Raw genomic sequence first — 104964 nt, 5'->3', positions numbered from 1 at the left:
CGTCTCTCTCTGGTAATTCTCACTTTAAACCCATAGCGCAGTTTCCCGTTTAGTTCGCGTTGGTGTGCTTTACGTTCTGCTAAATTAACACGATCCTAATGAATTTCTTTGCATCCATTTTTGGAAAAAAGCTCAATGAAGTACCTCCAAATAGAGAGACCGAGCATAAGACTGTCCCTCCAACTATATTTCTTACCCAAGAGGAACATTTGAGCCATAAAGCCACAATCACAGCTACGGCGGCAAACTCAATACCAACCCTAAAAAGTCACGGTTATCACATAGGGGAATCTGTTGAACTAGAATACTTTTTTCTAACTAACACAGATTTACAAGCCCATGAATTATCTGAATCTTTGATAGCATTAGACTATGACAGTGAGTTTGGCATACTAGAAGGATCTGACCTCTTTTTAGTTAAAGGCAAGAGTACTCCAATAGAATTATCAGGCCCTAACCTTAGTTCGTGGGTAAGTGAGATGTGTGATTTAGGTTCAGAACATGATTGCAAGTTAGACAGCTTCTCCACCCAGAAATTGCCTCTGCAGAACAAGACGCTGCACCCAACCACTCACCGTGATTGCGTGCGACTCTCCTCTCTGGTAATTCTCGCTTTAAATCCATAGCGCAGTTTCACGGCAGAGTTCGTGTTGGTGTGGCTTTACGTTAGACTAAATTGCGACGCCCTTTCTGAATTCTAAATTTCTACTTACTCTTTCTTTTTTACGATCGTTTGGCTTTCTCGACTTCCACGCTTTTGTTTTCGATGATGCTCGTTGCCTCAAGAACTTCGCTCTCATAAAATTCGAGATGATTTATTTAGATGTCGAAGTCGTTCGCGTCATTTTAATGCAGAGCGCACAAAGGTTACAGAGATTTCTCTACTTCACAGATTTTCAGGCTTCGACTGTTGAGTCTCACACTTTAATTAGCTCTCATGCAGTAACTTGACATAGATTCACAGACACTAATTTCGCAGCTTTTCATTCATTCCCCATCACTCAGATATTACTTATTGGCCTTGTCTAACAAGACGCTGCACCCAACCGCTCACCGCGGTTGAGTTCCGCTTACATTTCTGATAATTCCTACTTTAAACCCACAGCACAGTTTCCACGTAAAGTTCGCGGTTGGTGTGCTTTACGTTAGCCTAAATAAAACCACATATCACACATTATAGGAGCAGCAATAAGCGGTCTCATTCTATGGCAATTATCCGCATATTTTTTAAACACGAAGGTGATGATGACATCTACAAGATCCTCTTCATTTGCTTGGGAGCTACGATTCTATCTCTGGTCGCACACTTTCTGATTGGTGATTGGCTGCTCATATAGACATACCGATCATTATTCTTTGTCTGATCAAGTATTGCAGATTCTCTCTTAAAGCAGCCCTCAAAGTTGTTGGTATCTATCTTCTTCTCGTTGTGGTGATTCCGTTTGCTTACGATGAACTAACATCCGAGCCTTTAGGTGATACGATCGAGATGAGAACACCAGGAGGTCAAACCATCGAACTTAAGCTCAATGAACAATCCGACAGCTCTCAAAACTGACTTGCTAACAAGACGGCTGCACCCAACCACTCACCGTGGTTGAGTTCCGCCTCTCCTCTCTGGTAATTCTCACTTCAAACTCATAGCACAGTATTCACGTAACGTTCGTGTTGGTGTGCTTTACGTTCTGTTAAATTGTGCGCTTTTGCAGATTCGATCTCATTCGTAAAGCTATTCTGATCGCAGCATAGGAACACCGCTCGTCGCTCATCTCTATTCTCCGTTGAAGCGTAATCACTCGTGAAGATCTCTTTTGGTTGCTGTAAAAACACAGTCTCAAATTCCCACAGATTTAGATTCAAAGCACTTCTTTGATTGTTCCTGTTGGTTTAATTTGCCGATTTCAGTTTCGAACATTTCTGTCATTTGGCCTCGAAATTTACAGAGTTCTCGATCATTTCTCGAATTTGCTTTCACGGCATCATCACAATATTCAAAGCTGCAACTTCCCTAAATTGCCTTACAGAACAAGACGCTGCAACCCAACCGCTCACGCGCGGTTGAGTTCCGCTAACATTCTGATAATTCCTACTTAAAACCCACAGCACAGTTTCCTCGATTAGTTCGCGGTTGTGTGCTTTACGTTCTGTTAAATTGTGCGCTTCTTTCAGATTCGATCTCCATTCGTATAGCTATTCTGATCGCAGCATAGGAAACACCGCTCGTCGCTCATCTCAATTCTCCGTTGAAGCGTAATCACTCGTGAAGATCTCTTTGGTCGGCTGCTAAACACGGTTTCTCATTCCCACGTTTCAGATTTTAAAGCACTTTTTGATTGCTCCAATTGGTTGAAGTTACCGATTTCAGTTTCGAACATTTCTGCCATTTGGCCTTCAAAGATTACAGTTTCTCGATCATTTCTCGAATTTTGCTTTCACGGTATCATCACAATATTCAAAACTGCAACTTCCCTAAATTGCCTACAGAACAAGACGCTGCACCCAACGCTCACCGCGGTTGAGTTCCGCGTCTTTCTCTGTAATTCAAACATTAAACCCATAGCGCAGTTCCTCGGCTAAGTTCGCGGTTGGTGTGCTTTAACGTTCTGCTAAAATTGCGCAGTTTATGATAAATCGCTCATTTTCAGTACATCCGATGCCTTATTACTCTCGGTTAGATGCCTTCCCTTTCTTCAATCGTTCATTATCGAGGACATCTTCTCTACATTCGCGAATCGCAGATGAGCGGTTTCTGAATTCTCAGATTCACTCACTCATTTCGTCTCAGCACTGTCGCTTGCTAAATGAGCGCTGGTTTCCCAGAATCAGCTCAGCCTGTTGCTTTCTGAGTGCGAACATTCTCGGTTACTCCTCCAGCAAGTTGCACGAAACATCACGGCTTTCATTCTTCACTGTCACTCTATCATTTCCGCAGGGATCGCCTTGCAGAACAAGACGCTGCACCCAACCACTCACCGTGGTTGATTCCGCCTCCTTTCTGATAATTCTCACTTTAAACTCATAGCACAGTTTCACGGCAAAGTTCGTGGTTGGTGTGCTTTACGTTCTCTCAAAATGACGAAACTCCATTTCATGTACAGAGAGTTTAAGGGCATCTCAATGCACCTAGACCAAGCGATCGAGAATGATGACATAAGATTTGTATTCGAGGATTCGTGGTCTGGCTCCATTACAGGTTCTTCAATTGCCGTGATGCAGTATGCACTGAGAACTCTGCTACACTGAGATCTCATATCTATAATTTAGCATCGATGCTCTACCGGCACTTTAACACCCTTTCTGAAGAAGAACCAGAAGCTCAAGTAGAGCTTACGACTACTATCGAAGAACTTATTGCGATGCTGAATACTCAGCTGAATTCCCTATATGCCTCTGGATATACGGAGATGCTGAATCGAAAGCGTTTATGATGAGAAGCTTTCTGAACTACCTCCTATGGAACATATACAGTCGATCATAAATTTACCTCATATATAAGAGACTCGAATCTGAGGCTCTCGGTTATGCCAAAGCCGATGAAAAACTAGCTTTAAAGAGATTCAGAAAAAGACAAGCTTCTTTCAATAAGCAGCGGAAAAACTCCCAAAGAACGAACTCATAAATTGTCTCTGGAGAACAAGACGCTGCACCCAACCGCTTACCGCAGTTGAGTTCCGCTTCATTTCTGGTAATTTCATCTTTCACCCAAAATCTCACACTGGCCTCCAACGGTCGCGGTTGTGTGCTTTACGTTCGGCTAAATATTGACGTTCTAGGTAAATATTGTAGCTTTCTGGTATGACACAGTTGAAGCTATTGAAGAGGCTGTAGAACAGCTTGGAAAACACGATTTGGCAGCATTCCGTGAGTGGTTTCATACCTTTGAAGCCGCTGAATGGGACGCTCAAATTGAACGTGATCTTAGTAGTGGAAAATTAGATAGTTTAGCCGATGAGCTATTGCAGAATTCCGTTCAGGAAAAACACGCCAGCTATAGTCTAGTGGATCATTACGCTACTAGTAAGTTCTGGAATGCATACGAAAAGCTTCCAGCTAAGTTCAAAGTGTAGCCGATGAAAACTTCGAGTTATTGAAGAAAGATCCGTTCCACCCTTCATTGCATTTTAAGAAAGTCGGTCGCTTTGGTCTGTCCGTGCAGGTATTAAGTATCGAGCACTAGGTGTCAGAGTTGATGGTTCCATGACTTGGTTCTGGATTGGCAGTCATGCAGATTACGACCGGTTAATCTCATAAATTGCCTTTGCCGAACAAGACGCTGCACCCAACCGCTCACCGCGGTTGAGTTCCGCGTCTTCTCTGGTAATTCCAACTTTAACCCATAGCGCACAAACCTCGTTCAGTTCGCGGTTGGTGTGCTTTACGTTCTGTTAAATTGTACGCTTCTTTCAGATTCGATCTCCATTCGTAAAGCAATTCTGATCGCAGCATAGGAAACACCACTCGTCGCTCATCTCAATTCTCCGTTGACGCGTAATCACTCGTGAAGATCTCTTTGGTCGGCTGTGAAAACACAGTGTCTCATTCCCAAAGTTTTAGATTTTAAAGCACTTCTTTGATTGTTCCGGTTGATTGAAGTTACCAATTTCAGTTTCGAACATTTCTGCCATTTGGCCTTCGAAATTTACAGATTTCTCGATCATTTCTCGAATTTGATTTCACAGCATCATCACAACATTCATAGCTGGCAACTTCCCTAAATTGCCTTACAGAACAAGACGCTGCACCCAAACCGCTCACCGCGGTTGAGTTCCGCGTCTCTCTCTGATAATTCTCACTTTAAACTCACAGCACATTAATCACGTAAAGTTCGTGGTTGGTGTGCTTTACGTTAGGCTAAATAAAACAGCTCAAATTTTGTAATGTAAGTTTTATCTTTGGGCGATCATTCTTACTTCATGAAGACTCCGCCACCTCTACCTCAGAACATAACTCAACCCTGCAAACCTATACAGCGTGCGGTTTTCAAGGAGGCTATGAAAATAAGATTAGGCAACGTCAACTTCGATTATGGTTTGATCGAAAAGTCACATGCAAACTGAAGCTTGGATTAATCAAAATTCTCAGATTGAAATAGTTCAGATTCAAACATTCCACTCAAGCATCCATGGTATTACAGTCGTCTGGTATCGATAACAACAACGGTTTATGACCAAACAGATTAAGAGATCGACTTGCCTAACAAGACGCTGCACCCAACCGCTCACCGCGTTGAGTTCCGCTTTCCTCTCTGATAATTCAAACTTTAAACCCACACAAAAGCTTTCTGGTCGAGTTCGCGGCTGGTGTGCTTTACGTTAATACTAAATATGAGCGACTTCGTAGATTCACTAGTTCACTTACTTTGTGGATTACGACGTTCAGATACTTTTCTTCGCCAGCTACTCCAGAATTGAGCCTATTACTGAAAACGTGGGGCTTATGATGGTGGTTATCTCAGCGGTGTTTCACAGATTCTTTGGAATGCATTTTTGCCGTCTCGTATTGGAATGGTGGTGAAAGAATATTTGATTGGAGTATGTCCCCCTGGATTCCTTCTGTTGGTGTATACCTTTCTACTACTTCACTACTAATTATTGTTGGTTTAGCTATCAGTGTATTTCTCTCTGGATCCAAGTATTCATTACGTCAAAAGATCGTATTCCTTGTTAATTCTGTGGTTGTTACACTGGGTACACTATTTTGTTGTTAGTATCCCTATGAGGTTCTTCAACAGTTCATCAACACGCTTGATCACACTCCATAAACTGCCTTTGTATAACAAGACGCTGCACCCAACCACTCACCGCGTTGAGTTCCGCTCTCCTCTCCGATAATTCTCACTTTAAACACATAGCGTAGTTCCTCGGCAAAGTTCGTGGTTGGTGTGCTTTACGTTCTACTAATTTGAGCTGTTTTGCTAAATCACACACGTTTAGTACATTTCAGCGCTTTTATTTCTGAATTGTTGCGCGGTCCTTTAGATTTCACTCATTCTCTTGTCCTAAGACATTTTCTCTACATTCGCGAATTGCAGATAAGCGATTTCTGAATGCTCAGCTTTTCCTAAGTTCGTCTCAACACATTGCTAACTAAATGAACGATGATTTTTCAGAATCAGGCTTAACATGTTGCTTTCTGAGGTCGATCGTTTCAGATGAATCCTCCAGCACGATGAAACAGCTTTCCGTAACTCGCAGCACCTCACCACTCACCTTAAAATCGCCTTTGTAGAACAAGACGCTGCACCCAACCGCTCACCCGCGTTGAGTTCCGCTCCATTTCTGATAATTCCATCTTTCACACCAAAATCTCACACTGGCCCACAATAGTCGCGGTTGGTGTGCTTTACGTTCTACTAAATTTGAGCTGTTTTTGCTAAATCACACACGTTCAGTATATTCAGCTCTTTTATTTCTGATTGTTGCGCGTGTCCTTTGGATTTCACTCATTCTCTTTTCCTAAGACATTTCTCTACAGTCGCGAATTGCAGATAAGCGGTTTCTAAATGCTCAGCTTTTCCTAAGTTCGTCTCAACACATTGCTAACTAAATGAGCGATAATTTTTTCAGAATCAGGCTCAGCTTGTTGCTTTCTGAGGTCGATCGTTTCAGATGAATCCTCCAGCACGATGAAACAGCTTTCCGTAACTCGCAGCACCTCTCCACTCACTCTAAATTGACTCTGTAGAACAAGACGCTGCACCCAACACTCACCGTGTTGAGTTTCCGCTCTCCTCTCTGATAATTCTCACTTTAAACCCACAGCGCAGTTCCACATAAAGTTCGTGGTTGGTGTGCTTTACGTTCTCCTAAAAATGAAACTCATCCACCCTATTTACCTAGACGTTTCCGATGAGGTGTCTTTCGCAGCTGCTATTGAAGGTGGTATTGCATTCGATACAGAAGTCACCAAGACAGAAGATGCTAAGAAATCCTCAAAGTCTACCATCAAAGGGACGTTTGGACTCAGCTCATTATTCGAGTCACTATTTGATGCCAGTATCGAAGCCCAAGCTGATTCAAATAAAGAATCCGCATTGAACGAAACACGTAGAGAACAAAGAGCCCACACCGAATCATCAATAGCAATTCTGCTCTATGACGCGTTGACCAGAAACGAGGCTCACTTGTTAAGCCAACATCAACATCTGATTTAAAGGACATTGAACATGGTTCTCTAGTTGAGCTTTCAGGACAGCTAAGTAAAACGCCATTGATGCTATGATTGATGCGATTGACGCAATTATAAACATGAGCTCGATGGCTGTTAAGACTCAGTCTCAATCAGACCAAGAAGGATGTTGGTGATATACGTAAAGCTTTACTTGATGACCGTAGTAGAACCCATTATCAACGTGATTCTGCAACTGCAGCACACCTGAAGACTTGACGGCTGTAGTCACCCTAAGGAGTGAGAATCTCCGAGATCTTACACTAAGTGAGCTTCACAATAATACAGTCAGAGTTATTGGGAAGATCACTAGATCTATAGATGCTGAACAAACGATGAGCCCTTTTGAGAATTACGGTCTCTCTATGATGGAGCCCTCTAACCTTTCAGAGATATTTTCGTGACATAGAACATCCAATAACATGAATATGCAGTTTGGTGATGTCGAAGTTCAAGGGCCTGCTATTCAGATACTACCATTAATGGTATTCGTCTAAATTGGCTCTGGAGAACAAGACGCTGCACCCAACCACTCACCGTGGTTGAGTTCCGCTCTCTCTCTCTGATAATTCTCACATTAAACCCACAGCGCAGTTCCACGTAAAGTTCGTGGTTGGTGTGCTTTACGTTCTGCTAAATTTGAGAAGTTTATGATAAATCGCTCATTTTCAGTACATCCAGATAATTCACTACACTTCGGTCAGCTACTTTTCCTTTCTCCAACCATTCATTTCTCGAAGACATTTCTCTACATTCGCGAATCGCAGACTCACGTTTTCTAAATGCTCAGCTTTCCCTTAGTTCGTCTCAACACCTCGCTTGCTAAATGAGCGATGGTTTTTCAGAATCAGGCTCAGCATGTTGCTTTCTGAGTTCGAACATTCTCGGTTACTCCTCCAGCAAGTTACACGAAACATCACGGCTTTCATTCTTCACTGGTCACTCTATCATATCCGCAGGGATCGACTTGCAGAACAAGACGCTGCACCCAACCACTCACCGCGGTTGAGTTCCGCTCCCCTTTCTGGTAATTCTCACTTTAAACCCACAGCACAGTTTCACGGCAAAGTTCGTGGTTGGTGTGGCTTTACGTTCGGCTAAATTTGAGAAGTTTATGATAAATCGCTCATTTCAGTACATCCAGATAATTCACTACACTTCGGTCAGCTACTTTTCCTTCTCCAACCATTCATTTCTCGAAGACATTTTCTCTACATTCGCGAATCGCAGACTCACGTTTTCTAAATGCTCAGCTTTCCCTTAGTTCGTCTCAACACCTCGCTTGCTAAATGAGCGATGGTTTTTCAGAATCAGGCTCAGCATGTTGCTTTCTGAGTTCGAACATTCTCGGTTACTCCTCCAGCAAGTTACACGAAACATCACGGCTTTCATTCTTCACTGGTCACTCTATCATATCCGCAGGGATCGACTTGCAGAACAAGACGCTGCACTCAACCACTCACCGCGGTTGAGTTCCGCTCCCCTTTCTGGTAATTCTCACTTTAAACCCACAGCACAGTTTCACGGCAAAGTTCGTGGTTGGTGTGCTTTACGTTCGGCTAAATTTGAGAAGTTTATGATAAATCGCTCATTTTCAGTACATCCAGATAATTCACTACACTTCGGTCAGCTACTTTTCCTTTCTCCAACCATTCATTTCTCGAAGACATTTTCTCTACATTCGCGAATCGCAGACTCACGTTTTCTAAATGCTCAGCTTTCCCTTAGTTCGTCTCAACACCTCGCTTGCTAAATGAGCGATGGTTTTTCAGAATCAGGCTCAGCATGTTGCTTTCTGAGTTCGAACATTCTCGGTTACTCCTCCAGCAAGTTACACGAAACATCACGGCTTTCATTCTTCACTGGTCACTCTATCATATCCGCAGGGATCGACTTGCAGAACAAGACGCTGCACCCAACCACTCACCGCGGTTGAGTCCGCTCCCCTTTCTGGTAATTCTCACTTTAAACCCACAGCACAGTTTCACGGCAAAGTTCGTGGTTGGTGTGCTTTACGTTCGGCTAAATTAGCCATTTGCCTTCTAAGCCACTAAGCTTCAGAAAATCAACAGTCGTTAATTTCGGCGTCGATCATACATCAGCTTCGAGCTTCAAACTACTCAGATCATTCTAGTACATTCGCGAATCGCGGTTCTGGATTCGGCGCTTTCAGATAGTTCGTCTCCATCCTTCGCAGATTTCCGTTTTCTAAATTACACGCTTTCTCATAGTTCGTCTCAGTGCTTCGCAGATCAGCGTTATAAGATTACGATGCTTCACATAGTTCGTCTCCAGATGATGAAACTCAAGTCGCAACACCAAACCACGAACTCAGCATTGACCTTGCCGAACAAGACGCTGCACCCAACCACTCACCGCGGTTGAGTTTCGCTCCCCTTTCTGGTAATTCTCACTTTAAACCCACAGCACAGTTTCCACGTAGAGTTCGTGGCTGGTGTGCTTTACGTTCTACTAAATGAAACTACTACAAAACCTTCTTATAGCCTCGGGACTAACAGCCGTAATCACATCTTGCGAGAAGCCTGAATCCCCTACTACAGCACATAACTGCTGTTCAACAGACGAAGCCCAATCTTGCTGCAAGGTTGATGCTAACGATCAATATTACTCTGAGAGCAAATATGGTGATTTTTCTGATAGTGAATACACCGAATGGATGAATTTCCCTGAAATACAGAAGTTCATGGACGATTTCGATCACTCAAAAAACTGGATTTACCGATCAGAAGGTCGCGATTTCAAAGGTTTATCCCAGTACAGGTACGCTATACGAAAAAAGCCAGATGATGTTGCTAGATATTGGGTTCGTAGTGGACGCAACGCTGACGACTTCAAAAGTCTCGGCATTAAATATATCCGTGATGGATTTGAGCTCGTCAGCTTACAGTTATTTAAAGATTCCTCAGGAACCACAAGACATCAATCCGTATGGTTCAAATACAAAATCGATTCTGTAGAACAAGACGCTGCACCCAATCCCCTCACCGTCGAGTAGCGAGCTATATTCAACATTCGAACATCAACCCAAAACTAAAGCACGCTGAGAGTTCGGTGATTGGTGTGCTTTACGTTAGCCTAAAAAGTAATGAGCAAAACATCTCTATGGAGGTTACTAATCCTATTGGCGATACTCTCTGTAGTCATCACTCTAAACATCGTGAAATATAGTTCTACACCAGACACGAAAACAGGCCTTTCGACTACAGGAGGCGATGTCTTTGATGTACTTGGCCTGACCCCGTAGAACTGTGCAGTTCATAAATGTAGATTTGGTGATATAACCAAATCGAAAAACATGAAAAGAAGCCGTTTTAGCGAAGAGCAAAAAGTCAGAATCCTGCAAGAATTGCGAGCTGGTAAGAGTCGTAAAGAAATCTGTGCCGAGCATAATGTGAGTCCTCAAACAATTTCCCTATGGAAGAGTAAATATGGGGATATGGATGTAAACGAGGCTCGAAAGCTTAAAGCCTTAGAAGAGGAAAATGCGCGGATGAAGCGCATCATAGCTGATCAGGCGATGCAGATCGACATACTCAAGGAAGTGAACTCAAAAAAGTGGTAAGTGTGGCAGCCAAGAAGACGGTGGTTCGCACACTAGTAGAGTCTGGGTTTGCGAAAGTAAGTGAAGTGTGTAGAGCGATAGGCTTACAGCGATCTAGCTTTTATTGGGTTAGTCAACGTAGCCCTGAGAGTATAGAGCTTGAGCGAGAGGTTCTGAGGCTCAGCAAGGATAACCCTCGTTATGGCTACAGGCGCATTACGCTTTGATGCGCCGAGAAGGCCATAAAATCAACTCTAAGCGTGTACAGGCGATACGTCGCCGTCACGGCCTACAAGTACGCAAGAAGCAGCGCAAGAGTAGACGAGTAAATGAAAATGAACCCAAACGACTCCGCGCCAGTGCAAAAAATGAAGTCTGGAGCTGGGACTTTGTTTACGATCAAACAGAGCATGGGTCGAGCTTCCGCATTTAAGCGTGTTAGATGAATACACTCGTCAATGTCATAGCTTGAATCCTCGTCATAGCTACCGAGCCGAAGACGTAATTGAAGTTCTAGAAGAGCTCATTGTTGAGCATGGGCCTCCTCGGTTCATTCGTAGTGATAATGGTCCAGAGTTTATAGCCTACAAAATTCGAGACTGGCTCAAAGAGCAAGGCATCCAAACACACTACATTACACTAGGTTCACCATGGAGCAGTGCTACATCGAGAGCTTTCACGACAAGCTACGCGATGAGTTCCTGAATCGTGAAATCTTCTACTCTCTAGCAGAAGCTAAAATTTTGCTAGAAGGATGGCGAAAAGAGTATAACGATGAACGCATCCATAGCTCGTTGGCTTATCTCACACCCAATGAGTTCGCGCGCAGCGTACAGACTCCGTTACGGGCTACGCCCTCCACTCCGTCTGTACGCGAACTAATCCCTAACCTAATAAGAAACAACATCTTCACTGAATCTACAGTTTAGATCTGTCCAAAGCGCGGGGTCAGGCCATCTCAGGCTCCTTAATTAGTTGCGCAGGAACTACTCCTAGTGCCAAGGTTACAGATAAATTAGAACCAGTCCTACTAGTTACAAAAAAAGATACAGTAGATATTAAAATCACAACTGCATCTGACGTTGAATTGCTTAACTATGACAAGAATAGATTTACGGATAAACTTGAACACCAACTCAATAAGCAGAAATCCAAATACCCAACTAATAGAGACCCAAAATCCTTCAAGACAACCGTCCAGATCACTGAGTTCGATAAAGGTAACGCATTCGCTAGATCTATGTTAGCTGGATTAGGTCAAATCAAGATTAAATCAAAAGTAACCCATATGGATAACCTAGGGAACACTGGAGCATTCCTAGTAAATAAAACTTTTGCCTGGGGTGGCATGTATGGAGCGACTGTTAAGGTTGGCGATATTGAAGACAGCCTAATCAAATCAATTACAAACACACTAACTGGGTCCAATTAATCGACTTTGGAGAACAAGACGCTGCACCCAACCGCTCACCGCGGTTGAGTTCCGCTTTCCTTTCTGATAATTCAATCTTTAAACCCATAGCACACATTCCTCGTATAGTTCGCGGTTGGTGTGCTTTACGTTCGCTTAAATATGACAGCTTCTAGAAAAAAGAAGACATTTGTACTTTCAGCCATCCTACTGAGTATCCTGTTATGCCCCACCTTCTTTCTTTGGTTTAAGGCTGAAGATAGCCATCACTTCAATATAAAATACAATCTATGGAAACACGGGTTATCCCACTATGATCCAAATTACGTTGTGTTTTTGAACGTAGATGTCGACCTAAGATCAGACCTCCTTGGTATGACCTTTGACGAAGTTAGCACACTTTTTCCTGATCTAAGACTGGCCTGACCCCGCGCTTTGGACAGATCTAAACTGTAGATTCAGTGAAGATGTTGTTTCTTATTAGGTTAGGGATTAGTTCGCGTACAGACGGAGTGGAGGGCGTAGCCCGTAACGGAGTCTGTACGCTGCGCGCGAACTCATTGGGTGTGAGATAAGCCAACGAGCTATGGATGCGTTCATCGTTATACTCTTTTCGCCATCCTTCTAGCAAAATTTTAGCTTCTGCTAGAGAGTAGAAGATTTCACGATTCAGGAACTCATCGCGTAGCTTGTCGTGAAAGCTCTCGATGTAGCACTGCTCCCATGGTGAACCTAGTGTAATGTAGTGTGTTTGGATGCCTTGCTCTTTGAGCCAGTCTCGAATTTTGTAGGCTATAAACTCTGGACCATTATCACTACGAATGAACCGAGGAGGCCCATGCTCAACAATGAGCTCTTCTAGAACTTCAATTACGTCTTCGGCTCGGTAGCTATGACGAGGATTCAAGCTATGACATTGACGAGTGTATTCATCTAACACGCTTAAAATGCGGAAGCTCGACCCATGCTCTGTTTGATCGTAAACAAAGTCCCAGCTCCAGACTTCATTTTTTGCACTGGCGCGGAGTCGTTTGGGTTCATTTTCATTTACTCGTCTACTCTTGCGCTGCTTCTTGCGTACTTGTAGGCCGTGACGGCGACGTATCGCCTGTACACGCTTAGAGTTGATTTTATGGCCTTCTCGGCGCATCAAAGCGGTAATGCGCCTGTAGCCATAACGAGGGTTATCCTTGCTGAGCCTCAGAACCTCTCGCTCAAGCTCTATACTCTCAGGGCTACGTTGACTAACCCAATAAAAGCTAGATCGCTGTAAGCCTATCGCTCTACACACTTCACTTACTTTCGCAAACCCAGACTCTACTAGTGTGCGAACCACCGTCTTCTTGGCTGCCACACTTACCACTTTTTTGAGTTCACTTCCTTGAGTATGTCGATCTGCATCGCCTGATCAGCTATGATGCGCTTCATCCGCGCATTTTCCTCTTCTAAGGCTTTAAGCTTTCGAGCCTCGTTTACATCCATATCCCCATATTTACTCTTCCATAGGGAAATTGTTTGAGGACTCACATTATGCTCGGCACAGATTTCTTTACGACTCTTACCAGCTCGCAATTCTTGCAGGATTCTGACTTTTTGCTCTTCGCTAAAACGGCTTCTTTTCATGTTTTTCGATTTGGTTATATCACCAAATCTACATTTATGAACTGCACAGTTCTACGGGGTCAGGCCAAGACCTTATGAAGAGTCCAATGATGCTCAGCAAATGTACAGAGACTACTTGAAGTCAGACACCTCAGAACTCTATTGGATAGGAAACTCTAACTGGTATATCCAATTCAAAGATGGTGTAGTCTCTTCCATTGAATTAACTAAAGGCTAATCCATCCTCATCACTCAAAAACTGCCTTAGCGAACAAGACGCTGCACCCAACCACTCACCGTGGTTGAGTTCCGCTTTCCTCTCTGCTAATTCTAACTTTAAACCCACAGCGCAGTTTCCACGTAAAGTTCGTGGTTGGTGTGCTTTACGTTCTGCTAAATTTGCGCAGTTTATGATAAATCGCTCATTTTCAGTACATCCGATGCTTTTATTACTCTTCGGTTAGATGTCTTCTCTTTCTTCGATCATTCATTTCTCGAAGACATCTTCTCTACATTCGCGAATCGCAGACTCACGTTTTCTGAATTCTCAGATTTCACTCACTTCGTCTCAGCACGTCGCTTGCTAAATGAGCGATGGTTTCTCAGAATCAGGCTCAGCCTGTTGCTTTCTGAGTTCGAACATTCTCGGTTACTCCTCCAGCAAGTTACACGAAACATCACGGCTTTCATTCTTCACTGGTCACTCTATCATTTCCGCAGGGATCGCCTTGCAGAACAAGACGCTGCACCCAACCACTCACCGCGGTTGAGTTCCGCTCTCCTTTCTGGTAATTCTTACTTTAAACCCATAGCACAGTTCCTCGGCAAAGTTCGTGGTTGGTGTGCTTTACGTTCTGTTAAATTATGCGCTTCTTTCAGATTCGATCTCCATTCGTATAGCTATTCTGATCGCAGCATAGAAAACACCGCTCGTCGCTCATCTCAATTCTCCGTTGAAGCGTAATCACTTGTGAAGATCTCTTTTGGTCGGCTGCTAAACACGGTTTCTCATTCCCACGGTTTCAGATTTTAAAGCACTTTTTTGATTGTTCCTATTGGTTGAAGTTACCGATTTCAGTTTCGAACATTTCTGCCATTTGGCCTTCGAAATTTACAGATTTCTCGATCATTTCTCGAATTTGCTTTCACGGCATCATTACAATATTCAAAGCTGCAACTTCCCTAAATTGCCTTACAGAACAAGACGCTGCACCCAACCGCTCACCGCGGTTGAGTTCCGCGTCTCTCTCTGGTAATTCTCACTTTAAACCCATAGCGCAGTTTCCTCGTTTAGTTCGCGGTTGGTGTGCTTTACGTTATGCTAAAAAAAACGACACTCCTACTCTGGGCATCATACTCATTTCTTTTTGCTAATGACAAGTCACTTCCTGACTTCTCCAAAGCATTACCCAATGACACCTTTGAAGCTAAATCTGGCGGGAAGATCGTCACTAATTACCACTATCATACAAATAAAACACTGGATAAACTCATTACAGATCTAACAAAGTTTCTTGGTGATGGGTGGCCACTCGAGAACGCAGCTATTGAGCAAGTCGAACAACAGAAGATCATAAATAACAACCCAGACATTAATCATATTATTGCCTTTTCTCATCCAGATCTTCCTGACTTTACCATTGGGGCGACAATCTTCACTAACTCTGACAAAGTAGAACTTCACGGATCAGTACATGAGAGCCTTGTCACGATCGTTGTTGTCGACATGAAAGCTCATGAAAAATCGATGCGCACCGAATAAAACTGCCTTTGCATAACAAGACGCTGCACCCAACCGCTCACCGCGGTTGAGTTCCGCTTTCCTTTCTGATAATTCACACTTTAAACCCACAGCACAGGTTCCTCGGTTAGTTCGCGGTTGGTGTGCTTTACGTTCTGCTAAATATGAAACGTTTCCTCATACTACTATGCATTCTCTCTATCGTAGGGTGTGGTACATGGCTCAAACCCACTTACAAATATGAAGACTTCTCTATCATCAAAGCCTACCAAAAAGACGACACTAATCTCTACATAGAAGTATTCACAGGAGACAGCGCTACATGGCTATCAGATGCCAAAGTTTCAGAAAAAGACGACATCATCGAGATTTGCCTGCACTACACTTTAAGTGAGCCCGATACAAATTTCATAACTAACTCAAATGGTAATTCTGTTGGTCTAATCTACAGCACAAAACATCTATCTAAAAAACAAATACTCTATGTGGATGAAGCGGGTAAACAGGAACTATTTCTTCACAAGTGGAACGAAGATCTAATGAAGCTATACGTAAGCAGTCCCATCAACGATCCGTTAAAAAATTGACTCTGCAGAACAAGACGCTGCACCCAACCACTCACCGCGGTTGAGTTCCGCTCACCTTTCTGATAATTCTCACTTTAAACCCACAGCACAGTTTCCACGTAAAGTTCGTGGTTGGTGTGCTTCACGTTCTGCTAAATTTGCGCAGTTTATGATAAATCGCTCATTTTCAGAACATCCAGAGAATTTACTACACTTCAGTCAGCTACTTTCCCTTTCTCAGATCGTTCAGTTCTCGAAGACATTTTCTCTACATTCGCGAATCGCAGACTCACGTTTTATGAATGCTCAGATTTCACTCACTTCGTCTCAGCACGTCGCTTGCTAAATGAACGATGGTTTCTCAAAATCAGGCTCAGCATGTTGCTTTCTGAGTTCGAACATTCTCGGTTACTCCTCCAGCAGGTTGCACGAAACATCACGACTTTCCTTCTTCACTGGTCACTCTATCATTTCCGCAGGGATCGCCTTGCAGAACAAGACGCTGCACCCAACCGCTCACCGCGGTTGAGTTCCGCTTTCCTTTCTGATAATTCTCACTTTAAACCCATAGCACACATTCCTCGTATAGTTCGCGGTTGGTGTGCTTTACGTTCTCCTAAATGAAACCTGCATTAATTATTCACCTCAAACTAACACATCGAAATGAGTCCCGTTGAAGAGTGGTTTTTTTTACATTATCTAGGTATTGGTCTCCTGATTGCTTCATATCCAATAAGTAAATTTATGCACATACTCTTTCATTGGGCTAGAAGGTTAGGAAAAGTCGAATTTATTGGCACCAGTAAAGCCACTGACATCACTGTCCGCCACTTTGTGTTGGCTACCATTCTCGGTGGGATTACTTGGTTCATTACTGCTGAAGTCGTAAACCACAAAAAAAGAAACGGAGAACACCTAGAAGACTCCAATAGTTCGCCATCTTCGTCTCAAGCAAACTTCTGACTTCTAGCGTAAATAAAATTGCAGAACAAGACGCTGCACCCAACCACTCACCGCGGTTGAGTTCCGCTCTCCTTTCTGGTAATTCTTACTTTAAACCCACAGCACAGTTTCCACGTAAAGTTCGTGGTTGGTGTGCTTTACGTTCTACCAAATTAAAGATGACTATAGACATAAATAACTTACTATCTGGATTCATTGGCGCCGTTATCGCTCTACTTGGCGCTTTTGGAGTTGCGTGGTACCAGCAATACAAGACCGCGAAAGAAAATGAGAAGCAGAGGAAGCACGAGATGAATCTTTTCGCTGCTCAGAAAGCTCACGATAAGGATATGCAACGCCGCGAGAATAATATCCGGAATACTGGAATGGCTTCGCGGCGCGAGGTTGGGGGCGGCTAATAAATAGCAACATCCGAATAAGGATGAATGTAGTGAGGAAACCCACAATAAATGGCTGCCATCTAAACCACTCCATAAAATCACCTTGCAGAACAAGACGCTGCACCCAACCACTCACCGCTGTTACGTTTCCAATTAGTTTCATATAATTTCTTTCTATTTACGCGCACCACACATTCACAGGTTGAGTGAGTGGTTGGTGTGCTTTGCGTTAGGCTAAATATACACGCTCACTCCCACATGAACGACGAATACATACCGCTACTTAAATGGCGAATTCTCATTCTAGAGATATTCTTACTAGTAGCATTATCTTTCTTCTTAGCGTTTATGATGTTCTCCATACTGCCTGTATCCACAGCTCTCATCGTATCCATAATAAACCTCTCATCCTTTTGGTATTTCCGATATTCACTCACAGGCTCTCAACACATCACAAGAGTACTTTCTCTCTGGGTTGGTCTAACTGTAATCTCACTCGTACTTATTTCGACAGTTGGTAGATCTCCATTTAGGTGGCTTCTCGACTGGAACTAGCGCTATGAAATTGACTTGCCTAACAAGACGCTGCACCCAACCGCTTACCGCGGTTGAGTTCCGCTCCATTTTTGATACTTCTATCTTTAACCCAAAATCTCACACTGGCCTCCAACGGTCGCGGTTGGTGTGCTTTACGTTCTGTTAAATTGTGCGCTTCTTTCAGATTCGATCTCCATTCGTATAGCTATTCTGATCGCAGCATAGAAAACACCGCTCATCGCTCATCTCAATTCTCAGTTGAAGCGTAATCACTCGTGAAGATCTCTTTTGGTTGGCTGTGAAAACACAGTGTCTAATTCCCCAGATTTTAGATTTCAAAGCACTTATTTGATTGTTCCTGTTGGTTGAAGTTACCGATTTCAGTTTCGAACATTTCTGCCATTTGGCCTTCGAAGTTTACAGAGTTCTCGATCATTTCTCGAATTTGGTTTCACGACATCATCACAATATTCAAAGCTGCAACTTCCCTAAATTGCCTTACAGAACAAGACGCTGCACCCAACCGCTCACCGCGGTTGAGTTCCGCTTTCCTTTCTGGTAATTCTCACTTTAAACCCACAGCACAGTTTCCTCGTTTAGTTCGCGGTTGGTGTGCTTTACGTTATGCTAAATAAATCAGATCCACCCCGTATCATATTTGGTCAACCTTCACATGGTTGGATGACCATTACTGTGGATGAATTTAGATTCGATGCATCAGATGTTCCTTGTGATTCGCTTTACGGATTATGCAAAGCTCTAAATTCCATACTATCAGGATCTATAGATGCTTCTGTAGACTGGTCTTTAGAGCCTAATTATCTGGTATGGAAATTCACTAATAACACATCAAATTGTACTCTAATTATCACGGATCACAATGACACATTACTAGCTTCATTGGATGCCCCTACAGATAAATTGATTCGGTCAATCATAGAGGCTATCATTACTATCAAACCCTTCTTTGATCTCGATCAAGACCAGATAAATTGGTCATGGGATTATCCTTCTGATGCAATCCTTAACCTAAAAAATCGCCTTGCATAACAAGACGCTGCACCCAACCGCTTACCGCGGTTGAGTTCCGCTCCATTTCTGATAATTCCACCTTTCACCCAAAATCTCACACTGGCCCACAACGGTCGCGGTTGGTGTGCTTTACGTTCTGCTAAAAATTCAGTTTTTAGATCTGATAGACATTATTTCTGATTACGCTGTTTTTTGATTATTCCCCTAAATCCAGAGACATTATCTCAGTTTCTATGCCTGGAACAGAAACATCACTCTTTCTCGCTGACTGCTGTGGATAAGCGTATTGGAGTAGTTATTCATCCTCTTTGGATTATGCTGATTCACACTACACGACAAAAAATCACAACTGCTTGTTAGATAAAACCTTGACTACAAGTGCCATGCCGCAAAATAGGCATGTCTTTACACATTTCTATACTAACAACTCTGAGACAGCAGGTTGGAGGGAATCTTTCACGTCTCAAGTGTCTCGCTGACATTATTTTTGCGATCACAAAGTCTCGATCTGTCAATTTGGTGAAGCTGGCCACGGATAGCCAAATGGAGTGCTCACAAAGTAGTCGTTACCGTCGGTTCCAAAGGTTCTTTGCCACATGGGAACTGCCCATGCTCGCTATCACGCAACTCATTTTGGGAAAAATCCCTAAACCTAAGGATGGCTATATTTTGAGTATTGATCGAACCAATTGGCAGTTCGGTAAAACTCACATCAACATCCTAACTATCGGAGTGATTGTGGGAAAAATAGCTGTTCCTCTCGTTTGGCAAACCTTACCACAGACTTCCAAACGAGGGAACTCCAACACAAAGCTACGCATTGGGCTAATGAGTAAACTTCTCGAAGTTCTGCCTGCCAAGGACATTTACTTCATTGCTATGGATCGCGAATTCCACGGGAAGAGGTGGCTTGCTTGGTTAGACAAGAAGGAAGTTACTTTTGTGTTGCGAATCAAAGCAAATACCATTGTTGGTGATCTACTCGCTATGGAGTGTAAACGCTCGCGGGTAGAACGCCAAAGTATCTGGGGAATGAATCTCTATTTTGGTAAAAAAGAAGTTCGAACACAACGTACCCAAACGCTTTACGTCGTGAGTAACCGTTTCAAAAGTAAGAAAGCTCTGAACGCCTATCAGCGTCGCTGGGGTATTGAAGTACTCTTTGGTCACTTCAAAAAGAAAGGGCTCAACATAGAAGACACTCATCTAAGGGAAGCAAAAAGAGTCGACACACTAGTAGCCGTGGTCACCCTAAGCTTCTTCTTCTGTTTTAGTTGGGGAGTCATTTTGAAGCATAACAAAACCCTGCCTGCTTATATAAAACGCAAGAGTTACTTCAGGGCTGGCCTCGAGCATGTGATTGAAATGCTCAATCACCCCAAACGCTTAGAGCAACTGTGGAATCAGTTTTTAGGATGGATTGATAATGGAGCTTTTCCCAAAAAAATTGTCGTGTAGTGTGATGCTGATTAGTAGGTTCTCGTCATTACTAGCATACATCTCTACTCGGATATTTCTGGTACTTCTAGCATATGGGCATCACAGATTTTTTCTATTTGGCAGACATTCAGAGCTTTCATCCTTCCGCTATTGAAGCACAGGGTTTTGGCACTTTACACTTCACTCACAAACAAGGTTCTCTGGTTTTCACCGTCTGGCAGAACAAGACGCTGCACCCAACCGCTTATCGCGGTTGAGTTCCGCTCCATTTCTGGTAATTCTACCTCTCACTTAAAATCTCACACTGGCCTCCAACGGTCGCGGTTGGTGTGCTTTACGTTCGATTAAAATGATAACGCTTTTAGAAAAAACTCTGCCTCGCGAACAATTTATTGCTCTATGGTCAGATGAAGCTCCGTCATACAAAAAGGCGATCATAAAGATATCAGAATACCTTATCGATCAAGGCATTGAACACGTATCATCATTCGATTTAGAGATAACCCTATTAGAGCCGCCAAGATTCAAAGTTTCAGGGGTAGTAGATACAACTAACCAAACAAAGAAGCTCTCTTTAGAACTAGTTTGGCTTCCTAATCTAGATTGCTACAGAATTGGCTACTCGTTCTTAACCACACCTTCTCCACCAGTATCGCAAAAGACAGTTCAGCAAGTTATAGAGGCACTTGATTCCGCCTCATGTGACGATAAACATTTAACTATCGAAGGTCAGGTGTTCGAAGCTCTTGAAGGCTTTGATGAAGACTCAGAAGGTTCACATCTTATAGTTCCTGCAATTATTAGATTTTTCGAACGCTTCCCAGACCATGAAGACCAGTCTCTCATTCACATTGCATGGGATGCAAAACTAGAATCTGCGGTAATATTAGACTCATTACGAAGATCACCAAATATTTCTATGATCTGTATCGTTGAGGGAATCATCAATACTACTGAAGATGATTCGATTAAAGTATTCTGGACCGAACAGCTACGTACCATTCTCAAAGACTGTAGCGATGAAGATATCATAGAATACGCATCAGACCTCATTGGAGATACCCTAAACTGACCTTATCGAACAAGACGCTGCACCCAACCGCTTACCGCGGTTGAGTTCCGCTCTATTTCTGATAATTCCACCTTTCACCCAAAATCTCACACTGGCCTCCAACAGTCGCGGTTGGTGTGCTTTACGTTCTACTAAATTAGGTCGTTCCTTTGGTAATTGGAATGTTGCTAGATAAATTAATCATCATATCAACAGGCGATTGGACATCAGCTTCGAACTTCCAAACGCCTCAGATAGTTTTTGTACATTCGCGAATCGCAGTACTTCGCTTTCTTAATTAATAGTTCTAGCTGATTTCGTCTCAGTGCTTCGCAGATGACCATATTCAGAATTCAGGGCTTCACCTAGTTCGTCTCCAGATGATGGAATTACTTGACGCAGCACCAAACCAGAACTCCATAAATTGACTCTGTAGAACAAGACGCTGCACCCAACCACTCACCGTGGTTGAGTTCCGCTCTCCTCTCTGATAATTCTCACTTTAAACCCATAGCACAGTTCCTCGGCAGAGTTCGCGGTTGGTGTGCTTTACGTTCTGTTAAATTGTCCGCTTCTTTCAGATTCGATCTCCATTCGTAAAACTATTCTGATCGCAGCATAGAATGCACCGCTCGTCGCTCATCTCAATTCTCCGTTGACGCGTAATCACTCGTGAAGATCTCTTTTAGTTAGCTGCTAAACACGGTTTCTCATTCCCACAATTTCAGATTTTAAAGCACTTTTTTGATTGTTTCGATTGGTTGAAGTTACCGATTTCAGTTTCGAACATTTCTGCCATTTGGCCTTCAAAGATTACAGGTTTCTCGATCATTTCTCGAATTTGCTTTCACGGTATCATCACAATATTCAAAACTGCAACTTCCCTAAATTGCCTTACAGAACAAGACGCTGCACCCAACCGCTTACCGCGGTTGAGTTCCGCTAACATTTCTGATAATTCCTACTTTAAATCCACAGCACAGTTTCCTCGGTTAGTTCGCGGTTGGTGTGCTTTACGTTCTGCTAAATATGAACACCTCCACGAGACCAGCCACGTTATCTGACTTAGATTGGTTAGAGCCATTCTATGAAAACTTGATGCGCCCATATTACGAAGTCTCCATGAAGTGGGATCGCACTGTGTTCAGAAAGCATTTTGATCCTCATGAAGTTGAGATTATCACATTTGAAGATCAGGACATCGGCATGCTCAAAGTCCAGCATCATACAGATCACATTTATCTAGGCGACATTCAGATTTCACAGGAGTTCCAGAATATGGGCATTGGAAGTTCACTAATCGCCAATGTACTTGCGGAAGCTGATGAACAAAGCATTCCTGTTAGACTCAGAGTCCTAAAGTCCAACCCCGCACGAAACCTCTACACAAGAATGGGCTTTATAGAGCTTGAAGATGCTGGTCATGCTACTTTCATGATTAGACATTCCTCAAATCCTATCTCCACCCCATAAAATTGCCTCTGCAGAACAAGACGCTGCACCCAACCGCTTACCGCGGTTGAGTTCCGCTCCATTTCTGGTAATTCTATCTTTAACTCAAAACCTCACACTGGCCTCCAACGGTCGCGGTTGGTGTGCTTTACGTTAGGCTAAATATGAATATCCCACCCATCGTTAAGCCAATGATTAGAATTTTAGTCATTCTACAGCTATTACTCATTAGTTCATGCGAATATGCCACGTTCACATTGTCTAATAAGAACGGTGAGTCCAGCAGTTCAGTGATGGCATCACGAAAGAACGAGCTGTCAGTAACACTTCCCGAAGACCTACAGAATACACCAATTTCTCAGCTGAGCTTTGAGTTACTCCACAAACGTTCTGCTGAAGCAATTAGTGTACTTGATAGCTTTCCGCCCTATCCGACAGTCGACCCAAGCAAGAGCTATAAAAGCGTATTAGTATCGACCAAACCCAAGAACCTCAAATCTACAGATTACACTCTCAACATTTACCTAGATAACAAACTATATGAAACTCACACTCTGGAACTTCGCCGTGAGTTTGTAACCATTCTCGATTACTAAGACACTAAGCCCTAAAACTGACTTGCCTAACAAGACGCTGCACCCAACCACTCACCGTGGTTGAGTTCCGCTCCCCTCTCTGGTAATTCTCACTTTAAACCCACAGCACAGTTCCTCGGCAAAGTTCGTGGTTGGTGTGCTTTACGTTCTACTAAATTAATCATGCCTCTAGACGTATTTCAGAAAATTGAACATGACTTTAAATCCGATGCCCCGACCGTTCATGAACGACTAAAGGAACTCGACGCTCAAACTAAAGGTCTGATTTCTAATCGGTTGCTTAGATCTATAATCTATTTAGCTGATGGCGATTTCAAAAAACTCGAACTCTACATTCAACAAGCTCGTAAAGACTGGAGAGATGTACTTTGGCAAGCGGAGTACGACTCACCCGACAGTCAAAAACAAAGTAGGGATTTCAACAAAACATTCCACGATCTAAACCTACTCTAACATCAATCTAAGCTCCTTAAATCGCCTTGGTAGAACAAGACGCTGCACCCAACCACTCACCGTGGTTGAGTTCCGCTCACCTCTCGGGTAATTCTCACTTTAAACACTCAGCACAGGTTCACGGTAAAGTTCGTGGCTGGTGTGCTTTACGTTCTGCTAAATTATGAAAGCCTTAGAAGAAATACGGTCATTCCTCCATGATCAAACGCTTTTCTCATCAGATAAATACCTACATTCAGATTTTGAAGTCGTCACAGATGCTAGTCTAGCCGAAGAGTTACAGTCATCACAATTAGTGGAATCTCCTTATCAGGTTTATAACGACTTCTTCGAGATGCAGTGTTCCAAACTTTATGTAGAACCATCTGAGGCTGCAGACTACTACATCTATCAACACGCTAGTGAACTCATAGATATCTGGCGTTATATATGGGATTATAGATCTTACGGAGATTTCATTGACCAAATACTTTGGGACTTATCTTCCATTATTAAATCCGAAGCCAAACACGGAGAAGTAACTGGTTTTTGGAAAGATGTTTTAGACATCTACAGAGATGGAGCTATGCCTTGCGGAGTAACTGAATCAGGTTCTCTCTTAATTCATAGTCCTGCAGTATCTGAGATTCAGTTAAGCCCAGTTGGAGAGAAACGCAGAGCATACGATCTAAAGAAGAAAACTAAAAGATTAGAAGAAATCGACCCGTTAATAAATTGACTCTGCAGAACAAGACGCTGCACCCAACCGCTTACCGCGGTTGAGTTCCGCTCCATTACTGGTAGTTCTACCTTATAACCAAAATCTCACACTGGCCTCCAACGGTCGCGGCTGGTGTGCTTTACGTTCTGCTAAATAAAACTATGTACAACATTAAACCAGGTAGAGGCCCGTCAATGGGTGGCGGATTCATGAGTATTTTTGCAGCTATCTTCGGAGTCTTCTGGACAATCGGAGCTACATCAATGGGAGCTCCCAGTATGTTTACAGCTTTCGGGGTAATATTTATAATGGCTGCTATTGGTTCCGCTATTTTTAATTTTTACAACGCTACATCAAAAAATCGGTTTAGCACGTTTGAGGTCACTCGCTCTAATGATGAACCCGATCCATTATCACCCAAAAGAACCAGCTCTGGAGTACCACCTGCTAATAGAACCTCTTTTTGTCCATACTGTGGAACCTCACTGAAAGAAGACTACAAGTTCTGTCCAAAGTGCGGTAAGAACATCTGAATTAGTCTTGCAGAACAAGACGCTGCACCCAACCGCTCACCGCGGTTGAGCTCCGCTAACATTTCTGATAATTCCTACTTTAAACCCACAGTACAGTTTCCTCGGTTAGTTCGCGGTTGGTGTGCTTTACGTTCGGCTAAATATTGACGTTCTAGGTAAATATTGTAGCTTTCTGGTATGAGCACAGTTGAAGCTATTGAAGAGGCTGTAGAACAGCTTGGAAAACACGATTTGGCAGCATTCCGTGAGTGGTTTCATACCTTTGAAGCCGCTGAATGGGACGCTCAAATTGAACGTGATCTTAGTAGTGGAAAATTAGATAGTTTAGCCGATGAGGCTATTGCAGAATTCCGTTCAGGAAAAACACGCAAGCTATAGTCTAGTGGATCATTACGCTACTAGTAAGTTCTGGAATGCATACGAAAAGCTTCCAGCTAAGGTTCAAAGTGTAGCCGATGAAAACTTCGGGTTATTGAAGAAAGATCCATTCCACCCTTCATTGCATTTTAAGAAAGTCGGTCGCTTTTGGTCTGTCCGTGCAGGTATTAAGTATCGAGCACTAGGTGTCAGAGTTGATGGTTCCATGACTTGGTTCTGGATTGGCAGTCATGCAGATTACGACCGGTTAATCTCATAAATTGCCTTTGCCGAACAAGACGCTGCACCCAACCGCTCACCGCGGTTGAGTTCCTCTTTCCTTTCTGGTAATTCTAACTTTAAACCCACAGCACAGTTTCCTCGGTTAGTTCGCGGTTGGTGTGCTTTACGTTCGTCTAAATTACCACTTGCAGAACAAAAAGTGCTACTTTAGTGTCACCACATGAGAGCTGAACTTGTAACCACTTTAAAAAGAAAAGCTACTGACATCATTGCGCAGATATCTGAAGAGCATGAGCCTGTACTCATTACTCAACATGGATTACCTGCCGCATACTTAGTTGATGTAGAGACCTACGAATCTATGGAAGCTAGAATCCACCTTCTTGAAGGTATCGCCAAAGGAGAAAAGGCGATCAAAGATGGTCGAGTCGTTCCACATGATGAAGCGTCAAAAAGAATGTCCAGATGGCTAGATTAGTTTGGGCTGAGCCTGCACTCCAAGATCTAGAGCAAATTGCAGATCACATAGCTCTGGATAATGAACGTGCCGCAAAAGAACTCATTAAACTAGTTTTTGAGAAGGCTAGCTTACTCGAGACCTTTCCTGAGATGTGTCCTGTACCTCACGATTTAAGTGACACTGAATATCGTCACCTTATTGTGAGTCCTTTGCGCATATTTTACAGAGTTGAAAGCGACACTGTTTACATTGTGTACGTTATGAGATTTGAGAAGCTACTACGTCTTGAAGACATCGAAGCTCGTAAACTGACTTGACGAACAAGACGCTGCACCCAACCACTCATCGTGGTTAAGTTCCGCTCCCCTCTCTGGTAATTCTCACTTTAAACCCACAGCACAGTTTCACGGCAGAGTTCGTAGTTGGTGTGCTTTACGTTCTACTAAATTTACACACTTCTATGAACAAACACATACTACTAACAGCAATTCCTGTTGCTCTATTCATGAGCTCATGCTCTTCACAAACTACATCTTCATCTCCCTACAAAACAATCAGTGGCATGAAGATACCTGCTAGCAAACAAGTCAGCTCAGCAGATGCTAAGGCAATTGAAGACATTTTCACGAAGCGCTATTCCAACCTAAAAGTTACATCCATGATGCACATTACGCCGACAACAGTCTCGGTGCATTCTAAAGATGAGCTTATTGCATTTGTTACTCCCGCTCCTACTCTTTTCGAGAAGAAGAATGGCCAGTGGGCAATAGCTCGACCACGCTAAATTGCCTCTGTAGAACAAGACGCTGCACCCAACCGCTCACCGCGGTTGAGTTCCGCGTCTTTCTCTGGTAATTCACACTCTAAACCCATAGCGCAGTTCCTCGGCAATGTTCGCGGTTGGTGTGCTTTACGTTAGGCTAAAAATACACTGCGTAATGAAAATCCCCCTCATCATACTAATATTTAGTCTTCCATGCCCATCATATGGTTCGAAGCAAATTGCTGACCCTTTGAAAATCAACGGAAAAACTATCTACGTTTTAGACTTCAAACTCAACGACGAACTAAAAAGTCAGGTAGACCACTATACACAAGGAGGTGGTTCTACAGCCAACAAGGATGGTTTCTATGCTGAATTCGAGGTTGTAGACAAAAAGCTCTATATAACAAAGCTTGAAGTTCTTGATACGAGAACTCGTGACCTCAAACTCATTTCAATTCCTCTAGGTGAAAAATCTAGGCTTTTTGCTTCATGGTTTTCAGGTGTTTTGAATAGAAGGTACGGGAGAGGACAAAACTTATACATGCCACCACTCGTCGATATTTATACCTTCAAAGATGGCGTTCTTAAATCGGTAACTACTAAACAAGTCGGGAAATTTGAATCATCTCCTGTTAGACCACCTATTCCACCACAGCCTTACCCTTCTACCAAACAAAACTGACTTGCCTAACAAGACGCTGCACCCAACCACTCACCGTGGTTGAGTTCCGCTCACCTTTCTGATAATTCTCACTTTAAACCCACAGCACAGTTCCTCGGCAAAGTTCGTGGTTGGTGTGCTTTACGTTCTCCTAAATGAAACTTCACTTCACACTCACTGATAAAGACTGTCTCAACTTTAGTGAGCGATTTTATCAAAGGTCTCCATCACATCAGAAGATTAAGCGAAGATCACAGCTTGTATTTCCAATCATGATGGTTGGATTTGGCCTGACCCCGTAGAACTGTGCAGTTCATAAATGTAGATTTGGTGATATAACCAAATCGAAAAACATGAAAAGAAGCCGTTTTAGCGAAGAGCAAAAAGTCAGAATCCTGCAAGAATTGCGAGCTGGTAAGAGTCGTAAAGAAATCTGTGCCGAGCATAATGTGAGTCCTCAAACAATTTCCCTATGGAAGAGTAAATATGGGGATATGGATGTAAACGAGGCTCGAAAGCTTAAAGCCTTAGAAGAGGAAAATGCGCGGATGAAGCGCATCATAGCTGATCAGGCGATGCAGATCGACATACTCAAGGAAGTGAACTCAAAAAAGTGGTAAGTGTGGCAGCCAAGAAGACGGTGGTTCGCACACTAGTAGAGTCTGGGTTTGCGAAAGTAAGTGAAGTGTGTAGAGCGATAGGCTTACAGCGATCTAGCTTTTATTGGGTTAGTCAACGTAGCCCTGAGAGTATAGAGCTTGAGCGAGAGGTTCTGAGGCTCAGCAAGGATAACCCTCGTTATGGCTACAGGCGCATTACCGCTTTGATGCGCCGAGAAGGCCATAAAATCAACTCTAAGCGTGTACAGGCGATACGTCGCCGTCACGGCCTACAAGTACGCAAGAAGCAGCGCAAGAGTAGACGAGTAAATGAAAATGAACCCAAACGACTCCGCGCCAGTGCAAAAAATGAAGTCTGGAGCTGGGACTTTGTTTACGATCAAACAGAGCATGGGTCGAGCTTCCGCATTTTAAGCGTGTTAGATGAATACACTCGTCAATGTCATAGCTTGAATCCTCGTCATAGCTACCGAGCCGAAGACGTAATTGAAGTTCTAGAAGAGCTCATTGTTGAGCATGGGCCTCCTCGGTTCATTCGTAGTGATAATGGTCCAGAGTTTATAGCCTACAAAATTCGAGACTGGCTCAAAGAGCAAGGCATCCAAACACACTACATTACACTAGGTTCACCATGGGAGCAGTGCTACATCGAGAGCTTTCACGACAAGCTACGCGATGAGTTCCTGAATCGTGAAATCTTCTACTCTCTAGCAGAAGCTAAAATTTTGCTAGAAGGATGGCGAAAAGAGTATAACGATGAACGCATCCATAGCTCGTTGGCTTATCTCACACCCAATGAGTTCGCGCGCAGCGTACAGACTCCGTTACGGGCTACGCCCTCCACTCCGTCTGTACGCGAACTAATCCCTAACCTAATAAGAAACAACATCTTCACTGAATCTACAGTTTAGATCTGTCCAAAGCGCGGGGTCAGGCCAATACAGAAGAGAAACAAATCCTATCGTATCTGGATCGGTATATTGCTAACTCGAAAGAACATGCATGGTCTTCCTACCCAAAGAGCTGGGATAACGGAAAGTACTTTTATTTCGGCACTTGGGCATTTGAAGCCGCTGCTGTCAGCGCTGTCACTGACATCGACGATACTATCTACCGAGATCATCCATACTACCCAAAAGAGCTAGTAGATAATTACCTGTGCACACCTTAAAAACTGCTCTTGTCGAACAAGACGCTGCACCCAACCGCTCACCGCGGTTGAGTTCCACTAACATTACTGATAATTCCTACTTTAAACCCACAGCGCAGTTTCCTCGGTTAGTTCGCGGCTGGTGTGCTTTACGTTAGACTAAAATAGACAACCATGTCAAAGCACCCCATATTTCGAGACTACTTAGAAAAGCCAATTCCTGAGATATTCAAGGCTGCTGAGCTACTTAGCAAAGCTGTTGATGCACATATTGGCGGAGATCCCCGCACTGCTAATAATCTCCTAAAGTTGGCAGACTACCCTGAAATCTATGACTGGACTGAGAGACTATGGGGGAAAAACAGTTTCCGACGTCATTATGAATTAGATGAACCACTACCAATTATCCCCAAAGAAGAACGACTCAAGCCGAGAATGCCTAGAGCTGCACATAAGCGAGAGATAATTGAACGTGATGGGTATTATTGTCGATTCTGTGGTATTCCAGTGATTCCGAGAGAGGTCTGCAAGTTTCTAGTTGAATTATATCCCGAAGCAATGCGATGGGGACCTGCTAACAAAGATCGTCATACGGCATTACTCGCAATGGATATGGTTTTTGATCACGTTCTTCCACATTCAAGAGGTGGAAGCAGCTATCCAAATAATATGGTTGTCGCCTGTCAGCCATGTAATTGTGGACGAATGGAAAACACTCTTGAGGAGATGGGAATGTCAGACCCGATGACTAGAGAGATGAAAATTGGTTCTTGGGATGGCTTGACAAGATTATTAAAGACTTAACAAAAACTCCTAACGTCACCAATGGTCTAACAAGACGCTGCACCCAACCACTGACCGCGGTTGCGCGCTGCTCTCCTCTCAGATTATTCAAACTTTAAAACCCATAGCACAGATTCACTGGTGGAAGTCAGTGGTTGGTGTGCTTTACGTTCTGTTAAATTGTACGCTTCTTTCAGATTCGATCTCCATTCGTAAAGCTATTCTGATCGCAGCATAGGAAACACCACTCGTTGCTCATCTCTATTCTCCGTTGACGCGTAATCACTCGTGAAGATCTCTTTTGGTCAGCTGTGAAAACACAGTGTCTAATTCCCCAGATTTTAGATTTCAAAGCACTTATTTGATTGTTCCTGTTGGTTAAATTTACCGATTTCAGTTTCGACCATTTCTGCCATTTGGCCTTCGAAATTTACAGAGTTCTCGATCATTTCTCGAATTTGCTTTCACGACATCATCACAATATTCAAAGCTGCAACTTCCCTAAATTGCCTTACAGAACAAGACGCTGCACCCAACCGCTTACCGCGGTTGAGTTCCGCTCCATTTCTGATAATTCTATCTTTAACCCAAAATCTCACACTGGCCCACAACGGTCGCGGTTGGTGTGCTTTACGTTAGTCTAAAATGAACAAGCGCCAGATAAATATAACGGATAAAGACATCAAAAAGGTGATTTCATTTGAAGGATTTACCCCTGAACAATCAAAGGTCGTAGAAGACTTAGAAGAAAATTTATCCATCAAGTTTCCCGATACTCTTAAGCGAATATGGGCGATGGAAGAAGAAGCTTCAATCTTTGTTGAGAATTCATACTCGGGCCCATCTGGTTTTGACTTCTTAGCTCTTAAAGAAGGTCACATAGAATATATCTCTTCAACCATTCTAGAAATCTACGATTTAGCCTTTCGAGATAAAGACCCGAAAGTTATTCCTATTGCTCATGAAGGGAACGGAGACTATCTCGTACTTGATTACAGAGTTCACGAAGATCCAGTCGTCTTAGAATACAATCTTGAAAATGGGTACAAAGACAACCCATACTACTATTTAGCTGTTTCTTTTGATGAGTACATTGACCGAGGACAGAAGCGCAATTCCAAGTATTACAAGAAACTAGATAAGGATTTAGATAAGGACGAGTTACACAAGCATATCGGATTCACTGCTCTTGACTAACAAGACGCTGCACCCAACCGCTCACCGCGATTGAGTTCCGCTTTCCTTTCTGGTAATTCTCACTTTAAACCCATAGCACAGTTTCCACGTAAAGTTCGCGGTTGGTGTGCTTTACGTTAGCTTAAATATGTCAGCCTTTACTCCAGCTCGTTACATTGAAGAAGTAATCCAAGAGATTAAGAACGAATGCAGATGCGCTGTTCCAGGATTCCAGAAAATTATCAGCTTCAACTTTGAAGACTACGGTATTTCCCCAACTCTTTTATGGGACGCTGAGATTTTGATTCAACATGTGATACGTGACGGTGATTTCGTTCCCATGGACGAAGGTATTCAGAGACATGGAGATTCAATACGCCACTTTAAATGTAAATCCTGTGGACGCATTTGTACTGAGACGTACACTGAGTACAGCATCAACATGTATAGATCATTTGTCATATTTGACGAAGACCTCCGTTCATCCAAAATAAACTATGCTCTAGGTTATCGTGGCTTTGAACAAAGCGATTTCGATAAGATCACTGATTTTATTAAGTCGACCGACGATGCAAACTATATCGCGAACCTCACAAAACTGCCTTAGCTAACAAGACGCTGCACCCAACCACTCACCGTGGTTGAGTTCCGCTCACCCTTCTGATAATTCTCACTTTAAACCCACAGCACAGGTTCACGGCAGAGTTCGTGGCTGGTGTGCTTTACGTTAGCCTAAAAAGTAATGAGCAAAACATCTCTATGGAGGTTACTAATCCTATTGGCGATACTCTCTGTAGTCATCACTCTAAACATCGTGAAATATAGTTCTACACCAGACACGAAAACAGGCCTTTCGACTACAGGAGGCGATGTCTTTGATGTACTCATAGAGACTCCCTTATATCGACAACATGATGATTTATGGGCGACAACAAGTCTCGGAGGAACTGATGACACCATCTCCTCGCATGGCTGCACTGTTTGTTCCACAGCTATGTCACTTAGTGCCCACGGCTATAAAATAACACCTTTGGAACTAAATAATGAGCTAATTTCCCATCAAGGCTTCACTGAAAACGCCCTCTTAATATGGAGTGCCATTTCATCAGTAACAGATGGAAAGTTTTCCGTCATAGTAGAAGATAGCCCTTCACATGAAGATATAGATCAGCAGCTAAAGCTAGGTAATCCGGTAATAGCTAAAGTTCTCTACAAGAACGTAATATTTCATTGGGTGCTCATTACCGGCAAAAACTCCGAAGGTTACATCATCCAAGATCCGCTATCTAAAAGAGGTTCGAACATTGATATGAGCGATTATGAGAGTGGCATATTCACCATAAGGTTCCTCAAAGTGAATTAGATCTTTATCCACATACTCATCCTTCACGACCCACCAAAACTGCCCTTGGCTAACAAGACGCTGCACCCAACCGCTCACCGCGGTTGAGTTTCGCTCCATTTCTGGTAATTCCATCATTAATCCAAAATCTCACACTGGCCTCCAACGGTCGCGGTTGGTGTGCTTTACGTTAGGCTAAATAAAAACATGTTCAGATCATCTCGTATAAGTAACGTGCACAAAAGAATCCTCAAAGAGTTTCCTGAGATAGACTCAAACTCCGCTTATTCATTGGCTGAATCCTACATCGACCATTTTCCTAAATTTGATTTACGGGCCACTTTAAAAGTCCTTTTTCAGTGTTTAGCTTTCGGTGCTGTTTACGCTGTCACTCTTTCAATTTTTGAACGAATCAACCCTGAATCAGTTGTCATTAAGAATGTTGTCTTATTCACTCTTTTCGGACTGTTGGCTTTCTGGATGAAGAGAGATGAAACTAAACTAATTCGGAACTTTGTAGAGACTCGCACCTTACAAAACTGACTTGCCTAACAAGACGCTGCACCCAACCGCTTACCGCGGTTGAGTTCCGCTCCATTTCTGGTAATTCTAACATTAACTCAAAATCTCACACTGGCCTCCAACGGTCGCGGCTGGTGTGCTTTACGTTCGCTTAAATATGAAATCAATAACTACCGCATTGGTGACAGCTATCTGTTTGACAGAGATAGTTTCTGCTCAATCAAATCAAATCTATAAAGAACATAAGTCTGAAGACATCATTGCTACAGATTTGAATAAACACCACCCTATGGAACCTAATGGAGTTCTGGTTCCTCTAACGCATTCTTTCAGGGAACAAGCTAAAGTTGATAGATCAGTAGCATTGGATACATATTTTAAGTCACTCATTACACTCATAAACACTGCAGACAAGGTTATCTTACATTCACTAGACTATAAAAATCCCATTGCTCATAACTTCATGGATGTTGTCGAAAAACCGAATGAAGTATTTCTAGATCTTATAGTTAAGGACTTATATCCAATTTCTGATTCTGTTCAGCTTCCGAAGGAACAAAAAAAAGAGTTTCTGAAAGAATTTATAGAACAACTTTCTGAAGAACAAATAGAGAAAAACGCCCAAAGTGACTACATTCCTGTATACGGAATTGAAATAATTAAAGACGAAGAACCCATTTATTATGGAACATTATGTCCCATAAATAAAAACTTCATTATAGTTATACCTGATGACACCTGTCATATTAGCACAAACTCAGGTATGTTAGACTTATTGGCCAACATCTTCCCTATTTCTGATGAAGACCGTAAATTTTTAGAAAGTGACCGTTTTAAAAATGGCAATAATCCATACACCAAAGCATTACATAACCCCAAAAATTAACTCTAGCGAACAAGACGCTGCACCCAACCACTCACCGCGGTTGAGTTCCGCTCTCCTTTCTGGTAATTCTCACTTTCAACCCATAGCACAGTTCCTCGGCAAAGTTCGTGTTTGGTGTGCTTTACGTTCTGCTAAAAAAGCGAAGCTTTCACCTTGCGTCATACTCAAGTGAACACTAAGTTGCATACATGGATATAGCTCAAATCGAATCTCAAGCACTGAAGCTATCTGAATCAGATCGCGCAGTTCTCGTTGATCATCTTCAAGCTAGCCTTAGCTCAAAGAAGATTTCTTATCTCGATGAGCATGTTACTGAAGCCAAAGATAGGCTTGCTGCATATAGATCTGGTAAGACGCGCTCATTTGACGGCGCCTCATTTGTAGCTTCACTTCGTAATAGCCTTTCCTAGTGGATAAATACCGCCTGATCGAATCAGCTGCTGTTGAGCTCGCTGAGGCCGTTGCGTTTTATGAAGACTATACTTCACGTCTCGGCACAACATTTCTAGATGAGTTCGATCGAGCTATTGACCTTATACTAGAGATGCCACAAGCCTGGAGTCCTGTTGATTTGGAGATTCGCAGGTTTCTTCTAAGACGCTTCCCCTATTCCATATTTTACAGTGTTGAAGATGATGAGATAGTAATTCTCTCTGTATTTCATCAGCACAGGAAGCCAAGGTCATGGCTCAAAGACTTCTGATTTATCATAGTCTCTCCTTTTAAACTGCCTTTGCAGAACAAGACGCTGCACCCAACCACTCACCGTGGTTGAGTTCCGCTCTCCTCTCTGATAATTCTCACTTTAAACCCTTAGCACAGTTTCTCGGCAAGGTTCGTGGTTGGTGTGCTTTACGTTCGCTTAAATATGAAAAGTCAATCAACCCCCTTAGACATAATTCACCACTGGTGGTTCACGGTAAATGAACCAGCTAAATCAAACATGGCACTCAACATTATGCTTAAACTTGGACTTCATAATGTATCCATCAGCTCTAATGTTAAACTTCATGAATACCTAACAGAAGATTTACACTACCTAAAACATGTGGGAAGAGCGCTATCAATGAGATCACTCATCGACTATATACTCAGTGAGATGACGTCTGATAAAAAGTGGGAAGAAATTACCAATTTCCATCTCTCCATTGTGGATTCATCTAATTTTGATAAGGATGCCAGAACTGAAATTAACTCCAAAATCCCTGAGATTGAGCCAAACAGAACGGCATGGATTAATGCGGCAAAATCATGGCAGGACATTAGAGGTGAAGAACTTTCAGATCAAAGCATTCTCATTTGGGAAAACACTCAATCTTCGCAATCTTTTTAGCATCCATTTCGCTGTAACCCATTTTCAGAAGACGCGATAAAACTTCTATATACCGAGATACCTTTTTCATATCTCTATCTCGCTCGTCAAAAACGTCTCTAGCGAACAAGACGCTGCACCCAACCACTCACCGTGGTTGAGTTCCGCTCCCCTCTCTGATAATTTTAACTTTAAAACCATAGCACAGTTCCTCGGCAGAGTTCGTGGCTGGTGTGCTTTACGTTATGCTAAAAATGAAACCCGACAAATACATCATAGAAAGTTTAGAGCATTTTCACAAAATTCTAAGATATACACGTCACCATAATGGCATTGGTTATTGGTTTCGCGGACAAGCTAATGAAGAGTGGAAACTTTTACCAAAAGCAGGAAGAACTGATTTCTATCTACCAGAAGATAAAGACCTTGGGCGCTTTAACGCATGGCAAGATGAGGCGTTCCCCTATATATCAATTCAGACTGACAACAAGTGGGAAGCTCTAGCATATGCACAACACCACGGCCTTGCTACAAGACTACTTGATTGGACTGCTAACCCTCTCGTCGCAGCATATTTTGCAGTTTCTGCAGAGCCAGAATCTAATGGAATTATATATTGCTACAGCCCCAAAAAAGTAGTCGATATTGACACAGCTAAACTCAACCAATCAAACCTTCACGGATGTGCACTGATAACAAAGGCTCTAGATGGTCGTATGCTGAATCAGAAAGGACTTTTTACAGTACACTCTCCCCCAAACGAGACTATCGAAGCTCAGATAGACGAGAATATTCCAGATATTAAAAATCTCTGCGAATTACACATTCCAAGCAGTTTAAAGAGTGAGATCAGACTTCAACTATCAGACTACGGCATTACCGAACACTTCATATATCCAGATGTCGAGGGTGTCTCAAGGCATATCAATTATGAGACCTCTGAGATGACCTAAATTGCCTTTGCATAACAAGACGCTGCACCCAACCGCTCACCGCGGTTGAGTTCCACTCCATTTCTGATAATTCTACCTTTCACCCAAAATCTCACACTGGCCTCCAACGGTCGCGGTTGGTGTGCTTTACGTTCTCCTAAATAATGCATAGCGTCTTTCAAGCTGTATACGAAATACTGAAGTCACTCTCTGATCTCACAGGTTTTTCCTACAACGAAATCAACATCATTGCGTATTACATCATCGCACCACTTGTCTACATTTCTCTAATTGATAAGATTTTAGGTAAACACATACTCAAGATCATATTTTTAGTCCTTGTTGGTACATCTCTTGTTTTCATACCCGATTTCAGAGTCTTTTCAGATTGGCTATTCGATCGCTCAGTCGACTTTCTTCTCTGGTTTGAAGTCATTGGATGGAACTACACTGTTTCATCAGTTTTTATTTGCGTCTTGTTTCCTGGCATTCTTCTCATTGCTCTTATGTATTATGCTTTCCCTTCATTTCGTCATTTTCTCAGTAAGGATCTTACTAAGTCACAGAACTCACACTAAATTGACTTTGGAGAACAAGACGCTGCACCCAACCGCTTACCGCGGTTGAGTTCCGCTCCATTTCTGGTAATTCTATCTTTCACCCAAAATCTCACACTGGCCTCCAACGGTCGCGATTGGTGTGCTTTACGTTATGCTAAAAATATTCCTCTCTCTACTACTAACAGTCTCTCTGACACCCAGCCTATTCTCGGGTGTTCCTGCACTCCCTCCGAATTCACAAAATCTCACTGACGCTATTTCAGCTTCCTCTCTCGTACTCGTTGGAAAACCCTCTAAATACTCTGTGAAGTACTTCAACGACGGTAAAGAAATTACAGAAGAAGAGGCTCGGAATCTTTTTCTGCATGCTACAATCAAAGATGGTAAGCCATATCCGAGCATAGTCGCAAAGTTTCATGTATCTTTTTCAAGTAGCCACATTCTGAAAGGCTCCTCCGCCCAGCAACTGATAGAGTTTAACTGGTCTGATCTAGCTGGTTCTATGTGCCCTCATATTCCTAATTCAGCCCATAATACAGAAGGTATTTGGTACATTGGAGAGCATGTCAAAGATGATAATCATGATCATAAGGTCTATTGGTCATCGATTCATACGTTGGACACTATCAAAGCTGCACTAAAATAGCCTCTGCATAACAAGACGCTGCACCCAACCGCTTACCGCGGTTGAGTTCCGCTCCATTTCTGGTAATTCTGTCTTTAACCCAAAATCTCACACTGGCCTACAACGGTCGCGGTTGGTGTGCTTTACGTTCTCCTAAAATGACGAAACTCCATTTCATGTACAGAGAGTTTAAGGGCATCTCAATGCACCTAGACCAAGCGATCGAGAATGATGACATAAGATTGTTATTCGAGGATTCGTGGTTCTGGCTCCATTACAGGTTCTTCAATTGCCGTGATGCAGTATGCACTGAGAACTCTGCTACACTGAGATCTCATATCTATAATTTAGCATCGATGCTCTACCGGCACTTTAACACCCTTTCTGAAGAAGAACCAGAAGCTCAAGTAGAGCTTACGACTACTATCGAAGAACTTATTGCGATTGCTGAATACTCAGCTGAATTCCCTATATGCCTCTGGATATACGGAGATGCTGAATCGAAAGCGTTTATGAATGAGAAGCTTTCTGAACTACCTCCTATGGAACATATACAGTCGATCATAAATTTACCTCATATTAAGAGACTCGAATCTGAGGCTCTCGGTTATGCCAAAGCCGATGAAAAACTAGCTTTAAAGAGATTCAGAAAAGAGCAAGCTTCTTTCAATAAGCAGCGGAAAAACTCCCAAAGAACGAACTCATAAATTGTCTCTGGAGAACAAGACGCTGCACCCAACCGCTTACCGCAGTTGAGTTCCGCTTCATTTCTGGTAATTTCATCTTTCACCCAAAATCTCACACTGGCCTCCAACGGTCGCGGTTGGTGTGCTTTACGTTAGGCTAAATTACACATGTCATACATAATCATAGCTCTATTTTTCGTAGTACTCGCAATTTTTACATTCTCTACAGCTTGGCTCAAAAAGCGATCGCTCAGGATCATTTTCGGTGTGTTAACTTTTGCTTGGGCATGTCTCATGTTTCTTTTGGCAGAATTCGTCACCAAGTTACAATATAACAGCGACTTCGGTGGAGCCACAAAGCAGCTAGTCGACACCTCTGCGGAAGCTCTTCAAGCTGGACGTTACGATGATGTCTCCAGAGAATTCCAAAAGATATCAGAAGAATTAGACGTTTCTTACGAATACAAGGCTAACTATTCAGAACTCGCCGAAGGAGCTGCCGAATCACTCAAAAACTGACTTGCCTAACAAGACGCTGCACCCAACCACTCACCGTGGTTGAGTTCCGCTCTCCTCTCTGATAATTATCATTAAACCCACAGCACAGGTTCACGGCATAGTTCGTGGTTGGTGTGCTTTACGTTAGCCTAAATTATGAAGCGCATAGTAATCCTCAGCTTTTTATCATTACTATCTTGTAAGGAATCCTATACGAATCAATCCAACCAGCAGATGAAGACAGAAGTTCCAGGTAAAGTCATCACACTTGATTCTCTAGAGTCAATGTTCACGAATATCAGCAAGACCTCAAAATGGGATATGGATAACACCATGTTGTGGGGATACTTTTTCACTGACTCTAATCCGGAATCATTCATGAACATCAAGACTGATCTGGAGTCTCAAGGCTATACATTTGTCGATATTTACCAAGCTGATAGAGATAGCGAAGATGAAAACCCTCTCTGGTATCTGCACGTAGAGAAGATTGAAACACACTCTCCATCATCGTTGGATGCGCGTAATGACGAACTCTACAAATTAGCTCACAAGCATAATATTAGCAGCTATGACGGCATGGATGTAGGCCCTACCAAACAAAACTGACTTTGGCTAACAAGACGCTGCACCCAACCGCTCACCGCGGTTGAGTTCCGCTCTCCTCTCTGATAATTCTCACTTTAAACCCACAGCGCAGTTCCACGGCAAAGTTCGTGGTTGGTGTGCTTTACGTTAGGCCGTGTGGACAAATTGACTATCTAATCCAATCCATTATGGATGCAAGACATATGAAGGATACGAAAGTCTCGCTCAATCTATCGTAGCGAGTGCCTATTCTTCTATAGCGCTTAATTCTAGCAAAGTAGTTCTCTACTACATGACGCCTTTTACCGACTTCTTTGATATAAAAAGGCTTCTTCTTTCGATTTTTTCGCCCTGGTATGAGTGCCACGCCTCCGAGCTTTTCAATATGCTCTCTCAAGGCGTCTGAATCGTAACCTTTGTCAGCAAGTACAATACAGTCGGCAAGTTCACCTAATAGCTCTTCAGCTGTTTTTATTTCAGCTTCATTGCCTGGACGAAGGATTAGATCTAGCAAATTTCCATTACTATTTGTCATCGCATGTAGCTTACTGTTTCGACCACCCTTTGTTTTCCCAAAGCATTGATCTTTAGAGGTGTCACATTGATAGCAAGCATCTTGGTGAACTTTAATGTGAGACCCATCAATGATTTTGAATTGATCCTCGTTTTTGAGTTTAGCTGAGGCCTCTAGTAACTCCTTGAAGACTCCTTTTTTAGACCAACGCAGATGAAATCGATAGACACTATTCCACTTTCCGTAGCGCTCAGGAAGCTGATTCCACTGGGCTCCTGTTACCAGTATCCACCAGATTCCGTTCAGAGTTCGGTCAAAATTAGCAGGTTTTCTGCCTTTTCCTGAACTGTTAGATTTTCTCTGCTGAGATTTAAGTTAATTTTTTTAGGTGCTCTTTGAGCACGTCCGGCATCGCTGTCGCAAATTTATTCATTTTCCAGCGGCAGAATGCCGGATTTCATTGATAAATCAACGATTAATCAATTTGTCCACACGGCCTAGACTAAATAACACAGAGTTTGCACTTAGTTCCACTTTCATGAAGATCTCTCTATATATCACCATCACCAGCTTGATCATATTCACTCAAGCTAGCTGCATGTCTTTTATGGCTCCAGAGTTTTACGAAGAAGTGTACAAAGAGACCTTTCCTCCAATCCCAGAACAGTCGAAATGATCACAGTAGAGAAAATCAAGATCTATCAGAGATTCAGGGGGGATATTGACGGTTTTGCCCGCGCAGGAGCTCCTGATCCTATTACTGATGATGATTGGCGCTGGATCGACAATATTCTGAGTAGATTACACATGATTCACAATGTTTCTGTCTCTAAGGATTTTAAAGAATCTACATACATTGAGATTCATAAGACTGTCGATTCAGTGGGATCTGCTGAGTTGCTTAAGTCTATTGCCCAACACCAACTTCTCTAAATTGCCTTTGTCTAACAAGACGCTGCACCCAACCGCTCACCGCGGTTGAGTTCCGCTTTCCTTTCTGGTAATTCTATCTTTCACCCAAAATATCACACTGGCCCACAACGGTCGCGGTTGGTGTGCTTTACGTTCTACTAAATTTGAGCTGTTTTTGCTAAATCACACACGTTTAGTACATTCAGCCCTTTTATTTCTGATTGTTGCGCGGTCCTTTGGATTTCACTCATTCTCTTTTCCTAAGACATTTTCTCTACAGTCGCGAATTGCAGATAAGCGGTTTCTGAATGCTCAGATTTTCCTAAGTTCGTCTCAGCACATTGCTAACTAAATGAGCGATAATTTTTCAGAATCAGGCTTAGCATGTTGCTTTCTGAGGTCGACCGTTTCATGTGAATCCTCCAGCACGATGAAACAGCTTTCCGTAACTCGCAGCACCTCACCACTCACCTTAAAATCGCCTTTGTAGAACAAGACGCTGCACCCAACCGCTCACCGCGGTTGAGTTCCGCTTTCCTTTCTGGTAATTCTAACTTTAAACCCACAGCACAGTTTCCACGTAAAGTTCGCGGTTGGTGTGCTTTACGTTAGGCTAAATAAAAAATGTCAGAACACATAAATCTAGAAATAACGGCTACCATTCAAAAACTCATGTCTGATGAACATAGAGGGAGCATTCAACATGCTGAAAACTACAATATTACCGTCATTGATGAAAACTGGGATGAGAACGATAAGTTGATCCATTGCCCTTCTTGGTATGCTCAAATTCTAAAGGAACACGCTATATCAGGTTTATTTTTTTTAGCAGATGTTCCTGATGTAGAATGGCCCGAAGAGCACATTTTTTTGCCACTGCCTAGCTGGCAATCAGTAGCTGATGATTACCCATTCTTCATTTCAGAGATGCACAATCATGGTCATTATCCGTTTGCTTCTTCAGGGTTCGGCTATCTTGTTTTCAAAGATGGCTGTAAGGCAGAAGATCCGATATATAGATGGGATGGCGGATACATGGAGTTCACCGAAGCCTTCACAAACTTTTCAGTATTCCTTAATTCTATTCAACCATACAATCTTTAGCTGCTCCTCTCCCAACTCCATCCATTGTTAAACTGCCTTTGCCTAACAAGACGCTGCACCCAACCACTCACCGTGGTTGAGTTCCGCATCTCTCTCTGATAATTCTCACTTTAAACCCATAGCGCAGTTCCTCGGCAAGGTTCGTGGTTGGTGTGCTTTACGTTCTGTTAAATTGTACGCTTCTTTCAGATTCGATATCCATTCGTAAAACTATTCTGATCGCAGCATAGGAAACACCGCTCGTCGCTCATCTCAATTCTCCGTTGACGTATAATCACTCGCGAAGATCTCTTTTGGTTGGCTGTGAAAACACAGTGTCTAATTCTCCAGATTTTAGATTTCAAAGCACTTATTTGATTGTTCCTGTTGGTTAAATTTACCGATTTCAGTTTCGACCATTTATGCCATTTGGCCTTCGAAATTTACAGATTTCTCGATCATTCCTCAAATTTGGTTCACGGCATCATCACAATATTCAAAGCTGCAGCTTCTCTAAATTGCCTTACAGAACAAGACGCTGCACCCAACCGCTCACCGCGGTTGAGTTCCGCTCCATTTCTGGTAATTCAACCTTCAACCCAAAATCTCACACTGGCCTCCAACGGTCGCGGTTGGTGTGCTTTACGTTAGCTAAAAAATGACACCCTCTTCAAAACTCTTATATCGTTATCTAACAGCCGACGCTGCACTAAAGACTATAGAGTCTGGTAAGCTCCGTGTTGGTAGAATTACTGAATTTAATGATCCATTCGAATGGCGACCGGGCATCGAGGGTGTCATGCCTCAATATCGTCAGATTGCCACACATATCATGGATTCAATCATTAACAGTTTAAATAGTCAGTTTGGTATTATTTGCATGAGTGAGTCTGCCAAAGAACCTGTATTATGGTCACACTATGCAAACAATCATTATGGAGTCGCACTGGAGTTCGATCACATTCTTAATGATACTGTTAAAGAAATAAGATATACAAACAACAGGCCTATCATTAACACTAATAAACTCAACGATGATGTATATATGCGACCCATTGTAGACGCAATGATTCACCAGAAGTCAACAGGTTGGTCATACGAACAAGAATATAGAGTACATGTCGATTTGTCATCATGCACAATCTCTGGTGGCCACTATTTCCTAGATATTCCAGAAGACTTCCTTAAACGCATCATATTGGGCTACAGATGCCCTCTGGAAGAAGAATACGTGAAGATTGCTCTTAAAAAGAGTGGTCTAGATGACTGTTCTGTAGTCAGGGCTGAAATGGACGAGCATTCATACTCAGTTCTCAGCGAGTCTATTGAAACCCCTTAGTCACGGCAATGTATATGATAAATAACACCGACTATGGCCACAGGGACCGCCCTAGCTAACAAGACGCTGCACCCAACCGCTTACCGCGGTTGAGTTCCGCTCCATTTCTGGTAATTCTACCTTTCACTCAAAATCTCACACTTGCCTCCAACGGTCGCGGTTGGTGTGCTTTACGTTCGGCTAAATAAAGGAGTTCTTGCGTAAATCAAAGCTTCGAGTAGAATTCAACCATGGTTAGCCTCCTAGATGTTCAGAAACAAGCTGCTTCCTTAACCTTTGAGGAAAAAGAAGGCCTTTTGGCGTTTCTTATTCATGAACTCCCTCATCATCCATTAGGTCCAGATGATGATGAAGTCATTCGGAGAGAAGAAGAAATGAACACTGGCGCTGTAGATCTTCTATCCCATGAAGAGTTCCTGAAGCAAGTCGGGCGCAGTTAACATGAGAGACCTCAACTACCATCCTCGTGTTCCTTCAGAGGCTCGCGAGCTTCTTGCATATTACGAGGATATTTCACCTAGCTTAGGTGATCGTTTTTGGACTGATCTGACAGCGGCATTAGAATATGCTCGTCGTCATCCAGAGAGACACCATTTTGACCTAATTGGTGCAGGTTTAAGGAGGTCCAACCTCAAAGACTTCCCTATTCATTTTTTGTTCAAAGTGTTTCCTGATTACATTCGAATTACTGTGATCAGGCATGACAAGAGGAGACCTTCATACGGAGCTCGTAGAAATTGACTTTGCCGAACAAGACGCTGCACCCAACCACTGACCGCGGTTGCGCGCTGCTCTCCTCTCTGATAATTCTAACTTTAAACCCACAGTGCAGATTCCACGTAAAGTTCGTGGTTGGTGTGCTTTACGTTCTACTAAATTTGAGCTGTTTTTGCTAAATCACACACGTTTAGTACATTCAGCCCTTTTATTTCTGATTGTTGCGCGGTCCTTTAGATTTCACTCATTCTCTTGTCCTAAGACATTTTCTCTACATTCGCGAATTGCAGATAAGCGATTTCTGAATGCTCAGCTTTTCCTAAGTTCGTCTCAACACATTGCTAACTAAATGAACGATGATTTTTCAGAATCAGGCTTAACATGTTGCTTTCTGAGGTCGATCGTTTCAGATGAATCCTCCAGCACGATGAAACAGCTTTCCGTAACTCGCAGCACCTCACCACTCACCTTAAAATCGCCTTTGTAGAACAAGACGCTGCACCCAACCGCTCACCGCGGTTGAGTTCCGCTCCATTTCTGATAATTCCATCTTTCACCCAAAATCTCACACTGGCCCACAATAGTCGCGGTTGGTGTGCTTTACGTTCGGCTAAAATGTCCACGCTTCATAAAAAACGCAGGATCTATTTCATCGCTACCATCATAGCTTTTTGCGGTACTTCAGTGCTATTCATTCCATCGAACGTAGAAGGAATTTATCACGCTGGTTCCATGATTCAGAGTTTAGACGATAGCGACCATTATGTGAGAGTCCAGGACGGTAGAATTTCGATTTATTCCATAGGGTCTGAAGACGAAGGTTTTATCTCAGGTTTCTATTCAAACCCCAAAACCCCTTTAAAAGTTACATCGGCTTCCGATCAAGCGACGAACTCACTCTCTAGCATTACGTACTCAGCTATAGCTGGGATTCAGACTAAAGGTGACGAGAACCGGTTTCTGATACGCACTATGCCATGGAACTCTATTAACAAGGTTATCAGGAACATCGAAGTCGACCACATTTATCAGGACCAAGACTTTATCTACAAGGACTACTACGATTCAAACTACAAAATTAAGCGCCAAGAAAAATTGCCTCTGCCGAACAAGACGCTGCACCCAACCACTCACCGTGGTTGAGTTCCGCTCCCCGCTCTGGTAATTCTCACATTAAACCCAAGGCACAGTTTCCACGTAAAGTTCGTGGTTGGTGTGCTTTACGTTCTGCTAAATACAACAATCATGAAAAAACGCATAAACAAACTTCGCTCCCTTTTTGGTAAATCAGAGAATCAAGAAGAAGCTCCTCAAGAAGCTACAACTCCAAAAGAAATCACAATCACTTTTGATGAAGAACTAAATAGCATTTTTCATTCATTCTCTGGTCTTTTCATTGGGGCTATCAGTAATGGTACAGACATTGCAGCAGCAGCTATGTTAGATCGACAGAAGCTCGACTTTAGCAAAGACAGTCTCCAAGTCGTAGATCAATACCTCCTACACGTCTTTACAAACAGATCTGATTACGCAGATAAGGAACTAGAAAACACCATATTATGGGGCGGCGCTTACACTGGAGAGGTTATCAAGCGAAACACAGACGCAAACTTATTCTGGGAGTCGTACGAATCGTACATGGATCGCAATCCTGAATATAAAGAAAAGATCCCTCATAGTTTTACGACCAGAACTTTATTATCCTCTGATAACGGTACCGCTATGAATATGCCTATTAACAAGGTTTTGAGGTTCTTGTCTGAAGGAGAAGAACACAGTCTACACTATTATGCAGACAACCTATAAATTGCCTCTGCAGAACAAGACGCTGCACCCAACCACTCACCGTGGTTGAGTTCCGCTCCCCTCTCTGGTAATTCTCACTTTAAATCCACAGCATAGTTTCACGGCGAAGTTCGTGGTTGGTGTGCTTTACGTTCGGCTAAATTATGTACGTTCCTCCTAGATTCAAAGTTGAAGACCAAAACACCATCAACTCCTTCATTAAGGAGAACGCATTTGGTTTACTCATCTCCACGGATGGTGACGTGATTCACGACACACAAACTCCTCTTCACCTAAAAGCTGACGGGACTATCTATGGTCACATTGCGCGAGCAAACCCGCAATGGAAGAGCTGGACTCAAAACTCAAAAGTTAAAGTAGTATTCTCAGGACCGCACTCATACATCTCACCGAAGTACTATGAGTCCGAGTTCAACGTTCCTACATGGAACTACAGTGCCGTGTCTGTGACTGGAGACATCAAGATCATCGATTCTCAAGACGAGGTTCTAGATTTTCTCGACGCCTTAGTGCAAGATAACGAAGGTTCTGAAGATCCTTGGGCTTTAGATCGAAGTGACGACAGATACATTCAACTTCTTTCTGGTTTTGTAGTTTTTCAGATCACGCCTACTGACATCCAAGCTTCCTTCAAGATGAACCAGAATAAGTCATTTGAAGATAAGTCGAAGGTTATTGATTCACTCAAACATTCTGGTTGTCCTTTTGATCATCAGACTTCTGAGTTTATGGCACAGGCTAACAAACTCTAACTCCACCCTTTTAAACTGGCTCTGCCGAACAAGACGCTGCACCCAACCACTCACCGTGGTTGAGTTTCGCTCCCCTCTCTGGTAATTCTCACTTTAAACCCATAGCGCAGTTCCTCAGCAGAGTTCGTGGTTGGTGTGCTTTACGTTCTGCTAAATTTGCGCAGTTTATGATAAATCGCTCATTTTCAGTACATCCGATGCTTTTATTACTCTTCGGTTAGATGTCTTCTCTTTCTTCAATCATTCATTTCTCGAAGACATCTTCTCTACATTCGCGAATCGCAGACTCACGTTTTCTGAATTCTCAGATTTCACTCACTTCGTCTCAGCACGTCGCTTGCTAAATGAGCGATGGTTTCTCAGAATCAGGCTCAGCCTGTTGCTTTCTGAGTTCGAACATTCTCGGTTACTCCTCCAGCAAGTTGCACGAAACATCACGGCTTTCATTCTTCACTGGTCACTCTATCATTTCCGCAGGGATCGCCTTGCAGAACAAGACGCTGCACCCAACCACTCACCGCGGTTGAGTTCCGCTCCATTACTGGTAATTCTATCTTTCACCCAAAATATCACACTGGCCCACAACGGTCGCGGTTGGTGTGCTTTACGTTCTACTAAATTTGAGCTGTTTTTGCTAAATCACACACGTTTAGTACATTCAGCCCTTTTATTTCTGATTGTTGCGCGGTCCTTTAGATTTCACTCATTCTCTTTTCCTAAGACATTTCCTCTACATTCGCGAATTGCAGATAAGCGATTTCTGAATGCTCAGCTTTTCCTCAGTTCGTCTCAACACATTGCTAACTAAATGAGCGATGATTTTTCAGAATCAGGCTTAGCATGTTGCTTTCTGAGGTCGATCGTTTCAGGTGAACCCTCCAGCACAATGAAACAGCTTTACGTAACTCGCAGCACCTCACCACTCACCTTAAAATCGCCTTTGTAGAACAAGACGCTGCACCCAACCACTCACCGTGGTTGAGTTCCGCTCTCTTCTCTGATAATTCTCACTTTAAACCCACAGCACAGTCTTCACGTAGAGTTCGTGGTTGGTGTGCTTTACGTTAGCCTAAATTATGAAGCGCATAGTAATCCTCAGCTTTTTATCATTACTATCTTGTAAGGAATCCTATACGAATCAATCCAACCAGCAGATGAAGACAGAAGTTCCAGGTAAAGTCATCACACTTGATTCTCTAGAGTCAATGTTCACGAATATCAGCAAGACCTCAAAATGGGATATGGATAACGCCATGTTGTGGGGATACTTTTTTCACTGACTCTAATCCGGAATCATTCATGAACATCAAGACTGATCTGGAGTCTCAAGGCTATACATTTGTTGATATTTACCAAGCTGATAGAGATAGCGAAGATGAAAACCCTCTCTGGTATCTGCACGTAGAGAAGATTGAAACACACTCTCCATCATCGTTGGATGCGCGTAATGACGAACTCTACAAATTAGCTCACAAGCATAATATTAGCAGCTATGACGGCATGGATGTAGGCCCTACCAAACAAAACTGACTTTGGCTAACAAGACGCTGCACCCAACCGCTCACCGCGGTTGAGTTCCGCTCTCCTCTCTGATAATTCTCACTTTAAACCCACAGCGCAGTTCCACGGCAAAGTTCGTGGTTGGTGTGCTTTACGTTCTGCTAAAAAAGCGAAGCTTTCACCTTGCATCACACTCAAGTGAACACTAAGTTGCATACATGGATATAGCTCAAATCGAATCTCAAGCACTGAAGCTATCTGAATCAGATCGCGCAGTTCTCGTTGATCATCTTCAAGCTAGCCTTAGCTCAAAGAAGATTTCTTATCTCGATGAGCATGTTACTGAAGCCAAAGATAGGCTTGCTGCATATAGATCTGGTAAGACGCGCTCATTTGACGGCGCCTCATTTGTAGCTTCACTTCGTAATAGCCTTTCCTAGTGGATAAATACCGCCTGATCGAATCAGCTGCTGTTGAGCTCGCTGAGGCCGTTGCGTTTTATGAAGACTATACTTCACGTCTCGGCACAACATTTCTAGATGAGTTCGATCGAGCTATTGACCTTATACTAGAGATGCCACAAGCCTGGAGTCCTGTTGATTTGGAGATTCGCAGGTTTCTTCTAAGACGCTTCCCCTATTCCATATTTTACAGTGTTGAAGATGATGAGATAGTAATTCTCTCTGTATTTCATCAGCACAGGAAGCCAAGGTCATGGCTCAAAGACTTCTGATTTATCATAGTCTCTCCTTTTAAACTGCCTTTGCAGAACAAGACGCTGCACCCAACCACTCACCGTGGTTGAGTTCCGCTCTCCTCTCTGATAATTCTCACTTTAAACCCTTAGCACAGTTTCTCGGCAAGGTTCGTGGTTGGTGTGCTTTACGTTCTGTTAAATTATCCGCTTCTTTCAGATTCGATCTCCATTCGTAAAACTATTCTGATCGCAGCATAGAATGCACCGCTCGTCGCTCATCTCAATTCTCCGTTGAAGCGTAATCACTCGTGAAGATCTCTTTTAGTTAGCTGCGAAAACACGGTTTCTCATTCCCTCAGTTTCAGATTTCAAAGCACTTTGTTGATTGTTCCGGTTAATTGAAGTTACCGATTTCAGTTTCGAACATTTCTGCCATTTGGCCTTCGAAATTTACAGATTTCTCGATCATTCCTCGAATTTGGTTTCACGGCATCATCACAATATTCAAAGCTGCAACTTCCCTAAATTGCCTTACAGAACAAGACGCTGTACCCAACCGCTTACCGCGGTTGAGTTCCGCTCCATTTCTGGTAATTCTACCTTTCATCCATAATCTCACACTGGCCTCCAACGGTCGCGGTTGGTGTGCTTTACGTTCTACTAAATATGAAAACTTCACTCAAAGCCCTAACTATTTTAACACTCTCTAGCGCAACACTCTTTGCCACTGAGAAATCAGAAGCTCAAATCTTACATGAGGAGATTACTCGCCATGAAGTAATTTTAGACGCACTCAAGCACAAGTTAAACTCTCTTGAAGGATCAGAGACAGTTGCTCAAAAAGCCGAAATTAAGTTCATAGGGTCTGAGATTAAATATAACTCTAGGCCGTGTGGACAAATTGATTAATCGTTGATTTATCAATGAAATCCGGCATTCTTCCGCTGGAAAATGAATAAATTTGCGACAGCGATGCCGGACGTGCTCAAAGAGCACCTAAAAAAATTAACTTAAATCTCAGCAGAGAAAATCTAACAGTTCAGGAAAAGGCAGAAAACCTGCTAATTTTGACCGAACTCTGAACGGAATCTGGTGGATACTGGTAACAGGAGCCCAGTGGAATCAGCTTCCTGAGCGCTACGGAAAGTGGAATAGTGTCTATCGGTTTCATCTGCGTTGGTCTAAAAAAGGAGTCTTCAAGGAGTTACTAGAGGCCACAGCTAAACTCAAAAACGAGGATCAATTCAAAATCATTGATGGGTCTCACATTAAAGTTCACCAGGATGCTTGCTATCAATGTGACACCTCTAAAGATCAATGCTTTGGGAAAACAAAAGGTGGTCGAAACAGCAAGCTACATGCGATGACAAATAGTAATGGAAAGTTGCTAGATCTAATCCTTCGCCCAGGCAATGAAGCTGAAATAAAAACAGCTGAAGAGCTATTAGGTGAACTTGCCGACTGTATTGTACTTGCTGACAAAGGTTACGATTCAGACGCCTTGAGAGAGCATATTGAAAAGCTCGGAGGCGTGGCACTCATACCTGGGCGAAAAAATCGAAAGAAGAAGCCCTTTTATATCAAAGAAGTCGGTAAAAGGCGTCATGTAGTAGAGAACTACTTTGCTAGAATTAAGCGCTATAGAAGAATAGGCACTCGCTACGATAGATTGAGCGAGACTTTCGTATCCTTCATATGTCTTGCATCCATAATGGATTGGATTAGATAGTCAATTTTTCCACACGGCCTAGGAATCCCTACTAGAATAAAAAGAGTTGATTACAACAGTTCCTACAACACGAATAACCACGGCTTTACCCCGTCACAAGTACCTCGAAGAACATACTTCAATATAGGCGACATTACGCTCTCACTAAATGAAAAGCTCGCTAATTTCCCAGCATTAGACACCGCTATACGTAAAGGTGAACCTATATCAGTAGGGATTTCTGCGAAGCCGACAGATATCTTCCACCTATTCAGTGGAGAAACACGCCTTTATACACTCCATACAAATGAAAATAAACTTCTCACTTACCAAGACAGTATTGATCTGCTCCTTCCTTCTTGGGTCCTAGAGTTCATACTTTTCACAATCTCAGCAGTGGCATTACTATGGCATAGAACTTGTCGTAAAACTAACTTAGCGAACAAGACGCTGCATCCAACCACTCACCGTGGTTGAGTTCCGCATCTCTCTGGTAATTCTCACTCTAAACCCACAGCGCAGTTCCATGTAAAGTTCCTAGTTGGTGTCCTTTACGTCATTTATAAATGCTATTGTACTTATCTGCCTCACCTAACTCATCATAAACTTTATCTGAAGTATCATTCGCCGTGACTTTCTCAAATACGATCACACTATAGCTATCACGTTCACTTGAAGCCTCCTTTGGTGAATATTTTTTTTCAATAAACTCTACAGCCTGCCAATCTTGACTCTCTACAAAGGAGGCATACTTAATGCGATTTTCTTGTTCACAATAACTCGAATCCCAAACATACAAAGTTCCCACAGGCATTCTATAAAGCGGTGAAAATTCAAGCTCTTGCAGCTCTTTGCTAGCTGATTGATCAAGTAATAATTTCACTGCAATGTGCTTTCCTACAATTGGGCGATCGCTCGGATACTTCTGTTCAATCCACTCCAAGGCTTCTTCAATGGCATTATGGTACTCCCCTTTGGAAATCGTAGAAGCACATACTGAATATCGAAATTTCGCCTCACCTCGGTGAATCCCTTGCCAGTCTTGATACACATTCTGATGGTGATTCATGTGAATCCCTTGAAATCCTACTATGGCCACCGTTATCATGGTGAACATCCGCTTCTTTTTCTTAAAATGCTCTCTCGCAGAAATAAAGCCTTCAGCTGCTAACAATGCCACAAACGGAGCCATCGGCATCAAAAAATGGTAATAACCACCAGAAGCAAAAGCTCCCCTCCAATATACAAGTGAATGCAAAGTAAAATAACTGAGATATGTCACCAACAATAAACTCCACGGCGCCCAGTTCTTCCGAATTCCCCACATCCCGAAAAGCGCAAAAATTGAAGTCACATAGCCTACTCCAGCCATTATCAAAGGCACATAATGGTATATCGTACCGCTACCGTACATTGTCGTCGGCTCAGACGCAAAATACACAGCAAATGGAAAACTTCCATGTAAACTCAGCGCTAACACGTTGTATATCAATATTGGGGCCAACGTACTTAGCCCATACAAACTATCACGCCCCAGACTCGGCCAGAGTTCATCTACTGCCCCCTTATAATGAACCGACTGCCAGACATGGCGTAAAAAGCCGCCTGGCTGGCAACTCAACCAAATCCCCCACAACGCTGTCAGTATAATCCCTTCGTGCCTAATCAACGATAAGTAACCAAAACTCCACGCTGCGAGATGGTATCTCTGTTTAAGTGCGAGCCAAATCCCTAAGATCCAAACCAACATGAACGGCGTCTGTGTCAACACAGGATACGAAAGCTCAGGAAACCACGATTGAAAAATCAACATCAAAGGCACTATCCACAACGCTCTCACTTTCAATATTCGCCCCACTAACACCGTCAGCCAAACAGCTACAAACGCCAACACCAAAGTGTATATGCGCGTCGCCATAAGCCCAAACGGAGCCACTATACAGTGTATCAAATTCCGTCCAGGCCTCGTCCACTGATTGAATAACTGATCTTCATTCACCCACACACTCTTTGAAAAAAGATAGTGCGTCGCCTCATCATCTAGAATCCAACTCTCGTTCAATAGGAGTCGGTAAAGAATCCATACTAAGCCGAGGAAAATACTTCCCCAGAATACCCCATTTTCTGATTTAGAAAAACCTAACAAATCAATTAAGCTTACGAATTCGATGAAGCCTCAGAACTTTCAAGCATCATCACACTCTGATTCCGGCGCCAAATGCCATACTTAAAAATACAATACACCGCGCGCACACCATCTTTCCAACCAATGTGTTTACCTTCATCAAATGAACGTGGATAATACGAAACTGCCACCTCCATCACTCGTAATCTCCGTCGCGCAATTTTCGCCGTTACCTCAGGCTCAAAACCAAACCGATTTTCCTCAATCTTGATATTCTGAATCACCTCGCGACGAAATGCCTTATAGCAGGTTTCCATATCCGTTACGTAAAGATCAGTAACCATATTAGATAGCGTTGTTAGGAAACGATTCCCCATTGTATGCCAGAAGCGCAAAACCCGCCGAGGATTATCTCGTAAATAACGAGAACCATAACAAACATCACAATCACCATTGATCAATGGCATCACCACGAGTGGAAACTCATTCGGATCGTATTCTTGATCAGCATCTTGAACTATGACAAACGGCAGGGTCGCCCCCTGAAAACCAGTACGTAGTGCAGCGCCCTTCCCCTGATTCACCTCATGTCGGAGTAGCCGCACCATAGGTTCACTATCAGCTATCGTACCTACTATCTCTGCAGTTCTATCAGAAGAGCAATCATCCACCACTATAACCTCACCCACAATCGGCACCGCAAGTACAACGTCGATCACCTGAGCGACAGTCTTCTCCTCATTATAAGCCGGGATCACCACTGTTAGTGGCTTTTCAATCGAACAAGTGGGCATAACTAAGGGCTATTAGGCAAATTAACGTGCGAAGACCAAGAACTTTCTCGCTACAAAATTCACCATTGCAGAACTCACTGCAAAAGCCATTGCTGCTGCCCAATTAGCAAACCCCCAGTTCACCATCCATACCTTGCCTACCTCACCACCTATAAAACTAATAATCGAAATCAAGGTAAACACTCCAATTTCACGCCAAAAACCATACTTCCCAGGAGTAAATACCAACCATCGATTAGTAAAATATGCAAACAGGTTTGCTGGTACAAACGCCGAAAATAGAGCAATTCTCAAGTTCACCTGACGGTCCTCCACAGGCAAATCATTCGACATAAAATCAGGTGCAAACAACTGAAACATGAGCATCACCAAAACTAAAATAACTGTCGATAGCACACCGCAAAGTCCATACTTAAAGAACTGTGCCCACAATGGACCTTCCTTCATTTTCAATTCCTCAAACGCAACCTCAGGATGCAGAGGAATCTCTCCAAAAACAGGAACTATAATCGACAGCTTGTGCTTACGCTTCATCACAGAGTGCCAAGCAACAACTCAGCTAGAAATGATCAACTTGTAAAAAAAAAAAGACGTAGCTGTTAACCAACTACGTCTCGGAAAATACTTATGGGGACGCGAAATTATCCACCGATTTCAGTGCTACCCTTAAGGGAAGCACCTTCCTCTACGCTGAACATCTTCGTCTTGATATCACCATTGATCTTAGAACTAGACTTTAGCTCACAACGATCAGACTGAATTCTACCCTCAACATTACCGTAAAGTTTTACTTCACCAGCTTTGATATCGCCCTTGATCTGCGCGTTTTCACCAATTGTAACCTTACCCTTATCAGAAGTAATTTCACCATCGATCTTACCATCGATGATCATGTCATTTGAAAACTTAATAGAACCAGTAATTTCGATCCCACTTGCTAGAACATTTGTTGCGTTTGCCATAATTAAACTGCAGTCTGCATAATTTTTGTCAGAGAGCAATATGGATTATTCCGAAAATCAATATTTCCCCATTCAGCTAATCACTCTTCCTCGTCCAGAGTAAATTCTGCCCACTCCACCGCCTCGCTCAGCGCTGGCACAGCTTTCTCAATTAACATCTCAAGATCTGGTTCATCTGAAGTAAAACGAAAAGCAAATAACGGCCCACCGTGCTCAATTGCCGGCTCATCGTCATCAATCGTAGATTCGCGAGCAAAGTACCAATCCAGAATCCCTTCCTTCGTATCCGGATTCCACTGCGCAATCAATTCGATCGCGGCCATTGGATCCTCCTCTCCCGCTTGGCGCTGCGCCTCAATATCCTCAGCATCACAGTCAATCCCGGCCAACATCTCTAGCTGAGTAGCATCAGGATTTTCACCCAAAATCTCTTCAATATCCGTATAGTCCTGAGACGTTCTTTTTACGATTTCCATACCCCCACCATGGCCAAGACATCACCCATCACAAGTCCCAATAACCATAATTTCCGTCACACAAAGCCCAACAAAACGCACAGTTACCCCCTCATGTAAGGTCTAGAACTCTAGATACTCTATTATTTCGCCCACTTTGGTGGGCTTTTTTGTGTCCTTTCTTAAAAAAGTTTTTAAAATACTTCTTCTGCGGCATTAAAAGTCAAAGTATTCACCCTAAAAACATCCCTAAAACTCAAGTTATTAATCCACTAATTCCTTTTAAAATAGATATTTAAACGCTAAGTATGTAAGAGTTATTGAATTTCAATCTTTACAAAATAACATTTTTAATAAAGTATCATCACGTCATGAAACCCGCTACCTTGATCACTGCCACTCTCATCGGTTCATTGAGCCCGCTCGCTACTGCTGCGACATCCACAGAAGCACTTCGCGCTAAGTGCAATGCCCAAGAACTCACTATCCAAGAGCTCGAAAAAGAGGTCGATAAACTCCATGCCCTCTTGGAAAAAAATAACGCAGCACCTCAAATGGCTGCTAAATCTTCAAAGACTGCTCCACAAACTGTAGGCAGTTACACCATCCGCTCTGGCGATACATTCAGTAAAATCGCGAAGAAAAATGGTATTTCTCTCAACACTCTTCTCAATGCTAACAAAGGCGTAAGCCCTAACAGACTTAGCGTGGGCCAGACCATCAACCTTCCTGGCGCGACTCCAAAAGTGTCCGCCATTGAGTCTGCTCCACCTAAAGCTGAAGTCTTGCCCGCCGTGGCTCCACCGCTTAAACAACCCAAAGTCGCCGCTAAGCCTGCGACAACGACTAAAACATACACAGTTCAGAAAGGTGATAGTCTCTACAAAATCGCCAGAGAAAACGATACGACGGTCGCGAACCTACTAGAGCTCAACCAAGGCCTCAACCCGAGCAAAATTCAGATCGGCCAAAACATTAAACTCTCTAGCGGCTCAAGCTCTTCTATCAGCAACTCTCCTTCTGCCCTCGCCAAGCAGCAAGCAACTCCTAAAAAAGCACCAGTCACTAAATCTAGCCCTGTTCCTAAAAAAGAAATAGCTAAGCAGCCTGCACCACAACCAAAGACTCAACCCGTAGCCTACGAACCAAAGCAAGTGAAAGTCCGCACCGTGTCCGTCACGCGTCAAATGACCTTCGGAGAATTCGCTTCCGCCCACGGAGCTAGTGTCGATCAGATCAACGAAATGAACGGTCTCAAGCTCACCAAAAGCACAGTTCTCGCACAAGGTTCAGAGCTCTACATTCCTAACATCCACCACTAGGAATTCTTTAAAATTCCTCCCCACAGGTTTCTAAGACAATGAAGACGCTCAGAGGCATACCGCTTCTGAGCGTTTTTCGTATATAAAATTCACCGCTATTCACAGCGTTTACACTAATTGTCGATGTTAACTTAACCTAACTAAACACCACTCCCAATTGCACTAACAATTCACGAAGTTTTTTCTCACTCAAAGCTCCTGCCATATTGATACTCGGAGCAAACAAGACAACGCGCAGCATCTCCAGGTAATAACCTGCTTCGATTAGCCCCCTATCACTCTTCCTATTTTTCCATTGCTCCATCCACGGCAAATAAAGATCAAGTACTCTATCCATTTTCTCAAGATCCTTCACCACTGGGTGCGCCTTAAGTCGTTGAGTCCGCTCTAACATTGCCTTGAAAAACAGCTCATAATCAAGCAATTGCTGCCAACCAGCTTCCACTCCAAAGCCGTCTCTAAATAGCCAGTCAATTTGTTCCTGAATGTCCTCAGCAATCTCCTCAAAATTCGGGTTGCTGCGATTCGTTTCTAACCAAGACTCTATCACACGATAGTCACCAATCGCTGAAGCCAGAGACTCGCACATTTTCTCTGCATGTAGATAAAGCTCCCCACGGCCATCATCCGCTAATTTTAAAAACTCTCCCTGCGACCTCGGTAACTTACTCTGGAAACAAGCAGCCACGATTGCTCTGAGCAAAGTAGCTTGACTCATCCCTGATTTCCCCAAATGCGGTAGATACATTTTCGCCTCCAGACTCAATGGCATCTGCTTCGAAATGTATTTCGCATGGTCAGCATTACGAAAAAGAAATAAACGGATACAGCCCTGTAGATGCGAAAACTCAGCTTCCTTTTGATCTGAAAACACCTTCACACTCACTCCATCGCCATCATCAACCAAGGCTGGAAAACCTACCCCTCTAGGAGACTCCACCCGCTCTGGTAAATCCCCGCATTCCCATGCCTTCATCCCAGAAAAATCAAATTCCGCCCCCGTCTCTTCCTCGAATCGCTCCGTCATCAGCCCTTTCAGCTCATCCTGTAGCTCCGCTGCATTGTAGCCCATTCCTAACTCTTGACCATCCTCATCATACACCCACACCTTCATCCGTAACTCCTCAGGCAGCTTTTCTACCTGAAACATTCCCGCATCTATTCGCACTCCAGAATGAGCCGTCAAAAAATCTGCCAATTCTTGATACAAGCTATACCGAGGTGTCCTCCGCTCCCATTCTTCGGCAAATACACCAGCCGTTTGTGCCGCAGGATTACACGCGATGCGTTGGCTCTTTGGTAAGGATTTGATCAACAATAGTACGCGTTCCTCTAACTGCCCCATCACCCCCCACTCCGGTAACCATGTCGGAAATGTCGAAAGTAAATCAATGCTCACGCCTACCGTCACACCGTCATCAACCTCGCCCGGCGCCACTCGATAATATAAAGGATAGGCGTCCTCACCGTAGTAGAGTTCATCAGGATACAGCGAAGTGTCAGGCAGATCTCCATATACAAAATCTTCAATCTTAGGCTTTAACTTCGAAGCATTCTTCGTCATCCACCGCCAAAATTGCTTCGCAGTACTCATGTCCTCAGGTAGCACCTTTTCAAAATACTCCACCACCGTTTCTTCACTCCACACCCCATCTCGACGACGAAGCTTTACCTCCATCGCTGCCACCTCCTCACGGAATCCTTCGATCCTTTCTAACACCTCTGGCTTCTTCTTCATTCCCCCACCTAACAAGCCATCGCGAATAAACACCGCTCGTGCCGCCTTGGGATCAATTTTTCCAAAATGCACATTTCTGCCAAGGACAATAGTTAAGCCACTGCAAACCACTCTTTCCTTGGCATACACCGCACCCTGCTTCTTATCCCAACTCGCGCTGTGGTAGCTATAACGGCAGAGCTGTAGAGCCACTTCCTCTAACCAAAGCGGATTCAGCTTCGCCACACGTCTCGCCCACAAGCGCGTAGTATCCACCATTTCATATGCCAGTATCCAATCTAGCCGCTTCTTGCCAAATAAACCCGATCCTGGGAAAATGGCAAACTCACGCCCACCCGCACCTTTGTACACGCGTTTCTCTTTGTCAAACAAGCCCACCTGTCTAGGCATCCCACCTAACAAAGCTTTGTGCAACGCATCATAATCCACCGAGTGGTTCTCGCCCTCACGCATCACATGTGTACGCCAACGAAATGCCTCCCGACCTAACACCGCCAATTCATGATGCAAATTCCCCCATTCTAACACCCTACGAAAATTTAAAAATCGCTGACGACAGAATTTGCGAAGCTGGTTCTGCCGCCACTTTCTACCATCTTTAAATTGTTGAAGTTCACACCATAAATGCACCAATGACATGAAATCGGAATCCTCGTCCTGCCATTTCTGGTGAGCCGCGTCTGCCTCCTTAGCTTTCTCCGCTGGTCGCTCGCGTGGATCCATGATGCTCAGACCACTAACAATTACTAACATCGCATCCAGACAAGCTCGATGTTTCGCTTCGATCAGCATTTTACCCAACCTTGGCTCTACCGGAATCCGCGCGAGTTGTCGCCCGATCTTAGTCAGCTCATTCTCACCATCAATCGCCCCGATCTCACGCAAGGTCTTATAACCCTCGCTGATATGCTTGCTCGACGGTGGATCTAAAAAAGGAAAATCTTCGATCGCAGCCAAACCCAGCGACTTCATTCGCAAAATCACCCCAGCCAGCGATGATCGCCGAATCTCAGGATCCGTGAACTCCGACCGCGCATCAAAATCGTCTTCCTCATACAAACGCACACAAACACCTTCACTCACGCGCCCACAACGCCCCTTACGCTGATTCGCACTCGCCTGTGATGTTTTTTCGATCTGCAGCCGCTGCACCTGCTGCGCTGGACTCCACCTACTCACACGCGCCACGCCAGTATCCACCACGTAAACAATCCCTGGAATCGTCAGCGATGTCTCCGCTACGTTCGTTGCTAACACCACACGACGTCGCGCTCCATCAGGATTGAACACCTTTTGTTGGTCTTTCAGCCCCAATCGCGCAAACAAGGGTAAAATATCCGTTCCAGCCCACTGGCGACCATCTAACACATCCAAGCACTCGCGAATTTCACGCTCACCCGGCAAGAAGACCAAGATATCTCCCTGTCTATCAGTTCTCGAAATAGTCTCGATCGAACGCGCCACGTGTCGTGCCATATCTTCACTCTGTTCGCGCGGCAGATACTCCGTCTCCACAGGAAAAGTACGTCCCTCCACATGGACCACTGGAGCACCATTGAAAAAATCAGCAAACCCACCAGCATCCAGAGTTGCCGATGAAATCAACACTTTCAGATCTGGACGACGCTCTAGAAGAATCTTCAAATACCCCAACAAAAAATCGATATTCAAACTCCGCTCATGTGCTTCATCAATAATCAATACCGAATACTGCGACAGCTCAGTATCACCTTGGGTTTCAGCTAACAAAATACCGTCTGTCATAAATTTGACCTTGGTCGACTTGTTTGTATTATCCTGAAATCGAACTTGATAACCAACCTCGCTCCCGAGTTGTACCTTCATTTCTTCTGCCACTCGCTTCGCCACACTCGCCGCCGCTAATCGCCTCGGCTGCGTACAACCCACTCTCCCCTTTAGAGCCAATTCCTGTGCATATTCCACAGCCATTTTCGGCAACTGTGTCGTCTTTCCAGAGCCCGTATCACCCACCACTACAGTGACTTGATTCTTGCGAATTGCCTCAAGAATCGTCTCTCTCTCCTTACTTACAGGAAGAGATGGATAAGTAATCTGAAGTTGCTGACCGTCCATGAGTGCAGCAAGAGGGCTATAGATCACCGCGAAATTCAAGTAAGAGATGCAAAATCTAGCTAGCAAGACGCATAAAACTCTCTAGCCTTCCCGTCAACCATGCAGAACCCGCACATTCTGATCGTCGAAGACGAACACTCCATCGCTGAAAATCTCATCTACGCCTTGGAAACCGAAAATTTCACTACCACCCACCTCGCCACCGGAAGTGAAGTCGCCCCACTCATGAAACAACAGGAATTCGATTTCCTCGTGCTTGACATCGGACTGCCTGATATACTCGGCTTCGATGTCTGCAAGGAAGTGCGTCAATTTTCGAACATACCTATTCTCTTTCTCACCGCTCGCAGCTCAGAAATCGATCACGTCCTCGGCCTCGAACTCGGTGCTGACGATTACGTAACCAAACCCTTCAGTCCTCGCGAGCTCGCTGCCAGAATTCGCGCCATCCTACGCCGATCTCAATCTCCCACTCCGCAATCTCCTGCAGACACAGCTCTCATTCATCACGATCCTTCAGCAATGCGCATCACTTGTGCTGGCTCCGAGCTCGATCTCACAGCTCACGAATACAAGCTCCTCTCCACCTTCATGTCCCAACCTGGGCGCACTTTTACCCGTGACCAATTGTTAGAACACGCTTGGGAAGACCCTGGGTCGGCCATGGATCGCACCATCGACGCCCATATCAAATCACTCCGAGCCAAACTGCGCGATGCCTCAGAACTCTGCTGTGAGCTCATCCAAACCCGCCGCGGTCTAGGCTATTGCTTCCATCTTCCAGATGAAAATTGATCCCTTCGCCCCTGTCCGCATTACGCGCTCTGTCACCGTGTTGGTTGCCGCCGTCACTCTTTTCGGTTTCTACTCACTCTATAAAAACCTAACCAATGAGTTAGAAAACCAAACCTTTCAGGCCACAGAAGAAGTACTCGTTGAAGCTGTCCATCTCTTCGCGGCTCACGTCGAAACCCACCTAGAATCGATCAATACCCTCAATCACTCCAGCCTCGAAAAAGCATTTTCTAAAGCGAAGCTGCACACCTTCAAGGCCGAAATTCACGGATTTGAAAAAACAAAAATTGGTCTCAACTTCTACCTCACTGGAGCAGATGGAATCATTCTCTTCGATTCAGGAAAACCCAACCGCATCGGTAAAGATTTCTCTCATTTCAACGATGTCCACCTTGCCCTCCAAGACAAGTACGCCACACGTTCCACCCGCGAAACCCATGACGACTCAAAAAGCTCTATCCTCTACGTCGCTTCCCCGATCAAAAACGCAGAGGGTAAAATTCTCGGCGTACTCTCACTTTACAAGCCTCAAAATGATGTCCTCCCCTTCATCGCCAAACGCCACCGCAACATCCTCCTCTCCCTCGCAGTCATCGGATCCGGAATCGCTCTCTTTATCATCGCAGTATTCATTTGGCTGTTCCGCCCACTCGGCAAACTCACAGAATACGCCCGTGCCATCAACCGGGGTGAACGCCCACGCTATCCAAACCTCGGAAAAAGTCGCGAAGCAAACACACTCGGCCGCGCTCTCCGTGACATGCGTGCTTCACTCGATGGACGCCGTTACATGGAGCACTACACTCAGATGCTCACCCACGAGCTGAAATCCCCTCTTGCGGCCGTCCAAGGAGCCGCAGAGCTGCTAGAGGAGGACATGCCAGCGGAGCAAAGAAATAAATTTCTATCTAACATTCGCAAAGAAACCAAGCGTTCGACCGAAATTATCGACGGCCTCCTCAAACTCTCACGTTTGGAAGCCGAGGACGAGCTCCACCAGCTCCACCCTATTCGCATCGCCCCCCTCTTTACTCAATTACACAAACTCACGCGCGCTCGATTCGAAGCTAAGAAACTAAATCTAGAAATCAATTGTCCACCGGAACTCGAAATTATGGGCGATGAAATGATGTTAGAAACAGCCATTGCAAACCTGCTAGAAAATGCCATCGAGTTCTCACCCCAAAATGGCACCATAACTCTCAGCGCCGAAACCTCAGGAAATCAAGCAAAAATCACCTTGCTTGACCAAGGACCCGGTCTGGCTGTATTCGTAAAAGAACGCGCCTTCGAGCACTTCTTCTCGCTTCGAGAAAACGAAAAAGGCAGTGGACTCGGGCTGGTCTTTGTAAAAGAAGTAGCCGAACTCCACTCGGGAGAAATCACCTTAGAAAATCACCCATCGGGCGGTGCCATCGCCACACTCACCCTGCCACTCAGTTCATGAACCGCCCTCGCACGCTCTTACTCACTTTACTAGCTGTACTAGTCGTCTGCCTCGCCCTACTCGCACTACGTGACTCCACGAACTCGAAAACCACCCTCACACTCTACTGCGCAGCAGGTCTCCAAGCTCCGATCAATGCAATTGTTGAAGAATACGAACAACAAACAGGAACCAGTATTCAAGTCATCTACAATGGTTCAGGAGCACTACTCAGCCAGCTTCAATTAGGCCGCGGTGATCTCTACCTTCCAGCAAACCAATCCTACATCAACCAAGCTGGGAACTACCTCACCGGCAGCGCCACTTCAGTAGTTGCGCAACAAGCCGTAATCGTTGTCCACCAATCTAACCAATCGATCCATTCCCTAAGCGACCTCAGCAAACCCAACATCAAAATCTCTTTTGCCGAAGACTCCGCTGCCATCGGCAGATACACAAAGAACCTCCTCCAGCGACACCAACTCTGGGATACGATCCAACCAAACATCATCGTCTACAAACCCACCGTCAATGGAGTCATCGAAGACGTCGCACTCCGCTCAGCCGATGCCACCATCGCATGGAAAAATACTGCACAACAATTCCCAAACATCAAAACCATCGACACTTCCATCCTGAACTCTCCTCCACAATTCGCCGCCATATCCATCCTCAAATCCTCCAACAGCAAACCACTCGCTCAAAAATTTATCACCTTCCTCACCACTCACGCCAGCAGTCAAACCATCTTCAAAAAGCACCACTACGAGATAGTTCAGTAAGGCAAAGAGAAAATACGAATGAGATAGTACCTCCATAGGCCGCTCCCCCCATCGCAACTCAAGGTCATTGTCCCTCCACACAAACAGGAGCGCTACGACTAAGACAGCACTAGACACTCCCCAGCGCTTCGCTAATCTTCCGATTCACCAATGCACGCCACGCTACCAACTAAGCCATCATCTGACCTACCGTTCTACACGACACTCTATGGCTTCACAGCACTTTACGCGGCAGTCATCATCCTTCTTGTCGCTGCCAGCGCTAGCTACATTACCTGGGCCGACCTCCTCGCGGCGGTGGGCAGTGAATCAATCCAGCAATCCCTCACTCTCACCTTCCTCACCTGCACGATATCCGCCATCCTCGCCCTCATCTTCGCGGTCCCCATCGGTTACACCCTCTCCCGCTTCCGATTTCGTGGACACACCTTGCTCGACACGATCCTCGACATCCCCATCATCCTCCCACCGCTCGTCGTCGGCCTCAGCCTGCTCATTCTTTTCAACGCCTTCCCCACTGAACAAAGTTCACTTGAAAAATGGCTCAACCAGCGCGGCCTCGAAGTCACTTTCCACATCCCAGCCATCATCATCGCCCAATTCACTATCTCGGCCGCCTTCGCTATCCGCAGCATGAAAAACACCTTTGAACAGCTATCCCCCCGTGCGGAAATGGTCGCCCTCACCCTTGGCTGCAATCGCGCCCAAGCTTTCTGGCGCGTCGCACTCCCTCAAGCTGGTCGCGGTGTGCTCGCCGCTGGAGTCCTCGCTTGGGCCCGCGCACTCGGCGAATTTGGCCCCATTCTGGTCTTCGCCGGCGCCACTCGTGGCCGCACCGAAGTCCTTGCCACCTCCGTCTTCCTCGAAGTCAACATAGGCAATCTCGGTGGAGCCGCAGCCGTCTCACTCATTCTCATCACCCTAGCCATCGCCACCATCCTCACTATCCGCCTAGTCGGGGACCGAAAGTGACAAATGAGAAATCATAAACACAACAGCCAAACATCAATAAAAACTCCATTAGTCAGACACATAAAACACAACTTCCTGAGTCCACACAAAGAATTTTGCACCATTTATCAATTCTATATGGCACCACACACCCAACGCCGCAGGCGTCTCAATTCAACATTTAACACTCAACATTAAACATTGCTGTCCGTCTCCAACATTTCTATCAGCTCAGGTAATTTCCAACTCAACTCCATTAGCTTCGAAATCCCTGATGCCCAATGCCTTTCTCTCATGGGTCCTTCAGGATCTGGGAAAACCACCATCATGGAAGCCATTTGCGGACTGCGTAAAGTACATGAAGGAGAAATCTTATTAGATAATCACGACATCACCCAGTTGCGCCCCTGTGATCGCAATGTCGCTCTCGTCCCCCAAGACAACGCCCTCTTTCCTCACCTCACCGTGCACGAACACCTAGCCTTCGGCCCCGGTCTCCAAAAATGGGAAACCGCGCAAATTCAACAACGCGTAGAACAACTCGCGACAGAACTCGGCATCTTAAACCTACTCGATCGTAAACCGAACATGCTCTCCGGTGGGGAATCCAAACGTGTGGCCCTCGGCCGCGCCCTCGCCACTCGCCCCAGATTACTCTGTCTCGACGAAGCCCTCACCGGTCTTGACGAAACCACCCATGCCGAAACTCTCGATTGCATTAAGTCCTCGATCGAACGTGAAAAAATAACCACGCTTCATATCACCCACTCTCAACAAGAAGCCAAGACTCTCGCCTCAATCAAGCTCTCGATCCACGACCTCATTGGTTAACGAAATCAGCACCATTGAGCCCTACGTACCTAGATTACCGCGCTGAACTCGAAACATTCTAGATTTTCTCACACTCAAAGCCGTCGCTTATAACTTATCCTCCAGATTGCTTAACGTAGTTGCTATCTTTGCCTTATTGATCGCATCGATAAATTGTCTGAGACGCCCGAAGTCATTACGACCATGTCTGAATGTGATTCTTGGCATTTCAGCTAGCTCCACTTCATTCATTTCCTCTTTCAATGGACCGCACTGAAGCATTTCTCCCGTCTTCACTATATCCGCAAAATCTTTCTTCAACTTCTCAAAATCTTTAGGGTCAATTGCGTCTTGCAAGCGAATCACTAACTTATCTCCAACATAGCGGTACGAGTGGAAATTCTTGTAGAAATCCACAATCTCTTTCACCGCCACTTCGATGTCATCGGTCACCTTGAATAGAGAAAAGTCGGACTCGGAAATCAGCCCTAAACGCATGAGATGCTCTTCGATGAATTGGTTCCAAAACTTCCAATATTTACCACCTGGGGCATCCAACAAGACGAGCGGATAGATCAAGGCCTTTCCCGTCTGAATCAAGGTCAGAGCCTCGAAAATCTCATCCATTGTGCCAAAACCACCTGGCAAAGCAACGGCCGCATCAGCTTCTTTGACAAAAGACAACTTCCTAGTGAAGAAGTAATTATAGTCTATTAACTTCTCATCTTTAGAAATAAATGGGTTTGCAGAGGACTCAAACGGCAAGGAAATATTGAGTCCAAAACTGAAATCTCGCCCAGCACCTTCATTACCTGCCGCCATAATCCCTGGGCCGGCTCCAGTAATCGTCATAAAACCCTCTTCTTTCATCCGCTGCGCAAACTTCACAGTAGTGATGTATTCAACCTCCTCCGGCTTAGTCCGCGCAGAACCAAAAATCCCAACCTTCTTCAAATGGCGATAGGGGTAAAATACCTCAGAGGAAATGCGCATCTCTTTCAACGCGCGATTCATTAATTTAAAATCGGCTTGGCTTACTGAGCTACGCGATACCCGAACTGCAGTTGTTAGCATTTCCGCCAGTAAACAGAAGTTCCCATCACGGTCCATCTGCTGTGAAATCTCCATGATTCGATCATCCAGCTTCTTCTCGCCAGTCGTTCCCACATAGGAACAGGATGCCGAGTGGATCATCCCCCCCGTAAAATCCTTCTCCTGCGGTACATCTCTATGATTGCGTTCACTCATAGAAATAACTCTAGATCGTATTCATTTAGGCCGCCACTAAATCCTGCTAGAAAATGTTATTTTTTCTTTGGAGGTCGAGAAGCTTTCCCTAAAAGACGGATCATTTCACCGTGTGGGATTGAGTCATACTTACCTGCGAGTTTGTTTGCCTCCACTTCACGCCGAACATTAGGCTGCACATCCTCCACGTAGAATCCCACTGGCACTAAATACTTTTTCGTGAACTTCCTAATATCATTCTCAGCTTCGAGTGCTAGATGCACACGTTCATCCTTTTCAAGAATCTCATGCACTACCTCAAGTTCAGAAGTGAGTAAATTCTGATCATCTAAATACGAACTCAGATAATATGCCTCCCATGGCGCTTTCTCATTCAATCCCTTAATCAGAGCACTCACTGATTTCACATAATCCAATTCTAACATTTGCGAATCTATACCATTATAACCCTCGAGAGCAGCACCATAAACTCTGGACAAGCCTTGCTCTATCAAAGGAGCACCAGCCCAGTCATGAAATCCTTTAAAGAAACGGAGACGACACTCTTTCGAAAACCCATCATGACTTTTCGAAGCTCCTGTCCTGTTAAAATCATTAGTTCCAATAAGGCTGTACACATAGGTTGAGCTTCGAAGCTTCGCATCTCTGAAATCCTTCTCCTTGAGGTAAACACCACTCCCAGACCCACAGGCCAGAACACCTGCAATCCTCTTATCTCTCTCAGCTAGAAGATAGGCCATGCGCGATCCGCCCGACATCCCTGAAGAAAACGCCATGCCCTCTATCACCGGAATGCGTTCAAAAACATCATCAGCCATTGCTGCCATTGCTATGTCTGAGTCGGCAAAGCCATTTTTAGATTCTATAGATAAGGCAATAACACACCCTAATCGATCAGCTGCACTGAGATACTTCTGCATCGGTTTGAATGATTTCCCTCCACCAGAAGCCATCACAAAACAAACAGCCCACTCTCTACCTCTATGAAACTTTTTTGGCAAATAAAGATGATATCCCCAGCGCGAATCATCGCCACAGCGCACATTTTGGCGTACCTTGCCCGCCACAGCATTAATCTCGGAAATACCCGTTTCTCCCTTATTCTTTTCCTCAATGTACTTGAGTAAGAAATCCTGATCAGCCGGCGAAAGCTGATTCATCTTAATCCTCAGCTCCGAACCGTTCTCACGTAACAACACAACTTTGTCCCAATCTGATTCGACCAATTCAGCCTGGATGCTAGTACCAGAAGTACTCGTCCATACTCGCATAGAATCAGCATGACTAATCACAGGCAGAATACAAAAAACTAGCAGTGCTAGCGGTAAGAAAAAACGAGACATAGCAATGAAAACTAGAGGAGCCCTACAAATGTTGAGGTGAAAACGATCTATAAGAAAAAAGCATAGACCCAGCATTCTGCCAAGAGCCTCGGGAAAGAAAAAACCCACACCTCAGATGAAGTGTGGGTTGAAAAATTTTAATCACCCTATCGTCTAATAAACGTCGCGACAGTAACGTTTCTCTTTCTTGAGAGTCTTGATGAAAGCCGCAGCTTCATCTTCGCTAAGACCACCGTGCTCTTGAGCTATCGTATGAAGCGCAGCATCCACATCCTTCGCCATACGTGATGCATCACCACAGACGTAAAATGCAGCCTTATCTTCGTTGAGCCATTTCCAGAGCTCTGCTCCAGCTTCGATCATGCGATTCTGGACGTAGATTTTCTCTTTCTGATCACGTGAGAAAGCTGTGCTTAGTTTTGTGAGAACACCGTCACTAGCCATTTGATCAAGCTCCTCTTTATAAAGGAAGTCTTCAGCTTCGTGTGGGTTACCGAAGAATAACCAGTTGCCACCCTTAGCTTCCGTAGCTTTACGCTCTTCTAGAAATGCACGGAACGGTGCGATGCCTGTTCCCGGTCCCACCATGATCACTGGTGTGTCACCATTCTCAGGCAAACGGAATGCATTGTTTGAATGAAGGAATACTCCCGGATTCACTCCTTCTGAACGATCTGAAAGGAAGGAAGAGCACACACCTGCACGATCGCGGTGCTTGCTGTGGTATCTTACGATTCCAACAGTAAGATGCACTTCATTCGGATGCGCTTTCGGGCTCGATGAGATCGAATAGAGTCTCGGCTGAAGCTTCTTCAGTGAACCTACAAATTCTTCAGCATCCTCAAAATCAGCCGGATGGTCGGTAATGAGGTCGATCAATTCACGCCCCCAGCAGAAATCATCAAACGCAGCCTTGTCATCGCCTTCTACTAATGAGCGAAGGAATGGAGAACCGCTACGTTGCTGCCAATTCTGAATAAAGGTCTTATTCAAATTGCGAATATCATAGCTATAAATCAGAGCCTCGCGCAATGTACCTTCACCGCCACCAGGAAGCGGTACTTCCTCAGTCGGTTTGAAGTTCATATTACTGAGAATCTCATCCACCATGGCTTCATCATTCTGCGGATATACGCCAAGCGCATCCCCCACTTCATACTCAAGCCCTGAACCTTCCAGTGAAAATTCAATGTGGTGAGTCTCACGCGGAGATCCATCCGCATTGAGATTCACATTTTTTAGAATGGGTGCTGGGAATGGATTCTTCTTGCTATACCCATCTTCTGAAAAATCTTCAGATGCGGTTGCCGCTGGAGCTGCAGAAGCACCAAGTGCATCAAGCACCCCCTTCTTCCACTCTTCATACGGCTCATCAAAGTCCACATCACAATCCACACGTGGGAAGATGCGTGTCGCACCGAGTTGCTCAAAGCGGGTATCAAATTCGATACCACACTTACAGAAGTCTGGATATTCAGTATCTCCAAGTGCTAGAACCGAGAAATTCACCCCCTCTAAACTAGGGGCGGCATCACTGAGGATCCACTCGTGGAAATCTGCTGCGTTGTCCGGTGGTTCACCGTCGCCGTACGTGGAAGTGATAATGAGAACGTTTTGCTCACTAGGGAGCTTCTCCATTTCATAAGATCCAAGATCATTGAGCTCTGGGTTAAAATTCATCTTCGCCATCGCTTTCGATAGCTTCTTACCGAGCGCTTCGGAGTTACCTGTTTGAGAACCTACGAGGATCGTAACAGGAACTGCTGGGCCAGCACTTTGACCGTCTAGTCCACGGCCGCTGGTAAGGTCATTGATGAAATTAGACACCAAGTTATTGAGCCACTGACGTTGTTCGACAGTGAATGGAGCATCATCAGGAATGTAATTCTGCTGTGACATAGTAAATCTGAGACCGAGGAATCATTTCCTCGGGGGCGGCTAAATTGCTGCAAGTCCTACCAGCATGCAAGCATTGATGATGCCAGTATCAAAATATTTTGTGAAAATTGATCAATTCCCCCTCTAACTGCTAGAAAAACCTAGCCTTCACGACGTGGTCGTGTCCCCATAATCAATCGAAGCCCTACTAATGGAATCGCAGAAATAGCTAAAGCAGCTAAACCAATTTTCCAACCTGGATAAACTCGAGCTTTTTGCTTTTGCAGCCCTTCCAGAGCCTCCGCGACAACCTGCACTTTATCTGTGTAGAAAAACTCGCTCCCAGGGATCTTGTTCTTCTCCTCACCACGCATTGCCACTTTTCCGAACTCTGTGTGCACAGGCCCAGGGCAGAGCGCCAACACATTGATATTACTTTCTTTCAGCTCCATACGAATGGCTTCAGAAAAGCTACTCACGTAAGCCTTCGTTGCCGCGTACACCGCAAAATCAGGAATCGGTAACACACTCGCAAGCGAACTCACATTGATAATATCACCGAAATTACGCTGCATCATGCTAGGCAAGAGCGCATGAGTGAGCTGCGTTAGCGCATTGATGTTAAGCTCTAACATCTGCTCCAGCTTCTCCCACTCGGCGTGAGCAAATTCACCGTAATCACCCATCCCTGCATTGTTAATAATCAAGTCAGGCTTTGCTCCGTGATCAGCTAAAAGCTGAATAAATTTTGTGCGCTCCTCACGGTCGATCAAATCAACCGCGAAGTGCAACACATCTAAATGGGGAAACGCCTCTTTCAGATCACTCGCTAGCGAAAGCAAACGATCTTCACGGCGTGCGATCAGAATCATCTGATCACAGTTACCTGCGAGCTGCCTCGCAAACTCCTCACCTAATCCAGCAGAAGCGCCAGTGATGAGAACCGAACGGTACATAATGGGGGAATCTGTCACAGGTAACGAATTTCTTTGAATTATTCTCCCTGCTGAGCTTCTGGGTTGTGCTCAACAATACGAAGCGGAATGCGGGTGATTAACTCATCATCCACGCTGATATCGATGGAATAAATACCATCCTCTGGGAATGAAAGCCCTTGAAGATTAAGGATGAGGTTACGAGTCATGAATGGAACCTGGTCAGGAAGCTCGATTGGCATATCAGCAACAATTGGCATCTTATCGTCGAGTGAGCTACCGTCGGCATCGATGATGTTCACGCTAAACTTACGCTGACCACTGTCTTCCGGAGTGATGCAGAGACGCATCGCAAGGCAGCAATGTGGGTGTGTCACTGGCATTTTTGGGGCTGCAAGTGTGTCAAAGGTGCCGTTAATCACCATCTTACCATTGTAGTCAGCTGCGAAGTCGCAGAGTGTTGCAATTTGGATATCCATAAATTTTCTTTCTTAAAACAAAAGGTTTCAGTGCCTCAAATTTTCTTGAAGCGATTTAGCTATGCCAGATTTCCACGCCACGTCCAGCATGGACTTTCATAAGATTTCACCTTCTCGACTAAGCAAGCTTTTGACTTGCGTACCTAACACACTTAACGCTATCTAAAACACAAGTTGATTGTAGTAAAAATGAATCACAATCACGTGTATATCACCCCCTTAAAAAATGAAAATTAATTGGTATCAGACGTTATTAACTACGTCATTTTTTACATCCCTCTCACTAGCCACAACAGCCAGTGCGGCCATACTAGTCGATTCTTACAGCTATGGAGTTTCCCCTACCTCATCCTACCCCGATAGCGGTGGTGAGCTCACAGACGGTGTAGCCGATGTCCCAACCTGGGGACATGACACTACGATCCGCTCCGGCGACACGCCTCCTTTTGTTGGCTGGCTTAACACTAATGGCTCTATTGAGTTCTTCTTTGACCAAGACTACACCTTCGGAAGCGTCACCATCTGGGTTGCTGATAGTGATAATGCTGCTGGCGTTGGCCTCCCTAACACCATTACTGTATCAGACGCTAATTCATCATTCACCAAAACAACTACAGTAACCAACCCTGCTGGATCGGGCTATATGCTTCCTGTCACCATAGACAACCTGAACGTCACTACTGACGAATTACACGTCTCATTCACCCGAAACCACCAGTGGACCATGCTCACAGAAGTCACATTCGCAAGCGTTCCCGAACCCTCTTCAAGCTGCCTCTTAGGCATAGGCCTCACAACCCTAACCCTACACCGACGCAGAAAAACACTCCGATAAACCACACTCTCTAAGTTCAGCAGCTCTTGCTTTTAGCCAGAGCCCTCAATAGCACACCCAAAGAAGCTCAGAACTCACACTTCTGAGCTTTTTTATGCCCATAAACAACAATCACACCATAAACAACTCCCCAAGACCATGGTCGACTGGCTCACCCAACAAAAAAGGCAGCCAAATCGGCTACCCTTCTTCAAAAAAATGGAGGCGGAGGCGGGATTCGAACCCGCGAATATCGGTTTTGCAAACCGGTCCCTTAGACCACTTGGGCACTCCGCCATCGCTAGATGTTGTGCACTTGAGAGAAACCCTCGAAGTGCGGGCAGTTCGTAACCTCTCGCCCTCATACTGTCAACAATTCAATTGCTGATAAATCCTCTTATTTATGCAAAACTTCAGTAATTGCTTGAGCAATAGCATCCAAGCATTGGTCAATTTCTTCGAATGATATGCTCAAAGGAGGCAGCAGTACAATGGTGTCGAGTACCGGACGTGTGAGCAGCCCCCATTTGCGAGCAGCTAAACACACCTTCTCACCGATCCTCTCCGAGCGTTCAAATCGCTCCCCGCTCGCTCCGCGCAACTCAATCCCAACCACCATGCCACATTGTCGTACTTGCCAGACATGAACATGACCCCCAGCAAGCTTCTCCAAGCCTTCACTCAAGTGCGGAATTAACTCCGCCACTCTCTCAAGAGTCGATTCGTCCTCGAAAATTTGGAAACTCGCCAAAGCAGCAGCGCAACCTAACGGATTAGCCGTATAGCTGTGTCCGTAATAAAATGCATTCTCAGCACCTCCTAAGAAAGCTTCATAAATCTCCTCCCGCGTCAATGTCGCAGCCAATGGCAAATAACCACCAGTCAACCCCTTTGCCAAACAGAGAAAATCCGGAACCACCTCTTCTTGTTGACACGCAAACATACTCCCTGTCCGACCAAAACCCGTCATTACTTCATCGAGAATTAAATGAATACCTTGCGCTTCGGTAAATTCACGCAATTCAGCTAACATCCCCTGTGGCCACAGATGTACCTGATTTACCCCTTGAACCAGCGGTTCGATCACTACTCCCGCCACCCTATCAAGCCTGTCTAACTTTCTCAATTCATCCACCGAACTCACAAAACGTACAGGAAACCCGAACTTACGGAATCGCGAAAAGAACGCATCTACCCCACCTAACGACGCAGCACCCATCGTGTCACCGTGGTAACAATCGACAAATGCGACAAACTCCGTGCGTTCAGGTTCACCCGATTGCAGCCTGTACTGAATGGCCATCTTCAGAGCACACTCGATCGCAGTGGAGCCATTGTCCGAAAAAAACGTGCGCTGCAGACTCGTTCCTGGAAAGAAACTTGCCAATTTCTCAGCAAGCTCTCCCGCAAGCGGATGCCCATATCCTAAAAATGAGGTATGCGCGACTCGATCCAACTGCTCTTCGAGCACAGCATTCAGAACCGGATGTGCATGGCCATGAATATTCGTCCAGATCGATGCATTCCCGTCGATATAGCTGTTACCTTCCCCATCTTCTAACCACACTCCCTCACCACGCACTAACATTAATGGCTCATGCTCCTCAGCTGTCCACTCGCCTTGCCTCGTAAATGGATGCCAACAAAATTGTTTATCCTTCTCGATCCACTGTGTGAGCTGCTTCTTCATAGCCAAGACCTACGCAGCTCTAAAATGATCTGCAACCGAAATTCATCACGCTCTGAAGCTCATCTCCATTTTCCCCTAACACATTTTCTGAATCTGTGTTAGAGATGCTTATTCATGTCATCCACCCTCACAGATAGTGTCGAAGAAAAATCTACCGCGAAATCGCCCTCGGTCGAAGTCCACGATTTACGAATTGATTATGGGTCTCATCTAGCCGTCGATGGAATGAACTTGGAAATTCCGGTGGGCACCATCTACGGACTAGTCGGACCAAATGGCGCGGGAAAAACCTCTACGTTCAAAGCTCTCGCCTCACTCCTCACGCCCACACATGGGCACATTATTCTTAATGGCTACAACATCGCTACCCACCAACGTCTCGCTCTGGCGAACATCGGATACATGCCAGACATGGCACCCGTTGCCTCAGATTTAAAAGTCTGGGAGTTTCTCGAAATGTTCGCCGGTGCCCACGGGCTCTCTGGAAAAATGAAAACCGAGCGCATCCGTGAATGTCTTGAACAAGTCGACCTCCTCAGTGAAAAGAACGCGATGTGTACAGCTCTATCACGGGGCATGATGCAACGTCTCGTCCTAGCGAAAACCCTACTGCACAAGCCACAGCTCTTGATTCTCGATGAACCAGCGAGCGGCATGGACATTAAATCTCGAGTGAAATTAAGAAATGTCCTCCGCGGTATATGCCGCCAGGGATCCACAGTACTCATTAGCTCGCACATCCTGCCAGAGCTTACGGAAATGTGTGATATGATTGGCGTGCTTCACAAAGGCAAACTGCTTGATTCAGGAAATGTCGATGAGGTGCTTCACCGAATGACTGGATTACTCCCAGAAATACGTATCCGCCTGGCCGAAGCTCCCAGCCAAAATTGGATCAGATTCTTAGACAGCAACCCAAAAGTCTCCAGCGTCCAAGGGCAAGACATCCTCAACTACTCATTTCACTTCGACGGCAACAGCTGCGAGCTCTCATTGTTCATCCACGACATGATCTCTCAGGGTTACCTCGTCAGCAGAATCGCTGAACAGCAACGCAGTCTCGAAGAAATCCTACTCGATCTCGAATACGACGGTCACTAAGCCAACCTCATCATGCCCTTCAAAGCACAATCCAACACCCTCGATGCGCTACCCCAATTTTGGCAAGTGTGGAAGAACCCCATTTTCCACCGCTATCGTCAATCGCGTCTTCGCCTGCCATCGCTCATTACCGGATTTCTCCTCTATGGCGGTAGCTCCATGTTCTTCTACCTCATCTCACTAGGCATCACACTCACTCACGCGCAACAGGACAACATGGTAGATACCGCCATCTTCCCCTTTGCCCTCATCGTCTTTCTACAGCTCTTTATTCTCAACTTCGTCGGCACCGGTGAAGTCGCCGCAGGCATGGCGCGTGAATCTATAGACGGCGTACTCACCTACCAGCGACTCACCCCACTCAGCCCCGCGACAAAGATCATAGGCTACCTCTCCGGTCTCCCCGTTCGCCAATTTTATCATTTTCTAGTCACTCTACCCGCCAGCATTTTAGTCATCAGCTCAGGCCACATTCCTCTACACGTGTGGGGCCCCATCTACACCGTCCTCCTAACTTCGACCCTTATGTTCTATCTGTTAGCGATGTCGGTCGGACTCACCATGGGGAAAAAATTCTCTGCCCTCATTTCCCAAGGTCTCGTCGCCTTACTCTACTTTGCTCTCCCTCAGCTCTCTAATTTCGGTTTTGTCATTTTCGAATACCTTACCATCCGTCCCACCATTTTCTCAGCAGCCCAGAAACTTACAGACTGGCGCATCACAGAAACCCACTCAGCCCTCTTCTTCACTTGGGAAATCAGCCACACTATATACTGTATTTTTATTCAAGGCCTTCTCAGTTGGGTCTTTTACAGCCTGTTGCTTCGACGCTGGAGAAACGAGGAGGCGCACCTTCTAAGCAAACTCCAGTGCATCACTATCACCCTGCTCCTTCACATAATTATCCTAGGAAGCATTTGGGCAAATACAGCTAACGGCTCAATCTTCGAAATCGAGATCAAAGGCGTCAGCCCTGCTGCCATGATTGCCAGAGAAGCTCTATCGACCAATAAAGAACTTATCGCCGCCACCATTCTATCACTCTACGGAATCATCGGTTTCGCATCCGCGATCTTGCTTCAATACATCTACACCCCGAACAAATTTTACTACCTCGCCGGCCTTAGAAATCCTAACCGCTCACGCAATTTCTTGAAAAACATACTTGCTGATTCTGGCACCGGATTCCCAACCAGCCTCAGTATAGCCATCATCACCACTATCGCGTGGATGATTTACGCCCAACATATGCAACAAAGCTCCACCATCTTAGCCCTCACATCTGTAGATGCATGGACCGCCGCTAAACCTTTACTGCTCGTAGTCGCTATGATGCCACTACTCACCCATGCCATCGTACTTGAACACCTCGGGCGTCAGCTTACAGGCATAGTCGCTGGCTTCGCCTGGGTGCTCCCCCTAGCCACAGGTCTATTGTTAAATGCTTGGAGCATCTTAGAAAGTTTTGCCAATTTCCTCTACGGTTTCTCACCATTAGCTATGAATTTCTCCCCCGGCTACGTCATGGCCAGCCACACATTAAGCCAGCACAATCAAGCCTTCATTAGCGGGACAAAGACTGGAATCACTCTCTATTTCATCATTGGCATCATCTTTGCTATACTCCTGATGAAACGCCACAAACACTTCCAAACGACAAAAAATGTCTAAATTATAACCTTTATTGACTGACACCACACAAATTCCCGCTATAATACAAAACCCTCGTGCTCATCAGTCTCCATTCTGAAAATCGTGCGATCCTTGGCCACTCGGCGACCACAGGAACACGATTCATCAAATGTCTGGGAGCACTCGCAGCAGTATCACTCTATTGCTGGTACATACTCCCCCATTCGATCAATGCCCCAATACTTCCAGAACCAACTGTCGAATCAGCCCAACCACTCCACTCAGCTGAACAGCACCTCTCCACTCTCCTTGTTGATGCCACTCTCGCAGCTGAGGACAAACGCTTCTATCACCACGGAGGAATCGACATCTGCGCCAACGCTCGCGCAATCAAAGATGCCCTCGAGGCCCAACGCTTTGTAAGTGGTGCTTCCACCATCACCCAGCAAACTGTCAAGCTGCTAGAAGGCACACCACCGCGAACCCTCGAAACAAAAATTTGCGAGGCACTCGCCGCGCGTAATCTTGAAATGCGCCACAGCAAAGACGCCATTCTCCTCAGCTACTTTAGCCTCCTCGAATACGGCAATCGCACTCGTGGCCCCGCTCACGCCGCCAAACATTACTTCAATAAAGAAGTCCATCAACTTACCCTCGCAGAAGCCGCTCTATTAGCAGGCCTCCCCCAAGCTCCATCACGACTCAACCCTCGGAAAAACCCTGAAGGCGCACTTCAAAGGCGCAATTGGGTGCTCGAGCGCATGCGCATCGTCCACGACTATCCAGAAGCTGACATTCGCGCCGCACAAGCCACTTCCCTTGTACTCTTCCAAGCACAAGCCACTTCCACTCAAAAACTGGCACTCGAGCAAGTTAATCTCAAGTAAACTCGCTTGCACTCACTGCACATAAGTTGCAAAGTCAAATGTAATGAGCCACAGCACAGTCAGTATTATCGCCCAATGTAAGGCCGCAGGTCTCCGCCGCACTAAAGCGCTAGAGTTACTGATCGACACCTTGCTCGCGTCCCCTCGTCCAATGACACTTGCAGAGCTCTCTGAGCACGACAACCTCAACACTCAGTGCGATCGCGCTACGGTATTCCGACTCCTCCAGCGACTCACCGACAAAGGTATTGTTCGCCGCCTTGGCCTCCATGAACGTGCTGCCTACTTCACCTTGTTGCTTACAGGAAGACACCAAGACTTCCTGATTTGTACCGATTGTGGAAAAATCGAAGCCATCAACGCTCAGTGCCCAGTCCACGCTCTTGAAAAAGAAATCGCTCAGAAATCAGGTTTTACTGGTCTCTACCACGAGTTAGAATTCTTCGGAACCTGTCCAAAATGCAGCGTCTAGAACACTGCCTCCATGTAAAGATATGACCGACGACCAACTGAACGATTCCTTCATCCAGTTTCAGCGCGTCGAAAAATCAGCTTCCGAGCGTACTCTACGCAATTACAGCCAAGCACTCGCTGCCTTCCAGAGCTACATGGAAAAAACGCTTTTCCCTGGCTGGAAGCAATGCACTCCTGACCATTTCCGCAGCTACCTCTACTACTGCATGCAGTTAGAAATGGCGAGATCAACCATCCGCCTCCGCTTCTCCGCTCTGCGCTCATTTTTTAAATACCTCGTCCACCGCCACGGACTTCCAAAATCTCCCCTTGCTGACATCCAGCTGCCCAAGCAAGAGCGAAAGCTCCCCACCATCCTCAATCAAAGCCAAGTCGTCGAATTACTCGAAGCGCCTCTCAAGGCTGAACTCTCCAAACAAGCGCCCGAATGGCTCCCTCTCCGGGACTCTGCCATCTTAGAGCTCTTCTACTCCACTGGGCTCCGCCTCTCAGAACTCGCCGAGCTCAAAGTTGAGGACATCGACCACGCGCAAGGGATCTCTCGCGTCATGGGAAAAGGCTCAAAAGAACGCATCGTCCCCATCGGTAACCACGCTCTCACTGCTGTCCAAAAATACCGACTTGCAGCCAGCGTCAACCAAGGCCCCTTATTCATCAATAAAAGCCGACGCCAAATCTCCACCACCTCAATCGGTACCATGCTAAAGAAATACCTGCGCATGACCAGCATCCCTTTTAATATCACTCCTCACAAGTTACGCCACTCCTTCGCCACTCACCTCTTAGACAACGGCGCTGATCTCCGATCCGTTCAGGAACTCCTCGGCCACGCTTCTCTCTCTACCACCCAGATCTACATCCACGTCAGCACCAAACGGATGAAAGATTCCTATGACAAGGCACACCCGCGTGCAAAGTAATCCCCACACTCATCATTACAATTTCATGAAGCAAAAACTCATCTCCATCCTCGTTCCTCTCGTACTTGTCCTAGGCTTCCTATTTTGGTGGTTTTCCGCGAACCAGGTTCTCAAGCGCCGCAGCGCGGATATCATCGATTGTGTCCGCATGGAACAGGGCACTGGACGCATCGAACGCGCCTTCAAAGCTGAAAACCTGCGCGACCTCATCGACGAGAATATCACCGTGGTCTACCCACAAATGGAATCGACCTTTTCCCACCGCCTTTCCACTAATGAAGCTATCACGCTCCCAGAAGACCGAGCAAAGTCAGCCCTCCTCTACCTCACCGAACTAGCTGAATGGATCACCGTAAGCGAGGAACAAATCGACGTGCTCGAGCACGATAATTCATCTGCCTCAGTCAGTGTTGCCTTCAATCTTGAGGCGAAGTTAAAAGGAAAACCTAAGCAATCAGCACCACTTAAAGGAGTCTTCGAATATAATTACACTAACAACCGCTGGCTACTCACCGCTGCGCGATTTGAATAAAAGCACTCGCCATTTCACCCCCATCTCACTATGGAAACGCAGATTCTATGACCCAAGCGACTCAACTCTCAGCCAGCGCGCTCAACTTCTACTTCCAACAAGAAGAAATCCCAAATCCCACTGGTAAAATTCTTGTCGTTCAGGGAGCTCCCGGTCCTTGGCTAAATTCTATCGAAGGCTCTGATATTAACGTCATCAGCTACATCGCCAACGAGAATTCCCTCTGGACTCAAAAAGGCATCACACCTGTCCAAGAAACTTCAGAAAAGTACGACACAATCATCCATTTCTCGACCAAGTTCGCGACTGAGAACCTCGCTCAAATCGGCAAATTTAGTCAGCAACTCAAGCCAAATGGCCGCTGGATGTCAGTCATTCCTAATCGCATGGGCGCATCACGTCTCAAAAAAGACATCTCTAAACTGTTTAGCGAAGTCGAGACCTGTAGCAAATCAAAATGCCGCATCTTCGATACCAGCTCCGAGTTCGACGCTCAGCTTGCACGCAAATGGGCGAGCCTCGGTCGCGTTAAAGCAATCAATGGCACCAACTTCCGCACCACACCCGGTATCTTCTCTTCGGAAAAAGTCGACACGGGTTCGCTCCTACTCGCCGACATTCTCAAGAAAGAATCCTTCTACGGCTCAGGCGCAGACCTCGGTGCTGCCTACGGCTTTTTAAGCAAAACAGTCCTCGATACCCCACGTAATCGCATCCGAGAAATCGTACTTTACGAGCTCGACAAACGCGCTCTCGATTGCGCCCAACAAAACCTAGCAGGCCACGACAACGCCCTCTACCAATGGGCTGACGTCACTGCTGGCACGCACCACGTCCGCAAATTTGACTGGGTCATCATGAACCCGCCCTTTCACGAGGCACAGGACCAGAGTTTCGAACTCGGCAAAACCTTCATTCGTGAAGCTGCACGCATCCTTAAACCCGGTGGTTCACTCTACCTCGTAGCCAATCTCCACCTTCCCTACGAAGAGCTCATCCGCCAGGAATTCAGATCCCACCGCTTACTGGCCGAAGACAAAGGCTTTAAATGCATTTTTGCCAGAGCTTAAAGATCGCATTGATTAAACAGAGTGTACTTCCCTCCGCCATTCCTCCGGCTCACAGTGAAGGCATAAAAAAAGCGAAGCTGTAAAGGCTTCGCTCGATATTTAGCAAATACACCTGAAGGGAGTCGAACCCCTAACCTTCTGATTCGTAGTCAGATGCTCTATCCAATTGAGCTACAGGTGCTTTTAAGTTGCTAATTTGCCAAAGCGGTGAACTTCTCAGAGAGAAATACACCCGAAGGGAGTCGAACCCCTAACCTTCTGATTCGTAGTCAGATGCTCTATCCAATTGAGCTACGGGTGCTTTTAGAACACGTTGTGTGCTGCGGCGGGCGGAGAAAACCACAATCCCCCCATGCCGTCAAGAAAACGCTGCATTTTTTTTAATCACACACACCCCTAAAAGCACGCAACTACTTCGTTCCAAGACTTCTAGCCAAAATACAAAAATCTCAACAAATAGCGAAATCCAGCAGTGAAGCTCACATCCTCTCTCCAAAGTAACGCAGCTGATTGCGTTTCACATAAGAATACATTTCCAATGACCTACTATTCTCTATCGATTCCTTAACCTCAGGAGTCTTCTCTATTTCATGTCGTAGGAGCAAGTTGAGCATGGTAACACAGTCGTCGCGACGCATTTCCCATTCATAATAACCAAGTGGAATCAAATCCAGTCCAGCACGGCTGAGCATAAGAGCCTTCTTTGTGTGCACAGCAACTTGCATATCACCTGGATACCCTATCAAATCAACCGCCAGTACCAGATCATCACGCTGAATCACGATATCAATCGGCACACCAGCGACACGCCCCCCAACACTCACTTGATCGTTCTTGTTACATAGCTCATGAACAACCTCATTGGCAAATCGATCCCTTTCAACAGAATCAATGGCATAGCTCTCATTCTCCGTATCAATATGCATGAGATATTCAGACAGCATAGAATCAGGCTTGAGCTTATTGGAATCTAGCGAATGAAACACATATTGCCTGTCCTTCGCTCGTGTGATAGCAACATTAAACACATCTTCACGCTCTAGGAACCTTAAGCTGGCAGCATGATAGCTGTTGTCGATAGCCATCGAAATGAGCATCAACCAGCGTTCTTCGCCCTGAAAGCTATGAGCAGTCCCAATCAGAAGTTGGGCTTCGACTCGAAGTCTTCGCAATTGAGATCCGCGAAATTCTTCAAACACCGAGCGCGTCAAAGCATCGACCTGCGCTCTAAATGGTGAAAGCACCCCGATACTCGGAAGTTTATTTTTCGGATATTTTTTCAGGAGATCATGCAAAACGCTGATAATGGCATCAATTTCCAGCTGATTTACCCCACGATCATCACGTCGCCCACCATCAACAAAAACTGCTTTCAAAGCTGCATCTTCAGCATCTTTCTGCTGCCAAGGACGCTCACGCATGATCTGTAAGCTCTCCCCATAAAAGCGCCTATTACTGTAGGAAATAATCCCGTATTGAGAACGGAAATGTTCATTCAGAAATCCAGTTTGCCTTTGGTCATGTACTAAATCAATAGCCACATCCATTAAACTGCGATTGCGATAATGGTACTTCTCGATGACTTCTTCAGATACAGAAAACTCTTTGGCTGCAGTCGACATTGTATGCTTCGAGAGAAAACTGACATGGCGCAATTGCTTCGTATCTCCGACCACCACAACCCTCTTAGCCCTTTGCAGAGCTGGTAGAATACTCGCCAAATCACATTGACTAGCCTCGTCAATGACCAACACATCAAACATTTCTTTTTTCAGAGGTAACACCCTATGCATATCCTCAGTACTCGTGAGCCAAACTGGCAATGCTTTCAAAAGTACTGAATAATCAAGCGCCTTTAAAATCGCCTGCTGATCGCTCCCTCTACGTTTCCGCACCCCTTCCCACATTTTTTGAAGCTCTTTACGTGAAAGCGCGTCATCTAACACTTTTGTGATCTGACATTGTAATTTGAGCTTAATGTAGTGCCTCACAGCCAACTCACGCTCGCGCTGAAGCTGCATATACGTCTCTCGCATCTCACTGAGTAGTGGCCGACGATTGATCGCGTAACCATCCCACACTCGTCGCACCTTGCGCACCAAACTGGGGGATGGGTCCAAGTGGGCACCGGCTCTTTCCATTGATTTTTCAAATTCCCCTTCTAAGGCGCACTCTGCATCACGAATCGAGTCCACTTGTTCTTCGATTCTTTTATACAGAACATGTAAGGATACCGGGCCGTCGACCACAAACTCATTAGCTCCCGCAAGAATGCTCTTCAGCAAACATTTAAGATTCTTCAGATGCTCGCTTCTCCCAGCTCGCACAGTCGCATGCACTGAGCCTAACATGCTATCGATTTTCTTGTGCAGCACATTCACCGCATGATCCCCACGCGAAGTGACTAAGACACTCTCACCACGTATGACATGATCTAAAGCGATAGCCGCTACAGTGTATGACTTCCCTGTTCCAGGTGGTCCATGGCATACTGTCAATGGCTGCACCCGTGCTGACTTAAGCACCCTTTCTTGCTGAGAACTTAACGTAGCTGGAATGAAATGCACATCTTGCTCTTTGATGGACTTCCCCGCTGTCACTTCACCTAATACATGTGCTAAGGCATTACTATGGTCAGAAACATCCATTTCGCCGAGCTCCTTCAGCTCCTCTAATAACCCCCTGGTGGAAACCTGCCGCTCCACATTTGCTATACCAGCAGCGGAAAGCACGGACACCTCTCTCTGCTTTCCTGCGTCCTCTACTGTACCAGAAGCCTCTAAATAGGGCCATTTGAGCAAGCTTTTACAATGCACATGAGGACAATACACTGCCATCTCCCTACGGATTTCCCCTACCATCGCTTCACTCAACCCCTCACCAACTAAAATTTCTCTCAAGACTTGTTCGAACTCTTTGGGAGCCTGTAACACATCAAGTGCAGCTTGATTCAGTCGAGCCCCTTTCATCTGAACCCGCAAAGGGAAATAATCATCCCCGTCCTCCGTTATCTTCGCATTGAACAACACCAGCGGCGACCGATGAATCCCTTCTTCGGTCTTACCACAGACGAATAAAACGCCGTAAAGTAACTCGCGTTCTCGTTTGTGCATCGTGCTATAGGCTGCTAAATCACTACCGTACTTGGGCGGCAAAAGGATTTCAGGAAGGATTCCAGTAAGTAACTTTTCCTCTCCTTGAGTCATCCTACGGTATTTGACTGCCCCATAAAAATCACGCACACCAGCTCGCACACGATCTTCTCTGTAGCATGCTGTGAGCCATTGAATTAATGCACTGTTTGACATCTGCAAGCCTTCTAGCAACTAGCTAACAGCTCAGCAATCACAGAGAAAATGAAATCCTAGACTTCTGCACATACCTCACAGCTTGGCTAAAACAGTTTTAACGCTCAGAGAATACCTAAATTGTGGTTGAAAAACTCCCTAATCCACGGCAAGTGTCACCCATGTTAACGATCCGCAACCTCACCAAAACCATCGGAGGGAGAACTCTTTTTGAAGAAGCCAAAATGACCATCAACTGGGGGGAGCGAGTCGCCCTCGTTGGTCCTAATGGCGCTGGTAAATCCACACTCTTCCGCATCATTCTTGGACAAGAAGAATCGGACGCAGGCGAAGCCGACATCGATGAGTATGCGATCACTGGCTACCTAGCTCAGGAAGCTGGCGATCCTGGCCAAGAAACAATCCTCGAGCTCGCCATCGGCATCACCCCTGAAATGGCCGCTGCTATTAAAACGATGCGTGAATTCGAAGCCGCTGGCAAAGAGAGCGACCCCAAATACGCAGAAGCACAGGACACCTTCGATGCTAACAATGGCTATTCACTCGAACCTAAAGCGAAAAAGATCCTCGCCGGTCTTGGATTTAAGCAGGAACAAGTCAATGAGCCGGCCAATACCTTCTCTGGTGGTTGGATCATGCGTGCGAACCTCGCTCGTCTTCTCGTCCAAGAGCCAGACCTTCTGATGCTCGATGAGCCGACTAACCACCTCGACCTTATCTCACTCATCTGGCTCCAACGCTACCTCAAGAACTATCCAGGTGCACTCCTCGTGATTTCTCACGATCGCGACTTCATGGACGAAATTATCGAAACCGTCTATGAGATCGATGACCATAAGTTCGCCCACTACACCGGAAACTACTCAGACTTCGAAGCTGAACGCGAAAAACGCTACCAACAAAAAGTTCAGAAGTACCGTAACCAACAAAAAGAAATCGAACGCATCCAAGAATTCGTCGATAAATTCCGTAACGTTGGCTCAAAATCCTCTCAGGTCAACGAGCGCATGAAAATGATTGAAAAGCTCAAAGCTGAACTCGTGAAGCCTATTGCAATGCGCAAGGTATTCCGCTTCAACATCCCTGATCCACCGCGCTCTAACCAAATTCTCGCTGAGCTCACAAAAGTGCACAAAGCCTACGGTGACAAAGTCATTTATGATAAAACTGACTTCATCGTCGAACGCGGTGACCGTATTGCCCTCGTTGGTCCTAACGGTGCGGGTAAATCCACATTGATGAAAATCATTGCCGGCTACGAAGAAATTCAAGAAGGTAAGGTTGAAATTGGCTACGCCACAAAGATCGGCTACTTTTCGCAGCACCGCGCACTCACACTCAATGAGTCAAATACAGTGCTAGACGAAGTCCTCGCATCCAACCCAGAACTCCGCGAAGACGAAGCTCGCTCCATCCTAGGCTCCTTCCTCTTCCGTAAAAATGATGTACTCAAGCGAGTGCGTGTTCTCTCTGGTGGTGAAAAATCACGACTCAACTTGGTCAAGTTCCTCGTCGATCCGCCAAACCTCCTCCTGATGGATGAGCCTACGACTCACCTCGATCTCCTCTCCATCGAGGCGCTCGTGCAGGCACTTAGGTCCTACAAAGGAACACTCCTATTCATTTCACACGACGTCCACTTCATCCGCAACCTTGCTGAAACTACAGTACACGTGAACAACGGAAAACTCACGAAGTACAGCGGCGGCTACGACTACTTCCTCGAGAAATCCGGTCTCAACGACGACCGCTCAGCCGTCACAGCCGACTAATACATTCGTCGTATCACTTAACATGAAGAGGTGTCTGGAAATTCCAGTCACCTCTTTTTTGCTTTTAATTGCCCTTAACAAGACGTCGAATACTGCAAACCGCCACACTCATTATACCAATGAGAGAAAGAATCTGGTAGAATGGAGCAACGGACTAGGGAGTAACCTTAATCTCTGCTGTAGCTCCCATTTTAACCCAAGTCTCTAACCACTCAATCTCCTTCTCGGTCAGCTGTTTCTTACCTTCTGGAGGCATACGGTAATCATCGTCTAAAGGTAGATGAAGGTAAGTAATCAAAGCACTATTCTCAAGGTCACCTGGCACTAGGCATGCAGTTTCTTCACCACCTTCTAACATGTAGGCAATCGTATCCACCCTAAGCGCTCCCTTCTGTTTGTCCTCTCCATGGCAGCTCACACATTTTTCCTCTAAAATTGGTTTCACGATGTCATCGTACAAAAACACTTCTTTTTGAGCTGCTTTCGCTTCTGCAGCTTTACGCTTTTCTAACACCTTACTCGGCCAAGCATCATTTGGCTCACCGTGGGTAATAGCACCACCATGATGACCAGCCGACAGCATCATGAAAAAACTCGCGCTCAATAAAACACCATAACAAATCCTCCACCAATCTTTCCCAATATAACTCTGAAATTTCACCGCTAAGGCAGTAAATACTAATATAGAAAATAAGACTCCATCTCGTTTGTGCTCCTCTAACAAATCACCTGCTGGATACTGATCAGTCAAATACAAACAGTAACCAAACACCGACGCGAGTAGCGCCATTACAGCGGCAAAAGACAAAGCTAGTCGTGTGTCAATTCGCCAACGCCCACTCGTGAGTAAAGACATTACCTCCGTCAACATCACATAACTCACAGCACCAATCGGTAAATGTAAAAAAACCGCATGGAAACCACCAAAATAATTAACCCATAAGCCAGCCAAATTTGCAGTCTTAGGGTTCGCAAACCCTACTTCTACAAAACTTGGCAATAGCACCAAAAATATAATGCTTAACACACAAATACCTTGTGCCACGTGAGTCCACTTTTTCTGATTCATCATCTTAATTTATTACGGAATGAGGTGAAAAAAATTACACATCGAACTCAAATAGCAATGACTCATACCATTTGAGTCGTTATGCTGCTATAGCCATAGATTACGCCGAAACTGCATTTCGACAATCTCAGTGCAAGCGATGTCTACCCGCGTAACAATTAAAACGAGGTGGACGTAAGAAGCCAACTAGCGTTTGACCACTCTCCTCAGCAAATTCTACAGCAAGTGATGTGGGTGCAGAAATCGCAGAAATAATCGGAATACCGACAGCGTGGGCCTTTTGCATCACCTCGAAAGAAACTCTTCCCGAGACCTGTAGCAGCACTCGTGAAAAATCAATACCGGCATCGGAAGCCCAACCAATTGCCTTATCAATAGCATTGTGTCGACCGACATCTTCGCGCAGCACCAGTAATTGACCATCTAGTGAGAAAATACCAGCAGCATGAAGTCCCCCAGTTTCTCCAAATGTTTTTTGAGCCGCACGGAGTCGATCTGGAATCTCTAGTAAAACATCCGCAGCCACTGTTTCTTCTGAGGTGATTTTGGGATGCTCTTGACGAATTGACTCAATCGTGGCCTTGCCGCAAATCCCACACGAGGAAGCCGAATAGAGGTTCCGCTGCAACCTTTGGTAATCCACTTCTACATCGTCGTGCAGAAAAACCAATGCATGGTTTTTCTTCTGATCTAAATCGATTCTACTCACCGCATCCAGTTGAGCTAAAATTCCTTCCGTTAGAAGGAAACCCTTTACTAAATCAGCATCATCACACGGAGTGCGCATTACAACTGCTATCGGACAACCATCGAGAGTAATTTGCAGCGGTTCCTCGATAGCGAGAGAATCATCAACAGCTTCAGAAAATCCGTTTTTCTGGATTTGAAACGTCTTTGAACGTGAACTAGGCATCACCGAGCACCTCTAACTCGTATTCACCTGCCGAGAGACTACCATCATTGAGAATTCTGCAGCGCAACCCGCCACGCCCTTTTAGAAATTCTTCTGTACCCCTACCACACGCTTCATTCATCCAGAAGCATGGTGAGCACTCACAGGAACCAGAATACTCTACACCATCTAGAGTGAATCGTTTACCAATTAAAGAGTTAAGATCCACGCCCTCAAGGATCACATTTCTACGAAAAAAGGATGGATCTATTTCCTTTGACGCCACCTCATTCACTACCTCATTAAACACCTTCCAATCAAAAAACGTGATCTGCCCCTTGTAATCTTCTTCGTAGTCAAAAAAACGATCATCGACGATACCACTTCCTGCAACGACATCAATAGACTCACGCTCAATTACTTCGTGGTTAAGTGAAGATTTTCCATAACGACCAAAATAATTATGGTCGGGCGAGATGTAAATATGGCGAACTTTGACTTTCATCTAAAGCAATGCTGGCTTTGCAAACCCAGTGAAACAAGCCAATATTCCCAACAAATAGCACTACCGTATGAATTCCTTTACCCACATCGACGCAGAGAACCAACCAGGTATGGTTGACGTTTCAGACAAGAACACCACCAAACGCGAAGCGACAGCAGAAGCCATCGTTCAGTTAGGTCCCGATGTCATGCAACAACTCGAAGGCGAAGAAATTCAATCGAAAAAAGGCCCCGTCTTCCAAACGGCGATCATCGCGGGAACTATGGCCGCAAAAAACACTTCCAACCTTATCCCCTTTTGTCACCCACTCCCACTCGAAAAATGTAAATTTAAAATCGAAGTGATCGACACTGAACACGTATCCGTGAAATGCACCTGCCTTACCAACGCACGTACTGGCGTCGAAATGGAAGCCCTCACCGGCGCAAATGTCGCCGCCCTCACCATTTATGACATGTGCAAAGCAGTCAGCAAAGCTATCGTCATCAAAGACACCCGCTTGCTCACGAAATCAGGCGGCAAGTCAGATTTTATTGCTCAATAACAAAGAAAAATGCCTCACTAGAATAAACTAGTGAGGCAAAAGTTTTTAGACTGAAAGTAGTCTAGAAGCTTTCAAGTGATTACCAAAGAAGCTGAACACGCGCGCGGAAACCGCCGATCATGTCTTTCTGGTCTTTAGCACCATTTTCAGCCCATGCGTGCTCATATCCAGCCATGAACTTCACAGCCTTGCTGTGGTGGTAGTTAAGACCAAAATAGTGAGACTGAATTTCTGAATCAGGACCTGTAACCTTTGTTACTGGAGCACGACGGATAAGCTCATCTGTGTCGATTTCAAACTCATCGTTCTCAAGGTAAGACCAGCGGTATACTGGCTCCCACTTGTCGTAACGGTAGGAAACGCGTACTGCGTAACCTGTAGAATCGCCGGCGTCAGCCATACCTGCACCGAAGTATTCACCGAGGATGTTGAAACCAGCTACGTCGTATGTTGCGTAAGCTGTCCATGCTTGCATGTTGTCACCTGTTACGAGGTTGTTCCACTGGTGACCATAGTCAGCACCAACAAGGAAGTCATTTGCTTCCCACTGAAGGCGACCAAATGCTGCAATGTCGTTGTCAGCAGCTGCGTCACCACCGAGGCGTGAACCTTCACCTTGTGCTGAGTTAGTTAAAGATGTTGCATAGCTGAATCCACCACCGAGGTCGCCACCAACGTGTACACCTGTGTGACGAGCGGCGAAGTCAAGATCGTCTGCGAAGAAGCGGTTTGCTGCAGAACGCTCGATTGTTGGGATAGATGAGGAAGAAGATGTCTCTTCATAACCCCAAGGTACTTTTACAAAACCAAGTTTAAGATCGAATGCATCATTAGTTTTGTATCCGATGTATGCCTTATCAAAAGCGACTTCTGGGTTTTCGTCACCAGCGAAGTCAAATACTGTTTCACCGTACCAGCCGTTCTGGAGCTTTACTTTGGCTCCGAAGAAGAGACGACGGAAGTAGAAGTGATTAGTGCTGTTGAGATCCGTTTCTACACCAGACTCTTTACGCTCACCCTGAAGTGCGTCGTACTGCATTTGGAGACGACCGTTGAAGCGAACTTCTACTGTTTCCTTCTGCTTAGCTTTGAAGATTGCGCCTGTTTCTTCGACAGGAGTCATTACTTCGCCTGCGAACGCTGAGCCTGTGAGAGCTGCTGCGCCGAGAATTGTTGTTACTACTTTGTTATCCATAGTTTTGTGTTAATGTCGTTAGTGCGAATCTGCTAGAGTGGACCTCTTCGCTTTTTCGTTTCGCTGACTCTATTTAGGATCTATTTAAGATTTCAGAACTTTTATTGTGTGTAAGAATTGTCACATTCAACAATAGGCACTGAAACCACCCCACAAAACCACCCTCCTATTCGCGTGAGTAAAACCCCGCCAATAGCTACACTCACTACAATAGTAGAATCACTTAATACAAACCGAGCGCCTGCTTAGCGCAAGCCACGCCAAACTCGAATTTCGTCTTCGTCGGTCGAACAGGTGAAATTTCCTGCCAACCAAACTTGAGCCCTTCTTCTCTTAGCTTTTCCGTCGGATGCACCATCACATTGCGTTCGCAAAGATAGAGCATTGGTAAGTCCGCATGACTATCAGAATAGCCAAAGCTATTTGGCAACACATCCCCAGCTTTCCAGCAATCAGGGAAAAGATGCTGCATGCGTGTAATCTTTACTCCCCCTTTATTATTGCTCCCAACAATATCGGGAAAAAGTGCGACACGCTTTCCAACCTCCACTTGGGTCCCAAAGAAGTGATCAAAACCTAACTTCTCTGCAATATATTTCACCCAGATCTCAGGGCTTGCTGAGTTCAATACCGTGAGGCGCCCTTCGCTTTTGTGCGTCTCTACGATCTCCACAACCTCCGAATACAAACCATCCGGAATCAAGTCTTCCACGAAATCCCGCGCATAGCCATCAAGAGTCTGAGCATCCATTCCTGCCAAATAATTCAGAAACACCCGCTTCATCGGCCCAGGTCCTATCCATTTAGCAAAGGGAGCAAAGGGAATAAACCCTAACAGATACAGGACTCGGAGTCGCTCCCGTTTGAGAACGAAATTACAAAACAATAGCTGAGTATCCCAAGGGACGATTGTTTGATCCAAATCAAAAAGCGCGTAACCAGTGGTTTCAGAATTCACTATGTGAGCTTTGGTAAAATGTATAAAATGACAAGAGCTTAATCTAACTCTACAAACTCCAGAGAAATATCCAAAGCCACTGCTGAATGCGTCACTGCCCCAACAGAAATAAAATCAACCCCCGTTTCTGCGATCCCTTTAACCGTCGTTAAATTTACTCCCCCACTAGCCTCAAGCTTGGGCCCATTCTCCCCTCTCATGGCCACTGCTTGAATGAGTTGCTCGTTAGACATGTTATCTAACAAAATATAGTCAACTCCTGAGAACTTTAGGAAATCCTCTACCTGATCTAACCTATCAGCTTCTAACTCGACTTCGACAGATGGTTTATCATGCTTCAGCTGAGAAATCGCAGCCTGAATTCCCTCCAAACCATTTTCAGCGACAAGATGGTTATCCTTCACCATCGCTCTATCATAAAGCCCCATCCTATGATTTTTGCCCCCGCCTGCGCGAACTGCCATTTTTTCAAGCCAGCGCCAACCTGGAGTCGTCTTGCGTGTGTCTAAAATCTCAGCCTTCGAATGTTTTGCTAAGTCTACGAAAGCTGCCGTTTTAGTCGCAATACCTGAAAGCCTTTGGGCAAAGTTCAGAGCCGTTCTCTCTGCAGTCAGCAATGATTGCGAAGAGCCTATAATCTCCATCACTCGCTCCCCATATTTCACCCTATCACCATCTTCAGCGAGTAACTTGACAGTTAACCCCGCATCGACTTTTTCAAAGACGCGCTTCGCCACCTCCAGACCAGCCACCACGCCAGTATCTTTTACTAACATATAAGCGCGGGATTCTTTTTCCTTCGGCACAAAATACTGCGCCGTTACATCCCCTTCTCCGATATCTTCACGGAGCGCCATATCGATCAGCTGCTCTACCTCTGCTTGCATGACCGCAGCCTAGCGTGAGATTTCACTCTGGAAACCCAAAAAACTTGCATGTTTCTTTGGCTTTGCTTTCACTCACCCCATGCCGACTGAAATGCAACAAACACTCGCTGCGCCAGCCACTCTCGAGGGCTCCTCCCTCCACACTGGCCAAAAGGTGACTCTCACTATCAAACCTGCTCCTGCTGATTCAGGTTTCCAGTTCCGCCGTATCGACCTCGACGACCAACCATTCATCGACGCCGACGTCTCAAAGGTACAAACAGTGGAACGCGCAACCACCCTCGCTGAAGGTTCCGTAAAAGTGCACACAGTCGAGCACGTTATTTCAGCACTCACCGGCATGGGCGTAGATAACGCTCTCATCGAAATGGATGCCAACGAGCCGCCAATCGGCGACGGTTCTTCAGCGCCATTCGTTGAGCTCATCAAACAAGCTGGCGTCGTCACCCAAGACGTTCCAGCCAAAGTCTGGGAAATCCGCGAGCCTATCCATTACGATACAGGCAAAGGCTCTTTTATCACCATCGTTCCTGACAAAAAATTCCGCGTCTCTTGCACCAACGTCGGCCCAGATGGTCGCTTTACGCAATTTTTCTCTACCGAGGTCACTCCTGAAACATACGAAAAGGAAATCGCTCCAGCGCGTACCTTTGTCTACTACGAAGACGTTAAACCACTTCTCGATAAAGGTCTCATCAAAGGCGGATCACTCGAGAATGCAGTCGTCATCCGCGGTGAGGAAATCATGAGCAAGGAGCCACTTCGCTTCGACAATGAATTCGCCCGCCACAAGGCACTCGATGTCATCGGCGATCTCATGCTCAGCGGCAAGCGCATCACTGGCCACGTCATCTGTGTAAAACCAGGTCACGGACCTAACACCAAGATGGCGGCCATCCTTAAAAACGAGTACTCACGTATGCGCTCCATGGTACCACCACTCGCTATCCCTAAAGGTGAAGCAGTGCTCGACATCAACGACATCCTAAAAATTCTTCCACACCGTTACCCATTCCTTCTCGTCGACCGTATTATCGATTTCGAAGGCGACAACAAATGCACCGGTGTGAAAAACGTCACCATCAACGAACCATTCTTCCCTGGTCACTTCCCTGGTCACCCAATCATGCCTGGTGTGCTTCAACTCGAAGCCATGGCACAAGTCGCGTCCTGTCTCATGCTCCGCAAACCTGAGAACCAAGGGAAAATTGGTTACTTCATGAGCGCTGACAATGTCAAATGGCGCCGTCCAGTGCTTCCTGGAGACACCCTCTTCATCGAAGCAGAGATCCTGAAAATGCGCCGCAACATCGGCTTTGCGACTTGTCGCTGTGTAGTCAACGGCGAGGTCGTCTCCTCCGGTGACCTCAAGTTCTCGCTGATCGACGAATAATACCACTTCGTGATTCAAACGAGGCGAAGGACGGTGCGATTTGGTATAATCGCTCTGACGAAATTCTCTTCTAAAGCCAATCGCATTCACTTGCGCTTGGCTTTTTTATTGTGAAGCCAGCTCCCACATCGCAGCCACACTAGCGCGTTGCAAATTCTTTTGTGTCGAACACAACCCCACCACGTACGGCTCGAGCTTCGGTGTGTTTTCTAAAATCTCAACATCATCGCGAAACGGACTCTTCTCAAGCACCAGCTCTGGCACCACTCCTATTCCACAACCAAGCCGCACCATCGCCAAAATACCTTCATTCCCACTGACTTCAGAAATCCTCGCAGTGTGCGCGCCTAGCTCTCTAAGGCATTGATCCACCCGCGTTCTCGAAAGCCCACTTCGTGCCAATACTAAGGGTAGTTTTCTTAAATCTTGAGGCTCACGGTACTCCACCCCAGCCGTGTGCTTCTTTGGCCCCACAAACACCAAATTCGTCGTCAACAGCGGCAGAAACTCAACACGCGCAATCTGTCGATCAGGCAATGCAGCCACCGCCATATCAATCTCACCTGCTACCAGTTTCTCAATAGACTCTTCAGCCGCTCCCGTTCGAAGACTCAATTTCACATTCGGATAAGCTGAGCGATAACTTTCTAATAAACTCGGCAAAACACTGTAAACTGCAGTCACCGATGCATAGATCGAAACTGCCCCCTGCACCGATCCATCATCAACCAAATCCTCGCAGACATTTTCCCAGTCGCGCAATGCCTTCTGTGCGTAATCTCTAAACTTCTCCCCAGCCAGCGTCAGCTGCACATGCCGATTGTCGCGCAGAAACAACTCCTGCCCAATCTCATGCTCCAGCCGCTGAATGCTCCGCGTCAGTGCTGATGGACTCAGATTGCACAATTCACTAGCACGACCGAAGTGCAAAAGCTCAGCAACAGTTAGGAAATTCTTAATTTCGTGGTGGTTCAAACTGCCGACATATTAAGCAGACCAATCCATTGCGCAAGTCTCTGAAATTGCTCACCGCTTCCTTACCTACGCCTTCTAGTGTTTCTAGAGGAATCGATCTTGCCGTCCCCATCGCGATCCTCTCCATACTCCATCGTGTTAGAATACGAGACACCGAGTCTCCTCGCCTTCGATAGATGCTCGCTGTAATCTTTCGGCTTCTCAGTCGCTTTGTAATCTGCATTTAGCTTCAGCAATACCGACCTCATTTCAGCCACATTAGCCTCTAGTGGAAAATGCTTCACAACCTTACCGTCTAGCCCAAATTCCCCTGGATAAATGACAAAATGCCCAGAGCTCGCCTGCACGTTCTTAATCACAGCAGCCCAATCCTTATCACTACTCGATGCTGTATCGTAATGAAACTTGCCGCGCAGCTCCGAATCGCCGGTCAGCTTTTTTAACTCCTCTCTCTGCATTTCACGCAAGCTCACAGGAGCAACGGTAAACACTAACAGCCGCTGATCTGCAGAACTCACATTCAGCGCTTGCTTGAAACTCGAAAAATCAGGAACGAGCGCCTTGCTTGGAGCATCTTTAGCAGAATATTTACTCGCGATTTTCTTCATCGCTTCGAGTACATCTTCGCGCTGGAGCTCATCGTTTTTGACCTGACCACGACTGAAGCTCATTGTCGGCGAACGACTCGCACGCGATAACTGCGTTTTACCATCTGGCGAGAGCACCACAAAAGCCGTATTAGCAAGCTTGCCGTTCAAGTACTTCCTCACACGCTCTTGGTTTTCCTCACTCTCATAAGTCTCTAACCTGAGACAAACAAACTTGCGAGAGAGCTCAATAAATTCTTTTTCCGCGAACAAACTGTTCTGCTGTCGTGTATAGCCCGGTCAAAACACGCCCGAAACCGACGATGCCTGACAAGCTGCCGACATAAAGAATATCGGCCGATTACTCCGCTTCGCCTCCGCCACCGCTACATCCCAAGTAGCATACCACACCACGCCTTCCTCTCCAATCTTCAGCTGCGATGCCCCAATCGGCTCCAAATTCGCCCGCCGCGACGACCGGTCTTGAGCAAAAGCCAAACTTCCCATTCCTACAAAAAAAGCAGCCGAGTAAATAAGTGATCGTCGCATACACCTACTAACCACTCAACACAGCTAAAGTTTCAAAATGCATCACCCAAAAAAATATCATCCACCGCAACCCAGGCGGTGCTATACCTGGCCTTCAACCTTCCAAGCCTTCGACAGTCCGAACCACCAAGATACTCACACAAACCCACAGTCACACCCCATCAAAGCAGAGCGACTTCGTTAAATTGCGACTTGCGCAACATAATTTCCTAATAAATTCAATTTACGCAACATGAGTTTTGCGATTGAATACGCGCGATTCACTATCACCCCCCCAATTTATAGAAAAAACATTATGGCTGAAAATTACTTCAACACACTTCCACTCCGCCGCAAGCTCGCTGAGCTTGGCGACTGTCACTTCATGGACGCATCTGAATTTGCACGCGGTACAGAAGCTGCACAAGGCAAGAAGATCGTCATCGTAGGTTGTGGCGCTCAGGGCCTCAACCAAGGCCTCAACATGCGTGACTCCGGTCTCGACGTTTCCTACGCACTTCGCGATGCAGCAATCGCAGAAAAGCGCCAGTCTTTCCTCAACGCTTCCGAAAACGGTTTCGCAGTAGGCACTTACGAAGAAATGCTTCCAACTGCAGACATCGTAATGAACCTCGCTCCTGATAAGCAGCACACTTCTGTGGTTGAAACTGTGATTCCTCACATGAAGGAAGGCGCTACTTTCTCCTACGCACACGGCTTCAACATCGTTGAAGAAGGCACACAAATCCGTAAGGACCTCACAGTCATCATGGTGGCTCCTAAGTCCCCAGGTTCTGAAGTACGTGAAGAATACAAGCGCGGCTTCGGTGTTCCAACACTCATCTCCTGCCACGTTGAAAACGACCCAACTGGTGAAGGTATCGAAATCGCTAAAGCACTCTGTGTTGCTCAGGGCGGTCACCACGCAGGTGTACTGAACTCCTCATTCGTTGCTGAAGTAAAGTCCGACCTCATGGGCGAGCAGACCATCCTCTGTGGTCTCCTCCAGGCTGGCTCCATCCTCTGCTTCGACAAAATGGTCAAAGAAGGAATCGACGAAGGTTACGCATCCAAACTCATCCAGTACGGCTGGGAAACTATCACTGAAGCTCTCAAGCACGGTGGTATTACCAACATGATGGATCGTCTCTCTAACCCAGCGAAAATCGTTGCTTACAGCCTCTCCGAAGAGCTTAAGGAAATCATGCGCGACCTCTTCTACAAGCATATGGACGACATCATCTCTGGTGAGTTCTCCTCCACAATGATGGCTGACTGGGCAAACGACGACGCGAACCTTCTCAAGTGGCGTAAAGAAACTGGCGAGACTGCATTCGAGAAATCCACTGCATCTGGTGAAATCTCCGAGCAAGAATACTTCGACAAAGGCATCGTCATGGTAGCTATGGTCAAAGCAGGCGTTGAGCTCGCATTCGAAGCAATGGTCGATTCCGGCATCCAGCCTGAGTCCGCGTACTACGAGTCCCTCCACGAAACTCCACTCATCGCGAACACAATTGCTCGTAAGAAACTCTTCGAAATGAACCGCATCATTTCCGACACAGCTGAGTACGGTTGCTACCTCTTCTCACACGCTGCAGTGCCTCTTCTTAAAGACTTCATCGACGACATCGGCACCGACGTGATCGGCAAAGGCCTCGAGTCCGACGACACATCCGTTGACAACAAGCTTCTTGTAGACGTGAACTACAACATCCGTAACCACGAAGTCGAAGAGATCGGTGAGATCCTCCGCGACTCCATGGCGAACATGAAAGCTATCGTCTAATTCGCCTAGACTAACACTTCCAAACAAAAGAGCTCAGGGTACACACTCTGAGCTCTTTTTTTGTCCCAAAATCCCCCCATCGCGACCACGCGATGCTAACCCATGACCTTCGACCTTACAGACCTTCGACACCCGGCAGGGACGCATCTCCGAGGCGTGCAGCTGTGCACCGATCTTAAAACCCAACAAGACTCAGACCCTCCTAAAAAAACACCTCACCAAGCTTCATTCAAAACCCATCGCGACCACGCGATGCTAACTCTGACCTTCGACCTTTCAGACCTTCGGCAGCCAAAGGCAAGGACGATTATCCTTAATCGTCAGGCTGTGCACCCGTCTTCAGACCCAACCAGCAGACCCCTTTCTACAAACTTCATGCCTAGCTTCGGTCCATCAAGGAATCAATCAACTAACCCATCCGGACGTCAGCGGAATGACGTCCCAGCCTAGGTTCACGGATCAAAGACCCTAAAACAACACACCTACGTGTAGACGGTCACCGGTCCGACACCGCCGATCCCTTGAACCGCGCGTAACTTCCGCACCGCCTTCTTCACCATTTCCACCGCAGCGTCCGTCTCTTCGCGTGTGGTAAGAATGGAAAAAGAAATCCGCAATGAGCTCTTCGCCTGCTTCGCTGGAATCCCCATCGCCGTTTGCACATGCGAAGGCTTTTGCTTGCCCGTCATGCAGGCCGATCCTGCCGAACACGCCATCCCGTATTCATCGAGTAAAATCAACAAACCTGCCGCCTCACAGTCCTCGAATGCCAGGTGGCTGGTATTCTTTGTGCGAAATTCCTGCGAGCCATTCACCTGCACCCCATGCACCTCGGCGAGCAAACGTTGCTCGAAATGGTCGCGCAATGCACCGACACCGGCATGGCCGTCTGCCTCCAAGCGCACACGCATCATCTCCGCTGCTTTACCAAGCCCCACGATCGATGCCACATTCTCCGTCCCTGAACGCCTACCCGACTCCTGCCCGCCCCCGAAGAGCAAAGGCTCAAACGAAACATTCTTGCGGATATACAATGCGCCCACTCCCTTCGGAGCATGGAACTTGTGCCCAGAAATCGATAAAAAATCGGCCTCAACCGCGCGCACATCGACTGGGCATTTACCCACTGCCTGAATCGCATCACTATGGAAAGGCACGCCCGCAGCGCGCGCCATCGCCGCCGCTTCCAGCACTGGCTGAATCACCCCGGTCTCATTATTCGCCCACATCAAGGTCGCAAAACCTGCATCCTCCTGCTCTACCGCTTCTTTCCATGCCGCAAGATCGAGTCTGCCATCAGCTCCCACAGCGACACGCTCGATAGTATAACCACGCTTCTCGAGCACCTCACAGGTGCGTAAAATGGAACTGTGTTCGATCTGCGAGGTGATGATTCGCTTTCCCTTGCCCACCGCCTCAGCAAGTGAATACAAGGCCGCATTATTGGACTCGGTACCACAGCCAGTAAAAACAATCTCATCAGCTTCCGCCCCAATCAACTGAGCCACCTGTTCCCGCGCTTGCTCGAGCGCCTTCTTCACCGCCTTCCCCGCACGGTAGCCACTCGAGGGATTATAACATTGATCCGTCAAATACGGCAGCATGGCTTCCAAGACATCGGGGTGCACACGCGTCGTCGCATTGGAATCAAGGTAAATCATAACCAGAGCCTAAAACCACTCACCCAAGAAATCTACCGCGAATTTTCTCTATTTTCCCGTTAGCAATCACAGATGGCTGGGAAGATTATCCTTAACCGCCCTGCTGACCACCGGTCTTCGTGATCATTGAATAAGCCCATTCCAAATCGTGCAGTCACATCTGCCATTGCATCTCAAAAACCAAATAGACCTTTCCTCTTGAAATCGCCATTTCGATTTCGTTAGTTCCCATTAGCTCTTTGTTCCGTCGTTCATGCAGCTCTTTTCCCTCACCCACCAAACGTCCCACTTTATTCGTAATGTATAATTCTCCACTCGCTGCATCGCAGCTCCCAGTAAATCCCACTTGATCATTTATAAACCAGCCACTAATGTCCAATTATGGAAACAGCCCAGAAACTTCGGGAGTCTCGCTCCCAGCACTTGTTGCGCAGCTCAGAAGTAGCTGTGAAGCAGCTGCGCGTTTTCAAGCAGGTTCTACCTGTTACGCAGAGGAAGTCGCCATCTTCCTCCGCATCGCAGAAGAAAACAAACTCTTCCTCTGCACCCCGCCGCCAGAGCTAGATCGCACACCCGACGACGAGGGCAATGAACACCAAGTTTGGTTTCGCCCTGAATCTGCCAGCTTCCTCAAGGCCACTTGGCCCAACCACTTCGGCATGCTCGTCGTACACCGTCACGACGAAGAGCCCGCAGCCTCTCCTATTGCCTACCTAGAACGTTGGTTATACCACTTCGCGATTCAAATAAGACGAATGGCGGTGTAATTTGTTTAGAAATCAAGGCTCGATGAAGAAGCGATGCGAGCATCGTGACTGAAGAGAAACGCTGATTTATCAACAAAGTGCCCGACACCTCTTTTCTTTCACGTAGCGTAACTCTTCAAGCCTCCAAAAAAATCATTCGTCTCATTGGGAGTGCGATTTGGTATGCCTACACAATGAACTCTTCGGTGACTCGGTCAAATTTCTCGGCGCTCTCGATACCGCTCAAGGGCTGCGTTTAATCATCAGCCAGCCCGCCATCCACGGACAGCCGGCTACCGATGAACAGATAGAAACATTTTTCACCGAATCTAGCTGGAAACCTTTTCGGGTGAATGACGACATCGCCTTCTTTGACCCGCAGCGCCAGATCGTGGTATCCGATACCCACCGCGGCAATATCATCCTTATGGACAACGGGTTACTCGCACCTATTGATCTCCGTGTCCAGGCACTTAGTCCAGACCTCGTCGACACCATCACCAAACTCACGTCGTAGCCACCCGCTCTGCCCGCTCAGCCACTCCATCACAGCAAGTCTCACCCACGCACCACCCCTTAACACCTAAAACTTAAAACCTAACACCAAGCCGAAGGCGCATCTAACTCATTCACTAAACTGACATTAGAAAAGAAGTTTCAAACACTTGATTTTTAAGTCTTCACCTAGCTGCTAGGAACTGCTAGTACCCCTGTGTCACTTTACATCGTCAGTTCCTTAGTTTCCCCCTTTTTGCATCCCACTTATTTCTAACTATCAATGCCCGCAGCTAAGAAATCAGCCAAACAGCAGAAGAGCTGTGAAGAGAGAAATAAACTCGCCCACGACGAACGCCGGCACGGCTACGTGAACCCGTCCACCGGCAATACCAACTACGCCTGGATTCTCCACATGGTGAGCAAACTCTCTGATTGGAGCGGAGCGACAAAGACAACCCACCAGGTTTGCCCGAAGGGTGAGCGCGGAGGCGCGAATCAAAACCGCGTCACCGGCTTCGTCCTCGCCAACGGCTCCATATCCACCCATACCAAGGGCGAAGGCGTGATCCGCCAAAAGCTCGTCGACTGCATGATCGCCCTGCCCGGCCAACTCTTCTACACCACCCAGATCGAGGTCTGTTTTTGGTTACTAACCAAAAACAAGAGGGCTGACAGCGCCGCCGCAATCTATTTTCCAATCATAAAAGCCGCATGAGCATGAACGAAGCAGAAACTCGCTACGAGTTGATCGACCCCATCCTTCGTAAAAAAGGATACAAGCGGCCCTATATTCGGCTCGAAACACCTGCCCCAGTTGAGCCTATTGGGAACAAAGGCCGACGTAGTAACCGAGCAGGTAAGATGGATTACCTGATTTGTGTGGATAGCCCTCAGGGCCCTGCGCCTTTACCCGTTGCTATTCTCGAAGCAAAAAAGGAATCCGAAGATCCCCTAAAAGGTATGGGGCAAGCAAAGGACTACGGAAAATGCGACCGCTTCGATGCTAAATACATTTTCTCCACAAACGGACATCGCTATGCAAAGTTCAACAAGTTCAACGGAATGCAAACGGGGCCGTTCCCCTTGGCTGATTTCCCAGACCACCAAACAATCACAGAGTGTTATGCCAGGCATACTGGCATCGAGCTCGATAAGCCTGAGGCAAAAATGCTCTTTACGGCAGACAGCCCCGCTTACCCAGAGTCTCGCTATTATCAAGACGCTGCCATTCGGGCGACTTTCGAGAAAGTTCTCCAATGTGAGAAAGATGGCCAGCCAGCACGCGCATTGCTTTCCCTAGCGACTGGAGCAGGAAAGACGATTATCGCCGCAAATATGCTTTGGCGGCTCAATGAGGCTGGACGCCTTTCCAAACCTGCACTTTTCATCTGCGACCGTGACGAATTGCGCACGCAGGGTTACAACAAGCTAAAAGCGGTCTTCGGCGGTAACGCTCGCATTGTTGAAAATAAACAGGGCGACAATACGGCAAAAAATGCACGTATCCACGTCGCTACTTATCAAACCCTTGGCATTGACGACGAAGCTGAGGATTTTGCCAGCTTCCTTTCCGAGCACTATCCGGAAAACTCCTTTAGCGTCATCATTATCGACGAGTGCCACCGCTCGGCATGGGGCAAGTGGTCGGAAGTGCTCACTCGAAATCCAGACGCGATTCAAATTGGTCTGACTGCGACGCCACGCAAACTGCATCCCAGCAAAGCAGTATCGGCAGATAAGGAAGCACTTGCTGCAATTAAAGAGGACAATGAAATCACCGCCAATAACCACAACTATTTCGGTGAACCTGTCTATGAGTATAAACTAAGTCAGGCGCAAGAGGACGGCTACTTAGCGGCTTGCGAGATCATGAAGCGCAAGTCGACAATTGATAGTCGCACTTTCTCTAAAGCGGAAATCCTCAAAGCAGGCGTCATAGACATCGCCACCGGCCAGCCATTCCGTGAAGAAGACCTGACGAAAGACGAATACACCGGCAAAGACTTCGACGATAAGTTATTTATCGACCTACGCACTCCAGCGATGTGCCAAGACTTGTTTGACTTGCTCTGCCAAAACGGAGGCCCTGAGCAAAAGGTCATCATCTTCTGCACCCGCGAGATCCATGCCGATAGAGTCGTTCAGCACATGGGAAACCTCTACGCCCAATGGTGTATTGATAACGACAAGGAACCCAAAGAAGATTACGCCTTCAAGTGTATGGGCGGTCCCAATGGAGGCTCCGACATGATTGAGCCCATGCGCGGCTCCAGCGAACGCGCCTTCGTCGCTTGCACGGTCGACCTACTGGAAGCTGGGGTCGACATCGAGCGGCTCAACGCAGTTGTCTTTTTCCGCTACTTAAAGTCCTCGATCAAATTCTATCAGATGGTTGGTCGTGGCACCCGCATCGACGAGACCACGAAGAAGTATAAATTCTGGCTCTACGATTACACTGGTGCGACCGACTTATTCGGCACCGATTTTATCACGAAACCACCAACGCCCGGAGGCGGTGGTGGCGGAGGCGGAGGCGAAGAACCTCCCGGTGGCGGAGGCAGCGGAGAGTCCCCGCCTGTTCCTGAAATGCACGGCCAAACCGACGTGCTCGGTGATGGTCACTACATCTTCGGCCAGCGTAATGGGCAAGACACCCGCATCCCAATCGAAGAGTATCGTCGAGAAATGATTCAGCGCGTAATCAGTGAGGCAGATAATCTCAACGACTTCCGCCAGCTATGGATCGAGCAACAGCGTCGAAAAAAGCTGATCGAGCATCTACTCGGATGTGACTACAACCCAGAACGTATCCGTGAAGTGGATAAGATGGAGGCATTCGACCTTTACGATGTTTTTGCGCATCACGGCTACCATGCACATGCATTGAAACGTGAAGAGCGTAGTAAGGCCTATATCACAGGCAATGTGGACTGGTTCAGTAGCATGGACGCCAAGGCCGCAGCGGTGCTAAAAGCTTTGGGGCAACAATTCAGCATTGCTGGGACAGACGCATTGGAATCCGAATCTCTGTGGGAGGTTCCAGAGATCAAGAATGAGGGTGGCGTTCGGGCGCTCTATTCACTTGGAAAACCAATTGAAGTGATGCTTCAGGCGAAAGGGAAGTTATTTGCAGCATGAGAACGATAAAGCTAGGAGACATCTGTCAGTTTGTATACGGCAAGAGCTTAACGAGTAAGCAAAGAAACTTGGGAAATATTAAAGTTTACGGCTCCAATGGTGAGGTCGGAAATCATGATTTGGGTTACACCGAAGGTGCTACGATTATTATAGGCCGAAAGGGTTCTATTGGTGAGGTTCATCTATCCCAAAATAGCTGCTGGCCTATAGATACAACTTACTATATTGATCGCAATTCAACGACCGTAGATATAGAATGGTTATACTTTCGCCTAATTGCATTACGACTAGACAAACTAAATCGTGCGAGCGGTGTCCCCGGATTAAATCGTGAAGATGCTTACAAGCAATTAATCACCGAGCCGAGGGGTTCGACATGGCAGAGAGATCAAGTCCTTGAGATCAAGGAGAAGCTTTCATCCTTCGAAACGGCGAAATGTTCGCTCAATCAACAACTGGACGATATTCAAATCTTATCCTATAGTATTATTCGAAGCTCTCTAAGTGGGATCAAGGTTGAGTCTAAATTGTCAGATTGCTTAGAAGAGGTTAAAGGCGGTATCGGTGAAAATTGGAAAGATTACCGTGTTCTAGGAGCCACACGTAACGGCCTAGCGCTCGCTAAAGAGCCACCAGGGAAAAAACCAGAACGCTATAAGCCAGTCACACCTGGAACCGTATTTTATAATCCGATGCGTATCATGATTGGTTCCATTGCTTTCGCGGATAGTGATGACGAGCCTGGTATCACCAGTCCAGATTATGTGGTGCTTAAGGGCAAAGAAGGTGTGGTCGATTCTCGTTGGTTTTATTACTGGATGCGTTCCCCGCTCGGCGAACGCTGCATCCAGTCGCTGTCCCGTGGTGCTGTGCGTGAGCGTATGCTCTTCAATCGACTAGCAGAAGGTGAAATCGAATTGCCCGACTACGACACCCAGTTGAAAGCGTCGCAAGCACTTGCCGAAATCAAACCGATGCAAACCGCAATCGAAGCACAACTTAAAGAGCTCGAACTAATTCCACAAAAGTTACTCGCCCAAATTTTTGAAAGTTAACCATGCCCAAAGCTAAAAAGAAATCTGCCAAGAAAAAGACCGCACGTGCCATCTCAAGCACTCGTTCGCTGTCGTCTTACGTTAAATCGGTCTGCGATATTATGCGCCGCTCAAATTGTGCGAGTGCCCTGCAGTATGTTCCAGAGTTAACTTGGATACTTTTCCTCCGTATTTTGGATGCTCAGGAAAAGCGCGATAAAGAGGAAGCCGAAGCAGTCGGTAAATCTTTCGAATGCGCCCTGCGCTCGCCTTTTCGATGGCAGGATTGGGCGGCTCCCTATTCCGAAGAAGCCGATCACCCGAAAACAGACGAAGGCAAGCCCTACGGTTGGAAGCGCAACGAACTGTTTGCCGCAGGCGATGGCAAGCTCTTCGATTTTATCAATTCAGAGTTGCTGCCGCATTTACATAGCCTGGACATTGACCTCGAAACGAAGCTACCCAACCCCAACGCAACACGAAAGCAACGCGTAATCGGTCGTATCATGACTGCGGTCGAGCGCGTCCGCGTCGACAGCGAGACAAATCTTCGCGATGTGCTCGATAAGGTCGATGAAATCAGTATCGACAACGTAGATGACACACACTTCTTCACCCTCTCTCAGGTGTATGAAGACTTGCTCCTGAAGATGGGAGAAAAGAACTCCGACGGCGGACAGTTTTTCACACCTCGCGAAGTCATTCGTGCTATGGTGCATACCGTCGCCCCCAAACTTGGCGATACCGTATATGATCCCTGTTGCGGAACGGGTGGCTTCTTAGCCATCGCCTATGAACATATTCGCCGCAACATGGGGAATGCTCCAGCGAGCACAGACATTTCCAAGCTGAAGCACGACACCTTTTTTGGTCGTGAGAAAGAGAACCTCGTCTATCCCATCGCACTCGCGAACCTAGTTCTGCACGGCATAGACCAGCCCAATTTGTGGCATGGCAACACCTTGACGAAACGGGCGACCTACAAAGAACTTTTCGATAAAGCGCCGGCCACCTTTGACGTCATACTCACGAATCCACCATTCGGAGGTAAAGAGGGGCAGGACGCGCAGAAGAACTACGCTTTTGCCACCAGTTCCACGCAGACGCTGTTCGTGCAAGACATCCTCTCCGAGCTAGCCGATGGCGGTAGTTGCGCGATCGTGCTCGATGACGGTTTCCTCTTTCGAAAGGACGAAAGCGCATTCGTCGAAACCAAACGAAAGCTTGTTGATGAGTGTAACCTTTGGGCCATCGTGAGTCTTCCTGGAGGTGTCTTCTCCGGCGCAGGCGCGGCGGTGAAAACCAACTTAGTCTTTTTCACCAAAGGGGAGAAGACTAAGAAGATTTGGCATTATGATTTTAGCCATGTGAAAGTCGGCAAAAAGACGCCCATGACACTCGCACACTTCGGTTTCGGTAAAAATGGCGAGACCATTGACGACACCGAACTCCCAATGCTGCTCACTCAGGAATGGCAAGATGACGAAGACGTAGCCGGTGAGCCTTTTCCAACTTACGCCAAGATGTTGCCACACCGAGGCACTAAAAAAGGGGAAAGTCGCTACTCATGGACAATAGATTTCACCGCTCGCCGCAAAAAAGCTCGTGATGAAATGCAACCATTCCTTGCGGAAGCTGAGCGCCTAAGAGACGAGATCGTTGACCACAAAGAAGCGCTGCGTGCACTGAAGAAGGCGGACAAAAAGTCTGAGAAAATCAAGCCACTTGAAGAAACCATTGCTGAAAAAGAGAAGGCCCGCAAGGAGGCGGAAAACAAGGCCGAGTCGATCAGCAATACGGTCTACGACCTCAAACCAGTAAACCCAAACAAAGTCGAAAAGATCGAC

The 104964-nt window shown here is 45.8% G+C and carries 113 protein-coding genes, 3 tRNA genes and 4 pseudogenes (1 of these 120 only partly in view); 91 read left to right on the top strand and 29 right to left on the bottom strand.

Annotation, left to right across the window (positions count from 1 at the left end; translation table 11 throughout):
* The first annotated feature begins 98 nt into the window (after window positions 1–98).
* The 15 genes and pseudogenes from ACFPK9_RS16125 (at window position 99) to ACFPK9_RS16055 (ending at window position 12161) form a co-directional block, all read left to right on the top strand.
* Window positions 99–626: a hypothetical protein gene (locus ACFPK9_RS16125; protein ID WP_377096517.1), complete on the top strand. Its 528-nt coding sequence runs from the start codon at window positions 99–101 to the stop codon at window positions 624–626.
* Window positions 627–1321: 695 nt separating this feature from the next.
* Window positions 1322–1558: a hypothetical protein gene (locus ACFPK9_RS16120; protein WP_377096514.1), complete on the top strand. Its 237-nt coding sequence runs from the start codon at window positions 1322–1324 to the stop codon at window positions 1556–1558.
* Between the two features lie 1711 nt (window positions 1559–3269).
* On the top strand, window positions 3270–3428 hold the full coding sequence (locus ACFPK9_RS16115; RefSeq protein WP_377096512.1) for a hypothetical protein: 159 nt from the start codon (window positions 3270–3272) through the stop codon (window positions 3426–3428).
* Window positions 3429–3998: 570 nt separating this feature from the next.
* Window positions 3999–4251 (top strand): annotated as a pseudogene (locus ACFPK9_RS16110) (type II toxin-antitoxin system RelE family toxin).
* Window positions 4252–6811: 2560 nt separating this feature from the next.
* Window positions 6812–7153: a DUF6414 family protein gene (locus ACFPK9_RS16105; protein ID WP_377096509.1), complete on the top strand. Its 342-nt coding sequence runs from the start codon at window positions 6812–6814 to the stop codon at window positions 7151–7153.
* Window positions 7154–7993: 840 nt separating this feature from the next.
* On the top strand, window positions 7994–8176 hold the full coding sequence (locus ACFPK9_RS16100) for a hypothetical protein (RefSeq protein ID WP_377092554.1): 183 nt from the start codon (window positions 7994–7996) through the stop codon (window positions 8174–8176).
* A 280-nt stretch (window positions 8177–8456) separates the two neighbouring features.
* A complete protein-coding gene (locus ACFPK9_RS16095; protein ID WP_377096506.1) occupies window positions 8457–8639 on the top strand; it encodes a hypothetical protein in 183 nt (60 codons plus the stop codon).
* A gap of 281 nt (window positions 8640–8920) precedes the next feature.
* Window positions 8921–9103, top strand: a complete 183-nt coding sequence (locus ACFPK9_RS16090; protein WP_377092554.1) for a hypothetical protein — start codon at window positions 8921–8923, stop codon at window positions 9101–9103.
* A gap of 540 nt (window positions 9104–9643) precedes the next feature.
* Window positions 9644–10183 (top strand): hypothetical protein, encoded by a 540-nt coding sequence (locus ACFPK9_RS16085; RefSeq protein ID WP_377092553.1) that lies wholly within the window; start codon window positions 9644–9646, stop codon window positions 10181–10183.
* A 90-nt stretch (window positions 10184–10273) separates the two neighbouring features.
* Complete coding sequence (locus ACFPK9_RS16080; protein ID WP_377092552.1) at window positions 10274–10432, top strand: hypothetical protein; 159 nt, start codon at window positions 10274–10276, stop codon at window positions 10430–10432.
* 51 nt (window positions 10433–10483) lie between these two features.
* Window positions 10484–10750 carry a transposase gene (locus ACFPK9_RS16075; RefSeq protein WP_377092531.1) on the top strand — a complete coding sequence of 89 codons (267 nt, stop codon included), beginning with the start codon at window positions 10484–10486 and terminating at the stop codon, window positions 10748–10750.
* A 202-nt stretch (window positions 10751–10952) separates the two neighbouring features.
* On the top strand, window positions 10953–11162 hold the full coding sequence (locus ACFPK9_RS16070; RefSeq protein WP_377096503.1) for a hypothetical protein: 210 nt from the start codon (window positions 10953–10955) through the stop codon (window positions 11160–11162).
* A 2-nt stretch (window positions 11163–11164) separates the two neighbouring features.
* The gene (locus tag ACFPK9_RS16065; protein WP_377096500.1) at window positions 11165–11434 is read left to right on the top strand and encodes a DDE-type integrase/transposase/recombinase; all 270 of its coding nucleotides are present in this window, start codon (window positions 11165–11167) and stop codon (window positions 11432–11434) included.
* On the top strand, window positions 11380–11658 hold the full coding sequence (locus ACFPK9_RS16060; RefSeq protein ID WP_377096497.1) for an integrase core domain-containing protein: 279 nt from the start codon (window positions 11380–11382) through the stop codon (window positions 11656–11658). The genes ACFPK9_RS16065 and ACFPK9_RS16060 overlap by 55 nt, the downstream gene beginning before the upstream one ends.
* 158 nt (window positions 11659–11816) lie before the next feature.
* Complete coding sequence (locus ACFPK9_RS16055; protein WP_377092551.1) at window positions 11817–12161, top strand: DUF4410 domain-containing protein; 345 nt, start codon at window positions 11817–11819, stop codon at window positions 12159–12161.
* Between the two features lie 424 nt (window positions 12162–12585).
* Here ACFPK9_RS16055 and ACFPK9_RS16050 read toward each other — a convergent pair whose 3' ends face one another.
* Together ACFPK9_RS16050 and ACFPK9_RS16045 are read right to left on the bottom strand one after the other, a co-directional pair.
* Window positions 12586–13494, bottom strand: a complete 909-nt coding sequence (locus ACFPK9_RS16050; RefSeq protein WP_377092530.1) for an IS3 family transposase — start codon at window positions 13492–13494, stop codon at window positions 12586–12588.
* A gap of 2 nt (window positions 13495–13496) precedes the next feature.
* Window positions 13497–13763, bottom strand: coding sequence for a transposase (locus tag ACFPK9_RS16045; protein ID WP_377092531.1), 267 nt, complete (start codon window positions 13761–13763; stop codon window positions 13497–13499).
* A gap of 566 nt (window positions 13764–14329) precedes the next feature.
* Here ACFPK9_RS16045 and ACFPK9_RS16040 point away from each other — a divergent pair.
* The 37 genes from ACFPK9_RS16040 (at window position 14330) to ACFPK9_RS15860 (ending at window position 39374) form a co-directional block, all read left to right on the top strand.
* A complete protein-coding gene (locus ACFPK9_RS16040) occupies window positions 14330–14512 on the top strand; it encodes a hypothetical protein (protein WP_377092510.1) in 183 nt (60 codons plus the stop codon).
* Window positions 14513–15060: 548 nt separating this feature from the next.
* Window positions 15061–15504, top strand: coding sequence for a hypothetical protein (locus ACFPK9_RS16035; RefSeq protein WP_377092550.1), 444 nt, complete (start codon window positions 15061–15063; stop codon window positions 15502–15504).
* Between the two features lie 143 nt (window positions 15505–15647).
* Window positions 15648–16070, top strand: a complete 423-nt coding sequence (locus ACFPK9_RS16030) for a hypothetical protein (protein ID WP_377092549.1) — start codon at window positions 15648–15650, stop codon at window positions 16068–16070.
* Window positions 16071–16395: 325 nt separating this feature from the next.
* A complete protein-coding gene (locus ACFPK9_RS16025; RefSeq protein WP_377092548.1) occupies window positions 16396–16578 on the top strand; it encodes a hypothetical protein in 183 nt (60 codons plus the stop codon).
* A 215-nt stretch (window positions 16579–16793) separates the two neighbouring features.
* Window positions 16794–17012 (top strand): hypothetical protein, encoded by a 219-nt coding sequence (locus ACFPK9_RS16020; protein WP_377092547.1) that lies wholly within the window; start codon window positions 16794–16796, stop codon window positions 17010–17012.
* Between the two features lie 158 nt (window positions 17013–17170).
* A complete protein-coding gene (locus tag ACFPK9_RS16015; RefSeq protein ID WP_377092546.1) occupies window positions 17171–17410 on the top strand; it encodes a hypothetical protein in 240 nt (79 codons plus the stop codon).
* A gap of 1143 nt (window positions 17411–18553) precedes the next feature.
* The gene (locus ACFPK9_RS16010) at window positions 18554–18979 is read left to right on the top strand and encodes a hypothetical protein (RefSeq protein ID WP_377092545.1); all 426 of its coding nucleotides are present in this window, start codon (window positions 18554–18556) and stop codon (window positions 18977–18979) included.
* 381 nt (window positions 18980–19360) lie between these two features.
* Window positions 19361–20419: an IS4 family transposase gene (locus ACFPK9_RS16005; RefSeq protein WP_377092544.1), complete on the top strand. Its 1059-nt coding sequence runs from the start codon at window positions 19361–19363 to the stop codon at window positions 20417–20419.
* A gap of 331 nt (window positions 20420–20750) precedes the next feature.
* Window positions 20751–21473 carry a hypothetical protein gene (locus ACFPK9_RS16000; protein ID WP_377092543.1) on the top strand — a complete coding sequence of 241 codons (723 nt, stop codon included), beginning with the start codon at window positions 20751–20753 and terminating at the stop codon, window positions 21471–21473.
* A gap of 1008 nt (window positions 21474–22481) precedes the next feature.
* On the top strand, window positions 22482–22925 hold the full coding sequence (locus ACFPK9_RS15995) for a GNAT family N-acetyltransferase (protein WP_377092542.1): 444 nt from the start codon (window positions 22482–22484) through the stop codon (window positions 22923–22925).
* 272 nt (window positions 22926–23197) lie between these two features.
* Complete coding sequence (locus ACFPK9_RS15990; protein WP_377092541.1) at window positions 23198–23500, top strand: hypothetical protein; 303 nt, start codon at window positions 23198–23200, stop codon at window positions 23498–23500.
* 162 nt (window positions 23501–23662) lie between these two features.
* Complete coding sequence (locus ACFPK9_RS15985; protein ID WP_377092540.1) at window positions 23663–23953, top strand: hypothetical protein; 291 nt, start codon at window positions 23663–23665, stop codon at window positions 23951–23953.
* Window positions 23954–24116: 163 nt separating this feature from the next.
* On the top strand, window positions 24117–24671 hold the full coding sequence (locus ACFPK9_RS15980) for a hypothetical protein (protein WP_377092539.1): 555 nt from the start codon (window positions 24117–24119) through the stop codon (window positions 24669–24671).
* A 143-nt stretch (window positions 24672–24814) separates the two neighbouring features.
* A complete protein-coding gene (locus ACFPK9_RS15975) occupies window positions 24815–25186 on the top strand; it encodes a zinc ribbon domain-containing protein (protein ID WP_377092538.1) in 372 nt (123 codons plus the stop codon).
* Between the two features lie 177 nt (window positions 25187–25363).
* The gene (locus tag ACFPK9_RS15970) at window positions 25364–25564 is read left to right on the top strand and encodes a hypothetical protein (protein ID WP_377092537.1); all 201 of its coding nucleotides are present in this window, start codon (window positions 25364–25366) and stop codon (window positions 25562–25564) included.
* Between the two features lie 4 nt (window positions 25565–25568).
* Entirely contained in the window at window positions 25569–25823 is a 255-nt protein-coding gene (locus ACFPK9_RS15965; RefSeq protein ID WP_377092536.1) for a hypothetical protein, read from the top strand.
* A 183-nt stretch (window positions 25824–26006) separates the two neighbouring features.
* Complete coding sequence (locus tag ACFPK9_RS15960) at window positions 26007–26264, top strand: type II toxin-antitoxin system Phd/YefM family antitoxin (protein ID WP_377092535.1); 258 nt, start codon at window positions 26007–26009, stop codon at window positions 26262–26264.
* Window positions 26252–26563, top strand: a complete 312-nt coding sequence (locus ACFPK9_RS15955; RefSeq protein WP_377092534.1) for a type II toxin-antitoxin system RelE/ParE family toxin — start codon at window positions 26252–26254, stop codon at window positions 26561–26563. The genes ACFPK9_RS15960 and ACFPK9_RS15955 overlap by 13 nt, the downstream gene beginning before the upstream one ends.
* Window positions 26564–26808: 245 nt before the next feature.
* Window positions 26809–27030 (top strand): hypothetical protein, encoded by a 222-nt coding sequence (locus tag ACFPK9_RS15950; protein ID WP_377092533.1) that lies wholly within the window; start codon window positions 26809–26811, stop codon window positions 27028–27030.
* Window positions 27031–27184: 154 nt separating this feature from the next.
* A complete protein-coding gene (locus tag ACFPK9_RS15945; RefSeq protein ID WP_377092532.1) occupies window positions 27185–27694 on the top strand; it encodes a hypothetical protein in 510 nt (169 codons plus the stop codon).
* Window positions 27695–28026: 332 nt separating this feature from the next.
* Window positions 28027–28293 (top strand): transposase, encoded by a 267-nt coding sequence (locus ACFPK9_RS15940; RefSeq protein ID WP_377092531.1) that lies wholly within the window; start codon window positions 28027–28029, stop codon window positions 28291–28293.
* A gap of 2 nt (window positions 28294–28295) precedes the next feature.
* Window positions 28296–29204, top strand: a complete 909-nt coding sequence (locus ACFPK9_RS15935; protein WP_377092530.1) for an IS3 family transposase — start codon at window positions 28296–28298, stop codon at window positions 29202–29204.
* Window positions 29192–29464, top strand: coding sequence for a PoNe immunity protein domain-containing protein (locus ACFPK9_RS15930; protein ID WP_377096522.1), 273 nt, complete (start codon window positions 29192–29194; stop codon window positions 29462–29464). The genes ACFPK9_RS15935 and ACFPK9_RS15930 overlap by 13 nt, the downstream gene beginning before the upstream one ends.
* A gap of 153 nt (window positions 29465–29617) precedes the next feature.
* Window positions 29618–30247 (top strand): HNH endonuclease, encoded by a 630-nt coding sequence (locus ACFPK9_RS15925; RefSeq protein WP_377092529.1) that lies wholly within the window; start codon window positions 29618–29620, stop codon window positions 30245–30247.
* 624 nt (window positions 30248–30871) lie between these two features.
* Window positions 30872–31423 (top strand): SMI1/KNR4 family protein, encoded by a 552-nt coding sequence (locus ACFPK9_RS15920; RefSeq protein ID WP_377092528.1) that lies wholly within the window; start codon window positions 30872–30874, stop codon window positions 31421–31423.
* A gap of 127 nt (window positions 31424–31550) precedes the next feature.
* Window positions 31551–32009: a hypothetical protein gene (locus ACFPK9_RS15915; protein WP_377092527.1), complete on the top strand. Its 459-nt coding sequence runs from the start codon at window positions 31551–31553 to the stop codon at window positions 32007–32009.
* 207 nt (window positions 32010–32216) lie between these two features.
* Entirely contained in the window at window positions 32217–32765 is a 549-nt protein-coding gene (locus ACFPK9_RS15910) for a C39 family peptidase (RefSeq protein ID WP_377092526.1), read from the top strand.
* Window positions 32766–33423: 658 nt separating this feature from the next.
* Entirely contained in the window at window positions 33424–34152 is a 729-nt protein-coding gene (locus ACFPK9_RS15905; RefSeq protein ID WP_377092525.1) for a hypothetical protein, read from the top strand.
* Between the two features lie 188 nt (window positions 34153–34340).
* Window positions 34341–34562 carry an addiction module protein gene (locus tag ACFPK9_RS15900; RefSeq protein WP_377092507.1) on the top strand — a complete coding sequence of 74 codons (222 nt, stop codon included), beginning with the start codon at window positions 34341–34343 and terminating at the stop codon, window positions 34560–34562.
* The gene (locus ACFPK9_RS15895) at window positions 34562–34855 is read left to right on the top strand and encodes a type II toxin-antitoxin system RelE/ParE family toxin (RefSeq protein ID WP_377092506.1); all 294 of its coding nucleotides are present in this window, start codon (window positions 34562–34564) and stop codon (window positions 34853–34855) included. The genes ACFPK9_RS15900 and ACFPK9_RS15895 overlap by 1 nt, the downstream gene beginning before the upstream one ends.
* Window positions 34856–35020: 165 nt before the next feature.
* Window positions 35021–35485 (top strand): hypothetical protein, encoded by a 465-nt coding sequence (locus ACFPK9_RS15890; protein WP_377092524.1) that lies wholly within the window; start codon window positions 35021–35023, stop codon window positions 35483–35485.
* A 233-nt stretch (window positions 35486–35718) separates the two neighbouring features.
* A complete protein-coding gene (locus tag ACFPK9_RS15885; RefSeq protein ID WP_377092523.1) occupies window positions 35719–36417 on the top strand; it encodes an FRG domain-containing protein in 699 nt (232 codons plus the stop codon).
* A gap of 143 nt (window positions 36418–36560) precedes the next feature.
* Window positions 36561–36974 carry a hypothetical protein gene (locus ACFPK9_RS15880; protein WP_377092522.1) on the top strand — a complete coding sequence of 138 codons (414 nt, stop codon included), beginning with the start codon at window positions 36561–36563 and terminating at the stop codon, window positions 36972–36974.
* Between the two features lie 133 nt (window positions 36975–37107).
* Window positions 37108–37602, top strand: a complete 495-nt coding sequence (locus ACFPK9_RS15875) for a hypothetical protein (RefSeq protein WP_377092521.1) — start codon at window positions 37108–37110, stop codon at window positions 37600–37602.
* 335 nt (window positions 37603–37937) lie between these two features.
* Window positions 37938–38288, top strand: coding sequence for a hypothetical protein (locus ACFPK9_RS15870; protein WP_377092520.1), 351 nt, complete (start codon window positions 37938–37940; stop codon window positions 38286–38288).
* A gap of 273 nt (window positions 38289–38561) precedes the next feature.
* Window positions 38562–38786 (top strand): hypothetical protein, encoded by a 225-nt coding sequence (locus tag ACFPK9_RS15865; RefSeq protein ID WP_377092519.1) that lies wholly within the window; start codon window positions 38562–38564, stop codon window positions 38784–38786.
* 135 nt (window positions 38787–38921) lie between these two features.
* Window positions 38922–39374: a ribonuclease E inhibitor RraB gene (locus tag ACFPK9_RS15860; protein ID WP_377092518.1), complete on the top strand. Its 453-nt coding sequence runs from the start codon at window positions 38922–38924 to the stop codon at window positions 39372–39374.
* Between the two features lie 148 nt (window positions 39375–39522).
* Here the strand turns inward: ACFPK9_RS15860 and ACFPK9_RS15855 are convergent.
* Window positions 39523–40203: pseudogene (locus tag ACFPK9_RS15855) on the bottom strand (IS5 family transposase); the annotation flags it as partial.
* A 336-nt stretch (window positions 40204–40539) separates the two neighbouring features.
* Between ACFPK9_RS15855 and ACFPK9_RS15850 the strand changes: the two are divergent.
* The 14 genes and pseudogenes from ACFPK9_RS15850 to ACFPK9_RS15785 all read left to right on the top strand — a co-directional run.
* Window positions 40540–40800, top strand: coding sequence for a hypothetical protein (locus ACFPK9_RS15850; protein ID WP_377092517.1), 261 nt, complete (start codon window positions 40540–40542; stop codon window positions 40798–40800).
* Between the two features lie 651 nt (window positions 40801–41451).
* On the top strand, window positions 41452–41883 hold the full coding sequence (locus ACFPK9_RS15845) for an SMI1/KNR4 family protein (protein WP_377092516.1): 432 nt from the start codon (window positions 41452–41454) through the stop codon (window positions 41881–41883).
* A 637-nt stretch (window positions 41884–42520) separates the two neighbouring features.
* Entirely contained in the window at window positions 42521–43201 is a 681-nt protein-coding gene (locus ACFPK9_RS15840; protein WP_377092515.1) for a DUF2971 domain-containing protein, read from the top strand.
* Between the two features lie 230 nt (window positions 43202–43431).
* The gene (locus ACFPK9_RS15835) at window positions 43432–43641 is read left to right on the top strand and encodes a hypothetical protein (RefSeq protein WP_377092514.1); all 210 of its coding nucleotides are present in this window, start codon (window positions 43432–43434) and stop codon (window positions 43639–43641) included.
* A gap of 1009 nt (window positions 43642–44650) precedes the next feature.
* A complete protein-coding gene (locus tag ACFPK9_RS15830) occupies window positions 44651–45061 on the top strand; it encodes a hypothetical protein (protein ID WP_377092513.1) in 411 nt (136 codons plus the stop codon).
* Between the two features lie 102 nt (window positions 45062–45163).
* Window positions 45164–45724: a hypothetical protein gene (locus ACFPK9_RS15825; protein WP_377092512.1), complete on the top strand. Its 561-nt coding sequence runs from the start codon at window positions 45164–45166 to the stop codon at window positions 45722–45724.
* A 143-nt stretch (window positions 45725–45867) separates the two neighbouring features.
* Window positions 45868–46476: an FMN-binding negative transcriptional regulator gene (locus ACFPK9_RS15820; protein WP_377092511.1), complete on the top strand. Its 609-nt coding sequence runs from the start codon at window positions 45868–45870 to the stop codon at window positions 46474–46476.
* A 344-nt stretch (window positions 46477–46820) separates the two neighbouring features.
* Window positions 46821–47003, top strand: coding sequence for a hypothetical protein (locus tag ACFPK9_RS15815; protein WP_377092510.1), 183 nt, complete (start codon window positions 46821–46823; stop codon window positions 47001–47003).
* Between the two features lie 549 nt (window positions 47004–47552).
* Window positions 47553–47756, top strand: a complete 204-nt coding sequence (locus ACFPK9_RS15810) for a hypothetical protein (RefSeq protein ID WP_377092509.1) — start codon at window positions 47553–47555, stop codon at window positions 47754–47756.
* Between the two features lie 19 nt (window positions 47757–47775).
* Window positions 47776–48006 (top strand): ribonuclease E inhibitor RraB, encoded by a 231-nt coding sequence (locus ACFPK9_RS15805; RefSeq protein WP_377092508.1) that lies wholly within the window; start codon window positions 47776–47778, stop codon window positions 48004–48006.
* 188 nt (window positions 48007–48194) lie between these two features.
* Entirely contained in the window at window positions 48195–48416 is a 222-nt protein-coding gene (locus ACFPK9_RS15800; protein WP_377092507.1) for an addiction module protein, read from the top strand.
* A complete protein-coding gene (locus ACFPK9_RS15795) occupies window positions 48416–48709 on the top strand; it encodes a type II toxin-antitoxin system RelE/ParE family toxin (protein ID WP_377092506.1) in 294 nt (97 codons plus the stop codon). Before ACFPK9_RS15800 ends, ACFPK9_RS15795 begins: the two co-directional genes overlap by 1 nt.
* 630 nt (window positions 48710–49339) lie before the next feature.
* On the top strand, window positions 49340–49582 hold the full coding sequence (locus ACFPK9_RS15790) for a hypothetical protein (protein ID WP_377092505.1): 243 nt from the start codon (window positions 49340–49342) through the stop codon (window positions 49580–49582).
* 139 nt (window positions 49583–49721) lie between these two features.
* A pseudogene (locus tag ACFPK9_RS15785) lies at window positions 49722–50402 on the top strand (IS5 family transposase); the annotation flags it as partial.
* A gap of 535 nt (window positions 50403–50937) precedes the next feature.
* Here the strand turns inward: ACFPK9_RS15785 and ACFPK9_RS15780 are convergent.
* The 5 genes from ACFPK9_RS15780 to ACFPK9_RS15760 form a co-directional block, all read right to left on the bottom strand.
* Window positions 50938–52299 carry a hypothetical protein gene (locus ACFPK9_RS15780; RefSeq protein ID WP_377092504.1) on the bottom strand — a complete coding sequence of 454 codons (1362 nt, stop codon included), beginning with the start codon at window positions 52297–52299 and terminating at the stop codon, window positions 50938–50940.
* Between the two features lie 239 nt (window positions 52300–52538).
* Window positions 52539–53300 (bottom strand): glycosyltransferase family 2 protein, encoded by a 762-nt coding sequence (locus ACFPK9_RS15775; RefSeq protein WP_377092503.1) that lies wholly within the window; start codon window positions 53298–53300, stop codon window positions 52539–52541.
* A 21-nt stretch (window positions 53301–53321) separates the two neighbouring features.
* A complete protein-coding gene (locus ACFPK9_RS15770) occupies window positions 53322–53834 on the bottom strand; it encodes a GtrA family protein (protein ID WP_377092502.1) in 513 nt (170 codons plus the stop codon).
* Between the two features lie 107 nt (window positions 53835–53941).
* Window positions 53942–54262 (bottom strand): bactofilin family protein, encoded by a 321-nt coding sequence (locus ACFPK9_RS15765; protein ID WP_377092501.1) that lies wholly within the window; start codon window positions 54260–54262, stop codon window positions 53942–53944.
* Window positions 54263–54342: 80 nt separating this feature from the next.
* Window positions 54343–54738, bottom strand: a complete 396-nt coding sequence (locus ACFPK9_RS15760) for a hypothetical protein (RefSeq protein ID WP_377092500.1) — start codon at window positions 54736–54738, stop codon at window positions 54343–54345.
* A gap of 350 nt (window positions 54739–55088) precedes the next feature.
* Between ACFPK9_RS15760 and ACFPK9_RS15755 the strand changes: the two genes are divergently transcribed.
* The gene (locus ACFPK9_RS15755; protein WP_377092499.1) at window positions 55089–56039 is read left to right on the top strand and encodes a LysM peptidoglycan-binding domain-containing protein; all 951 of its coding nucleotides are present in this window, start codon (window positions 55089–55091) and stop codon (window positions 56037–56039) included.
* A gap of 136 nt (window positions 56040–56175) precedes the next feature.
* On the opposite strand, the gene hrpA is transcribed toward ACFPK9_RS15755, so the two are convergent.
* Window positions 56176–59898, bottom strand: coding sequence for an ATP-dependent RNA helicase HrpA (hrpA, locus tag ACFPK9_RS15750; protein WP_377096493.1), 3723 nt, complete (start codon window positions 59896–59898; stop codon window positions 56176–56178).
* A gap of 72 nt (window positions 59899–59970) precedes the next feature.
* Between hrpA and creB the strand changes: the two genes are divergently transcribed.
* The 5 genes from creB (at window position 59971) to ACFPK9_RS15725 (ending at window position 64656) form a co-directional block, all read left to right on the top strand.
* Window positions 59971–60666, top strand: coding sequence for a two-component system response regulator CreB (gene creB / locus ACFPK9_RS15745; RefSeq protein WP_377092495.1), 696 nt, complete (start codon window positions 59971–59973; stop codon window positions 60664–60666).
* Window positions 60656–62113, top strand: a complete 1458-nt coding sequence (creC, locus tag ACFPK9_RS15740; RefSeq protein ID WP_377092494.1) for a two-component system sensor histidine kinase CreC — start codon at window positions 60656–60658, stop codon at window positions 62111–62113. The genes creB and creC overlap by 11 nt, the downstream gene beginning before the upstream one ends.
* Window positions 62110–62874: a molybdate ABC transporter substrate-binding protein gene (gene modA, locus ACFPK9_RS15735; protein WP_377092493.1), complete on the top strand. Its 765-nt coding sequence runs from the start codon at window positions 62110–62112 to the stop codon at window positions 62872–62874. Before creC ends, modA begins: the two co-directional genes overlap by 4 nt.
* Before the next feature lie 150 nt (window positions 62875–63024).
* Window positions 63025–63846 carry an ABC transporter permease gene (locus ACFPK9_RS15730; protein ID WP_377092492.1) on the top strand — a complete coding sequence of 274 codons (822 nt, stop codon included), beginning with the start codon at window positions 63025–63027 and terminating at the stop codon, window positions 63844–63846.
* 180 nt (window positions 63847–64026) lie between these two features.
* The gene (locus ACFPK9_RS15725; protein WP_377092491.1) at window positions 64027–64656 is read left to right on the top strand and encodes an ABC transporter ATP-binding protein; all 630 of its coding nucleotides are present in this window, start codon (window positions 64027–64029) and stop codon (window positions 64654–64656) included.
* An 87-nt stretch (window positions 64657–64743) separates the two neighbouring features.
* On the opposite strand, the gene ACFPK9_RS15720 is transcribed toward ACFPK9_RS15725, so the two are convergent.
* From ACFPK9_RS15720 to ACFPK9_RS15700, 5 genes are all read right to left on the bottom strand, one after another.
* Complete coding sequence (locus tag ACFPK9_RS15720; protein ID WP_377092490.1) at window positions 64744–65883, bottom strand: LOG family protein; 1140 nt, start codon at window positions 65881–65883, stop codon at window positions 64744–64746.
* Between the two features lie 56 nt (window positions 65884–65939).
* Window positions 65940–67226 (bottom strand): alpha/beta hydrolase family protein, encoded by a 1287-nt coding sequence (locus ACFPK9_RS15715; protein WP_377092489.1) that lies wholly within the window; start codon window positions 67224–67226, stop codon window positions 65940–65942.
* A gap of 153 nt (window positions 67227–67379) precedes the next feature.
* A complete protein-coding gene (locus tag ACFPK9_RS15710; protein ID WP_377096490.1) occupies window positions 67380–69125 on the bottom strand; it encodes a sulfite reductase subunit alpha in 1746 nt (581 codons plus the stop codon).
* 140 nt (window positions 69126–69265) lie between these two features.
* Complete coding sequence (locus tag ACFPK9_RS15705; RefSeq protein WP_377092486.1) at window positions 69266–70060, bottom strand: SDR family NAD(P)-dependent oxidoreductase; 795 nt, start codon at window positions 70058–70060, stop codon at window positions 69266–69268.
* A 38-nt stretch (window positions 70061–70098) separates the two neighbouring features.
* Window positions 70099–70518 (bottom strand): DUF6941 family protein, encoded by a 420-nt coding sequence (locus ACFPK9_RS15700; RefSeq protein WP_377092485.1) that lies wholly within the window; start codon window positions 70516–70518, stop codon window positions 70099–70101.
* 226 nt (window positions 70519–70744) lie between these two features.
* Here ACFPK9_RS15700 and ACFPK9_RS15695 point away from each other — a divergent pair, with 226 nt between their 5' ends.
* Complete coding sequence (locus ACFPK9_RS15695; RefSeq protein WP_377092484.1) at window positions 70745–71353, top strand: PEP-CTERM sorting domain-containing protein; 609 nt, start codon at window positions 70745–70747, stop codon at window positions 71351–71353.
* Window positions 71354–71552: 199 nt separating this feature from the next.
* On the opposite strand, the gene ACFPK9_RS15690 is transcribed toward ACFPK9_RS15695, so the two are convergent.
* Together ACFPK9_RS15690 and bioA are read right to left on the bottom strand one after the other, a co-directional pair.
* Window positions 71553–71629: transfer RNA gene (locus tag ACFPK9_RS15690), tRNA-Cys, on the bottom strand.
* Between the two features lie 100 nt (window positions 71630–71729).
* Entirely contained in the window at window positions 71730–73022 is a 1293-nt protein-coding gene (bioA, locus tag ACFPK9_RS15685; protein WP_377096487.1) for an adenosylmethionine--8-amino-7-oxononanoate transaminase, read from the bottom strand.
* 114 nt (window positions 73023–73136) lie between these two features.
* Between bioA and ACFPK9_RS15680 the strand changes: the two genes are divergently transcribed.
* The 7 genes from ACFPK9_RS15680 to ACFPK9_RS15650 are packed head-to-tail and all read left to right on the top strand — an operon-like array spanning window position 73137 to window position 79638.
* Window positions 73137–74123, top strand: coding sequence for an ABC transporter ATP-binding protein (locus ACFPK9_RS15680; RefSeq protein WP_377092482.1), 987 nt, complete (start codon window positions 73137–73139; stop codon window positions 74121–74123).
* 12 nt (window positions 74124–74135) lie between these two features.
* A complete protein-coding gene (locus tag ACFPK9_RS15675) occupies window positions 74136–75794 on the top strand; it encodes a hypothetical protein (protein ID WP_377096485.1) in 1659 nt (552 codons plus the stop codon).
* A 56-nt stretch (window positions 75795–75850) separates the two neighbouring features.
* A complete protein-coding gene (locus ACFPK9_RS15670) occupies window positions 75851–76642 on the top strand; it encodes a biosynthetic peptidoglycan transglycosylase (RefSeq protein WP_377092479.1) in 792 nt (263 codons plus the stop codon).
* 43 nt (window positions 76643–76685) lie between these two features.
* The gene (locus ACFPK9_RS15665) at window positions 76686–77114 is read left to right on the top strand and encodes a Fur family transcriptional regulator (protein ID WP_377092478.1); all 429 of its coding nucleotides are present in this window, start codon (window positions 76686–76688) and stop codon (window positions 77112–77114) included.
* Window positions 77115–77136: 22 nt separating this feature from the next.
* Window positions 77137–78036 (top strand): site-specific tyrosine recombinase/integron integrase, encoded by a 900-nt coding sequence (gene xerA / locus ACFPK9_RS15660; protein ID WP_377096482.1) that lies wholly within the window; start codon window positions 77137–77139, stop codon window positions 78034–78036.
* A 25-nt stretch (window positions 78037–78061) separates the two neighbouring features.
* The gene (locus tag ACFPK9_RS15655) at window positions 78062–78568 is read left to right on the top strand and encodes a hypothetical protein (protein WP_377096479.1); all 507 of its coding nucleotides are present in this window, start codon (window positions 78062–78064) and stop codon (window positions 78566–78568) included.
* Window positions 78569–78615: 47 nt separating this feature from the next.
* On the top strand, window positions 78616–79638 hold the full coding sequence (locus ACFPK9_RS15650; RefSeq protein ID WP_377092474.1) for a class I SAM-dependent methyltransferase: 1023 nt from the start codon (window positions 78616–78618) through the stop codon (window positions 79636–79638).
* A gap of 107 nt (window positions 79639–79745) precedes the next feature.
* Here the strand turns inward: ACFPK9_RS15650 and ACFPK9_RS15645 are convergent.
* The 3 genes from ACFPK9_RS15645 to ACFPK9_RS15635 form a co-directional block, all read right to left on the bottom strand.
* Window positions 79746–79819: transfer RNA gene (locus ACFPK9_RS15645), tRNA-Arg, on the bottom strand.
* A 46-nt stretch (window positions 79820–79865) separates the two neighbouring features.
* Window positions 79866–79939, bottom strand: a tRNA-Arg gene (locus tag ACFPK9_RS15640).
* Between the two features lie 178 nt (window positions 79940–80117).
* A complete protein-coding gene (locus tag ACFPK9_RS15635; RefSeq protein ID WP_377096476.1) occupies window positions 80118–82946 on the bottom strand; it encodes a DEAD/DEAH box helicase in 2829 nt (942 codons plus the stop codon).
* 161 nt (window positions 82947–83107) lie between these two features.
* On the opposite strand from ACFPK9_RS15635, the gene abc-f reads away from it, so the two are divergent.
* Entirely contained in the window at window positions 83108–84718 is a 1611-nt protein-coding gene (gene abc-f / locus ACFPK9_RS15630; protein WP_377096473.1) for a ribosomal protection-like ABC-F family protein, read from the top strand.
* Window positions 84719–84872: 154 nt separating this feature from the next.
* On the opposite strand, the gene ACFPK9_RS15625 is transcribed toward abc-f, so the two are convergent.
* The 3 genes from ACFPK9_RS15625 to ACFPK9_RS15615 form a co-directional block, all read right to left on the bottom strand.
* The gene (locus ACFPK9_RS15625; protein WP_377096470.1) at window positions 84873–85790 is read right to left on the bottom strand and encodes a c-type cytochrome domain-containing protein; all 918 of its coding nucleotides are present in this window, start codon (window positions 85788–85790) and stop codon (window positions 84873–84875) included.
* Between the two features lie 124 nt (window positions 85791–85914).
* Window positions 85915–86700 (bottom strand): formate dehydrogenase accessory sulfurtransferase FdhD, encoded by a 786-nt coding sequence (gene fdhD / locus ACFPK9_RS15620; RefSeq protein ID WP_377096467.1) that lies wholly within the window; start codon window positions 86698–86700, stop codon window positions 85915–85917.
* Window positions 86693–87184: an MOSC domain-containing protein gene (locus tag ACFPK9_RS15615; protein WP_377096464.1), complete on the bottom strand. Its 492-nt coding sequence runs from the start codon at window positions 87182–87184 to the stop codon at window positions 86693–86695. The genes fdhD and ACFPK9_RS15615 overlap by 8 nt, the downstream gene beginning before the upstream one ends.
* Window positions 87185–87251: 67 nt before the next feature.
* Between ACFPK9_RS15615 and moaC the strand changes: the two genes are divergently transcribed.
* On the top strand, window positions 87252–87728 hold the full coding sequence (moaC, locus tag ACFPK9_RS15610) for a cyclic pyranopterin monophosphate synthase MoaC (protein ID WP_377096461.1): 477 nt from the start codon (window positions 87252–87254) through the stop codon (window positions 87726–87728).
* 79 nt (window positions 87729–87807) lie between these two features.
* Here moaC and ACFPK9_RS15605 read toward each other — a convergent pair whose 3' ends face one another.
* From ACFPK9_RS15605 to nadC, 3 genes are all read right to left on the bottom strand, one after another.
* Window positions 87808–88923 carry a porin gene (locus ACFPK9_RS15605; protein WP_377096458.1) on the bottom strand — a complete coding sequence of 372 codons (1116 nt, stop codon included), beginning with the start codon at window positions 88921–88923 and terminating at the stop codon, window positions 87808–87810.
* A gap of 223 nt (window positions 88924–89146) precedes the next feature.
* Window positions 89147–89881: an HAD family hydrolase gene (locus tag ACFPK9_RS15600; RefSeq protein ID WP_377096455.1), complete on the bottom strand. Its 735-nt coding sequence runs from the start codon at window positions 89879–89881 to the stop codon at window positions 89147–89149.
* A 38-nt stretch (window positions 89882–89919) separates the two neighbouring features.
* On the bottom strand, window positions 89920–90768 hold the full coding sequence (gene nadC, locus ACFPK9_RS15595) for a carboxylating nicotinate-nucleotide diphosphorylase (protein WP_377096452.1): 849 nt from the start codon (window positions 90766–90768) through the stop codon (window positions 89920–89922).
* Between the two features lie 79 nt (window positions 90769–90847).
* On the opposite strand from nadC, the gene ACFPK9_RS15590 reads away from it, so the two are divergent.
* Entirely contained in the window at window positions 90848–92161 is a 1314-nt protein-coding gene (locus tag ACFPK9_RS15590) for a bifunctional UDP-3-O-[3-hydroxymyristoyl] N-acetylglucosamine deacetylase/3-hydroxyacyl-ACP dehydratase (protein WP_377096449.1), read from the top strand.
* Window positions 92162–92266: 105 nt separating this feature from the next.
* Here the strand turns inward: ACFPK9_RS15590 and ilvY are convergent, their stop codons facing one another.
* The 3 genes from ilvY to ACFPK9_RS15575 form a co-directional block, all read right to left on the bottom strand.
* The gene (gene ilvY / locus ACFPK9_RS15585; RefSeq protein ID WP_377096446.1) at window positions 92267–93136 is read right to left on the bottom strand and encodes an HTH-type transcriptional activator IlvY; all 870 of its coding nucleotides are present in this window, start codon (window positions 93134–93136) and stop codon (window positions 92267–92269) included.
* 62 nt (window positions 93137–93198) lie between these two features.
* Entirely contained in the window at window positions 93199–93996 is a 798-nt protein-coding gene (locus ACFPK9_RS15580) for a hypothetical protein (protein WP_377096443.1), read from the bottom strand.
* 27 nt (window positions 93997–94023) lie between these two features.
* Window positions 94024–94272, bottom strand: coding sequence for a hypothetical protein (locus ACFPK9_RS15575; protein ID WP_377096440.1), 249 nt, complete (start codon window positions 94270–94272; stop codon window positions 94024–94026).
* Between the two features lie 295 nt (window positions 94273–94567).
* Between ACFPK9_RS15575 and ilvC the strand changes: the two genes are divergently transcribed.
* Both ilvC and ACFPK9_RS15565 read left to right on the top strand, forming a co-directional pair.
* Complete coding sequence (gene ilvC, locus ACFPK9_RS15570) at window positions 94568–96040, top strand: ketol-acid reductoisomerase (RefSeq protein WP_377096437.1); 1473 nt, start codon at window positions 94568–94570, stop codon at window positions 96038–96040.
* 102 nt (window positions 96041–96142) lie between these two features.
* Complete coding sequence (locus ACFPK9_RS15565; RefSeq protein ID WP_377096434.1) at window positions 96143–96490, top strand: hypothetical protein; 348 nt, start codon at window positions 96143–96145, stop codon at window positions 96488–96490.
* A gap of 32 nt (window positions 96491–96522) precedes the next feature.
* Here ACFPK9_RS15565 and ACFPK9_RS15560 read toward each other — a convergent pair whose 3' ends face one another.
* Window positions 96523–97701: a cysteine desulfurase family protein gene (locus ACFPK9_RS15560; RefSeq protein ID WP_377096431.1), complete on the bottom strand. Its 1179-nt coding sequence runs from the start codon at window positions 97699–97701 to the stop codon at window positions 96523–96525.
* Window positions 97702–98072: 371 nt separating this feature from the next.
* Between ACFPK9_RS15560 and ACFPK9_RS15555 the strand changes: the two genes are divergently transcribed.
* From ACFPK9_RS15555 to ACFPK9_RS15530, 6 genes and pseudogenes are all read left to right on the top strand, one after another.
* The gene (locus ACFPK9_RS15555) at window positions 98073–98468 is read left to right on the top strand and encodes a hypothetical protein (protein WP_377096428.1); all 396 of its coding nucleotides are present in this window, start codon (window positions 98073–98075) and stop codon (window positions 98466–98468) included.
* Between the two features lie 157 nt (window positions 98469–98625).
* Entirely contained in the window at window positions 98626–98964 is a 339-nt protein-coding gene (locus ACFPK9_RS15550) for a putative polyvalent protein kinase domain-containing protein (RefSeq protein ID WP_377096425.1), read from the top strand.
* A 291-nt stretch (window positions 98965–99255) separates the two neighbouring features.
* Window positions 99256–99624, top strand: a pseudogene (locus tag ACFPK9_RS15545) (N-6 DNA methylase); the annotation flags it as partial.
* Window positions 99625–99662: 38 nt separating this feature from the next.
* Window positions 99663–102083, top strand: a complete 2421-nt coding sequence (locus ACFPK9_RS15540) for a DEAD/DEAH box helicase family protein (protein WP_377096422.1) — start codon at window positions 99663–99665, stop codon at window positions 102081–102083.
* Complete coding sequence (locus ACFPK9_RS15535) at window positions 102080–103138, top strand: restriction endonuclease subunit S (protein ID WP_377096419.1); 1059 nt, start codon at window positions 102080–102082, stop codon at window positions 103136–103138. Before ACFPK9_RS15540 ends, ACFPK9_RS15535 begins: the two co-directional genes overlap by 4 nt.
* Window positions 103139–103140: 2 nt before the next feature.
* Window positions 103141–104964: the 5' portion of an N-6 DNA methylase gene (locus ACFPK9_RS15530; protein ID WP_377096416.1), read on the top strand. Its footprint extends 96 nt past the window's final position; 1824 of the gene's 1920 nt are visible here — the first part of the coding sequence; its start codon is at window positions 103141–103143; its stop codon lies off the right edge, out of view.

Origin of the sequence: Rubritalea spongiae (assembly GCF_042652385.1) — a bacterium.
GTDB classification, from domain to species: domain Bacteria; phylum Verrucomicrobiota; class Verrucomicrobiia; order Verrucomicrobiales; family Akkermansiaceae; genus Rubritalea; species Rubritalea spongiae.
This window is presented reverse-complemented; position numbering and strand designations above follow the sequence as displayed.

Excerpts from the sequence above, each read along its gene's own strand:
- ACFPK9_RS15755 (WP_377092499.1), top strand. The coding sequence starts at position 55,089 with ATGAAACCCGCTACCTTGATCACTGCCACTCTCATCGGTTCATTGAGC.
- ACFPK9_RS15560 (WP_377096431.1), bottom strand. The coding sequence starts at position 97,701 with ATGATTTACCTTGATTCCAATGCGACGACGCGTGTGCACCCCGATGTC.
- ACFPK9_RS16010 (WP_377092545.1), top strand. The coding sequence starts at position 18,554 with ATGCTAAATAAATCAGATCCACCCCGTATCATATTTGGTCAACCTTCA.
- ACFPK9_RS15775 (WP_377092503.1), bottom strand. The coding sequence starts at position 53,300 with ATGCCCACTTGTTCGATTGAAAAGCCACTAACAGTGGTGATCCCGGCT.
- ACFPK9_RS16045 (WP_377092531.1), bottom strand. The coding sequence starts at position 13,763 with ATGAAAAGAAGCCGTTTTAGCGAAGAGCAAAAAGTCAGAATCCTGCAA.
- ACFPK9_RS15695 (WP_377092484.1), top strand. The coding sequence starts at position 70,745 with ATGAAAATTAATTGGTATCAGACGTTATTAACTACGTCATTTTTTACA.
- ACFPK9_RS15955 (WP_377092534.1), top strand. The coding sequence starts at position 26,252 with ATGGCTAGATTAGTTTGGGCTGAGCCTGCACTCCAAGATCTAGAGCAA.
- ACFPK9_RS16035 (WP_377092550.1), top strand. The coding sequence starts at position 15,061 with ATGCTAAAAAAAACGACACTCCTACTCTGGGCATCATACTCATTTCTT.
- ACFPK9_RS15760 (WP_377092500.1), bottom strand. The coding sequence starts at position 54,738 with ATGGAAATCGTAAAAAGAACGTCTCAGGACTATACGGATATTGAAGAG.
- ACFPK9_RS15635 (WP_377096476.1), bottom strand. The coding sequence starts at position 82,946 with ATGTCAAACAGTGCATTAATTCAATGGCTCACAGCATGCTACAGAGAA.
- ACFPK9_RS15675 (WP_377096485.1), top strand. The coding sequence starts at position 74,136 with ATGCCCTTCAAAGCACAATCCAACACCCTCGATGCGCTACCCCAATTT.
- ACFPK9_RS15810 (WP_377092509.1), top strand. The coding sequence starts at position 47,553 with ATGAAGCGCATAGTAATCCTCAGCTTTTTATCATTACTATCTTGTAAG.
- ACFPK9_RS15885 (WP_377092523.1), top strand. The coding sequence starts at position 35,719 with ATGAAACCCGACAAATACATCATAGAAAGTTTAGAGCATTTTCACAAA.
- ACFPK9_RS16000 (WP_377092543.1), top strand. The coding sequence starts at position 20,751 with ATGATAACGCTTTTAGAAAAAACTCTGCCTCGCGAACAATTTATTGCT.
- ACFPK9_RS15830 (WP_377092513.1), top strand. The coding sequence starts at position 44,651 with ATGATTCAGAGTTTAGACGATAGCGACCATTATGTGAGAGTCCAGGAC.
- ACFPK9_RS15650 (WP_377092474.1), top strand. The coding sequence starts at position 78,616 with ATGACCCAAGCGACTCAACTCTCAGCCAGCGCGCTCAACTTCTACTTC.
- ACFPK9_RS15730 (WP_377092492.1), top strand. The coding sequence starts at position 63,025 with ATGCACGCCACGCTACCAACTAAGCCATCATCTGACCTACCGTTCTAC.
- nadC (WP_377096452.1), bottom strand. The coding sequence starts at position 90,768 with ATGCAAGCAGAGGTAGAGCAGCTGATCGATATGGCGCTCCGTGAAGAT.
- ACFPK9_RS15980 (WP_377092539.1), top strand. The coding sequence starts at position 24,117 with ATGAAAGCCTTAGAAGAAATACGGTCATTCCTCCATGATCAAACGCTT.
- ACFPK9_RS15940 (WP_377092531.1), top strand. The coding sequence starts at position 28,027 with ATGAAAAGAAGCCGTTTTAGCGAAGAGCAAAAAGTCAGAATCCTGCAA.
- ACFPK9_RS16115 (WP_377096512.1), top strand. The coding sequence starts at position 3,270 with ATGCTCTACCGGCACTTTAACACCCTTTCTGAAGAAGAACCAGAAGCT.
- ACFPK9_RS16060 (WP_377096497.1), top strand. The coding sequence starts at position 11,380 with ATGGAGCAGTGCTACATCGAGAGCTTTCACGACAAGCTACGCGATGAG.
- ACFPK9_RS15835 (WP_377092514.1), top strand. The coding sequence starts at position 43,432 with ATGGTTAGCCTCCTAGATGTTCAGAAACAAGCTGCTTCCTTAACCTTT.
- ACFPK9_RS16020 (WP_377092547.1), top strand. The coding sequence starts at position 16,794 with ATGCACATACTCTTTCATTGGGCTAGAAGGTTAGGAAAAGTCGAATTT.
- fdhD (WP_377096467.1), bottom strand. The coding sequence starts at position 86,700 with ATGCCTAGTTCACGTTCAAAGACGTTTCAAATCCAGAAAAACGGATTT.
- ACFPK9_RS15710 (WP_377096490.1), bottom strand. The coding sequence starts at position 69,125 with ATGTCACAGCAGAATTACATTCCTGATGATGCTCCATTCACTGTCGAA.
- ACFPK9_RS15880 (WP_377092522.1), top strand. The coding sequence starts at position 36,561 with ATGCATAGCGTCTTTCAAGCTGTATACGAAATACTGAAGTCACTCTCT.
- ACFPK9_RS15860 (WP_377092518.1), top strand. The coding sequence starts at position 38,922 with ATGAAGCGCATAGTAATCCTCAGCTTTTTATCATTACTATCTTGTAAG.
- ACFPK9_RS15950 (WP_377092533.1), top strand. The coding sequence starts at position 26,809 with ATGAAGATACCTGCTAGCAAACAAGTCAGCTCAGCAGATGCTAAGGCA.
- ACFPK9_RS15535 (WP_377096419.1), top strand. The coding sequence starts at position 102,080 with ATGAGAACGATAAAGCTAGGAGACATCTGTCAGTTTGTATACGGCAAG.
- ACFPK9_RS15540 (WP_377096422.1), top strand. The coding sequence starts at position 99,663 with ATGAACGAAGCAGAAACTCGCTACGAGTTGATCGACCCCATCCTTCGT.
- ACFPK9_RS15870 (WP_377092520.1), top strand. The coding sequence starts at position 37,938 with ATGCTCTACCGGCACTTTAACACCCTTTCTGAAGAAGAACCAGAAGCT.
- ACFPK9_RS15780 (WP_377092504.1), bottom strand. The coding sequence starts at position 52,299 with ATGGCGACGCGCATATACACTTTGGTGTTGGCGTTTGTAGCTGTTTGG.
- ACFPK9_RS16025 (WP_377092548.1), top strand. The coding sequence starts at position 16,396 with ATGAACGATGGTTTCTCAAAATCAGGCTCAGCATGTTGCTTTCTGAGT.
- ACFPK9_RS15790 (WP_377092505.1), top strand. The coding sequence starts at position 49,340 with ATGAAAACTTCACTCAAAGCCCTAACTATTTTAACACTCTCTAGCGCA.
- ACFPK9_RS15815 (WP_377092510.1), top strand. The coding sequence starts at position 46,821 with ATGAGCGATGGTTTCTCAGAATCAGGCTCAGCCTGTTGCTTTCTGAGT.
- ACFPK9_RS15820 (WP_377092511.1), top strand. The coding sequence starts at position 45,868 with ATGTACGTTCCTCCTAGATTCAAAGTTGAAGACCAAAACACCATCAAC.
- ACFPK9_RS15985 (WP_377092540.1), top strand. The coding sequence starts at position 23,663 with ATGCCTCTAGACGTATTTCAGAAAATTGAACATGACTTTAAATCCGAT.
- modA (WP_377092493.1), top strand. The coding sequence starts at position 62,110 with ATGAACCGCCCTCGCACGCTCTTACTCACTTTACTAGCTGTACTAGTC.
- ACFPK9_RS15915 (WP_377092527.1), top strand. The coding sequence starts at position 31,551 with ATGTCAGCCTTTACTCCAGCTCGTTACATTGAAGAAGTAATCCAAGAG.
- ACFPK9_RS15975 (WP_377092538.1), top strand. The coding sequence starts at position 24,815 with ATGTACAACATTAAACCAGGTAGAGGCCCGTCAATGGGTGGCGGATTC.
- ACFPK9_RS16030 (WP_377092549.1), top strand. The coding sequence starts at position 15,648 with ATGAAACGTTTCCTCATACTACTATGCATTCTCTCTATCGTAGGGTGT.
- ACFPK9_RS15905 (WP_377092525.1), top strand. The coding sequence starts at position 33,424 with ATGAAATCAATAACTACCGCATTGGTGACAGCTATCTGTTTGACAGAG.
- ACFPK9_RS15715 (WP_377092489.1), bottom strand. The coding sequence starts at position 67,226 with ATGTCTCGTTTTTTCTTACCGCTAGCACTGCTAGTTTTTTGTATTCTG.
- ACFPK9_RS15605 (WP_377096458.1), bottom strand. The coding sequence starts at position 88,923 with ATGGATAACAAAGTAGTAACAACAATTCTCGGCGCAGCAGCTCTCACA.
- ACFPK9_RS15765 (WP_377092501.1), bottom strand. The coding sequence starts at position 54,262 with ATGGCAAACGCAACAAATGTTCTAGCAAGTGGGATCGAAATTACTGGT.
- ACFPK9_RS15825 (WP_377092512.1), top strand. The coding sequence starts at position 45,164 with ATGAAAAAACGCATAAACAAACTTCGCTCCCTTTTTGGTAAATCAGAG.
- ACFPK9_RS15590 (WP_377096449.1), top strand. The coding sequence starts at position 90,848 with ATGCCGACTGAAATGCAACAAACACTCGCTGCGCCAGCCACTCTCGAG.
- ACFPK9_RS15720 (WP_377092490.1), bottom strand. The coding sequence starts at position 65,883 with ATGAGTGAACGCAATCATAGAGATGTACCGCAGGAGAAGGATTTTACG.
- ACFPK9_RS16005 (WP_377092544.1), top strand. The coding sequence starts at position 19,361 with ATGTCTTTACACATTTCTATACTAACAACTCTGAGACAGCAGGTTGGA.
- ACFPK9_RS15700 (WP_377092485.1), bottom strand. The coding sequence starts at position 70,518 with ATGGATATCCAAATTGCAACACTCTGCGACTTCGCAGCTGACTACAAT.
- ACFPK9_RS16040 (WP_377092510.1), top strand. The coding sequence starts at position 14,330 with ATGAGCGATGGTTTCTCAGAATCAGGCTCAGCCTGTTGCTTTCTGAGT.
- ACFPK9_RS16105 (WP_377096509.1), top strand. The coding sequence starts at position 6,812 with ATGAAACTCATCCACCCTATTTACCTAGACGTTTCCGATGAGGTGTCT.
- ACFPK9_RS15995 (WP_377092542.1), top strand. The coding sequence starts at position 22,482 with ATGAACACCTCCACGAGACCAGCCACGTTATCTGACTTAGATTGGTTA.
- ACFPK9_RS15680 (WP_377092482.1), top strand. The coding sequence starts at position 73,137 with ATGTCATCCACCCTCACAGATAGTGTCGAAGAAAAATCTACCGCGAAA.
- bioA (WP_377096487.1), bottom strand. The coding sequence starts at position 73,022 with ATGAAGAAGCAGCTCACACAGTGGATCGAGAAGGATAAACAATTTTGT.
- ACFPK9_RS15850 (WP_377092517.1), top strand. The coding sequence starts at position 40,540 with ATGATCACAGTAGAGAAAATCAAGATCTATCAGAGATTCAGGGGGGAT.
- ACFPK9_RS16015 (WP_377092546.1), top strand. The coding sequence starts at position 17,171 with ATGACTATAGACATAAATAACTTACTATCTGGATTCATTGGCGCCGTT.
- creB (WP_377092495.1), top strand. The coding sequence starts at position 59,971 with ATGCAGAACCCGCACATTCTGATCGTCGAAGACGAACACTCCATCGCT.
- ACFPK9_RS16085 (WP_377092553.1), top strand. The coding sequence starts at position 9,644 with ATGAAACTACTACAAAACCTTCTTATAGCCTCGGGACTAACAGCCGTA.
- ACFPK9_RS16095 (WP_377096506.1), top strand. The coding sequence starts at position 8,457 with ATGAGCGATGGTTTTTCAGAATCAGGCTCAGCATGTTGCTTTCTGAGT.
- ACFPK9_RS15575 (WP_377096440.1), bottom strand. The coding sequence starts at position 94,272 with ATGCGACGATCACTTATTTACTCGGCTGCTTTTTTTGTAGGAATGGGA.
- ACFPK9_RS15900 (WP_377092507.1), top strand. The coding sequence starts at position 34,341 with ATGGATATAGCTCAAATCGAATCTCAAGCACTGAAGCTATCTGAATCA.
- ACFPK9_RS16100 (WP_377092554.1), top strand. The coding sequence starts at position 7,994 with ATGAGCGATGGTTTTTCAGAATCAGGCTCAGCATGTTGCTTTCTGAGT.
- abc-f (WP_377096473.1), top strand. The coding sequence starts at position 83,108 with ATGTTAACGATCCGCAACCTCACCAAAACCATCGGAGGGAGAACTCTT.
- ACFPK9_RS16080 (WP_377092552.1), top strand. The coding sequence starts at position 10,274 with ATGAGCAAAACATCTCTATGGAGGTTACTAATCCTATTGGCGATACTC.
- ACFPK9_RS15960 (WP_377092535.1), top strand. The coding sequence starts at position 26,007 with ATGAGAGCTGAACTTGTAACCACTTTAAAAAGAAAAGCTACTGACATC.
- ACFPK9_RS15925 (WP_377092529.1), top strand. The coding sequence starts at position 29,618 with ATGTCAAAGCACCCCATATTTCGAGACTACTTAGAAAAGCCAATTCCT.
- ACFPK9_RS15615 (WP_377096464.1), bottom strand. The coding sequence starts at position 87,184 with ATGAAAGTCAAAGTTCGCCATATTTACATCTCGCCCGACCATAATTAT.
- ACFPK9_RS15625 (WP_377096470.1), bottom strand. The coding sequence starts at position 85,790 with ATGATGAATCAGAAAAAGTGGACTCACGTGGCACAAGGTATTTGTGTG.
- ACFPK9_RS15705 (WP_377092486.1), bottom strand. The coding sequence starts at position 70,060 with ATGTACCGTTCGGTTCTCATCACTGGCGCTTCTGCTGGATTAGGTGAG.
- ACFPK9_RS15920 (WP_377092528.1), top strand. The coding sequence starts at position 30,872 with ATGAACAAGCGCCAGATAAATATAACGGATAAAGACATCAAAAAGGTG.
- ACFPK9_RS15555 (WP_377096428.1), top strand. The coding sequence starts at position 98,073 with ATGTCCAATTATGGAAACAGCCCAGAAACTTCGGGAGTCTCGCTCCCA.
- ACFPK9_RS15875 (WP_377092521.1), top strand. The coding sequence starts at position 37,108 with ATGCTAAAAATATTCCTCTCTCTACTACTAACAGTCTCTCTGACACCC.
- ACFPK9_RS16090 (WP_377092554.1), top strand. The coding sequence starts at position 8,921 with ATGAGCGATGGTTTTTCAGAATCAGGCTCAGCATGTTGCTTTCTGAGT.
- ACFPK9_RS15865 (WP_377092519.1), top strand. The coding sequence starts at position 38,562 with ATGTTTCTTTTGGCAGAATTCGTCACCAAGTTACAATATAACAGCGAC.
- ACFPK9_RS16075 (WP_377092531.1), top strand. The coding sequence starts at position 10,484 with ATGAAAAGAAGCCGTTTTAGCGAAGAGCAAAAAGTCAGAATCCTGCAA.
- ACFPK9_RS15945 (WP_377092532.1), top strand. The coding sequence starts at position 27,185 with ATGAAAATCCCCCTCATCATACTAATATTTAGTCTTCCATGCCCATCA.
- ACFPK9_RS15845 (WP_377092516.1), top strand. The coding sequence starts at position 41,452 with ATGTCTGATGAACATAGAGGGAGCATTCAACATGCTGAAAACTACAAT.
- xerA (WP_377096482.1), top strand. The coding sequence starts at position 77,137 with ATGACCGACGACCAACTGAACGATTCCTTCATCCAGTTTCAGCGCGTC.
- ACFPK9_RS15890 (WP_377092524.1), top strand. The coding sequence starts at position 35,021 with ATGAAAAGTCAATCAACCCCCTTAGACATAATTCACCACTGGTGGTTC.
- ACFPK9_RS15990 (WP_377092541.1), top strand. The coding sequence starts at position 23,198 with ATGGCATCACGAAAGAACGAGCTGTCAGTAACACTTCCCGAAGACCTA.
- ACFPK9_RS15800 (WP_377092507.1), top strand. The coding sequence starts at position 48,195 with ATGGATATAGCTCAAATCGAATCTCAAGCACTGAAGCTATCTGAATCA.
- ACFPK9_RS15770 (WP_377092502.1), bottom strand. The coding sequence starts at position 53,834 with ATGAAGCGTAAGCACAAGCTGTCGATTATAGTTCCTGTTTTTGGAGAG.
- creC (WP_377092494.1), top strand. The coding sequence starts at position 60,656 with ATGAAAATTGATCCCTTCGCCCCTGTCCGCATTACGCGCTCTGTCACC.
- ACFPK9_RS15805 (WP_377092508.1), top strand. The coding sequence starts at position 47,776 with ATGAACATCAAGACTGATCTGGAGTCTCAAGGCTATACATTTGTTGAT.
- ACFPK9_RS15665 (WP_377092478.1), top strand. The coding sequence starts at position 76,686 with ATGAGCCACAGCACAGTCAGTATTATCGCCCAATGTAAGGCCGCAGGT.
- moaC (WP_377096461.1), top strand. The coding sequence starts at position 87,252 with ATGAATTCCTTTACCCACATCGACGCAGAGAACCAACCAGGTATGGTT.
- ACFPK9_RS16125 (WP_377096517.1), top strand. The coding sequence starts at position 99 with ATGAATTTCTTTGCATCCATTTTTGGAAAAAAGCTCAATGAAGTACCT.
- ACFPK9_RS15970 (WP_377092537.1), top strand. The coding sequence starts at position 25,364 with ATGAGCACAGTTGAAGCTATTGAAGAGGCTGTAGAACAGCTTGGAAAA.
- ACFPK9_RS15565 (WP_377096434.1), top strand. The coding sequence starts at position 96,143 with ATGACCTTCGACCTTACAGACCTTCGACACCCGGCAGGGACGCATCTC.
- ilvC (WP_377096437.1), top strand. The coding sequence starts at position 94,568 with ATGGCTGAAAATTACTTCAACACACTTCCACTCCGCCGCAAGCTCGCT.
- ACFPK9_RS15840 (WP_377092515.1), top strand. The coding sequence starts at position 42,521 with ATGACACCCTCTTCAAAACTCTTATATCGTTATCTAACAGCCGACGCT.
- ACFPK9_RS15655 (WP_377096479.1), top strand. The coding sequence starts at position 78,062 with ATGAAGCAAAAACTCATCTCCATCCTCGTTCCTCTCGTACTTGTCCTA.